Origin of the sequence: Sneathiella sp., assembly GCF_002694385.1 — a bacterium.
Classification (GTDB): Bacteria; Pseudomonadota; Alphaproteobacteria; order Sneathiellales; family Sneathiellaceae; genus Sneathiella.
The window spans coordinates 403349-516754 of the sequence record NZ_NZMB01000012.1 but is presented as its reverse complement, the minus strand read 5'-3'; the positions used below and the strand labels follow the sequence as shown (position 1 = coordinate 516754).

Genomic DNA, 113406 nt, shown 5'->3' with positions numbered 1-113406 from the left:
CTTTTCAGATACTCCTTCATCGGTCCGCGCACGGTTTCGCGNACCCAATCCTCATCCTCACCGACAAAGGTATGCAGCATCAGCGAGACCTTGCCTGTGCCGGGATGCCCCGNCTCCCGCCAGGCCATCCGGTAGGCACGGATTTTCTCCGCCACATCCTCGAANTTCTGACCCAGCAGATGGGTNAAGACATAACAGCCCTTGCGGGCCGCGGCCGCGAATGTCTCCGGATTGCCTGCCGCCGTGATCCAGAGGGGGATTTCCCCCTTGACGGGGCGCGGCAGCGTGGATATTTCCACCTCTTCCCCCTTGTGGTTCGGCAATCGGATACTCTCGCCGCGCCACAGCTTGCGCAAGGTATCAATCCCGTCCAGCATCACATCCTTGCGGTTTTCAAAATTTTCCGGTTGCAGCACGAAATCATTAGGCTGCCAGCCGCTGGCAATCGCAATTCCGGCGCGCCCGGCGGAGATATTATCCACCAGCGCCCAGTCCTCGGCCGCGCGCACCGTGTTATGCAGCGGCAAGACGCAGGAACCGGCGCGGATATCGACATTCTTCGTCATCGCCGCGACGGCCGCCGAACTGATCGCCGGGTTCGGATAGAGCCCGCCAAAGGCATGGAAATGCCGCTCCGGTGTCCAGATCGCCTCAAAGCCGTTGTCATCGGCAAATTTCGCACCCTGCAGCAGCAGACGATAGGCTTCATGGCCGCTACCCGCCACTTCGGAGGCAAAATAGAACAGGCTGAATCCCGGCACCGGCGCGGACGCCGCGCCATCCGTCTGCAGCACAACCGTGAAGCCGCGCACGAGTGACCAGAAAATTTCCAGAACCGAAATATCGAAGGAAACGGAGGTAATGGCCAGCAGGCGCACCTCTCCGTCATGCGGGACCGTCAGATCGGTTCCCGTAAAGAAGTTGACGATATTGCGATGCGTCAGCATCACGCCCTTCGGCAAGCCGGTGGAGCCGGAGGTATACATCATATAGGCAAGATCGGCCGGCTCTCCGTCCGGGACCGCGAAGCCGTCATCCTCGGCCACATCCGGATAGACCACTTTTCCCGGATCAAGGCGGAACTTGAACTCGGTCGTCGGGCTGGCGACAACAATCGGGGTATTGCTGTCCTCGATCATAAAAGCAACACGTTCCGCCGGATAGGCCGGATCAAGCGGCAGATAGGCCGCGCCGGTTTTCAGAATGGCCAGCAGCGAGATCACGAGATCCGTTCGCCGCTCCAGGCAGAGCCCGACAATGACGCCCCGTTTCGCCCCGCGCGCCGCCAGCTTCGCCGCCAGCGCATCGGCCCGGCGGTCCAACTCGGCATAGCTCAGTACATCTTCATCCGCTTTCAGCGCAATGGCGTCCGGCGTTTTCTGAACCTGCTCCCGGATCACCTCATGAATACGTTTATCGCGCGGATAATCGACCCCCATATGATCCATGCCGATCTTTTCTTCCGCCGGATCGGTGAGCGGGAGGGTTTTCAGCGCCGAGGCACCATTTGCGGCAAAGGCATTCAGGAAAAAGCCGAGGTCGCGGGCGATAAAGCCAAGCATTTCGCGCCCATATAACCCCGTACGCACAATAAGCCGTGGGCTTGATCCAACAACCAGCAGAAAATGCCGGTCCTCCAGAAGGTCGGTATCGCTGCCCTCTCTTGACGTCACTGCAACCCGCAGCGATCGCAACGCGGCGTCGCGCGCGGCAATATCAGGCAGACGAGCAATAAGATCAACGCTGCGCGGACCCGCTGTAACGCCCTCTGCCTTTGCCTTGCGATAGCTGGCAACTGTCTCGGCAACCGTGGCAGCGGCATCCACCTCCAGGGTGACAAGCTGGCTCGGCGCAAGCAACGGATGCGCCCCCGCCTCACTATCGACACCGCAAGAAACCGTCTTCGCCCCCATCAGAAGGGAATGCCAGACAAGAAGGGCAGTGGCGGCCTCATCCAAATCAAGCGCGCGGTCAAGCGACAGCGGCATCGCCACGGCGCCAATGGCGAGATCCCGGTTCGCCGGATAGGGGGATTGTGGCGGCTGGGCTCCAGCAAGAGCCTTCTGCCAGTAAACTTCCCCGCGCGCGGTTGCGTCAACCATCTCGGCGTCAAGCGTTGGCAGGGGCGGAATCTGTCCGCCCGACGGCAACCCGAGGGCATTCGGATGGCGTGGCTCCCCGGCGAGGCACCGGAAATTCCCTAAAACCACATCGTGATCTGCGGCAGAAACGGTAACCGTCTCATCATCCACAGAAACAACATGCCCGGCAGGGGCGGAGGCAGGCCCCTCCTTGACTTTCAGGCTTCCGACAAGAGAAACCCCCGTGCCAGACCAGATTTTCGCGGCCCCGAGCGGATTGGCATAAGTGCCAAAATCAAGCGCGCGAACCAACCGGTCGAGCTCAACTGCGGGCTTGGTGAAATCGAGCGCCCCCAGATTTGCCGGGCGCATGTCGGCCGTATAGATATTTTTCTCCACGCCCTGTTCGACGGGCGCAAGACGGTTTTCTTTCAAATCCTGAACAAGCAGGGCGAAGGAAGCGAGCCCGGCCTCATAACATTTTGCATTGAGGCTCATGGATGTTTCATCGGGAGAAATCTCGACGGAGCCGGATTTCAGGATACGTCCCGCGTCCGGCGTTTCCTTCATTTCATGCCAGGTGACCGCATGCGATGTCTCGCCGTTCATCAGCGCCCAGGACGTGACATTGATCCCGGTATATCTGGGTAGCGGACCGTCAAAAAAGTTGATGGCGAACTTTCGCGCCTGCACGGGCAGATGTTGCGGGAAGATCGTCAGATTGACGATGCTGAACAGATAATCGAAGGCAAGATCGCGAAGACCCGCATCCTCCGGCGATCCGAAAAGCGGCAATCCTTCCGCCACTGCCCAGGCGCGGACCCGTGGCTCACTGCTCAGAACTCCGGAAACTGCCCCGCCTGCGCGTTTGAATTCCTCCACGCACTGGACGAGAAGGGTTCCCTCACCCACGAAAAAACCGTTCATTTTATTACTCGGACCTTCCGCCTTTTATACTTTTTTTAGGGATTCAACTCCTGCACACACCATATAAAACAACCTGTTTAATATCCCTTAACGGGAGAGAAAATTTCCCGTGCCCCACACCGGGATTAACGGGGAATATCGGTAACGAACGCCGGAATATGATATCCTTTCTGCACGGCGGGCCGATCGGCAATCCGGCCGTACCAGCCTTTCACATTAGGATACTCGTCCAGATCAATGGTCTGCCATTCAAACCGGGAAACCCAGGGCCAGATGGCGATATCGGCAATGCTATACTCTCCGGCGACGAAATCCCGCTCCGACAAGGCTTCGTCCAGCACCTTGTAAAGCCGTTTTACCTCATTGAGGAACCGGTCTTCCGCATAGTCCGACTTGCCCGGGTTGAAATGCACAAAATGATGCACCTGACCGCACATGGGGCCAAAGCCGGACATCTGCCACATCAACCACTCCATCATCTGACAGTAAGATGTTTCATCCTGCGGGATAAGTTTCCCACCTGCCTTTTTTGCAAGATACAGCATGATGGCGCCGGATTCCATCATGCGAATGCCCGTCTCGGAATCGAAGATCGCCGGAATGCGTCCGTTGGGCGAAATTGCCAGAAATTCCGGCTTTTTCTGCTCTCCCTTCGTGATATCAATCGGGATCACCCGGTAGGGCAGATCAAGCTCTTCCAACAGAATGGAAATCTTGCGCCCATTCGGGGTTGTCCATGTATACAGATCAATCATACTATCATGTTCTCTTTATGAAACACGCGGAATTCAGTCGGCCTTGGCCATCTTACCCTGCGCGCGGACAGCGGCAAGACTCTGTTCCGGCGTCAAAGCCTCACTATCCACAATCAGTTCGATGACCGCCGCCTTGCCTGCCGCCTGCGCCGCCTTGAAAACGCCCGCAAAGTCTTCTGTCCGGGTGACTTTCTCGCCAAACGCCCCGTAAGCGCGGGCCAGCGCCGCGAAATCCGGGTTGGCAAGCGTTGTCGCATGCACCCGCTCGGGATAGCCCCGCTCCTGATGCATCCGGATGGTGCCGAGCATCCCATTGTTAACAATAATGAAAATAACCGCCGCATCGAACTGCATCGCGGTCGCCAACTCCTGCCCCAGCATCATGAAGCAGCCATCGCCATTGAAGCTGACCACGGTCCGCCCCGGCTCCGTCAGCTTGGCGCTGATGGCGGCGGGAACGCTGTAACCCATGGCGCCGCTGGTGGGCGCAAGCTGGGTGCGGAATTTTTTATGCTGGAAAAAACGATGTGCCCAGACCGCGTAATTCCCCGCCCCGGCCGTGATGATGGCATCTTCGGGCAGGGTTTCATTGAGCCAGGCAACGATTTTCCCGAGATTGACCGGGCCCGGCACATCGGTCGGGCGGATCCGTTCAAGATAATCTTCGCGCGCGGCGGCAACCCATGACGCGCGGCTCTCCGCCCGGCCCCCCGTGAGACCGCGCGCCGCCGCTGCAAATTCCGGCATCCTGGCGTTTATGGCAATATCGGGCAGATAGACCCGGCCCAGCTCGGACACACCCGGATGGACATGCACCAGCGACATGGCCGGGTTTGGCACCTCAATCAGCGTATAGCCCTGCGTCGTCATCTCGCCAAGGCGCGGACCGGCAACAATCAGCAGATCACTCTCGCGGATGCGTTGTGCCAGCTTCGGGTTGATGGCAATGCCGACATCGCCCGCATAATTGGGATGGCGATTGTCAAAACAGTCCTGCGAGCGCAGTGATGCCCCGACCGGAATGCCATGAGCGGCGGCAAATTCCTCGATATCCTTGACCGCCGCCTCTGTCCAGGTCGCGCCGCCGACAATCATGAAAGGCCGCTCCGCCGCCGCCAGCCGCGCCTCCAGCGCCATCATGTCCGCCGCCGCCGGGGCGATGGAGGGCGCGGTCGCCGGATGCGCAATATCGGCAACGGCAACGCTTTCCGTCAGCATATCTTCGGGCAAGGCCAGCACAACCGGGCCCGGACGCCCCGACAGGGCGGTATGGAACGCCCGGCTGATATACTCGGGAATACGGCGGACATCGTCGATTTCCGCCACCCATTTCGCCATTTCGCCGAACACCCGGCGATAATCCATTTCCTGAAACGCCTCCCGGTCGATGGCGTCGCGCCCGACCTGCCCGACAAACAGGATCATCGGCGTGCTGTCCTGAAACGCCGTGTGCAGCCCGATCGACGCGTTGGTGGCGCCGGGCCCGCGCGTCACCATGCAGATTCCCGGCCGGCCGGTCAGCTTGCCATAGGCTTCTGCCATATTCGCCGCGCCACCCTCATGGCGGGTATTGATCATGCGGATGCGGTTGGCGTGATTATATAGCCCGTCAATGACGGCAAGATAACTCTCCCCCGGGACACAGAAAACCGTATCCACGCCCTGCAAGGCAAGTTGATCGGCAAGAATGTGACCGCCTGCCCTGACTTTCAACGACTCTGACATAAAGACCCCTTATCCTGATCCCGCATACGGACGCGTGATCCTATCAGATTGTCGAAACAAACCAATGGCAAGATTAGAAAAAGATCAAAAACCTACGTCAGGCACGCCGCCGAATGGCCGCCAGAAACGAGAAAACGGCAAACAGTATCGCCGCCGCCGTCACGATACTGGGACCGGAAGGGGTATCCAGCTCAACTGAGCCGGAAATACCAAGCATCACCGCAATGACACCGAACAGCGCCGCACAGACAGCCATGCTTTCAGGAGAGGAGACAAGCTGACGCGCCGTCGCTGCGGGAATGATCAGCATCGAAGTAATCAGCAGAATACCGACGATGCGGATGGATACCGCGACGACAATGGTCATCAGCAGCATGAGCAGAATATTGGCCCAGACCGTGTTCACCCCTTCGGCGCGGGCAAGATCCTCATGAATGGTCATCAGCGTCAGCGCGGGCCAATTGACGATCAGCAGCCCGATCACAATGGCGCCGCCGCCGAATATCCAATAGAGGTCAATCATCCGCACGGTCAGGATATCGCCGAAAAGATAGCTGTAGAGATCGAAGCTCACATTACCAAGGAAGCTGATCGCGACCATACCGATGGAAAGCGCTGCATGGGCCAGAATGCCGAGCAGTGTATCCGTCGCCAGCACCCGGCGTTGCTGCAGCCAGACCATCAACAACGCGAACACCGTGCAGACAATGACGGTCCCAAGATTGATATTGATCCCGTACAGCAGGCCCAGCGCGATACCGAGCAGCGCGCTATGGGCAAGGCTGTCGCCGAAATAGGCCATGCGGCGCCACACCACGAAACAGCCGAGCGGCCCCGCAATCAGAGCGACGCCTATGCCCGCCGCCACGGCCCTGATGAGAAAATCATCCATCCTGCTGTTCCTTCTGGCGGTCTCGCCCCACATGGGACGGGTCGTGATGCGAATGACCATAATGGTGGGAGGCATGGCTGGAATCGCCACCATTATGGTGCGAATGTTCATGCCCATGGCTGTGGTCATGCCCGTGATCATGAACATGATCATGATCGTGGCTGTGATTATAGACCGCCATCAACCGCGCCATATCCTGCCCGAAAAGCCCGATAAACTCTGGATCGCGGGTCACCAGATGCGGCTCCCCCGAACAGCAGATATGATGATAGAGGCACACAACCTCCCGCGTGCTCGACATCACCAGATGCAGATCATGGGACACCATCAGAATGCTGATATTGCGCTCGGCGTAAATCCGCTCGATCAGCTTGTAAAAGGCAAGCTGCCCGGTCACATCGAGATTCTGCGCCGGCTCATCCAGTACCAGCAAATCCGGATCATCCAGCAGCGCCCGCGCCAGCAGCACCCGCTGCAACTCCCCGCCTGAGAGAACATGCAGCGACTGGTCAAGATAATCCTGGATCGCCGTCTCTCCCGCCACCCGCTCAATGTCAACGGCCGATGCCTTCTTGCGCAATGTGAGAAAACGGCGCACACGGATCGGCACCGTATGATCAGCGACGAGACGCTGCGGCACATAGCCGATTTTCAGCCCGTCGCGCCGGAAAACCGTTCCTTCGGAAGGCGCATAAAAACCCATCATGCATTTCAGCAGCATGGATTTGCCCGCGCCGTTCGGGCCGATAATTGTAATGAAGTCCTGTTCCCCGATACTGAGGGAGACATCTTCAAGAATGGTTTTTCCGTCGCGATAAACGCTGACATGCCGGGCGGCGAGCAATTCCGTCATCCGTCAATTGACCTTCTGACACTCGCGGCAGCGACCGGAAATCTCCAACGTGATCTGTTCCGCCTTGAAATCTTTCTCCCGCGCCGTTTTTGCAACCGCCGAGACGATATCGGAGTTACAGCATTCCTCCGCCTCGCCGCACTCTGTGCAGATCAGGAAGTAGCATTCCGGATGCCGCAGCGGATGGCTGCAACCGACAAAGGCGTTAAGGCTGCTGATCTTGTGCACAAGGCCGTTTTCCGTGAGAAAGTCGAGCGCGCGGTAAACGGTCGGCGGTTTGATGGCGGCAATCCGGTGATCCAGCTTTTCCAGAAGATCATACGCCTTTACCGGGCCGTGGCATTCCCAGACCAGCTCCAGTACCTTTCGCCTGAGCTCGGTAAAACGCAACTCCCGCGCGGCGCAGATTTCTTCTGCCTGTTGCAGGGCATCGGCAACGCAATCATCATGGGTCGTGCAATTATGCATGGGTCTTTTCCAGAAGGCGGATTGACATGATCACGTTATAATATAACATCCGCCCATTTCGCAACCTCTAACTTCCCGAGCTGCCGAGACGATGCGCCTGATTTATTTTGTGATTTGCCTTGTTTTCATCGCCACATCCGCCCAAGCCACGGAGACGAAAGGCATTGTTGTCACCATAAAGCCGCTGCATTCCCTGGTCGCGGGCGTTATCGGCGAGACGGGAGAGGCAACACTGCTTGTCGATGGCGCGGCATCTGTGCATGGATTTTCCCTGAAACCATCGCAAGTGAAGAGCCTGCAAACCGCGCGGGCCGTCTTCTATATAGACGGGCGCCTGGAAAGTTTTCTGAAAAATGCGCTTGATTCCCTGCCCCCCAATATTCGCAAAATCGCCCTGTCAGAAGCGGAGGGGCTTAAGCTGCTGGAACGGCGGGAAGGCGGGGCATGGGATGCCCATGATCACGATAATCATTCTACCCATGCCCATGAACATGCGCATGATGATGAAGAACATAATCTGCATATCTGGCTTGATCCGGAGAACGCCCGCCGCATGACGATCGCGATCGCCGCAACCCTCGGGGCGGTTTATCCCGAAAACCAGACCATTTATGCGGAGAATGCAGAGCGACAGTTGCAGCGGCTGAAAGCACTGGATCAGGCGCTTGCAGACCGGTTTGCCGCCGTCCGGGACCTCCCTTTCGTGGTGCTGCATGATGCCTATCCCTATCTGGAAACGCGTTACCGGCTCAATGCCGTCGGCTCCCTGACGCTGGAGCCGGATGCGCCGACATCTGCGAAAAAGCTCGGCGATATTCGCGACCGCCTCCGGCAGAGCGGCGCGCGCTGCATCTTCCGCGAACCGCAGTTCAATGATCGCCTGCTTTTGACGGCGGCAGAGGATCTTCCCGTGAAAATCGGCATCCTTGATCCACTCGGCGCGGATCTTGCGCCAGGATCAGAACTTTACTTCCAGTTGATGACAACCCTTGCCAACAATCTCACGGACTGTCTGCAAAGTTAGCTGGCGTCATGGCGCCACCTCATTTACTGGCGCAGGCGATACAAAGCGTTGTATAGGGCAGGGCCTGCAGCCGGGCCGCCGCGATTTCATCGCCGCAGGAGGTGCATATGCCATATTTTCCCGCCTCGATCCGCTCAAGCGCCGCCTTGATCGCGTCAATCTCGCGGATGGCGCCTGCTTCAAGCTTTTCGTCCACCTCGTCAGACTCGCGTTCAATCGCCTGCTCACCGAAGGAGGCGCTGTGCGCGCCCCTCAGCCGAGCCTGAACATCCTCCAGCTGTCTGATCGCTTCGCTCAGCTTCTCGCGCAATTCCGCCTCAACCCGTCCCGTATCCATCAAAGACCCTCCTGAACCGACATCAAATTCGCAAAGCCTATCGCCCGACAAGGCCCGCCGCATTGATATCAATCAACGTCACAGAACAATGTCGGCGCTGAGAGAATAAATTCCTGTCAGTATAAACACGGCCGCCGCAACAAGCCGCGCCAGCTTGAAGGGAATAATCCGCATCAGGGCGGCCCCCATGAACACGACCGGCACATTGGCGATCAGCATGCCGAGCGTCGTCCCAATGGTGACCATCACGGGCTGCCCGAAATTCGCCCCCAGCAGAACGGTCGCGATCTGGGTCTTGTCGCCGATTTCCGCAAGGAAAAACAGAATACTGGCCACCAGAAACGCCCCATAGCCATCAAATCGCGATGTCGGCTCCTCCTCCTTATCGGGAACCAGCAGCCACAGGCCAACCGCAATAAAGCTGCCGCCGATAATCCAGATACCCGCCTCGCTTTGCAGAAACTGACCAAGCCAGACCCCGGCCCCCGCCGAAACCGCGTGATTGATCAGCGTCGCAATAAAAATTCCGGCAACAATACTCCAGGGCCGGTTGAAACGGGCGATCAGAAAGAGGGAGAGAAGCTGCGTCTTGTCGCCAATTTCAGCAACGGCAACGGTCAGGACAGAGGTAAACAGGGCTTCCATAAAAACAATCCGGCGGGACAATAAAACCAAAGACAAACGCCGGTCTCCCGCGTGCAGGACCGCCATTCGTCTCAGGTCTTGTCGACATCATGCGCGCTGCATGACGCGAACCTGCCACGGGTCTTGAGGACCCAAGTATGTTGACAGGCTCAACCACGGAAAGTGGAGCGGACTACTCCCCTAAAACTGGCGGGAAGCTAGCAAGGCGAGAACCCCCTGTCCACCATAAAATGCATCCGTGATTTGATCCCTGATTTCGGATATTATCACTGCAACGTTCATGCGAACTTCCCGTCTGGAAACCATCGCGAAAGAACCATCATGTCCTTGCGTGCGTGAAGTCTTCCAGTGTTTCACGTGGAACATTTATCTGGAGTGGGTTATGTCCTTGCATGCATGGAGTATTCTCGTCACCCTGTCCATTCTGTGGGGCGGCACCTTTTTCTTTACGGAACTGGCGTTAGACGGGGTGACGCCTTTCACCATTGTCGCCCTGCGCGTCTCCATCGCCGCCCTTGCGCTTTACGCCTATCTCCGCCTCAAGAGGGAGGCAATCCCGCGGGCCCCCGCCCTCTGGGGCGCCTTTTTTATCATGGGGCTGATCAATAATGCCATTCCGTTCAGTCTGATTGTCTGGGGGCAAACCCATATCACGGGCAGTATTGCCTCGATCCTGAATGCCACGACGCCGCTGTTTACCGTTATCCTTGCGCATTATTTTACCACCGATGAAAAGCTGAACAGCCGCAAGCTGATCGGCATCGTGACCGGCTATCTCGGCGTGATCGTCATGATGCAGCCGACCCTCGGCGCGGGGCTTGGCGTTGAAAGCTATGGTCAGTTCGCCATTCTCGGCGCCGCCTTTTCCTATGCAATCGCCGGCATATGGGGGAAACGCTATCTCGGCCGGACATCCGCCCCCGTTAATGCCTTCGGCATGCTCACCTGCTCGAGCCTGATCATGCTCCCGGTCGCCTTCGCGGTCGAACGACCGATTGATCTTGCGCCAACGGCCCTGCCACTGGCCGCCGTTTTGGCGCTGGCTCTGCTCTGCACCGCATTTGCCTATCTGCTTTACTTCCGCCTGCTGGCCCTGGCGGGTGCGGTCAATCTGCTGCTGGTGACCTTTCTCATCCCGGTGACGGCCCTCTTTCTCGGGATCACCATCCTCCATGAGACCGTGCATCCCCTTGCTCTTGTTGGCACCGCGATTATTTTTGCGGGGCTCGCGCTCATTGATGGCCGTATTTTGAGGCTGTTTCGCAAACCGGCCTCACAGACGGACGGATAACCGCGCCGATCCGCCGCCGGGCGGCGAATGACTGGCGCCAAAGCAAGGCGGGTATATTAGGCAAGGGCGCATTTACATATGGTTTTTGCATTTCACAATTGATATCATTCCATATTAATTGAGATGACCCGCCGAAGCCCGCTCTTCCGCGATGCAGGCCCGATCCGGCCGGGCAGCCGGATAAAAGAAGGAAAACGCTGTGGACGCTGGAATTTTCGCCATGGGGGCCTTTGCGCTTTTCCCGCTTGCCGTTCTCCTTTTTGGCATTGGTGCGGTGATATGGTTCGCCGTCAAAAGAACCTGGTGGGGAAATGTTTTCGCGACGCGGGGAAACCCCGATACCGCCTCATTCACACGCAGTCTTGCCACTGACGGCGCCGCCGTTTATCAGACCACCCCGGCGCGGACATCCAAAGTCGGCTTTGTGCTGGCCATTATCGGGCTGCTGCTCATGTTTATCCCGATCATCGGGATTATTCCGCTGCTGATCGGGGTTGTGGTGCTCAGTATCGGCTCCCGCCATCGTGCACCCGCGACGATCACGGTGAGTGAAACATCCCTTGGGACCGGCGCGAACAGATGGAATCTCGCGGATATCACCGCACTCAATATTCGCACTGACAGCGACCTCAACACCAGCGACCCCACCCCCTATGCGCGGTGGGAAAACGGGCAGTGGACGATTAACAGCCAATCGACAACGGTGATGTTCTCAAAGGCCTTCAACCGGCGCGCCGTTGAACGCTCTTATGTCATCTCCCTCAAAACCCGGCAGGAGAGCGGGGAGACGGTTCTTGCCGGGGGGTTGACGCCCGCCACCGCCGAGGCGCTGTGTAACGACCTTCTGGAAGAAATCAGCCGCCGGGGAGCCGCCACCGGGGCGTGAGGCAACGCCTGCTGATGTTAATTCGCCTTGTCGGAAACGGACAAAGCTGGCTACAATTGCGCTGTCTCGCCGGACTGTTCGAGAGGGAGAATGCGCATGTGGCCAAACCGCAGATTGCTTGATTTGCTTGAAATTGAATTGCCGATCATCCAGGCGCCCATGGCGGGCGCGGGCGGCTCGGCGCTGGCCACGGCTGTCAGTAAGGCCGGCGGGCTCGGCTCGCTTCCCTGCGCAATGCTGGATGAGGCGCAAATGCGCGCGGAGGCCGGGATCATCCGTCAGCAGACCGCAAACCCCTTCAATATGAATTTCTTCTGCCACACGCCCGTTGCCGCAACAGCGGCGCAGCAGGCGGCCTGGACCGCGCGGCTCGCCCCTTTTTATGACGAAGCCGGGCTCGACAGCCGCGCCGTTGCCCCCGCGCCCCATCGACGGGCGTTCGATGCGGAGATGTGCGCACTTGTCGAGGATATCAAACCGGAGGTCGTCAGCTTTCACTTCGGCCTGCCAGAGCCCGCGCTGCTCGACCGGGTCAGGGCGACCGGCGCGCGCGTCCTGTCGTCTGCAACGACGGTGGCAGAGGCGCGCTGGCTTGCCGAGCGAGGCGTTGATGCCGTCATCGCGCAGGGCTATGAGGCGGGCGGCCATCGCGGCATGTTTCTAAGCAGGGATATAACCGCTCAGCCGGGCGTCATGGCGCTGGTGCCGCAAATCGTCGACGCGGTGGAGGTTCCGGTTATCGCCGCGGGCGGAATTGCCGACGGGCGCGGCATTGCGGCCGCCTTCGCGCTGGGCGCGGCGGGCGTGCAGATCGGAACGGCGTATCTGTTCACGCCGGAAGCGACGATCAGCGACATTCACCGCGCCGCCCTGCATGGCGCCGCGGATGACCAGACTGTGTTGACCAATGTTTTTTCCGGCAAACCCGCCCGCGGGCTGATAAACCGGGTTATCCGGGAAGTCGGACCCATCGCGGCGGAAGCGCCGCCCTTTCCGGCCGCCGGTGCCGCGCTCGCCCCTTTGAAGGCCGCCGCGGAAAAGTCCGGATCGGGCGATTTTTCATCGCTATGGTCGGGACAGGCCGCCGCCCTCGGGCGTGACCTTGAGGCGGGCGATCTTACCCGCGCGCTCGCTTCCGATGCCAGCCAGCGCCTCGGGCTATTGACGGGCGGCCCCGCGCAGGATTGAGAGGCGGAGTGCCGGACGCCTGCCGCCGCCCGTGCCGGAATGGCGCAGAAACCTGCCGCCATTCCCAGCATAAAGGCCTTTACCGGGCGATGCCTTAAAAAGGACGGTCGCCCGCAATTGTCACCCGCTCCATCAGGCGATGCTCGGGAAAGAAGTCGCCAACCGCGTAATGCTGGGTACTGCGATTGTCCCAGAAGGCAATGGACCCAGGGGCCCAGCGGAAACGCACCTGATAATCCGGCACGGAGGCGGTCCGGTAGAGCCGGGTCAGCAATTCCCGGCTTTCTTCCCGGGTTTTACCCGTGATATTCGTTGTGAAGGGATCATTGACATAGATCGCCTTGCGGCCCGAAACCGGATGCGTACGGACGATGGGATGCTCCGATGGCGGGTATTTGGCTTTCAGATCCTTGATCAGCTGCTCGGTGCCCGGCTTGCCATACATGGATTGACGGAACGGTTTCCAGTCATGCATGGCGGTCAGCCCCTCTATTTCCGCCTTGGTTTCCGCGTCCAGCCCCTCATAGGCCGCCTCCATATCCGCCCAGAGGGTATCCCCGCCAACTCTCGGGGACACAATGCACCGCAGGATAGAGCCCAGTGACGGGTCTTTCCGCCAGGTCACGTCGCTGTGCCAATGATCCGCCGTGATCGGCGTTTTCGCCGTGCTTTCGACGACCATGATTTCAGGGTCGATATCCTGCGTCTTGAAGCCTTCCTTATGTTGCGTGAGCGGATGAATTTCAAGTTCGCCAAAGCGGCGGGCGAAGGCAAGGTGTTGTGCCCGTGTAATATTCTGGTCGCGGAAAAACAGCACCTTGTATTTGACAAGCGCATCGGAGAGCTGGTCGATGATTTCCTGATCCAGGGTTTCCCGCAGATCCACCCCGGAAACGACCGCTCCCAGCCTGACGGTCAGCGGTTCATACTGCAATTTACTGGCAACGACGTTCAACAGCACCATATCCCTCTCCTTATTTTTTGAGCGCTTTAATGAATATTGATTAATTGATTGTGATTAATGTGTCAAGCGGATAGTATGTACCTTGGGATCTGCCGGATATGGGCGAAAATTTTCTAGTAATCACGGCGGATTATTGTACCCTGCCGACCGGTCCGGCAGATGAGGGCGCGGATGAGGATTAACAGAAGCATTGACCAATTCAATGACCCACATGAATGACCCGGAAATGATGACGGTCGATTATCCGGATGTCACGGACGGGGAATCTCTTGCGCTTGCGGGAACGAAGCTTCGCATTGTGACAGCGGCGGAACGGCTGTTCGCTTTTCACGGTATAGACGGCGTGACCCTGCAGCAGATCCTGAAAGGCGCAGGCCAGCGCAATTCATCGGCCATGCATTATCATTTCGGCTCACGCGAAGCGCTGATCGAGACCCTGCTTCTCTGGCGGGTCACCAAAATCAATACCCACCGCAACCAGATGATCGATGCCTTGCTGGCCGCCGGTCGCGGCAATGATATCCGCGGTATTGTCGAAACCGCCGTCATCCCCTTCATCCGCCCGATCGAGGAATCGGCACAGCCGAGCTTCTATAACCGCTTCCTGCTGGAAGTGCATCGCAGCCCGACGGTCAGCTTTGATGCCATCATTGCCGGAAAAGCCGATAGCGGGATCCGGCGGATGAATGAGCTGCTGCTGAAACAATTGAACGATATCCCCGCCGAACTCCGCATGGCCAGGATCGCGACGTTAAGATCAATGCTTATCTTCGCCGTCGCCGATATCGAGGCGGTGCGCTCCCGGAAACTGAAGGAAACCGGCGCGTTCAACTTTGATCGCGCGGTTGAAAATCTGATCGACATGGCCAGCGCCGCCTTTATCGCGCCGGTGTCCGCGGAAACCGCGGAACGGCTGACAAACCATCCGCAAGATTAGACGATCCGGAGAAACATCAGAGTTTGCTTGATTTTCCAGTAAATTAGCGTATATATACGCCATTGCCGAAGCGACGCGGAGAAGTGTCGCGTTGCAGTCTTTCGCATGGCGCCAGTTTCGATTGCCAACAAAATCCTTTCGAAACCACCCCCCGAAACAGCAATCAAAAGGGAGCAGTCGACAGTGTCGGCCAACCGCTCTTGTTTGTGTTCGGCGAATTGCGAGATTGACTGCACCCGGTTTAACGAATTGAAAGACAAGTATAAAATGACAAAATTTACGGACTTCGGTCTGAACGCCTCCCTCCTTCGCGCGATCAAAGAAGGCGGTTATGAGGACACAACGCCGATCCAGAAACAGGCCATTCCCGCCGTTCTGAACGGCAAGGATATGATTGCCATTGCCCAGACCGGCACCGGCAAAACCGCTGCCTTTTCTCTTCCCCTGATCCAGAAGCTTCTGGCAGGGGAAGGCAAGCGCACGGCCCGCAGCGCCCGCGCCCTGATCCTCGCCCCAACGCGCGAGCTGGCTCTGCAAATCTCGGAAAATATTTCTGCCTTTTCGAAATATCTCCACCTCAAAACCGCCGAGGTTTACGGCGGCGCCTCCGCCAATCTGCAAATCCGCGCGATGGCGGCCGGTGTTGATATTCTCATTGCGACGCCGGGCCGCCTGCTCGATTTGATGACGCAGAAACATATCATTCTCGACAAGGCCGAGTTTCTTGTGCTCGATGAAGCGGACCGGATGCTCGATATGGGCTTTATCCGCGATATCCAGAAAATTATCGCCCGGCTTCCGTCATCGCGGCAAACCCTGCTGTTTTCCGCCACCATGCCGACATCGGTGGAAAAGCTGGCGAACAGTATCCTGCGGAATCCCCTGCGCATAGAAATCGCCCCGGCGGCAACGACAGCGGAAAAGGTGACGCAGCATGTGCTGATGGTACCCAAGGACCAGAAACGCGCGCTGCTCGCCCATGTGCTGGAAGATAAAAACCTGAGCCGCGTGCTGATCTTCACCCGCACCAAGCATGGCGCCAACAAGGTCGCCCGGCAACTTAACACAATCGGCGTTCCTTCCGATGCCATCCATGGCAACAAATCGCAGAATGCCCGGCAGAAAGCCCTCGAAACCTTCCGTGCGGGCGGTATCCGGGCACTTGTCGCGACCGATATTGCGGCGCGCGGCATTGATGTTGACGGCGTCACCCATGTGATCAATTTCGAACTGCCGAACGAGCCGGAAAGCTACGTTCACCGCATCGGCCGGACCGCCCGCGCCGGCGCCGCGGGTGCCTCGCTCTCCTTCTGCGATCCGGAAGAACGCGCCCTGCTTAAAAGTATCGAAAAAAGCATCCGCCAGCCCGTGCCGGTTTTGGCGGACCACCCCTTCCATCTGGAAGCGATAAACACCCACCCGGCCGAAAAAGCGGACCGTGTGAGAGGAGAAAAAGGGAAAACCGGCGGCGCAGGTGACGGTCGGCGACGGAATGGCAACAAAGCCCGCCGTCCTCATGCCGCGGCAAGCAGCAAACAGGCCGCCAATCCGCAGGCCCGCCCGAACAAGCCCCGCCGCAACAGAAATCGCAACCGCGGAGCGCAGCAAGTCGCCGCGTAACATTCTATCGCACGACCAGACGCAAAAAAGGCCTGAGATTTCTCAGGCCTTTCGTCGTTTATGGGTGCAAGAACCCCCGTCATACGTGACCAACTTGTCGCATGAGGCGCGCACGGCTATTGACGATGCCCTTGATATGATCTATCTATAATGATGAAAATACATCATTCCTTAGTATGAATGTTGAATTATCAACAATCATGTCTGGAGCAGATGGAGGCGGATCAATATGCTGGCAACGAAAGAAATACCAGAGCTTGACAGAGGCGATGTCCTCGGCAAGGCGGCCCGGAATGCCGCTGCCGCACTCGGTTTGACGCGGGCCGAGCTGGGAGAAATTATCGGGCGGGACCGGACGAGCCTCAACAAGGGGATACGTCCCTCTTCCAAATCCGGCCAATTGGCCCTGCTCTTCGTGCGCTGCTATCGCGGGCTTTACGCCCTGCTTGGCGGCGACAGGGCAAACATGTCCCACTGGTTCAGAACCGAGAACAGGCACCTTCGCGGCACGCCAAAGGATCTGGTCAAGAATGTGGAGGGTCTGGTTACCGTCCTGAGGTATCTGGACGGCATGCGTGGAAAAATCTGACTGGGCGGCAGTTGTCGCGCAAGCCCCGCGGGGCGCGCTTTCCGGCACCGTCTGGCGCATTGTCGAAAGTCAGGAAGACATCGCAACGCGCGATCTCGTCGATACACTCCCCGAACAGGCGCTGCTGGAGGAGTTGCTGGAGGAAAGCAAGCCGAACCTGCCGAAGGAGGCGGCGCGGCTCGATTATCTCCTTTCAACGCCTTTCCGGTATCCCCCTTTATTTTGGGGATCCCGCTTCGGCACCGCGCATGAAGCCTCGCTTTACTATGGGGCGATGCACAAGAACACTGTTTTCGCGGAACTCGCTTTTTATCGTTTCATCTTCCGCGCCGGAATGGTTTCTGATTTCCCTCATAAAACCCTTTTGACCAATCACACCCTTTTCTCAGCGAAATACGCCCTGAAGCCGGGGCTCGATCTCCGGGCTGCGCCGTTTGTGGAATATGCCGACATTCTCCGCCACAAAACAAACTACGGCCCAACCCAGAACCTTGGCACGGTCCTGCGCGATGCAGAAATTCAGGGGTTTTACTTTCCGTCGGCAAGATGCCCCGAAAACGGCACAAATATCGCGCTGTTTACCCCTGACGCACTCACGTCACGGCGGCCCGTCGAGCAGCACCAATGTTACTGCGAAACGAGCCCCGAGCATGTCATTATAAGACAGGCATTCGATATATACATCTTCCCCCGCGACCTCTTCCTCGTGGCGGGAGAGCTGCCAACGCCGGCCTGACGGATACCTAATAAAGAAAAAAGCCCAGCCGTTTCCGGCTGAGCTTTTTCAAATTCTGGTGGAGCCAATCGGGATCGAACCGACGACCTCTTGAATGCCATTCAAGCGCTCTCCCAACTGAGCTATGGCCCCATATTGGCGGGAATTTCCGCCGCGGGATCGGAACCTATGCCGAAGCCCGCTCTAATTCAAGTCAAAAATGCAGCGCCGTCAAAATCAGCTTTCATCATCTGATTTCGGGGCGCTGATGACACCGGAAAGATCGTCGTCATCATCATCGTCGTCGGCCAGATCGACCGTATCCGGATCAATCAGATCATCGTCCAGATCGGTATCGAGATCATCGTCCGTATCGTCCTCCAGCTCTTCACTGGATTTTTTCTTGACGGCCGCCGCCTTTTTCGTCGCTTCAGAAGAGGAGACACCGACTGACCGCCGCGGCTTCAGCAAGCGCTCCGGCGTATGTTCTGCCCCGCATGCCGGGCAGGTAATCGGCGTTTTCTTCATATCGTAAAAAGGCTTGCCGCAAACACCGCATCGATGCTTCTCGCCCCATTCCGGTTTTGCCATGGTCACCTCACTTTCTAGCAGGCGCCATGCCTGTCGAAATGGCGCCTCGACTCACCTTAGAAGGGGGTGAATTGCCAGAATAACGGGTCGCTGTCAAAAGTTTCTTTCATTTGGTTGCAGCTTTATGTGACATCGGGGGAAAAGCTTGCTACAACCCCGGATCAGCAGTTTCCATTTTCTTTGAATACCGGCAGCAAATCCGGCTCTGTACNCATGACCCCTGATTCACATTCCGTTGTTCCGGCCGCNGTTCCGNCCGCTGNTCCNGCCCCCGTTCAGGTGACGGCCCGCTCNTCCGGNCCGCTNNGNGGCGTGGCAACGGTTCCCGGCGATAAATCCATCTCTCATCGCGCCCTGATTTTCGGNGGCACCGCCATCGGGACAACGCATATTTCCGGCCTGCTGGAGGGGGAGGATGTGCTNTGNACCGCCGCCGCCATGCGCCAGCTCGGCGCAAATGTNGAANGGGNCAGCGACGGCAAATGGCGCNTCACCGGCAACGGCGTNGGCGCCCTGGCCGAGCCGGACGGTATTCTCGANATGGGCAATTCGGGCACCGCNGCGCGNCTTCTGATGGGCNTGGTGGCGAGCGCGCCCTTCACGACATTCTTNATGGGCGATGCCAGCCTGCACAAGCGGCCGATGGGCCGNGTGCGCCTGCCGCTGGAGGAAATGGGCGCGAAAATCANCAGCCGCTCCGGCGGNCGCTTNCCGCTNGCCNTCANCGGCNNNGCNCTNATGCCGNTTGACTANNAACTTCCCGTCGCCTCGGCGCAGGTNAAATCGGCCATCCTGCTNGCGGCNCTTGANACNCCCGGCCTCACNCGNGTGCGGGAGCCGAAAGCCGACCCGCGATCANACGGAAAACATGCTGCGCCATTTCGGNGCNGANATTTCCNTCCAGGAGGAANNGGACGGCGGCCGCCTCATCGAATATATGGGNCAGCAGGAACTCACCGCCGCCGANATCANCGTNCCNGGNGATCCCTCCTCCGCCGCCTTTATCGCCGTNGCCGCCNNCATNCTGCCNGGCTCCGANGTGACAATCACCAATGTCGGGCTCAATCCGCTGCGCGATGGGCTGTTCACCACCCTGATCGAGATGGGNGCGGATATCGACATNATGAATTTGCGCGAGGAAGCGGGCGANAAAGTTGCGGATCTGCGTATCCGNGCCCGCCAGCTNCACGGGATCGAAGTGCCGCCCGAACGCGCNCCGTCCATGATNGATGAATTTCCGGTGCTGTTCGTTGCCGCCTCTTTNGCAAAGGGGCGCACCGTCATGCGCGGGCTGCATGAATTGCGTGTNAAGGAATCNGANCGCCTGTCGGCCATGGCGGCGGGNCTCAAATCCTGCGGCGTCACATTCGAAGAGCTGGANGACGGCCTGATCATCGACGGGGATGGCAATGCTCCGGCGGGGGGCGGGTTCATCGAAACCCATCTTGATCATCGCATCGCCATGTCTTTCCTNGTNATGGGGCTNGCAACAAAGAANCCGGTCACGGTNGATGATGGNCGGGTGATGGAGACAAGTTTNCCCGGCTTTATCGAGCTGCTCACCTCCCTTGGCGCGNNAATGACGCGTGNCTCGGCCAAATGATCATTGCNGTNGATGGCCCCGTTGCCGCCGGGAAGGGGACTCTGGCCCGGCGAATCGCGGCGCATTACGGCCTTGCCTATCTCGATACCGGGGCGCTGTACCGGGCNGTTGGGCTGAAACTTCGNCGCGAAGGGCTTGACCCNGCCAATTCCGACGCCGCCGTCCAGGCCGCGCANGATGTCGGGGAGATTGCCCTTGATGATCCGGCCCTCNGGGAGGAAGCAACGGGAGAGGCCGCNTCNATCGTCGCGGCGAATACAAAGGTGCGCGCCGCGCTGCTTCAGTATCAGCGGGACTTCGCNAAACGNCCGGNCGGCGCGGTTCTCGACGGNCGGGACATTGGCACGGTGGTCTGCCCCGATGCCGATGTGAAGCTGTTTGTCACCGCCAGCGNCGANATCCGGGCGCGNCGCCGCTATGATGAACTTGCCGCAAAAAATNTCCCCNCAACATATGAAGATGTTCTGGCCGATCTGATCGCGCGGGACGCCCGCGACAGCGGCCGGGGCGCNGCNCCGCTTAAAAAAGCCGATGATGCCCACTTGCTAGATACCTCGAAATTGGATATAGAAGCGGCATTCAGTGCGGCCTGCCATATAATTGACACGGCCTGACTTTATATTAAGGAGTTACGGTTCCGACCACGCCGGAACAGATATCAACAACGCTTCTCTCGCGTGCGTATCCAGATTTGGGGAAGCAAGTGGCCATGGATCCGCCGGATGACCGGTTTGGCCTGATAGCAGGATCGTTAAGGAAATCAAATATGACAGACACATCACTTGCCGACGAAGGCATGCCCGCCATTGAGGATTTTGCCGCCCTTCTCGATGAATCCTATGGCGCCAGCGACAGCCTTGAAGGCACCGTCATCAAAGGGACGGTTATCAGCATCGAAAACGACCTCGCCATCATCGACGTTGGCCTCAAATCCGAAGGTCGGGTTCCGCTGAAGGAATTTGCAAGCCCCGGTCAGGACGCCGACCTTAAAGCCGGCGACACCGTCGAGGTTTTTCTGGAAAGAATTGAAAACGCCGCTGGCGAGGCTGTCCTCTCCCGCGATAAGGCCCGCCGCGAAGAAGCCTGGGAAAAGCTGGAAGTCGCCTTCGACAAGAACGAACGCGTCGATGGCATCATCTTCGGCCGCGTCAAGGGTGGCTTTACCGTTGATCTTTCCGGCGCCGTCGCCTTCCTGCCCGGCAGCCAGGTGGACGTTCGCCCGGTCCGCGACATCGGCCCGCTGCGCGGTATTCCGCAGCCCTTCCAGATCCTGAAAATGGATCGCCGCCGTGGCAACATTGTTGTATCCCGCCGCGCCGTTCTGGAAGAAAGCCGCGCCGAAGCCCGCTCCGAGCTGATCGGCACGCTGGAAGAAGGCCAGACGCTGGAAGGCGTCGTCAAGAACATCACCGATTACGGCGCGTTCGTCGATCTCGGCGGTGTGGACGGCCTGCTGCATGTGACCGACATTGCCTGGCGCCGCGTGAACCATCCGTCCGAAGCGCTCAGCATCGGCGAGACGGTCAAGGTTCAGGTGATCCGCCTCAACAAGGATACCCAGCGCATCAGCCTCGGCATGAAGCAGCTTGAGGAAGATCCATGGGAAGCGCTCGAAGCGAAGTACCCGGTCGGCGCCAAATTCACGGGCCGCGTCACCAACATCACCGACTACGGCGCGTTTGTCGAGCTGGAAGCCGGTGTCGAAGGTCTTGTCCATGTCTCCGAAATGAGCTGGACGAAGAAGAATGTACATCCGGGCAAGATCGTCTCCACCTCGCAGGAAGTGGAAGTCATGGTTCTGGAAGTCGATCAGGCTCGCCGCCGCATCAGCCTCGGCCTGAAGCAGTGCATGGACAATCCGTGGGACAGCTTCGCCCAGACAACTCCGGTTGGCTCCACCATTGAAGGCACCGTCAAGAACATCACCGAATTCGGTCTGTTCGTCGGTCTTGAAAATGACGTGGACGGCATGGTTCACATGTCCGATATCGACTGGAGCACGCCGGGCGAACAGGCCATTCAGGACTACAAGAAAGGCGATGTCGTCAAGGCCAAGGTTCTCGATATCGACGTTGAAAAGGAACGCGTTTCCCTCGGCATCAAGCAGCTCGGTGAAGATCCCTTCGCCGGTGCCGCCGAACTGAAGAAGGGCGCCGTTGTCACCTGTACGGTCTCCAAGATTCAGGATGCCGGTCTTGACGTTGAAATCAGCGATGGCGTGGTCGGATTTATTCGCAAGAATGACCTGAGCCGCGACCGCGCTGAACAGCGCCCCGACCGGTTTGCCGTTGGCGACAAGATTGATGCCAAGATCACGGCCATCGACAACAAGACCCGCAAGGTCACCCTGTCGATCGAGGCCCGCGAGGTTGAGGAAGAGAAGGAAGCCGTCGCGCAGTATGGCTCCTCCGACGCCGGCGCCTCTCTTGGCGATATCCTGGGCGCTGCCATGCGCAAGGCGGCCGACGACAACGCCGGCTCCGAATAACAGGATATTCGCATATGAAGATCGCAACCGCCCATCCGTTCCTGCGAAAGGCCGAAGATGTCCGCCGGTAGCGATCATGATACCGTCAGGCGCCGTCTCAAGCGGCGCCTGACTTTTTGGCGCATTGTCGCCCTGCTGCTGCTGATCGGCATCGGCGTCTGGATTTTTACCGACTGGCAGTCGGATACGCCAAGGGATCACATCGCCCGTCTCGATGTGACGGAAATCATTGTTGAAAATGACCGCCGCCACAATGCGCTCGATCACATCCTGCACGATCCATCCGCCAAGGCGCTGATTGTCTATATCAACAGCCCCGGCGGCTCCACCTACGGCAGCGAACGTCTGTACAAGGCGCTGCGCCGCGTGAGCGAGGAAAAGCCGGTCGTCGCCGTGATCGGAACGGTTGGCGCCTCCGGCGGTTATCTGACCGCGCTGGCGGGAGATCGCATTTTCGCGGGCGAATCCTCCATCGTCGGCTCCATTGGCGTGATTGTGCAGCTGACCGAAATTTCCGAGTTGATGAAAAAAGTTGGCGTCAGCGCAACGGCCATCACCTCCGGTGAACTGAAAGGCGAACCGTCTCCCTTCAAGCCGATCTCCGAAGCGGGCAGGGAAAATCTTCAGGCGATGGTGAGCGCGACATATGACTGGTTCCTCGGCCTTGTCACAGACCGCCGCCCGATTGCGGAGGAAGACGCGCGCAAGCTGGCCGACGGACGCATCATGATCGGCCTGATCGCGGTGGAAAACGGCCTGATTGACGAGATCGGGGGGCTTGAGGAAGCGAAACGCTGGCTGGAATCGGAACGGGATGTCCCGGCGGGATTGCCGCTTCGGACCGTCGATTACAGCGAGCCAAAACCCCTGATTGCCCGGCTTTTCAGTGAAATGATGGGGAAAAGCGTTTTACCAGAAAGGCTTACACTTGACGGACTGCTTTCCCTTTGGCAACCTGAATAAATATCAGAAAATTCCGGACGAAACGGCATAGGCATTACTGACGGGGGAGAGTCAAATGATAAAGTCTGAGCTCATAACAATCATCGCGGAAAACAATCCCCATCTTTATCAACGGGATGTGGAGCGGATCGTCACCACGATTTTTGACGAGATATCGGATGCCCTGGCGCGCGGCGACCGGGTCGAACTGCGCGGCTTCGGGGCCTTTTCCACCAAAGAACGCGCCGCCCGTGTCGGCCGCAATCCGCGTACCGGAGAGGCCGTTCAGGTGGACAAGAAATATGTCCCCTATTTCAAATGCGGCAAGGAGCTCCGGGACAGGCTGAACGGCAACGGCTGACCGGCTTTACCGGCAGCCCTCAATTTGTTAAATCTGGTTGCGATCCTTATCCGAACCGGAAGGCTGGCATGCTGAAATTCATTTCCCTGATCCTGTTTTTGATCATTGCTCTTGTCGTCGCTATGCTCAGCATCGCGAACCGGGAAACCGTTACCTTCTCGCTTGATCCGCTTCCCTTCGTGTTTGACCTGCCGCTTTATATTCTGCTGCTGGCCGCCGGATTTCTCGGTCTGCTGATCGGCGCGCTGTCGGGCTGGCTGCGCCGGACCTCCGCCCGGATGGAAAGCCGCAGCCTGCATCGCAAGCTTGACGAGATGACCGCCAGGAATGAAAAACTCGGCACGGAGCTGGAGCAGGAACGGGCCAAAGGCCCGGCCCCGGCCGCACCGCCGCCATCCACGCCCGCGCGGCAGCTTGAACATCACGCCGCGTCCTGATCCGGCGATGCGGATTATTGAAAATGCGGAAATTACCGCCGCTTTACAATATCCCGCCCTGATTGAGGCGCTACGCCGTATGTTTCAGTCGGGCTGTACCCAGCCGCTGCGCCATCATCACGCGCTGGAGCCGCAGAACGACAAGGGCGGCACGTTACTGATCATGCCCGCCTGGCAGGCGGATGGCTATCTCGGCCTTAAAACCGTGACCGTCATGCCGGAAAATGGCGCAAGGGGCCTCCCGTCCGTTCAGGGGACCTATCAGCTATTTGATGCACGGACAGGCAGCGCCCTTGCCCTCATGGATGCAGGAGAGCTGACAACCCGCAGAACAGCGGCGGCCTCGGCCCTCGCCGCAGGCTACCTGTCCCGCAAAAACGCCACAAAAATGCTGATGGTCGGCGCGGGCGCAATGGCGCCCTGTCTGATCCGTGCCCATGCCAGCGTCCGGGATTTTTCCGATATCACCATCTGGAACCACCGGCCGGAACGCGCCGCGAACCTTGCGGCATTGCTGGCGAAGGAAGGGTTTCCGACTCGCGCCGTCACCGATCTTGAGGCCGCCACGCGCGCAAGTGACCTTATCAGCTGCGCGACGCTTTCAACCGAACCTCTCATTCAGGGGGACTGGCTGCAAGACGGCGCGCATCTCGATCTCGTCGGCGCCTTCACCCCGGCCATGCGCGAAAGCGATGATACGGCCGTCCAGCGCACCAGCCTTTTTGTCGATACCCGGGAGGGCGGCCTTAAGGAAGCGGGCGATATCGTGCAGCCGCTGGCCGTCGGACTGATCCGCGAAAGCGATCTCCGCGCCGATCTTTTCGATCTTTGCCAGGGCGCCCATCCGGGCCGCGCCTCAGAAGCCGAAATCACCCTCTTCAAATCAACGGGCGCCGCGCTCGAAGATCTGGCCGCCGCCATTCTCGCCTTTGAGTCAGGCAGCGGCAAATAACCGCAAAAATGCGGCAGGAAAGCGTCTCTATCGCTTTTCATTTTGGCAAAAGCCTCTATTATCGCGGCAGATTTCGCCTATATCTATGCGGATGAGGGTCCGGACATGAGACAACCGCCGAAAAATGCCATTTTCACCGCCATCGACACGACCGATCTGGCGGCGGCGATGGCGCTCGGCCAGACGCTTGCCGCCATTTCCGGCGGGCTGAAACTCGGTAAGGAGTTTTTCACCGCCCATGGACCGGAAGGCGTCATGGCCGTCGCGGGCGCGGAAACGCCGCTGTTCCTCGATCTTAAATTTCATGACATCCCGAACACGGTCGCAGGCGGCGTGCGCGCCGCCGCCCGGCGGATGAATCCGTCCATGATGACCATCCATGCGAGCGGCGGGCCCGCCATGATCCGCGCCGCCGCAGAGGCCGCGGCGGAGTTTGGCGATCACCGCCCCCTGATCCTCGCGGTTACTGTCCTCACCAGCATGGATGATGCGGACCTCACCGCCATTGGCGTAACGGATACCGCAGAGGCACAGGTTCTGCGTCTGGCCGAACTTGCGCAACAAAATGGCGCCGATGGCGTTATTTGCAGTCCGCGCGAAATTGCCGCGCTGCGCCGCGCCTGCGGGCCAGACTTCAAGCTGGTGGTTCCGGGCATTCGCCCGGCCGGGAGTGATATCGGCGACCAGAAGCGCGTGAAAACCCCGGTCGAAGCAATCCGGGACGGGGCCAGCTATCTCGTGGTCGGTCGACCGATTACCGCAGCGGATGATCCGGCCGCCGCCGCCCGCGCCATTGTCCGGGACATTGCCGCCTGAATGGCCGTCCTTGCCAAAATATGCGGGCTGAATGACGCCGCCTCCCTTGATGCCGCCCTGCGCCATGGCGCTGCCTTTGTCGGCTTTGTCTTCTATCCGCCCTCCCCGCGCAGCATCCGCCCCGAGCAGGCCGCGGAACTGGCCGCCGGAGCCACGGGAACCGCGCAGAAAGTCGGACTTTTCGTCGATCCGGACGATACCGACATTATAGAGGTGCTGGAAAAAATGACCCTCGACTGGATCCAGCTTCATGGCAGTGAAAGCCCGGAGCGGGTTAAAGACATCAAAACCCGCTTCGGCCTTCCGGTCATCAAGGCGGTGAAAATTGACAGCGCCGCCTCCCTCAAGGCCATTCCGTCCTATGACGGCATTGCGGATATGTTGCTGTTTGATGCAAAAGAGCCTAAAAACACGGAAAATGCCTTGCCGGGCGGGAATGGGCTTGCCTTCGATTGGGAATTGCTGGCCGGGATCAGGATTTCAACACCCTGGATGCTGGCGGGCGGTCTGAATGCCGGAAATATTGCTGACGCCATCCGCATTTCGAAGGCGAGGATTGTCGATACCTCCTCCGGCGTGGAATTTGAACCGGGACGCAAGGATCCCGCCGCGATTGAGGCTTTTCTGAAAGCCGTCGCAAAAATTGAAACAGAAGAATGATGTTTGAGGCATAAAAAGGCATGTCAAATTTGAACAGCTATCGCACCGGGCCGGATGAAACGGGCCATTTCGGCATTTTCGGCGGGCAGTTTGTCGCCGAAACGCTGATGCCGCTCATCCTTGAGCTGGACGCCGCCTATGAAGCCTCCAAAAAAGACCCGGAATTTGCAAAGGAGCTTTCCGGCCTGCTGAAGCATTATGTCGGCCGCGAATCCCCGCTTTATTTTGCCGAGCGGCTGACGGAACATTATGGCGGGGCGAAGATTTACCTCAAACGCGAGGACCTCAACCATACCGGCGCGCACAAGATCAACAACTGCATGGGGCAGATCCTGCTCGCCCGCCGCATGGGCAAAACCCGCATCATTGCGGAAACCGGCGCGGGGCAGCATGGCGTCGCCACCGCCACCGTCGCCGCGCGCTTCGGTCTCAAATGCGCAATTTATATGGGCGAGACGGATATCGAACGGCAGAAACCCAATGTCTTCCGCATGAAGCTGCTGGGGGCGGAGGTTATCCCCGTCAAATCCGGCGCGCGCACGTTGAAAGACGCCATGAATGAAGCGCTGCGCGACTGGGTGACGAATGTCGCCGATACCTTCTATATCATCGGTACGGTGGCCGGGCCGCACCCCTATCCGCAGCTTGTCCGTGATTTTCAATGCATCATCGGCGAGGAAACCCGCCGCCAGATGAGGGAAGCCGAAGGCCGCCTGCCCGATACGCTGCTTGCCTGTATCGGCGGCGGATCAAACGCCATGGGGCTATTCCATCCCTTCCTTGATGAAGAAAGCGTCGAGATTATCGGCGTGGAGGCCGCGGGTCACGGGATCGACACGGATAAGCACGCCGCGTCGCTGAAAGGCGGGCGGCCGGGCGTGCTGCATGGTAATCGCACCTATCTGCTTCAGGATGACGATGGGCAGATTCTGGAGGCTCATTCCATCTCCGCCGGGTTGGATTATCCCGGCATCGGGCCGGAGCATTCCTGGCTCAATGATGTCGGGCGGGTCAAATATGTGAATGCCACGGATCAGGAGGCATTGGACGCATTTCAGCTTTGCTGCCGCCTTGAAGGGATCATTCCGGCGCTGGAATCCTCCCACGCGCTTGCCCATCTTGAAAAAATCGCGCCGGACCTGCCGAAAGACCACATTATCGTCGTCAATCTTTCCGGGCGGGGCGATAAGGATATTTTCACCGTTGCCAGCGCATTGGGGGTTGATCTGTGAGCGAAACACGTATTGACCGCCGCTTCCGTGCGCTGAAAGCCGAAGGCCGCGCCGCCTTTGTCACCTATGTCATGGCGGGCGATCCCGACCTTGAAAGTGCCCTCGAAATTGTCAAGGGACTGCCGGCGGCGGGCGCGGATATCATTGAAGTCGGCCTTCCCTTCACCGATCCAATGGCCGATGGTCCGGCGATCCAGCAGGCGGGCCTGCGGGCCCTTGCGAGTGGGACAACCCTTCGCAAAACGCTTGATCTTATTGCGGAATTTCGCAAAACAGACGATGAAACACCGATTGTCCTGATGGGTTATTACAACCCGATTTATTCCTATGGCGTGGATCGCTTCCTCAAAGATGCCCGCGCCGCCGGAATTGACGGGATGATTGTTGTCGACCTGCCGAGCGAGGAGGACAGCGAGCTATGCCTGCCCGCCCGCGCCGCCGGGTTCAACTTCATCCGCCTGGCGACCCCGACGACAAACGACAGACGCCTTCCCAAGGTTCTCGCCAATTCTTCGGGCTTCCTTTATTATGTTTCCATCGCCGGAACGACGGGAGCGGCCGCCCCAAAGCCCGCCGATGTCGCCACCGCCCTTCAGCGCATCCGCAAGGCGACGGACTTGCCGATTGCCGTCGGCTTTGGCATCCGGACAGGGGCGCAGGCCGCGGAGATTGCCAAAATTGCCGATGGCGCCGTTGTCGGCACGGCGCTGGTGGAACAGGTCGCCCTTGGCAGCGACAATAAAGATGCGGTAAAACGGGTGCTTGATCTGGCGCGGGAGATTTCCGCGGGCATCCGGAGTGTAAAAAAGACGTAACAGGACGCGATTATGAACTGGTTGACGAACAAGGTCCTGCCGAAATTCCGGCAATTGACGACGAAACAGGAAACGCCCGACAATCTCTGGGTCAAATGCCCGGATTGCGGCCAGATGATTTTCCATAGCGACCTTGTGGCCAATCAGAATGTCTGCACCCATTGCGACTATCATATGCGCGTCTCGCCGAAGGAACGTTTTGATGCGCTGTTCGATGACGGCAAATATGACCAGATCGAACTTCCGGAAGTGCCGCTTGACCCGCTGAAATTCCGCGATTCCAAGCGCTATACGGACCGTCTGAAAGAAGCCCGCCACAAGACGGGCGATAAAGACGCCATGAAAGTCGCCCATGGTAAGCTGAAGGGCAATGCCGCCGTCATCGCGGTGCAGAATTTCGATTTCATGGGGGGATCGCTCGGCCTCGCTGTGGGGGAGGCCATCGTCGCGGCCTCCAAGCTCGCCATCCTGCAAAAAGCGCCGCTTATCCTGTTTTCCGCGGCAGGCGGCGCCCGGATGCAGGAGGGTATTCTCTCCCTCATGCAGATGCCACGGACAACCGTTGCCGTGCAACGCCTTAAGGAACATCGCCTGCCCTTCATCGTTGTCCTGACCGATCCGACGACCGGCGGCGTCACGGCGTCCTACGCCATGCTGGGTGATATCCAGATTGCCGAACCGGGCGCGCTTATTTGTTTTGCGGGGCCGCGGGTGATTGAGGAAACGATCCGCGAAACCCTGCCCGAAGGCTTTCAGCGGGCGGAATTCCTGCTCGATCACGGGATGCTGGACATGGTTGTCCATCGCCGGGAGATGCGCGATACTCTTGCCCGGCTGGTCGATCTGCTCGCCAGCACGCTGAAACTGCCGCCCGCAACAACAAAGGGAAATGGCAAAAAGGCAGCGACGGAAAAAGTCTCCGACATAAAGGGCGGATCCGCCCAGCCTGCATCCGGGGACAGCAAATAGAGACCTTTCCCGCATGACGGAAAATGAGAGCGACCGCATCCTCACGCGGATGATGTCGCTGCATCCGAAGATTATTGATCTGACGCTGGACCGGATGATGCCGCTACTGGCAAAGCTGGATCATCCGCATCTTCGCCTGCCGCCCGTTATCCATGTGGCGGGCACAAATGGCAAGGGCTCGTTGCTTGCCTATCTCCGGGCGATGCTGGAGGCGGCCGGCTACCGCGTGCATGTCTACACTTCCCCCCATCTCGTCCGCTTTGCCGAGCGGATCCGCCTCGCCGGTAACATTATTGCGGAGGAGGAGCTCAGCCGGTTCTTGGCCGAGTGTGAAACGGCCAATGGCGACACGCCCATCACCTATTTCGAAATCACCACCATCGCCGCCTTCAAGGCCTTCGCCGAGACAAAGGGCGATATCCTGCTGCTGGAAACCGGGCTTGGCGGACGCTTTGATGCCACCAATGTGGTGGCACGCCCCGCCCTCACGGCCATCACGCCCATTTCCCAGGATCATGCGGATTTTCTCGGCACCGATCTTGCCGGTATCGCCGGGGAAAAAGCCGGTATCATAAAGAAAAATGTACCGGTCGTGATTGGTCCGCAAGTCTCTATTGCCCGTGAGGTACTGGAAAAAACGGCAGGAACGCTGGCCTCCCCCACATATATATATGGCCGGGACTGGTTCGCGGACCCCATGGAGGAGGGCTGGCGCTACCGCAATGAGGGCGGCGTTCGGACCTTTCCCCTGCCCGCCCTTAACGGGCGTCACCAGATTGCCAATGCCGGGACGGCCATCGCCTGCCTCGATCGGTTAAAAGGGTTTACCGTCTCTGATGCTGCCATTGCCGAAGGGCTTCGACGGGTCGAGTGGCCGGGCCGGATGCAACGCCTGACGCGCGGGCCCCTGATGAACAGCCTGCCCGATCATGTGGAAGTCTGGCTCGATGGCGGCCATAATCCCGCCGCCGCAGCGGAAATCGCCGCCAGCTTCGATGAGTGGAACCAAAAAGACAGAAAGCCCACCTTTATGGTGGCCGGGATGCTGAAAACGAAGGATCAGACATCCTTTTTCAGAAATCTTTCCCCCGTGATCGCGCGGGGATGCTGCATCGCCATTCCCGGCGAAGCGAACGCCACCTCGGCAGAGGAGCTGGCCACGCTTGCCCGCACGGGCGGGATCGACGCGGCGGCAATGCCTTCCCTCATGGCGGCGATGACGGCGCTGCAAGATGATCTGAGGCGCGCGCCCTGCCGCCTGCTGATCACCGGCAGCCTTTATCTCGCCGGGCAGGTCTTGCGGGAAAACGGTTAGCCCGCCCCGTCCGGGGCAAGGCGATATCCGCCAGGCTCCGTAATCAGGATCGTCGCCGCAGAGGGTTCCTTCTCAATCTTCTGGCGCAGGCGATAGATATGGGTTTCCAGCGTATGGGTCGTGACCCCGGCGTTATAGCCCCACACCTCATTCAGCAGGATATCCCGCGTCACCACCTTGTTTCCGGCGCGATAGAGATATTTAAGGATGGAGGTTTCCTTCTCCGTCAGCCGCACTTTCTGGTTTGTCTCCTTGTGCAGCATCAGCTTGGACGCCGGGCGGAAGCTATAGGGCCCGATGGTGAAAACGGCGTCCTCGCTCTGCTCATGCTGGCGGAGGTGGGATCGCAATCGCGCCAGCAGAACGCCAATACGGAACGGCTTGGCCACATAATCATTGGCGCCCGCCTCAAGGCCGAGAATCTGGTCAGCATCGCTGTCCTGCGCCGTCAGCATGATGACCGGCGTCCGGTTACCGCCCTTGCGGATCAGCTTGCAGGCTTCCCGCCCGTCCATATCCGGCAGGCCCACATCCAGCAGGATCAGGTCAAAATGGGCGTCCTTGATGCTGGCCATCGCCTCGGCCGCCGTGCCCGCCTGGCTGATGTCAAATTCCTGATGCAGATCCAGCTGCTCTGCCAGCGTCTCCCGCAGGGCGGCATCATCATCCACCAGAAGTATTTTCTTGGCCCCCGTCATCGGCTTCCTTCCCGTTATGAACTTACAGGGCTTTTCACCCGTTCTGTTAAAAAATTGGTAGCATGACGGGATATTCAAGGGCAATAACGCCTTGGAACAATGCTTTTTCACAGTTACGTGATGGGAAATTCATAAATCCCGCAGCATAGCCCCTGTCACAACAAGCCGGAAAATCCGGCCTGCAACAGATATTGTTATAACTTAACATTTGCGGCGAGCGGCTCCGTCCTGCTAATACTCTCTCACCAACTCACCAATTCTTCCATTGGCACCGGGTTCAGGCACAATGACCAGGAATAAAAACGACGAAACAGATCTTGGACGGCTGCGCGCGGTTGACCGCGCGCTTGCGGATTTACGCCGGGGCTTGAGCCTCATTGTCCGGGGAGACAAGGAGGCCGCGCTCATTCTCGCGACTGAAATGGCCTATGATCCCGAGCTGTCCGCCCTTGGCGCCCGCAGCGGGGAGACCCCCGTCCTCGTGCTGACGGCCCATCGCGCCAATGTGCTGCATATCCTGCCGACCGGCGATGACGCTGTGTCTATCCGCATAGATGACTGGATGGATGCGCCGATGATGCGCGGGCTTGCCGATGCGGTCTATGATCTGGACCAGCCGCTGCGCGGCCCTTTTACGCGGCTCAAGGGTCCCCTGCCGCCCAGTTATTCCGCCGCCGTCAAGCTCGCCAAGCTTTCGCGCCTGCTGCCGTCCGTCCTGGCGGCCCCGCTCGATCTGCAACAGGTGGCGGGACTGGCCGAAGATCATGGTCTGATCGTTATTGATATCGAGGATATCCTGTCCTTTGAGGAAACGGCGGCCCTTCGGCTTAAAAAAGTCGCCTCGGCCAAAGTCCCGCTTCAGGCCTCCGAGAATACAACCTTTCATGCCTTCCGCCCGCAGGATGGCGGGATCGAGCATCTGGCGATTGTTGTTGGCGACCCTGATCGCCGCTCGCCTGTGCTTGCCCGCCTGCATTCGGAATGTTTCACCGGCGATCTTCTCGGCTCCCTCAAATGCGACTGCGGGGAGCAGCTTCGCGGCGCGCTTAAAGCGCTCGGGGATGAAGGCGGCGGCGTTCTCCTCTATCTGGCGCAGGAAGGCCGCGGCATCGGGCTGATCAACAAGCTGCGCGCCTACAAGCTGCAGGAACAGGGATTTGATACCATTGACGCCAATGAACGGCTCGGCTTTGATGCGGATGAACGGATTTTTCACCCGGCGGCGGAGATGCTGAAACAACTTGGCATCACCAAGATCCGCCTCATGACCAACAATCCGGAAAAGGTCGAGGGGCTGGAACGGCAGGGCATCGAGGTGACGGAGCGCGTCGCGCATAAATTCCCGTCCAACACCCATAACGAGCTGTATCTGCTTACCAAGAAAAAGCGAAGTGGGCATTATTTGTAAGGCGACGCGCGCGGGACGGCAGTTTTTGCCGCCCCTTCTCTCTATCGGTTCTGCCCGTCCCGGAAAATCGGCAATCTGGCTGGCATCCTCCTTGCATAGACAGGCGGGAGGAGAGTGATATGTATACAGATGCCATAACCCATGACCCCTATGCCTATCTCGGCCGTGCGCTGATGGGCGATTCCTTTGCGCGCTATGTGCCGGAAGAATCCGGGGCCGCGAAGGGGGAGACGGTGGCCGGTAAAGACGGCTTTGGCGAAGATGGGTTCGGATTTGCCGACTTCCTCGATATCATTAATCCGCTGCAACATATTCCCGGTCTTTCAACCCTGTACCGGGAACTCACCGGGGATGAGATCAGCCCCGGATCGCGCATGATCGGCGGCACTCTTTACGGCGGCGCGATCGGCTTTGCCGCCTCGCTTGTCAACTCCGCCATTGAAGAGGCCACCGGCCTCGATGTCGGGGAACATGTTGTCGCCTTCTTTTCCGGAGAGGACGAAACCGCGCCGGAGGGCGAAAGCGACGTGTTGATCGCCGATACGCCTGCGACAAATGCCCCTGTTGAGAATACGGTCGTCGCCCTGCCTGCCGACATGACCGGAAACTCCCTTGCCGGTGGCGCCGTGACGCCTGCCCTGATGTCGACAGCGGATGGGACCACCCCTTCCCTGATTGCCCCTTTTGCCCCTCCCGCATCTCTGAAAGCGCCCGAAAGGGCGATGCCCCCGGCGACCGCAGGCCTTGCAGCAACGGAAGCCGCCGCCCATGATATGCCAGGCGGGCTTGAATGGCGGGGGCAGAAGCCGCTTATCCTGCAACAGGTTGAACAGGCCAAAACGCCGGAATTGACGGAAGAGCAGCTTCATGCGGTCTTCCAGAGTTTCCGCGCCCAGCCGCCCGCCGCGCCCGGTAGTCCGGCAATCAGCGCCGAAGCCGCGAGCGCCGCCTATCAGCAGCGCAGCAACGCCATGAACCGCGTGGTTCCGGCGGAGTTCATCGCCGACACGGATGCAGGCGGTGTTTCGCCATAATCGCCCGCATGGATGACTTTTCATCATCTTGCGGATAGACTGCGCCCATGGATATGCATGTAACCGCCACTGACGGCACGCGCGGCAGGCTCCGCTTTGGCGAGCTTGCCTTTGACTGCGCCCTTGGCAAATCCGGCATCACCCTGCAAAAGCGGGAGGGCGACGGCGCCACCCCGGCCGGTCGCTTTCCGCTGCGTGGGCTGCATTTCCGGGCGGACAAGATGTCTCCGCCCGCAACCTCCCTGGTCTCCCGCCCTATTGAGCCGGAGGATGGCTGGTGCGATGATCCGGGGAGCGAGGCCTATAACCGTCCTGTCCGCCTGCCGTTTGCGGCGCGTCATGAAACCCTGTGGCGGGGAGATGATCTCTATGACCTTGTTGTCGTGCTCGGCCATAATGACGATCCGCCCGTGAAAGGCGCGGGAAGCTGCATTTTCATGCATGTGGCGCGCCCTGATTATGGCCCGACGGAAGGCTGCGTTGCCCTTAAAAAGGCGGATCTTCTCGCCCTCCTGGCCGCGCTTGAGGCAGACAGCGCCCTGCATATCCATGCCGGATAAGCGCGCCATGCCCCCGCCGGGCAGTGCCCTTGCCAAATATTCCTTCTTCCGCGGCGGCGACGCATCCGACGAAGCCTGTTCTGACAGCCGCCGGGGTCAGCCCTCCCGCAGGCCGAACAGCGCCGTTCCGACACGCACGGATGTGGCCCCGAACTGCACCGCCGTTTCGAAATCGGCGCTCATCCCCATGCTGAGGCGGGAAAGGCCATTGCGCTCCGCGATCCGCGCCAGCAGGGCGAAATGTGGTGCGGGCTGTTCCTCCACCGGCGGGATGCACATCAACCCCACGACATTCAGGCCAAATTCTTCCCGGCACTGCCGGATAAAGGCATCCGCTTCTTCGGGGAAAATACCGGCTTTCTGCGGCTCCTTTCCCGTATTGATCTGAATATAGACCGGCAGAATGCGCCCCGCCGCCTGCATTTCCGTGGCCAGAGCGCGGGCAATTTTCACTCGGTCGACCGTCTCGATCACGTCGAACAGAGCAACGGCCTCTTTCGCCTTGTTGCTTTGCAGGGGGCCGATCAGATGCAGCTCGATCCCTTGATATCGTTCGCGAAAGGCGGGCCATTTGCCCGCGGCCTCCTGCACCCGGTTTTCGCCGAACAGCCGGTGACCGTTTTCCAGCGCCGCCGCCACCAGCTCATCCGGCTGGCGCTTGCTGACCGCGATCAGATCAATTCCCGGCGCGCCTCGCCCCCATTTAGCCGCCGCTTTTGCAATGCGGGCGTTGATTTCTGAAAAATTGGCGGCGATTTCTTTTCTGATGCTGGTGGCGTCGGCGGCCATGTGACGGACCTTTCGCTAATGTGAAAACTCTGCAGTATCCTGCATTAAAAGAGGCAGATTGCGTAAAATCGTCCCGCTTACGACTATTTTTCTGCAAAAAGCCTATTTATAGCCGGGCGGCAGATATTTGAATTTTCCCATCATATCCCGATGCGCCGCGACAATGGCGTCAATCTGCGCCTTGTTCAGAACGGTTTTCCACTGTCCGGCCTTGCCGACCCGGAAGAATTTTTCCGCCTTGTCTGACTGTTCGACGAAGCCTTTTTCCTGTTCCTGCTTTTGCGATTCCTTGAAGGAGGAAAATTTGATCGCCCGCCGCAGCCGGTCCTTCGGCGGCTTTAATCCGAGAAATTTCGCGAGGCCGCCAAACGCCGCCTCCGGCTTGAACAGCATATCCTCATACCGCATGACATGCCGCCGCGATTTTTCCATGGTCAGCCAGGAGGTGACATGGGTCGTCCAACAGCCGAGATAATCCGCCAGCTTGCGATCCGTCTCGGCGCTGAACGCCTCGGGGTTGGTGATCATCTCGACGCCCTGATCAATGTCCGTGCCATAATGATCGGACAGCGAAATCACCACGTCGAGCGGATTGCGCAGAATATAGACCGCGCCCGCCGTATATTCCGGCGTGATCAGCGGCACATCATGAATTTTGCCGAACATATTGTGGGTTTTGACGAAAACGGAATCGGTTCGCGACAGGGCATAAGCCCGATGCACCTTCGGGATCAGGGCGGCGATTTCTTCGGGGCTGAAACTGGCGAAAGGCTTGCCCGTCACCTGCTCATACCAGCCCTTGTTGCCATCCCCGATGGTGAATTTTGAGAGTTCGTTAAGGTCCGCCGGCCGGTCAGCATTGAGCAGCAGGTTATGCAAAAAGGTGCGAACCCAGGTATTCCCCGATTTCGGATAGGATGCCAGCCAGATTATTCCGCCCATAGTATTGCCGTTTCCCTGATGATCGTTTCTATGGAGAAAATAGTCAGCCAGATGAGTGCAAACAATAAAAAAGAAGGGCAGGAAAACCTGCCCTCCTCTATCTCTAGCGACCTTCAGATTAGAAGGAGAGAGCTGTACCAACGAAGAACGTATTCGTCTCGCCAGCCATACGAGTTGACGAGCTTGCAGTCAGGTTGTTGTCGTCCATCTGCACACCACCGAAGGCCGTGATTCCGGGGCCGAGTGTGTACTGACCACCGATGATCCAGGTATCCTGATCATCAAGAGTGCCCGTACCAACAGTCTGAAGCTGATCGAAAGTCGTCTTGGCGTACTGAACACCAACTGCCCATGGACCCATGCCGTATTTCAGACCTGCGGACCATACCTTGCTGTCATTATCAGAAATACCGGCTATGTCCTTTACCTGTTTATAACCACCACCGATTGTGAAGCCTGCAACGCCAATAGAAGTACCAAAAGAGTATTCGCTCATATCTTCAGCAGCACCAAAAACTTTCCCCTCCTGATAACCTGCGGAGAACGCTACGTCAACAGCACCAAATTTGTTGACATAGTTGGCCGCAGCTGACCAACTGCGATCAAGACCGGCTTTGGGGTTCGGGGCCGAATACTGGCTATTTCCAAGGGAACCCGTTTCAGAGGTTCCATCGGGAACATAAGAACCACCCAACTGGAAGCCGGCGAAACGCGGTGTGAAATAGGTAATCTTGTCCACGTCCTGGAATCCGAACAGGTTCGGACGGGTGGTGTTCACCTGACCCGTCGGCCAAATGTTGGGCGAATCAGCGGAGTACATCGGAACCGGTGACGGACTGTCGTAATGCATCAGGTATGCAGCACTGTCTTCTGAACCGATCAGAACGCGACCGAAGGAACCATCAACATAGATGTAGGTTTCGTCAAGCTGGTCGGCTTTTGTATAGGCTTCGAGCTGGATGTTGACGCCGAATTTGATACCGTTATCGAGCGTCGTTTCGCCGGTGAAGAAAACTTCGCCTTCCTGCGTTACCCGGTCAGATGCGCGGTTCGGCGTACCGGCCGGCTCATCCGAATCCTGATAGAAATAGGTGGAATGCATGTAGCCGCCAAGGCCGAGCTTGATTTTTTCAGCGGCGGAAGCCGGTGCTGCAGCCAGCGCACCAACGGCTACAAGCGCTGTTGTACCCAAGATTGCTTTTTTCATTTTGTCTCCCCTCTGCTCTATTAAAGCCAGAGAACTAGATTAAAAATACAGACGCAAGACCTGACGGCCCTGTTAGTCAATAGGGAGTAAAGTCGGTTAATGCCTCTCCGGTCAAGCGCAAGACGTTGGCTATTTGGCCAAAATTGCCGGACTGTGCCAAAAAAGCCACAAACTGATCAGGCTCTGTTTCCGGGTGCCGGGGCGGCATTGATCAAATTGCGCCGGATTCCTTAATTTTCTGCTGTTGTCCGGACAGGAAAGCTGGCATAAACTCAGCCACCTTTATTTCGCCCGAATTGACACGTCCAATGGCCAAAAGACATAAGGATTTCTAGGATTATGACACGACATCGGATATTCGTTTCTGCAGGGGCCTGCTTTCTGGCGCTGTTGCTCACCGCTTGCGAATCTGATCTGGGCGCCGATTCCACTTTTCCGACATCACGGCGCGGGCAGGTGTATCAGACAGGCAATGCGCCGACGGACACGATCTTCGGCAGCGGCGGCATTTTGGGCGGCGATGACAAGTCCCTTCAGGATGGCGTTGGCGGCGGCGGTGGGCTCGGTGTTAACGCCTATCTATGGCGCGCCTCCCTCGATACGCTGTCCTTCATGCCCCTCTCTTCGGCGGATCCGTTCGGCGGCGTCATCATTACAGACTGGTATACCTCCCCTGATTCGCCGAGCGAGCGCTTCAAGGTGACCGTCTATATTCTCGACCGGCGCCTGCGCGCCGACGGCCTGCGCGTCACCGCCTTCAAGCAGAATCTCGACGTGTCAAACCAGTGGGTGCCCGTTACCCTGTCACCCACCGTCACAACGGATATCGAAAACGCTATCCTTGCCAAGGCGCGGGATCTCCGCATCGCCCGGGAAGGCGAATAACTCTTTAATAACAAGGTCGCCTCCCTTTTCGTGCCCTTGCCTGCGGCAGGGTGATGTGAGGCGGCCTCATATTTTATCATCGACTGATCAGGATTGAACGGGAAGCAGCTATGTCCCGCTATAATGCAAAAGAAGTAGAAGCCAAATGGCAGGCCATCTGGGCCGACAAGCGCAGTTTCGAGGTTGAGGCCGACCCCTCACGCCCCAAATATTACGTGCTGGAGATGTTTCCCTATCCGTCGGGGCGCATCCATATCGGCCATGTCCGCAACTACACCATGGGCGATGTGGTTGCGCGCTATAAAAAGGCGCAGGGCTTCAACGTACTGCATCCCATGGGCTGGGATGCTTTCGGCCTGCCCGCCGAGAACGCCGCCCGCGACAAGGGCGTCCATCCCGCCGACTGGACTTATGCCAATATCGACAATATGCGGGCCGAACTGAAGGGCATGGGCCTCTCGCTGGACTGGAGCAAGGAAATCGCCACTTGCCACCCCGGCTATTACGGGCATCAGCAGAAGCTGTTCCTCGATTTCTTCAAGAAAGGCCTTGTCTATCGCAAGGAAAGCTGGGTCAACTGGGATCCGATCGATATGACCGTGCTCGCCAATGAACAGGTGATCGACGGCAAGGGCTGGCGCTCCGGCGCCGTGGTCGAAAAACGCAAGCTCGATCAATGGATGTTCCGCATTTCCGATTACAGCGAGGAACTGCTGAAATCCCTGGAAACGCTCGACCGTTGGCCCGACCGCGTCCGGCTGATGCAGCAGAACTGGATCGGCCGCAGTCAGGGCGCGCGCATTGCCTTTGAGATCATTGACGAACAGGACCCGCTCGATATCTATACCACGCGGCCCGATACGTTGTTCGGCGCGAGCTTTATGGCCATCTCCGCCGATCATCCGCTGACCCAACAGCTAGCGAAGGATGATGCGAAGGTCGCAGCCTTCGTCGCCGAATGCCATCAGATGGGCACCAGCGAGGAAGCCATCGAAAAGGCGGAGAAAAAAGGCGTCGATACGGGCCTCAAAGTCGCCCACCCCTTTATTCCCGGCAAGACCCTGCCGGTCTATGTCGCCAATTTCGTGCTGATGGACTATGGCACGGGCGCCATCTTCGGCTGTCCCGCCCATGACCAGCGCGACCTGGATTTCGCGCGGAAATACGGCCTTGAAGTCACGCCGGTTGTCTCGCCGGACGGAGAAACCGCGCCGGAAATCCTTGATACCGCCTATACCGGCCCCGGAAAGATCATCAACTCCGATTTCCTGAACGGCCTGGAGGTGGAGGCCGCGAAGTCCGAGATTATCCGCCGGCTGGAGGAAATGGGCAAGGGCACGGAAAAGATCAACTACCGCCTGCGCGACTGGGGCCTGTCGCGGCAGCGCTACTGGGGCTGTCCGATTCCGATGATCCATTGCGCAAAATGCGGCACGGTGGCGGAGAGGGAAGAAAACCTCCCCGTCAAGCTCCCCGATGACGTGACCTTTGATAAACCTGGCAACCCGCTCGATCATCATCCGACATGGAAACATGTCAAATGCCCCGAATGCGGCGGTGATGCGACGCGCGAGACCGACACGATGGATACCTTCGTCGACAGTTCCTGGTATTTCGCGCGCTTCTGCTCCCCCCGCGCCGATCTGCCGGTGGAGCGGGACAAGGTGGATTACTGGCTGCCTGTCGATCAGTATATCGGCGGCATTGAGCATGCGATCCTGCATCTGCTCTATTCCCGCTTCTATTCCCGCGCCATGATGCAGACCGGCTGGTCGCATGTGGCGGAACCCTTCGCCGGGCTGTTCACGCAAGGAATGGTCACCCATGAGACCTATAAATCGGCCAGCGGCGACTGGCTGCTGCCGGATGAGGTTGGCCAGAATGACGCAGGCAAGCTGGTGGAGCTCGCAACCGGCAAGCCCGTCACCGTCGGCGGGGTCGAAAAAATGTCGAAATCGAAGAAGAACGTCGTTGATCCCGGCGCGATTATCGAAAAATTCGGCGCCGACGCCGCGCGCTGGTATGTCCTGTCCGACAGCCCGCCGGACCGCGACATGGAATGGACCGATGCGGGCGCCACCGGCGCCTGGCGGTTCAAGCAACGGCTTTACCGCTATATCACTGAAAATGTCGACGCCATCGCCCCCATTGGCACAGCGGAACCCGGCGAATTTTCCGATGCGGCGAAGAAGCTGCGCAAGATCGCCCATAAAACGGTGTTGCAGGTTACAGAAAATATTGAAAACCTGCATTTCAATAACGCCATCGCCCGCATCTATGAGTTCATGAACGCCCTGGGCGAAGTGAAGTTCAGCGACGCGGCGGATATCAAATGGGCGCTGCGTGAAAGCATGGAAATGATCGTCAAGCTGGTCGGCCCGATGATGCCGCATCTGGCGGAAGAGCTGTGGCAAATGCTGGGCCATGACACCATATTGGTGGAAACCCGCTGGCCCGAAGCCGACCCCTCCCTCATTGTGGAAGACAGGGTCACCCTCGCCGTTCAGGTCAAAGGCAAGCTGCGCGGCACCATAGAGGTGGCGGTTGACGAGACGAAAGAAAAGATCGAAGAAATTGCACTGGCGCAGAAAACGGTCCAGAATGCGATTGGCGATGCCGCCATTCGCAAAATCATCATCGTGCCAAACCGGATCGTCAATGTCGTTATTTAGGGTCAGCCTTGTTTTTCTTATCTTAAGCCTGCTGTCGGCCTGCGGGTTCCAGCCGCTGTATGGCAGCGCCACGCGCAATGCCAATGTGCAGGAAAAGCTGGCGCTCACCTATATCGAACCGATCCGCGGCCGCACCGGCCAGACCTTGCGCAACGAGCTGCTGGATCTCGCCAATCCGTATGGCACTCCCGCAAAGCCGTCCTATCGTCTGAGTATCCGGATCGAGGAAATGTCCGAAGGTCTCGCCATTCAGAGCGATGACACCACGACCCGTTATAATATGCGGCTCAACAGTCATTTCGACCTTGTTGATCTCAAGACGAAACAGGTCATCTATTCCGGATCAACGCAGAATCTGGCCGCCTATAACGTGGTGGAATCGGAGTTTGCCAATCTGTCCGCTGGCAACAACGCCCGGCGGCGCGCCGCGCTGGTGGCGGCTGAGCAGATAAACCAGCAGCTGTCGGTTTTCTTCTCGGGGCGCTGATCCGGTGGAGATGAGCAGCAGCCGATTCCCCGCCTATCTCAAAGCCCGCGACGCGACACATCGGGTTTTCCTGTTTTTCGGGCCCGATGAAGGGCTGGTGCGCGAACTCGCGCGCGCCCTTTGCCTCTCCGTCCTGGACAGTCTGGATGACCCTTTCCGCTATAGCGAGCTGGAGGCCGCCGATATCGCGGCCGATCCGGCCCGGATGATGGATGAAGCCACCGCCCTTTCCATGATGGGGGGCGAGCGGGTGGTGCGTCTGCGCGGCGCGAACGCCAACTCAAAAAGCTATATCGAACCGCTGCTGGAAATCCCCCTGCCCGACAGCCTCATCGTGATCGAAGCGGGCGATATCCGTAAAGACAGCGCCCTCGTCAAAGCGGTCAGCAAGGCGGAACAGGGGGTTGTCATTCCCTGCCAGCATGACCGGGGTCAGGATATCCTCGCGCTGATCAACGAGGTGCTGGGCGAGGCCGGGCTTGCCCCTGCGCGGGAGATTATCGACTATCTGCGTGAAAATCTCGGCAGTGACCGGGCGGTTTCCCGCCAGGAGCTGGATAAGCTCGTTCTGTATATGCACGGGCGCAGCGAACCTCTCACACTCGAGGATGTGCGGGCGAATATCGGCGATTCTTCGGCCCAGAGTATTTTCGACATTGTTGATGCCACGCTGCTCGGCGATCTCAAGGGGCTGGAGAGGCAGATGAACAAGGCCTTTTCCGCCGGGGAAAGCCCCATCGGCCTCTTGCGCATTCTGCAGGGGCAACTCAAACAGCTGCACAAGGCGGCGGCGTTGCGCGATGCGGGGCTGCGCACCGAAGACGCCATCCGCAAGGCCGGGATTCCCTTTTTCAACCAGAAAAAGGCGGCGGCGCAGATCGGCGGCCGGGCCAGCGCTCATATGGCGATTTGTCTCGATATTCTTCTCGATGCGGAAATTAAATGCAAATCAACGGGTTATCCGGAAGAAGCGATTTGCCGCCGGGCCCTGATGCGCATTTCCATGGCGAACCGGAGACGATAAATGCCGCGGCCCAAACTTGTCATCTTCGATTGCGACGGCGTTCTTGTGGATACGGAGCCGGTTTCCTGCGCCGCATTGGCCGCCAATCTGCGCGGTTATGGCCTTGATCTCACGACGGAGGACTGCCTCCGTCTCTTTACGGGCTGGAGCATGCTCAATATCCGCCCGGCCGTCGAGAAAATGGGCGCCGTCCTGCCGGACAACTGGATCGACGAGGTATATAGCGAGGAATTTGCGGCTTTAAAACAGGGCGTTGAGGCCATTCCCGGCATTCCGGAAGTGCTTGACCGGCTGGAGGCGGCAGGTATTCCCTTTTGCGTCGCCTCCAACGGGAGTGAGGCGAAAATGCAGATCACCCTCGGCCTTCCTGGCCTGTATCCCCGCTTTGACGGAGCGATTTTCTCGGCCCATAGCCTCAGGGTGTCCAAACCCGATCCGGCGCTGTTTCAGGCCGCGCTCGCCGCCTTTTCCATTCCGGCCCATCAGGCCATCGTGGTGGAGGATAGCCCCCTTGGCGCCACCGGCGCGGCGCGGGCGGGCATCCCCTGCCTCGGCTATGCGCCGCATGGCGACGGCGCAACACTCGCCGCCGCGGGCGCAACGATTTTCAAGGATATGAGCGCGCTGCCGGCCCTTCTCGGGATTTAATCCGGAAATTTCGCGGCGAAATCCTCTGTCTCTATCCGGGCGATATTGGCCATAGAACGCAACAGGTGACACTGGTAAAAAAGCTTGCCTCTTTCGATCACTGGACGGAAGAATGGGCGGAGACGCTGGATCGGCCGTCCTCAGCGGCGGAACACTGAAACTTTCAATCGGAAAGGCGCAGCATGGCGCAGTCAGACGAAATCACCTCTCTCGCGGCGCTGGAGGCGCTGTATGGCCCGGTCAATCCCAATTCCATCGCCAAGGAAACGGCGGCGCTGACGCCGGAATACCGCCGCTGGCTGGAAAAGGCCTCGTTTTTCACCCTTGCGACCAGCGGGCCGGGCGGGCTTGACTGTTCCCCGCGCGGCGATGCGGCGGGGCAGCTTCTCCGCATCCTCGATGACCGGCATATCGCCTTTCCCGACCGGCGCGGCAATAACCGCATCGATTCCTTGCGCAATATTGTTACCGATCCGCGTGTTGCACTGCTGTTTCTCATCCCCGGGATCGAGGAAACATTGCGCGTCAATGGCCGCGCCCGCCTGACCACCGATCCGGATCTTCTGGAGAGTTTCACCGTTGGCGACAAGGCGCCGGTGACCGTGCTGATAATCGGGATTGAGGCCGTTTACTTCCAATGCGCGCGGGCGATCAAGCGCGCGAAACTGTGGGATGCGGCGGCGCAGCTAGCAAAGGGGGATGTCCCGACGGCCGGGCAGATGACGAAAGGCGCCCTGCCCGGGTTTGATGCGGATGCGTATGATGCCGGGCTCCCCGCCCGCCAGCAATCCACCCTCTGGTGAGGATCGACAGGTTGAGTGGCGGACGGGGCCACCAGCGGGCGGCTCAGGCGGCGGTCCTGGACCCGGCTACTGCCGCAAAGCCCTGATCGGTAAGGGAAAAGCTGCCCTTGATCAGGCCCGTCTGGGTGGAGAATCTGGCGCCGAACTTGCGGGCGAGACGGCGCATCGGCGTATTATGCGGGACGAAATTCACCTCCAGCATCGTCAGCCCGTGATCGCGCGCGAGACGAAAGGCGAGCGTCATCAGCGCCGTGCCCATGCCCATATCCCGCCAGTCGTCTTCGACGCTGATGGCGATTTCCGCCGCCTTTTCCGGCAATTCGCCGCCAAAGCGCAGCTCGATCACCCCGCGCAGCACATCGCCGACAAACGCGCCGCAGATAATCGGCAGCGGCTGGTTTTCATTGGCGCAATAGCGGCTGACCGTATAGTCGGATGTCGGATATCCGAAGCGCAGGATGCGGCTTTCCGGGCTGAGCCGGAATATATGATCCTGCAACAGGCCATGTTCGGCCGGGCGCAATTCGCGATAAAAAGGCGCGAGAGGGCCCGGACGTACAGGCAAGCCCGTTATCGCCGGTTGGCTATTCATAGAACATGCCCGTTTTCTGCATGCGGGCGGCCTTTGTTTCCATGCTGGAAGCAATCCGCCTGCCAATAGCCGCGAATCCTTTTCCAACAGTGGTAAATCCATTGCGAACCAATGCGTTAAAGCATCCCAGCAGCCTGTGCGCTTCTTCACTGCGCAGCCGCCGGCCCTCCCGGATGTGTCGCGCAAGGTCCGCAATCGTAATCTCGTCAGCAGGACGATCCTGATAGATATTCGTCATAATATGCTCCTTTTACTCTTGCGAATGACCTTGATCGCAGCCATAGTTATGCTGCATTGCACAATCAATGTATGTCGCAGCGCAGCATTTGATAAGCCCCTGTTTTGTCATAGCTGCTTTGCCTCAGAGGAATAGATGGAGGTCTCGATGGATCTCGCCAGCCAGATGATTTTGTTCGCCAGCGTGGTGGATCACGGGAGTTTTTCCGCGACCGCCCGCAGCCTTGGCCTGACCCCTTCGGCGGTCAGCAAGCAGATCGGCCAGCTTGAAGACAAGCTCGGCGTGCGGCTGCTCAACCGGTCGTCACGGCAGGTGTCGATGACGGCGGAAGGCCGCTCCTTCTATGAGAGCTGCGCGGAAATTTCGGCGGAAGTCTCCCGCGCGGAGGCGCTCGCCCTGTCTTTCAGCGGCACGCCAAAGGGCAATCTGCATATGGCGGTAACCGTTGCCTTCGGCAAGGCACGGCTTTTGCCGATCTTGCCGCTGTTCACCGCGAAATATCCGGAGGTGACGATCACGCTGGAGCTGACGGACCGCGCCGTAAACCTCTCCGATTCCGATTTTGATCTCGCCATCCGCTTTCCCGAGCAGATCACCGACAGCTCCGCCATCGCCTGCAAACTCGGCAGCAGCCGGCGCATTCTCTGCGCCTCTCCCGCCTATATCGCCGCCCATGGCGCGCCGGAGACGCCGGAGGCGCTGACGGATCACAACTGCCTCTCCGTCTCGACGGTGTCGCATTGGAATGACTGGCATTTTCGCGATGGCCCGCACAAATGGACCATTCATGCAGACGGGAATTTCGCCGCCAACAGCGCCGATGCCGTGTATCATGCGGCTCTTGCCGGGCTCGGCATTGCGCAGCTCTCTTCCTATCTGGTGGAAAAAGACATCGCCGCAGGGCGTCTGATCCGCCTGCTGCCCGGATATGAGGAGGAACCGACGGATATCTTCGCCGTTTACTGCACCCGGCGCAATCTTTCCCCGAAAGTGCGGGTTTTTCTCGATTTTCTGCTGGAAAGCTTCCGCGCGGCGCCACACTGACCGGGTAAATTACCCTTATGGGTTGATCAGTCTTTCAGCGCCTCATCAAGGGCGTCCCTGATTTCATCGTCAGGGCTGTCATCGTCCGGTGCGTCCTCACGGCTCGCCTCCCTGTCGCCCCGCGGCAGGTTGGGATTCGGATAATAGCCGTTTTCATCCGGCTCATCATCGAGATATACGCCGTCATCCACGCTGCTGTAGCCCGGCTCAATAGGATCCTCCTCGCGGATCATATGCAGCGGCTCCCGCGTCAGGCGGCGGCACGCATCATCAAGCTGGTCCAGATTGGAATACAGAATGGTGATTTTTCCGTGGCCGTCCGAAAAATGATCAATATCCACCTCCATGCCGACGGCGTTGGACAGATCATATTCAAGGGCGCGGACATCGGCGGTTTTTGCCATTTCTTTCGCGAATTTGCGCGCCATCTTGCCGGGCGGGCCGGAACCGTCGGTGGTCAGCGGGTCTATCTTCTTGCGCTGCGCCAGCTTTTCCGCCGCCCGCACGCTCAGACCCTCGGCCACGATCTTTTTCGCCAGCGCCTCGGCATCGTCGTGATTGATCAGTGTCCGCGCCGCCCCGGCGGACAGCTTGCCATCGCGCACCAGCCGCTGCACCGACCCCGGCAGGGTCAGCAGCCGCATGACATTCGCCACATGCGCCCGGCTTTTCCCGACATGCAGCGCGAGGCTTTCCTGCGTATGGTCAAACTCCCCCATCAGCCGCTTGTAGGCTTCCGCCTCCTCGATGGGAGAGAGGTCTTCGCGCTGGATATTCTCGATCAGCGCGATTTCCATGCTTTCGGCGTCGGTCAGATCCTTGATGATGACCGGCACCTGGTGAAGCTGCGCAATCTGCGCCGCGCGCCAGCGCCGCTCGCCGGCGACAATTTCATATTCGCTGTCGGACGTGGGGTTCCGCCTGACAAGTATAGGTTGCAGAACGCCTTTCTCCGCGATAGAGGCTGCAAGATTCTCAAGCGCCTCCTGATCCCAGTCGAGGCGCGGCTGATAGCGGTTGGCGCGCAGTTGTTCGACCGGCACTTCCTTGGTCGAGCGGACCTTGTCCAGATCCGCATAGTCGCTGGCCATATCATCGCCGAGCAGCGCCGACAGCCCCCGCCCGAGTTTTTTCTTTGAAATATCGTCGCTCATAGGGTCAACCGCATTCAGGCCCGTCAGGCCGCATTGAGATGTCGTTCGCGCCGGATCACTTCACTGGCAAGGCGGATATAGGCCTGGCTTCCGGCGCAGCGATGATCATAGATCAGCACCGGCTTGCCGTGGCTCGGCGCCTCGGAGACCCGCACGTTGCGCGGAATAACGGTGCGATACACCTTGTCGCCGAGAAAATCGCGCACATCCTGCGCCACCTGAATGGACAGATTGTTGCGCCTGTCGAACATGGTCAGCACCACGCCCTGGATTTCCAGCCCCGGATTGAGGGTCGCGCGCACCCGTTCGATGGTCTTAATCAACATGCTGAGCCCTTCAAGGGCGAAAAACTCGCATTGCAGCGGAACAATCACCGCGTGAACGGCGACCATCGCGTTCAATGTCAGCAGATTGAGGGACGGCGGGCAATCGACCAGGATATAATCATAATCGCCGCGCACTTCGGACACCACATCATAAAGACGGTGGCTGCGCCGCGGCAGTTCAATGAGTTCCAGCTCCGCCCCTGACAGATCGGCGGTGGAGGGCACCAGATCAAGCTGCGGAATCTTGCTTTTGTGAATGGCGGCGCGGATCGGCGTCTCCCCCATCAGCACGCCATAGACATTTTTCTCCCGGTCATCACGCTCGATCCCAAGCCCGGTCGAGGCATTTCCCTGCGGGTCAATGTCGATAATCAGCACCCGCTGGCCAATGGCGGCCAGCGCCGTTGCCAGATTGATTGCCGTTGTGGTTTTGCCGACGCCGCCCTTCTGATTGGCAATTGCCAGGATACGCGCCGTTGCCGGAACCTTGAGACCTGCCTTGTCCAGTGTCATGATACTGCCTCTGTTGAAGGTGAGCGGCGGCGCAAATTAGTGATTTTCAGGATTGTGCCGTCTTCACTTGTTACACTACGGTGTTTTTCGACCTTCATAATCCAACATTTAGAAGCTTTGGTCAATTCCTCATCTACATCTTGCCCCTTTAAAAACAGAAACTCTGTGTCCGCATGGGCAAAAGGGGCCGCCAGTTCGAGCAGCTTTTCAAGCGGCGCGAGGGCGCGGGCGGAGATGACATCGGCGCGAAAGGGCGGAATTTCCTCAATCCGGCCGCGATGCACGGTGAGGTCGGCCAATGTTTCACGTGAAACATTTCCCATGAACAGGCATTTGCGATGATCGCTTTCAATGGCGTGAACGTCATAATTACCGCAGATCGCCACGACGAGCGCCGGGAATCCCGCGCCGCTGCCGAGATCGAGCCAACATCCCGCCCCGCGGCCCGCCAATACCAGGAGCTGATAACTGTCGAGCATATGCCGCCGCCACAGGTCCGGCAGCGTCGATTTTCCAACGAGATTGATGGCCTTCTGCCACTTTTCCAGCAGCCCGGCATAGGTCTCAAGCCGGTCCAATGTTTCACGTGAAACATTGCTGGCGGCCTGAAATCCCGCCGCGTCTAATCGGGAATCGCCCTCACCCATGCTGGCGATGGACGCCGCGCTTGACATAGGAGAGCAGCGCCGTCAGCGCCGCCGGGGTGACGCCGGAAATACGCGCGGCCTGGCCCAGCGTTGTCGGCCGCACCTCCGACAGTTTCAAACGGATTTCCGTGGACAGCCCCGCCACTTCTTCAAACCGGATGTTTTCCGGCAGGGTCAGCTCCTCATCTTTGCGGAAATCGCGGATATCCGCCTTCTGCCGCTCCAGATAGCCGCTATACAGCGCGTCGATGGCGAGCTGTTCGCGAATATCCGGGGCAATTTCCGCCACCTGCGGCCAGATACGGAGAATGTCCTCCCCGTCAATATCCGGATAGGCCAGCAGATCGAAGGCCGAGCGCCGCACCCCGTCCTGATTCACATTCAGCCCCTGCTGGCGCGCTTCATTGGGGGTCAGCTTAAGGCCGTCAAAAACCGCCCGCGCCCGCGCAAGTTCCGTGCTTTTGCGGTTAAAATGCGCGGCCCGCGCCGATCCGACACAACCAAGCGCGACCCCGAGCGGTGTCAGCCGCTGATCCGCATTATCGGCGCGCAGAATCAAGCGGTATTCAGCGCGGGAGGTAAACATGCGATAGGGCTCCGTCACCCCGCGCGTTACCAGATCGTCAATCATCACACCGATATAGGCGTCGGCCCGGTCGAGAACAATATCCGCCCCGCCACCGGCCGCCCGCGCGGCGTTCAGTCCGGCCATCAGCCCCTGCGCCTCCGCCTCTTCATATCCGGTCGTGCCGTTGATCTGCCCCGCCAGGAACAGATTTTTGAGCCGCCGGGTTTCCAGCGTCGGCTTTAATTCGCGCGGATCAACGAAATCATATTCAATGGCATAGCCGGGGCGAAACCATTCCACCTTTTCAAGGCCGGGAATGGTCCTGAGAAAGGCCATCTGCACCTCTTCGGGCAGAGAGGTGGAAATCCCGTTGGGATAAATGGTGTCATCATCCAGCCCTTCAGGCTCCAGAAAGATCTGATGGCCCGTTTTGTCGGCAAAGCGCACAACCTTATCCTCGATCGACGGGCAATAGCGCGGCCCCGTCCCCTCAATCTGCCCGGAATACATCGGCGCGCGGTGCAGATTATCGCGGATAACCCGATGCGTCGCCTCTGTCGTCGTCGTAATATGACAGGAGATCTGCGGCGTCGTGATTCTGTCCGTCATAAAGGAGAAGGGCACCGGCACCTCATCGCCCGGCTGCTCTTCCAGAAGGGACCAGTTGATGCTGTTCCGATCAAGACGCGCGGGCGTCCCGGTTTTCAGACGACCAAGAATAAAGCCTGCCTTTTCAAGAGTGGCGGACAGCCCCATGGAGGGCGCATCGCCGATCCGCCCCGCGGGAAACGTCTTCTCCCCCATATGGATCAGGCCGCGCAGGAAAGTGCCGGTGGTCAGAATGACTTTCGCGGCGGATATCTCGGTGCCGTCGGCGGTAATCACGCCTGTGACCGCGCCGTCCTGAACCATCAGATCCTCCACCGCTGCCGCGCGGAGGGTCAGGTTTTCCTGATCCATGAGGGCCGCCTGCATGGCCTCGCGATAGAGCTTGCGGTCCGACTGAGCGCGCGGACCCCGGACGGCGGGCCCCTTGCGCCGGTTCAAAAGGCGAAACTGAATGCCCGCCGCATCGGCCACCCGGCCCATAACGCCATCCAGCGCATCAATTTCCCGCACCAGATGTCCCTTCCCCAGCCCGCCAATGGCCGGATTGCAGGACATTTCGCCAATGGTCTCCAGCTTATGGGTGATCAGCAGGGTCTTCGCCCCGAGTCGCGCGGACGCCGCCGCCGCCTCGCAGCCTGCGTGCCCTCCCCCGATGACGATGACATCAAATTTGCTCATAAAAACTCCGCAATATCTGGCTCTAAATATAGAGACTCGGCTTTTTTGACAAGGGCAGAATCGACCCCAAGAAAATGTTTCACGTGAAACATCGACGGCGGCTGGGGTCAAAAATGTTTCACGTGAAACATTGAAACGCCCTCTTCATACTCCAAAATGTTTCACGTGAAACATTGCATAGGGGTTTCAGGCCAAAATCCTATTTGCCGATACAGAAATCCCCGAAAATCACATCGAGGATATCTTCCACATCCACACGCCCGGTGATCCGCCCGAGGGCCCGCACGGCGAGGCGCACATCCTCCGCCGCCAGTTCCGGCGCCGCGGCCCGCTCAAAACGGACAAGCGCCTCCGCGCATTCTTCGAGGGCCTGACGATGGCGCAGCCTTGTCAGGGCGGGCGCGCCGGAAAGATCGAGCCGCTCCGTCACATCGGCCTCCAGCGCCGCGAGGAATGTCTCAAGCCCCGCCCCGGAGGTAACGGAGAGGGGAAATATCCGCGCATCGCCCCCCTTCGCCGCCGTAAAGGCCGCAAGATCGGTCTTGTTGACCAGATGATAATCGCCGGCGCGAAATAAGGCGGCAAAATCGGCCGGGATGTCCGGGTTTTCCGCCGTGGTCATGAAAAGGCGGATATCCGCCCGCGCCGCCCGCGCCTCCGCCCGGCGGACCCCTTCGCGCTCAATCGCATCGCCCGAGGCGCGCAACCCCGCCGTATCGGCAAAGGTGACCGGATAGCCCGCGAGATCCATGGGCACCTCGATAATATCCCGCGTCGTGCCCGCCTGATCAGAGACAATGGCCGCATCGCGCCGCGCCAACGCATTGAGAAGGCTCGACTTTCCGACATTCGGCTGGCCCAGGATCACGATATCCAGCCCCTCGCGGATTTTCTCGCCGCGGTGCCCATCGGCGAGATGCGCCGTGATTTCCGCGCGAAGACCGGCAATTTTCGGGGCAATCGCCGCCGCCACCCCGTCCGGCAGATCCTCATCGGGAAAGTCGATATCCGCCTCCAGATGCGCAAGGGCGGCAATCAGCGCGGCGCGCCAGCCCTCATAAAGCCGCCCGAGCTCCCCCTGCATCTGGCGCAGCGCCTGCCGCGCCTGCGCCTCCGTCTCGGCATTGACAAGATCGCCGAGCCCTTCCGCCGCCGTCAGATCCATCTTGCCATGCTCAAACGCGCGGCGGGTAAACTCCCCCGGCGCCGCCGGTCGGAACCCGTCAAACGCCGCGAGCTCGGCAAACAGCGCCGTCAGGATGGCCGGGCCGCCATGCAGGTGAAATTCCACCACATCTTCGCCGGTAAAGCTGTCCGGCCCCGGAAATGCGATGACAAGTGATTGATCTATAATGGAATTGTCCGATGATCTATATAAGGCGCGAAGCGTCGCGCGGCGCGGCTCCGGCAACTCTTTCCGGCTGATTCTGGCCAGCGCATCCCGCGCATTCGGCCCCGACAGGCGGACAACGGCCACCCCGGCGCGGCCCCGGCCACTGGCCAGCGCAAAAATTGTCTCTGAGAATCCCATGCCAGCTCCCGAGGGCGACGCCGTTACTTTTCGGCCTTATCGGGGGTATTGAACTGCGACCAGAACATCTTCTGCATCTGCTCAAACCCCTGCATACCGGCCGGCAACCAGGTTTTCATCATGGATTCTGGGTCAAGATGGGCGATATTTTCCAGCATCTTCGCCTGCAGCTCCTTCATGACGGCTTCCTGCATGCGCTCCACTTCCGGCAGGCCGAGGAAGGTCCGCGCCTCCTGCGGCGTGCAATCAATATCGACAGTAATTTTCATGAACGGGTCACTCCTCATTGATCCGGCGGCGGCGGCTCTGCTACAACTGGATAATATAACGCCCCGAGAGGCAATGCCACCAGCAAAACAGGATGCCGCCATGAAAAACATGCTGGGCGCGGAAACGAGCCCCTATCTCCTTCAACATGCCGACAATCCCGTCCACTGGCAACCCTGGAGCGCGGAAACCCTCGCCCTTGCGAAAAGAGAGGGCAAGCCGATCCTGCTCAGCGTCGGTTACGCCGCCTGCCACTGGTGCCATGTGATGGCCCATGAAAGCTTTGAGAATGACGCGACGGCGACGCTGATGAACGAGATGTTCATCAATATCAAGGTGGACCGGGAGGAACGCCCCGATATCGACCAGATATACCAGAGTGCCCTCGCACTTCTGGGCGAACAGGGCGGCTGGCCGCTGACCATGTTCCTGAACTCAAACGGGGAGCCGTTCTGGGGCGGCACCTACTTCCCACCCACCACCGCCTATGGCCGCCCGAGCTTTCAGAATGTGCTGACCACGGTCGCGGAGATTTTCAAAAACGAGCCTGAAAAGGTGACGAAAAACCGCGACGCCCTCAAATCGGCGCTGAAAAAGCTCAATGAAAGCAATGACGGGGAGCGGCCGAAGCTGACGATCGAGGTGCTGGACCGCATCGCCGCCCGCTATGCGGAGGAAGCCGACCCGGTGCATGGCGGTCTCGGCTCCGCCCCGAAATTCCCGCAGGTTTATGTGCTGGAAAATATCTGGCGCAGCTATCTGCGGACGGGCAATACCGCGCTTTCCGAAGTGGTGATCAAGGCGCTGACCGCCATGTCGCAGGGCGGCATCTATGATCATCTGGGCGGCGGCTATGCCCGCTATTCCACCGATCAATACTGGCTCGCGCCGCATTTTGAAAAGATGCTCTATGACAATGCGCAGATCCTCGATCTGATGCTGACCGTGCATCACGAGACGAAATCGGAGCTGTTCGAGGCGCGCATCTATGAGACGGTCGGCTGGCTGCTGCGCGAGATGGTGACAGCGGAAGGCGGTTTCGCCGCCACGATCGACGCGGATTCCGAAGGCGTGGAAGGCAAGTTTTATGTCTGGTCGAAAGCGGAGATTGAGGAAATTCTCGGCGATGAGGCCGCGCAATTTTGCGAAATTCACGCCATCCTGCCCGAAGGAAACTGGGAAAATACCAACATTATCAATCGGTTGAAATATCCCGAATTGCTTGACGAGGCGACAGAGGAACGGCTGGCGCGAGGGCGCCAAAAGCTGTTTGAAGCGCGGGAAACCCGCATTCGGCCGGGGCTCGATGACAAGGTGCTGACCGACTGGAACGGCCTGATGATCGCCACCCTCGCCCGTGCCGGGCATTATTTTGACGAGGCGCACTGGATCGAGGCGGCGGAGAAGGCCTTCGTCGCCCTGACAACGCATTCCATGGAAGAGAACGGCCGCCTCTCGCACAGCTACCGCCTGGGCCGGGCAATGCATACGGGGTTGCTCGATGATTACGCCAATATGGCGCGCGCCGCCCTCACCCTCCATGAGGTGACCGGCAAGGGGTTTTACCTCGCCCGGGCGGAGGAATGGACGGAGATTCTGGGCCGTCATTTCGCAGATGACGCGGGCGGCTATTTCTACACCGCCGATGACGCGGAGGCGCTGATCATCCGCACCAAGAACGCCATGGACAACGCCGTCCCCTCCGGCAACGGGGTGATGCTGGAAGTGCTGGCGAAGCTGCATCTGCTGACCGGCGCGCGCGCACCGTTTGAGGCGGCCATGGCCTCGATCCGCTATTTTTCCGCGGAACTCGGGCGCAATTTCTTCCCGCTGGCGACGCTTCTCAATAATTTCGAGACGCTGATCAACGCCCGGCAGGTGATTATCATCGGCGAACGGAGCGAGGCGGAAGTCATTGATCTTGTGAATGTTCTGAAGGATTTCAGCCTGCCCGCGAAGGTTCTCAACATCCTCCCCGATACGGAAGCGCTGCCCTTCGATCATCCGGCAAAGGGCAAGGGCCGCCTGGACGGCAGACCGACCGCCTATCTCTGCACCGGGCCGAGTTGTTCGCTGCCCGTCAATGATGTGATCGCGTTCACCGCCCTTCTGAAGGAGACCACCGGCCATGCCACAGCTTAGCCTGCACAGCCCCGTCGGCGATCTCACCGTGACGGAGGAGGACGGGAAAATCATCTCCCTCGACTGGGGCTGGGTGCCCGCGGAATGGCAGAGCGCGACGCCGCTGCTGGAGGGCGCGCGGGATCAGCTCAACCGCTATTTCGACGGGGAAATCGGCGATTTTGACCTGCCGCTTGATCCGCCCGGCACGGAATTTCAGAAAAAAGTCTGGGCGGAGATGCGGAAAATTCCGGCGGGACGGACGAAAAGCTACGGGGAAATTGCGAAACTGCTGCAATCGGCCGCGCAACCCGTCGGCACGGCCTGCGGCGCCAACCCGATCCCGATCCTCATCCCCTGCCACCGCATTCTGGCGGCGGGCGGGAAAATCGGCGGCTATTCCGGCGATGGCGGGGTGGAAACGAAGATTGCCCTGCTGCGGCTTGAAAAAGCCTTGCCAGCGGCGCAGCAATCCTTTGATATATAAGACTGAACAGGGCGCAGGAAAAAGGAGAGGGAAATGGTAAAAGCAATTGTCCAGCAGGAACATGGCGGCCCGGAGGTCATGAAATGGCAAGAGGTCACCCTCGGTGCGCCCGGAGCGGGAGAGGCGCGCGTGCGCCATACGGCGGTCGGCCTCAATTTCATTGATGTCTATTTCCGCACCGGTCTCTACCCTGCCCCGCTGCCGCTGACCACCGGCATGGAGGCGGCCGGCGTGATCGAGGAGCTGGGCCCGGGCGTCAGCGGTTTCAATGTCGGCGATCGCGTCGCCTATGCGGGCCGCCCCATCGGCGCCTATTCGGAAGCGCGCATCATGCCGGTGGATAATCTGATCAAACTCCCGGACGGCATTGATGATCAGACCGGGGCGGCCATGATGCTGCAGGGCATGACGGCGGAATATCTGCTGCAACGGACGTTTCACGTGAAACAGGGCGATACGGTGCTGTTCCATGCGGCGGCGGGCGGCGTCGGGCTGTTCGTCTGCCAGTGGCTGCGCCATATCGGGGCGACCATGATCGGCACCGTTGGGTCGGAGGAAAAGGGCGAGCTTGCCAAATCCCTCGGCTGCAGCCATGTGATCAACTACCGGACGGAGGATTTCCAGAAGCGCGTCATGGAAATAACGGACGGCAAGGGCGTGCCCGTGGTGTATGACGCCATTGGCAAGGATACCTTTGAAAAATCCCTCGATTGTCTCTCCCCGCGTGGGCTGATGGTTTCTTTCGGCAATTCCTCCGGTCCGGTGACGAATTTCGATCTCGGGGTACTGGGCGCCAAGGGATCGCTCTATATCACCCGGCCGACGCTGATGACCTATAACGCGAAGCGCGCCGATCTTGAAAAATCCGCGGGCGATCTGATGAAACTTGTCGAAAGCGGCGCGATCAAGGTCACCATCAACCAGACCTACCCGCTTAGTGAAGCCCGCAAGGCCCATGAAGACCTTGAGGGGCGCAAAACCACCGGATCAACGGTGTTTACGGTGTGATTTTTTCCCGAAACCCAAACAAAAAGGCGCCCGATTGTGGCGCCTTTTTATGTAATATTTTGAATCTTATGATTGTATGATATTACTTATATTTCTCGCATGTAATTGGATATTATTTTGTACAGATATGTCGCTTATATTGATGAAGCTGGCGATGACGGACTTAAAGTCATTAGACCAATTGATAATAATGGTTCCAGCGAATGGTTAATTATTTCTGCCGTTCTTGTAAGGGCAGAACGAGAAAGTGAAGTAAAACAATGGGTAAAAGATATTCAAGATGGCCTATGGCGGCATAACTCAAAAATCCTGCATTTTGCAAAGCTTAATGAAAATAAAAAGTTATTTGTATGTAATCAATTAGCAAATTTAGAAGCACGATATTTTGTAGTATGTTCTAATAAGAAAAACATGAGAGGATACAACAATCCTTTCGCTGCAAAAATTCCATCTAAAAATTGGTTCTATTGCTGGATGACAAGAATACTACTCGAAAGAGTAACTAATTTTGTTAATTGGCACTCAATTAAAGAAACAGGAAGACCACATAAACTCAAAGTTGAATATAGTAATCGAGGGGGTTTATCTTATTCGCAGATGAGTGCCTATTATGATTGGATGCGATTACAAGGTGAAAACACTTTTATAAAATCTGGTAGGATGTATTGGGACGTATTAGAATACAAACTATTGAAGGTTTATTCAGCTGAAGAAAGAGCAGGCTTACAATTGGCAGATATTGTAGCAAGCTCTTTTTTTAAAGCTTGTGATATATATAATACTGGTTCTTGTGATACCCGATTTGCAAAATTACTTAATCCAAGAATCGCAAAATATAAAGATCAGCCTCTAACAAAGCCATCAGGATATGGAGTTAAGCTAATTCCAAGCTTAAAGGCAGCTAACTTACAAACTGAACAGGAAGAAATTTTTAGATATTACGGCTATCCAAATCAATGGTGGGACCCGGGCTCGTCTAATCTAAGGTCAAATAGGCCAGAATCATAATCTCCAACCATCCCAATAGACGCCATTGAACATAAAAGCCAACAACCCGAGTTCTCCGGCGACCCACTTTCTCATTATACTATTAATTTAATAATAAATCAATAGAATCAATAACATACGAATATAACTCGTAAGTCATTGATTTAGATTCCTTTTTACCATTAGTGGTATTTTAAATCACGTATTCATGGAATCGAAGAAGTCGTCATTGGTTTTGCTGTGGCGCAGCTTGTCGAGCAGGAATTCCATGGCGTCGGTGGTGCCCATCGGGTTGAGGATGCGGCGCAGGACCCACATTTTCTGCAGCGTCGCCTTGTCAACCAGCAGTTCTTCCTTACGGGTACCGGATTTGGTGATGTCGATGGCCGGGAAGACGCGCTTGTCGGAGAGTTTCCGGTCAAGGATGATTTCCGAATTGCCGGTGCCCTTGAATTCCTCAAAAATCACCTCATCCATGCGCGAGCCGGTCTCAATGAGGGCGGTGGCGACGATGGTCAGCGAGCCGCCTTCCTCGATATTACGGGCCGCGCCGAAGAAGCGTTTCGGGCGTTGCAGGGCGTTGGCATCGACACCGCCGGTCAGCACCTTGCCGCTGGAGGGCACGACGGTGTTATAGGCGCGGGCAAGACGGGTGATACTGTCGAGCAGGATAACCACATCGCGCTTATGCTCGACGAGGCGCTTGGCCTTCTCGATGACCATTTCCGCGACCTGCACATGGCGGGCGGCCGGCTCATCGAAAGTGGAGCTGATCACCTCTCCGCGGACGGAGCGTTTCATATCCGTCACCTCTTCCGGCCGTTCGTCGATCAGCAGGACGATCAGATAGACCTCCGGATTGTTGGTGGTGATGGAATTGGCTATATTTTGCAGCAGAACCGTCTTACCGGTCCGCGGCGGGGCGACGATCAGCGCGCGCTGGCCCTTGCCCTGCGGCGCGACAAGATCGATCACCCGCGCCGAATTGATGTTATTGGCCGTCGGATCGGGGGTTTCCAGCTTGATCCGCTCATCGGGATAAAGCGGCGTCAGGTTATCGAAATTGATTTTGTGACGGGCCTTTTCCGGATCCTCAAAATTGATTTTCTGAACCTTCAGCAGGGCGAAATACCGCTCCCCATCCTTGGGGCTGCGGATCTGCCCTTCCACCGTGTCGCCGGTGCGGAGCGAAAAGCGGCGGATCTGGCTCGGGCTCACATAAATATCATCGGGCCCGGCGAGATAGTTGGCATCGGGGGAGCGCAGAAAACCGAACCCGTCCTGCAAAATCTCCAGAACCCCGCCGCCGGTGATCTCGGCGCCATTTTCCGCCTCATATTTGAGAATGGCGAAAAGCTGTTCCTGCTTGCGCAGGGTGGACGCGTTCTCAATCTCCCGCGCTTCTGCAAGTTCCAGAATTTCGGAAGGGGTTTTTTTCTTAAGTTCTTGAAGATTCATGTATTTTTTCTACGGCCTGAGGAAGGGAAAAGGATTAAAAGAAAACCGTTATAAAGGAAATGTTCAAAATTCGCTTATGCGACCGGTCCGATGGGGATTGCCTGTGAATGTAGGGTGCAATGAGATCGGTGAACAGGAAACGTTCGTAGATTTTTCGAATCTAATGCCAGTTTTACCGGCATTAGTCAAATGAAATATGTGAGAGTTGGCGCATTTCAGAAAGGTTTGACAACCACCAGAATGACAATTCCGATCACGAGAATGGTCGGTATCTCATTGACCATGCGATAGAATTTTGCCGGGCGGGTATTTCTGTCCGCTTCAAACTGTTTGCGCCATTTTGACAGTTCCCCGTGAAAGCCGCCCATCAGGAAAACCAGCGCCAGCTTCAGCCAGATCCAGATATCGCCCCAATAAATAATGCCCGGTGTCAGCAGCAGCAGCCCGCCGAACAGAAACGTCATGATCATCGCCGGATTGATGATGCCGCGGAGGAGCCGCCGCTCCATGATCTTGAAGGTTTCCGACTTGTCCGAGCCGATTTCCGCATCCGCATGATAAACATACAAACGGGGCAGATAAAACATGCCCGCCATCCAGGCAATCACCGAAATGATATGCAGGGATTTGATCCAGGGGTACATTTCTGCAAGAAAATCATACATGATTTATGGCTCTTATCCCCTGTTGTCCGGTTTGTGCCGCGCGCGCCGCGGATAGCGGATTATGTACGGGAAATAGCGTCATGACGCCAGAGATAAACAGTCGCAGGGGGTATCGGTCGTCATAAAACCCGGCTCCTTTTGCGGCTCTGATGCATCGGAAAGGGAAAAAATCATGTCGGCAAGCCCCTTGATGAACTCCGGATGGATACCGAGGGTGCGGATGCGGTGATATTCCGCCACGCCCTCAACCCGCGCGAGCTTGCCATACTCCACATCCAGCTCGACCAGCGTTTCCGAATGCTCCGACACAAAGGCGATGGGCACAACGATGAGGCTGATCCCTTCCCCGCCGGCGCGGGCGATTTCCGCCTCTGTCGAGGGTTCCAGCCATTTGAGCGGGCCGACCCGGCTCTGATAGCAGATGCGCCAGTCGAGATCAGGGCGGCCCAGCGTCGCCACAATGGCGGCGGCGGTTTCCTCCACCTGTCGCTGATAGGGATCACCCGCATCGACAATTTTCTGCGGCAGGCCATGGGCGGAAAACAGCAGACGCACTTTCTCTCCGGCCATTTCATCCAGCTTTGGTGCAATCAATGCCGCATGGGCGGCAATAAACCCTGCCTCCACCGGATAGCAGCAGATGGCGCGGGTTTTTGCCGTCAGCCCCGCCGATTTTGCGGCGCGGGTCCAGTCCTTGAAGGAGGATTCCGTCGTCGTTGTCGAAAACTGCGGATAAAGCGGCAGAAGAAGCACTTCGTCAGGTTGCCAGGCTTTCACTTCCTTTGCCACCTCCGCCGCGAAGGGATGCCAATAGCGCATGACGATAAAAACACGGTAGCTGTCCGCCCCGCCCGGACCGGCAAGGGCACTTTCAAGGGCGCGGGCCTGCGCCTCCGTCTCCGGCAGAATGGGGGAAGATCCGCCCAGCTCCGCATAGATTTCCTGCGCAATCGGCGCCCGGCGGCGGGAAATCAGCTTCGCCACCAGCCAGCGCAGCGGTGTCGGCAGGCGGATGATGGCCGGATCGTAAAACAGGTTGAACAGGAACGGCTCCACCGCCTCCGGACTGTCCGGACCGCCGAGATTGAAGAGAATGACCGCTTTTTTCGCCATCGGATCGCCTATTCCCCGCGGATCAGTGCCGCCAGCCGTGCGACATTTTCCGGCGGCGTCTGCGGCACGATGCCATGGCCAAGATTGAAAATAAAGGGCCTTTTCCCAAGGGTTTCAAGGATTTCGGCAATTCTCCGCTCCATCGCCGCGCCGCCTTCCACCAGCAGCAGCGGATCGAGATTACCCTGTACCGGAACAAGCGACTGCACTTCCTGCGCCGCCCAGTGAAGCGGCGTTCCCGTATCCAGACTGACGGCGGTCACGCCTGTCTCCTTCACATAGTCGATAATATTGGCGCCCACGCCCTTGGGAAAGCCAATGACGGGCAAATCCGGATGGCGGGCACGCAGCCCCTCAACAATGCGCCGCGTCGGCTCTATGGCCCATTTGCGGAAGGCATCATCGGGAAGCACCCCGGCCCAGGTATCGAAAATCTGGATCACCTCCGCCCCCGCCGCGACCTGACGGAGAAGATATTCCGTAGTCGAGGCCACCAGAATTTCCATGAGCTCGCCAAATCCGTCCGGATCGCTGTAAATCCAGTGTTTTGTATGGGCATAATCCTTGGATCCCCGCCCTTCGACCATATAGGTCGCAACGGTCCAGGGCGCCCCGGCAAAGCCGATCAGGGTGCAACTCTGCGGGATTGACTGTGACAGGCGGGAGACTGTCTCATACACCGGCGCCAGTGTCTCATGGATGCGCGTCACATCAAGTTTGGACAACTCGGCGGCGGAGCGGATGGGATCAAGAACCGGTCCTTCCCCTTCGCGATAGGCAAGCGGTTGACCCAGCGCATGGGGGATAAGGAGAATATCGGCGAACAGGATGGCCGCATCCATGCCATAGCGGCGGAGCGGCTGCAAAGTCACTTCCTCGGCCAGCTTCGGATTATAGCAAAGATCGAGAAAGCTGCCGGCATCGGCGCGCGCGGCCCGGTATTCCGGCAGGTAGCGCCCGGCCTGACGCATCAGCCAGAAGGGCGGTCTTGCCATCTGTTCCCCTTGCAGGCTTCGGAGCAGAGCTTTTGTTTCTGATATGCTCACTTGGGTCCCTTCCGGATAGTTATCCCTTTCAATATATATTTATATAAAAAGGATGTTGTTGTTGTTTGTTGCTGTGGGTTCCGGGGATTAAAAAATATCCCCGCCCTTTATAGGATTTATGGGGATAAAATCCACCCTTTCCCTGTTATGGGGGTATCCGTCTGGAAAACAAGGTCAGAGGGTGTTCAAAAAGATGGGGATATCGGGGATAAGTTTCATTTCGGGTCCAGTCGGTGATGTTGTGCACATGATTAAACATGTAAAAAGAAGATCATCCACAGCCGGATAATTGACGGCGAAAAAATCGGCGAATGGGGAGAAAATTTTTGCTCATTGCAAAAAAGCCGTGTTATCCCTGTTATTCACGTTATTCACAGGATTTTCAAACGGCAACATGGCGGAATTTCATCTTCATCTGGTTTCGGATTCGACCGGCGAAACGCTGCAATCCATGACCAAGGCCGCATTGGTCCAGTTTGAGGGGGTGACCCCGGTCGAACATGTCTGGACGCTGACAAGAACCGTGCGGCAGCTCGATGATATCCTTGAATCCATTATGAAAAAGCCCGGTCTTGTGCTTTATACCCTGGTCAGCAAGGAAATGCGCGATGTGCTGGAAATGGGCTGTCAGCGGGTCGGCGTGCCTTGCGTTTCCGTGCTCGACCCCGTTCTGACGGCCTTTTCCGACTTTCTGGGGAAGGAAATCCGCCGCCTTCCCGGCCGCCAGCATATGCTGGACAAGAATTATTTCAGCCGCATCGAGGCGCTGAATTTCACCATGGCCCATGATGATGGGCAGATGACCGACGATCTTTATGAAGCGCAGATTATCCTTGTCGGGGTGTCGCGGACTTCAAAAACGCCCACTTCCTTCTATCTCGCCCACCGCGGTTTTAAAACGGCGAATATCCCGATTGTTCCCAGCATCTCGTTACCGGAATCGCTGTTTGCGCTGAACCGCAGGACCATGGTTATTGGCCTGACGACAAGCCCGGACCGTCTTTCGGAAATCCGCCGCAACCGTTTGCTCAGCCTCAATCAGACGGTCGAAACCGATTATGTGGACCGTGACCGGATCAAGGAAGAGGTGATTTTCGCCCGCAAGCTGTTCACCCGCGAAGGCTGGCCGATCATTGATGTCACCCGCCGCTCGGTGGAGGAAACGGCGGCGCAGATCGTCACCCTTTATAACCGCCGCCAGGAAGAGTTGAGCCGTTAGCCATGAATGAGGAAAAAGAGCTTGTTCTGGCATCGCAGAGTGTGTCGCGGGCGCGGCTTCTGGAAAATGCCGGATTATCCTTTCATATTCAGCCCGCCTTTGTGGATGAGGATGAAGTTAAATTTTCCCTGCAAGGCGCCAAGGCGCCCATCCGGGATGCTGCCGTCGCGCTGGCGGAGCTGAAAGCAACACGGGTTTCCGCACGTATCCCGCAGGCCTTTGTTATCGGCGCCGACCAGATCCTGGAATGCAATGATATATGGTTTGATAAACCCGCCGATATGGAACATGCCCGCGCGCATCTGCTGTCCCTGAAAGGCAAAACCCATCGCCTTGCCAATGCGGTCTGCGTTGCGAAAGGCGGAACAGTTATCTGGCGGCATGTGGATATTGCGCGTCTCTCCATGCGCCATTTTGAGGATGCGTTTCTGGATGCCTATCTGGAACAGACGGGCGATGCGATCCTGTCATCCGTCGGCGCCTATCATCTGGAGGGGCTGGGCGCGCATCTGTTTGCGAAGGTGGAGGGGGATTTCTTCTCCATTCTCGGCCTTCCCCTGCTGCCGCTGCTGGATTTCCTGCGCGGCCACAAGATCGGATTGGCGCCATGACGCAACAATCAAAAAAAATTGCCGGCGTGATGGGCTGGCCGATCAGCCACTCCCTGTCGCCGCGCCTGCATGGCTACTGGATTGAAAAATACAATCTGGCGGCGGAATATCATGCCTGGCCGGTGCGCCCTGAAGAACTCGGCGACAGCTTAAAACGCCTGACAGCGGAATATGCGGCAAATGGTCATTTGTTTCGCGGCACCAACCTCACTATCCCCCTGAAAGAAACCGCCTTTGATATTGTCGATATCATTGACCCTTCCGCCGTGCGGATCGGGGCGGTGAACACGGTGGTTGTGGAGACGGACGGTCGTTTGACCGGCCGCAATACAGATGGCATCGGCTTTCTGGATTCTCTTGCAGAACATCTTGATTTGACGGAGCTTTCCGGGGGGATAGCCGTTTTGCTCGGGGCGGGCGGCGCGGCGCGGGCCGTTGCTGTGGCCTTGACGGATCTTGGAATGACGAAGGTGATTATCTGCAACAGATCGCTGGCCCGGGCGGAGGCGCTGGCCGGGCATATCGGCGCAGGCGCAACGGCGGCGGCATGGGATTTACGCGAGGAATTGCTGAGAGAGGCCGATCTCCTTGTCAATTGCACCAGTCTCGGCATGAAAGGTCAGCCGGAGCTCGATATCCGTCTCGACCCCCTCAAAAAATCGGCGATTGTGACGGATATCGTCTATGTTCCCCTTGAAACCGGGCTTTTACGGGCGGCGCGAAAGCGGGGATGCCGGACGGTTGACGGGCTCGGCATGCTGCTGCATCAGGCAAAAGCCGGATTTGAGGCCTGGTTCGGCGTCAAACCGGCAGTGGATGAAAATTTACGCCGCCATGTTCTGGATGGATTAAAAGGATAAGAAAATGCTGCTTCTGGGACTGACCGGATCAATCGGTATGGGAAAATCAACGGTCGGAGAGATGTTCCGCAAACTTGGCATCCCTGTTTATGACGCGGATGCGGAAATCCATAAGCTCTATGCCAAGGGCGGAAAAGGGGTGGAGCCGATCCGGGAAGCTTTTCCGGAGGCGGTTGTTGACGATCAGGTGGACCGCGCCCGTCTCAGCAAGCTGGTTGTCGGCTTTGATGCTGAAATCCAGCGTCTTGAAAAGGTCATTCATCCGCTTCTGGCCGACGGGCGCGCCGCCTTTTTCGCAGAGGCAGAGGCGGCAGGGCATCATCTGGTTGTTCTTGATATTCCACTTATTTTCGAGACCGGGGGGGAAGGACGGGTGCATAAGATCGCCGTTGTCTCCGCCCCGGCCGATGTGCAGCGGGCGCGGGTTCTCGCCCGCCCTGACATGACAGAAGAAAAATTCGAGGCTATTCTTGCCCGCCAGGTGGATGATGCGGAAAAGCGCCGCCGCGCGGATTTTGTCATCAATACCCATTGCAGTATCGATGAAACCTTTGAACAGGTGAAAAAGCTGGTGAATGAGCTGACGGATGCGTGAAATTGTCCTCGATACGGAAACGACAGGATTTGATCCGGAACAAGGTGACCGGATTGTCGAAATCGGCTGTATCGAGTTGATCAACCATATCCCGAGTGGCAACAGCTATCATCGCTATATCAATCCCGAACGGGATATGCCGGAGGCGGCCTTTCGCGTGCATGGCTTAAGCGAGCAATTCCTGCGCGGCCATAAGGTGATGGCCGAGGAAATGGCGGAATTTCTGGATTTTATCGGTGATGCGCCGCTCGTTATCCATAACGCGGCCTTTGATATGAAATTCCTGAATGCGGAGCTTGCCCGTCTTGGCAAGCCGGTCCTGCCGATGAGCCGCAGTATTGATACAGTCGCCATGGCGCGGCAGAAATTCCCGGGCGCGCAGGCCAATCTGGATGCGCTCTGCCGCCGCTTCGGCATTGATAACTCAGCCCGGACCCGGCATGGCGCGCTGCTCGATGCGGAACTGCTGGCCGAAGTGTATCTGGAACTGATCGGCGGGCGGCAGCATGGCCTGTCGCTGGATGCGGGGGACGAGGATGTCAATGCGTCCATCACCCTGGAAGTCCGGGCGCCACGCCCCCACAGGGCAAGCGAGGCGGAACGCGCAGCCCATCAGGCATTTCTTGAAAAAATCAAGGACCCCCTCTGGCGGCAGACAAGCTGATATTCCGCCGCCCCCAGCAGGAGTAGGATATCCGGATCAGGCGTGGCCGACCGGCGGGGTCTGCCCCGCCATCTGGCCCTTGTGATCGCGATACAGCTTGGCGAAGTCGATGGGTTCCAGCATCAGCGGGGAATAGCCGCCATCGCGCGTCACATCGGCAACCACGCGTCTTGCGAAGGGGAATAGCAGCCGCGGGCATTCGATCATGCAGACCATTTCCAGGGTTTCCGGCGGGAAATCCCGCAGCACGAAGAAACCGCCATAGACAAGCTCGATGATAAAGGCAGCCTGTTCGCCGTGGTTGGCCTTGACTTCGATCCTGAGTTCAATCTCATAAAGGTCATTATCGCCGGCGCGGGCCTGGATATTGACGCCAAGCTGCACTTCCGGGGCGCCTTTTTCCGGATCCAGACTGCCGGGCGCATTGGGGTTTTCAAAGGAAAGATCCTTTACATACTGGCGGATAATGGCGAGCGCCGGTTGCTTTTGTGCGGTCTGTCCATCGGCGCCCCCATTGGCGGCCTTGGCCTGTCCTTCCTCTGACATGAACGGATATCTCCTTGAAAAGGCGGCTCTGAAAGCCGGTAAAATGTCGCCAAAATGGCTATCACGGATGTCCGCAAGGGACAAGGGCGAAGCTGTTATTTTTCTTTGGACCAGGGGCTGTCCGGGTTTGCCTCACTTCCCGAGCCAAGACGTTCCGGATCCTCGTCAATCACTTCATACTCTCCGTCAATGACGGTATCGCGCGATTGGGCATTGCGGTTCTGAAAGCCTGTCGCCACAAATTTGGAATGGCGCGCCATGTAGCCTGCGAACAGGCGGCGCAGCGGCGGGATCAGCAGCAGGAGGCCGATCGTATCGGTGACAAAACCCGGGATCAGCAGGAATAACCCGCCAATGGCGAGGAGAAATCCCTCGAATATTTCATTGACCGGACTTTGCCGGTTATTGAGGGTCGTTTGCGCCCGCATCAGCACATCAAGACCCTGCATGCGGATCAGTGCGACGCCGATCACGGCGGTCACGATAGTGATAATAATGGTATTGAGGGCGCCGATCTCGCTTCCTACCTGAACAAAGACAAAAATCTCGATCAGTGGAATTCCGATCAAAGCCGCTAAAAACAGCAAAGCCAAGCTTGTTTATCCCCGATAAACTTCTATGTAACAAACAGATGCCCAAGAAGCTGGAATGATACAAGGTACTGGACCTCGGACCCTTAACCCATTAACTTCTTGTACAGACCTATCCCTTACATAAGGGGTGTTGGAAGTTTTACCAAACCCAATTTGAAGATATCATTATGGACAACGGTTTTCAGTTCCTGGACATTATTCTGCTTGCGGCGGTGGCCGGGTTTATATTCCTGCGCCTGCGCAGCGTGCTTGGCCGGCGGATGGGTCACGAACAATCCCGCCGAGAGGATAATTCCCGCCGCGTAAACGAAGGCCATAAAGGAAATTTCGAAGAAAAACCGTCCGAAGATAATGTTATTCTTCTCGGTGACAAGGCACGCCCGGACGAACAAACGCCGTTTGCCGCCTCGCCGCTTCAGCAGACGCTCAATGATATCCACCGGATTGACAGAAGTTTTGATCCCGCAACCTTTGTCCAGGGCGCGCAGGCGGCCTATGAGGCGATTGTTGTCGCCTTTGCAAATGGGGATCGCGAAACGCTGAAAATGCTGCTGTCAGAGAAGGTGTTCGAGAATTTCGATGCCTCCATCCAGGATCGCGAAGACCGGAATGAGAAAATGTCGACGGATATCGTCTCCATTCACTCGGCCGAGATTACCGATGCGATGCTCGAAGGGCGCGAGGCGGAAGTTACCGTAAAATTCGATGCGGAAATGATCACCATGACCAAGGATGAGGAAGGCGTTGTCATCGCCGGTGATCCGCAGCCGCATATGGTGCATGAACTTTGGACCTTCGCGCGCAATCTCAAATCCCGCAATCCGAACTGGCTGCTTATCACCACCCGCCGCGCTGAATAGCCCCGGGCGCGTTGCATGGGTTGGCGTAACTCACTTCAGTTGAACAGAAAATGGGGAGCGGGGATTGCCCTTGCTCTCCTCGCGCTTGCCGGGCTGGCCTATTGGCTGCTGCGGGAGGAGGCGATTTTCGAAGAGCCGGAAGAACGCCTTGTTCTTGTCAGGGCCGGATTTGCCGACCTTCCCGATTGGGATAAGGATGATCTTGGCGGTTTCGCCGATGCTTTCTTCAAATCCTGCGACACGCTTGAAAATCTCCCGGCCGAGCGGAAAATGGGCGGTACCGGTATGGCGGGCGTTGTCGGCGACTGGCAGCCGCTGTGTGAAAGCGCCCGCGCGCTCACGCCGGAAACATCGGCATGGCAGCAGTTTTTTGAAGCAAACTTCACCCCCTTTGCGGTGCTGAACAACGATCGGCCCGCCGGGCTTTTCACGGGATATTACGAAGCCAGCCTCAAAGGCAGCCGCGAGCGGAAACCCCCCTTCCTGACGCCGCTTTACCTGCGCCCGCCGGAACTTGTGATGGTCGAGCTCGGCCGCTTTCGCGAGGAGCTGAAAGGCCACCGCATCGCCGGCAAGGTGGAAGATGGAAATCTAGTTCCCTTTGCCGACCGGGCCGGGATTGACAAGGGCGCCCTTCAGAACCGCGATCTCGAATTTGTCTGGGTGGACAGCGATGTAGACGCCTTTTTCCTGCATATCCAGGGCTCCGGCCTGATCGAAATGGACGATGGCAGCGAACTCCGTGTTGGCTATGCGGCGCAAAACGGGCATCCCTATTTCGCCATCGGCCGTGACCTGATCGAACAGGGCTATGTCGCCAAAGAGGATATGTCCATGCAGGCCATCCGTGACTGGCTGGAGGCAAACCCGGACAAGGCCAGCGCCCTGATGCAAAAAAATGCGTCTTTCGTCTTTTTCCGTGAACTCGCGACCAGCGGGCCGATTGGCGCGCAAGGGGTGGAGCTGACGCCAGAACGCAGCCTCGCCGTGGATCGGAAATTTTGGCCGCTGGGGGTGCCCGTCTGGCTGTCAACGGAAGTTGCTCCCTCCTCCAGCCCGCTGGAAATTGAAAAATTCAACCGTTTGATGATGGCGCAGGATACCGGCGGGGCCATTCGCGGGCCGGTGCGCGGTGATGTCTTCTGGGGACATGGGGAATATGCCTATGACATGTCCGGCGGCATGAAAAGCGAGGGACGGCTGTGGATCCTGCTTCCCAACGCGCTGGCGCAGGCGATAAAAACAGACGCCTCCAGCTAACTTTCTGGCGAAATAATGTGTCAGGCGGTATAGTTTCCGGGCGCATCAGGGAGAATTGCATGACCGACCCGGACACAAGAAAAAATGTGGCTCTGTTCGTGACCTGTCTGGTTGATTTGAACCGTCCGTCAGTTGCCTTTGCCGCCCTGCGGCTTTTGGAAGCCGCAAACTGCACCATTGTGGTGCCGGAAATGCAAACCTGCTGTGGCCAGATTGCCTATAACTCTGGCGACAAAAAAAGCACCAAAGACATTGCCCGCGCCGTTATCCGCGCCTTTCAGGGATTTGACTATGTGGTTGCCCCCTCCGGTTCCTGCGCCGGGATGATCCGCCACCACTATGCGGAACTTTTCGAAGATGACGATACCATTATGGTGGAGGTTGCGGCGCTTTCAGAGCGAACATATGAGCTCACCTCCTTCCTGCATGATGTCTGTGGCTATCATCCGGAGGGTATAAAATATCCGGCGACCCTCACCTATCATGACAGTTGCAGCAGCCTTCGCGAGATGAAGGTGCGCGATCAGCCACGGGCTCTCCTCTCCGCCGTTGACGGGCTGGAACTGCGGGAGGCGGAGGATGCCGCCGCCTGCTGCGGCTTTGGCGGAACCTTCTGTTTGAAATATTCGGAAATTTCAGAGTCCATGGTCGATACGAAAATCGACAATCTGCTGAAAAGCGGGGCGGAGACGCTGGCCGCCGGGGATCTCGGCTGCCTGATGAATATTGCCGGGCGGCTGAAACGGCGGGGAGAGCGCATGAAAGTGCTGCATGTGGCGGAAATCCTCGCCGGTATGGGGGATGAGCCAGGTCTTGGAGAGGAGTCCCGCTGATGCAGGTCACTGCCCGACGCTTCAAGAAAAACGCTCATGGCGCGCTCCAGGATGACAATATCCAGAAAGCCTTTTCCAAGGTAAAGGGCGGTTTTCCGATTGCCCGGGCAAAAGCGGCAGGCGAGCTTCCGGAATTTGACGCGCTGCGGGATCAGGCCCGTGATCTCAAGAACCATATCCTCGACAATCTGGATTATTATCTCGAATATTTCGAGGAGCAGGTCCTGCTTCAGGGCGGGAAGGTGCATTGGTGCAGCAGTTATGCCGACGCGCGGGCAGCGGTGCTGGAGATTTGCCGGGCGGCAGAGGCAAAGACGGTGACCAAGGGCAAATCCATGATTACCGAGGAAATGGCCCTCAATGATCATCTGGCGGCGAACGGGATCGAGCCGATCGAGACGGACCTTGGTGAATATATCATCCAGCTTGCCCATGAATATCCGAGCCATATCATCGCCCCGGCGCTGCACAAAACGAAGGATCAGGTCAGCGATCTGTTCCATCAACATCATGAAAAATATGGGTTTTCCGAACGGCTGACGGATCCGCAGGCGCTGGTGAACGAGGCGCGGCGTATCCTGCGCGATAAATATGTTGCCGCCGATGTGGGCATTACCGGGGCGAATTTCCTGATCGCCGAGACGGGATCAACGGTGATTGTCACCAATGAGGGCAATGGCGATCTCACCCAGTCCCTCCCGAAAACCCATATTGCGGTGTCCAGCATTGAAAAGGTCGTGCCGACATTGGAGGATGCGAGCCTGTTCCTGCGCCTGCTTGCCCGCTCCGCCACGGGGCAGGAAATGTCCGTCTATACCACCTTTTCCACGGGTCCGCGCCGGACGGATGATATTGACGGGCCCGCCAATTTTCATGTGGTGCTGGTGGACAGCGGGCGCAGCGATCTGCTTGGCACGAATAAGCAGGATTTGCTGCGCTGTCTCAAATGCGGCGCCTGCATGAATCATTGCCCGGTTTATCAGGCCGTCGGTGGGCACAGCTATGGCTGGGTCTATCCCGGGCCCATCGGCGCGGCGCTCAATCCGCATATGGTCGGGCTGGAGGAAGCGCGTCATCTGCCCAGCGCCTCCACCTTCTGCGGGCGGTGCGAGGAAGTCTGCCCGGTGCGCATTCCGTTGCCGAAAATCATGCGTCACTGGCGGGAGGAGGCGTTTCAAGCGCAAGTGACGCCTAAGCCGGAACGCTGGGGCATCGGGCTGTGGGCGTTTTTTGCCAAAAGACCCGCCCTTTACCGGCCCTTGACCCGTTTTGCAGCGCGGTCCCTTAAGATCATGGGGGGCAGGAAGGGCGTTATCCGCCGCCTGCCGCTTCTCAAGGGCTGGACCGATGTCCGCGATTTTCCGGCGCCACAGGGAAAAACCTTTATGGAGCAATGGAAAAAGCAGCAGCGGGAGAGCAGATGATGTCGTCACGCAGCCGCATCCTCGGCCGGATCCGCCATAATCTGGGGCGCGGCCCGCTATCGGCGGAAAAAGCCGCGGAGCTGAAAACCCGGATTGAGGAGCACAGGCCAAATCTTGTACCAAAGCGGACGGAAATTTCCCCTGCGGCGCAAGTCGATCTGTTTCAGGCCAAGGCCGAAGCCCTTGGCGCGACGGTAACCCGCCTATCCTCCCTGGACGCGGTGCCGGAGGCGGTGAGCCGTTATCTGAGCGATCATAATCTCGCAACAAAGATCAAAATGTCGCCGGAGGCGGCGCTGGACGCCCTTCCCTTCGATCAGACGCCGATGCTGGACATCACCCGCGGTGCGGCGACGGCGGAAGATGACGTCAGCCTCACCCCGGCCTTTGCTGGAATTGCCGAAACGGGAACGCTTTGCCTGGCATCGGGCCCGGATACACCTTCCACCCTCAATTTCCTGCCTGAAAACCATATCGTTCTTCTCAGGCGGTCGCAGATCATCGGCACGATGGAGGAAAGCTGGGCGCGGCTTCGGGCGAAATACGGGGCGGGAAACCTGCCCCGCACCCTCAACTTGATTTCCGGCCCGTCGCGCACGGCGGATATTGAACAGACCCTGATCATGGGGGCGCACGGGCCGCGCCGCCTGCATATCCTGATTGTTGACGATGCCGAAAAAGACTAACCGGGCAAAGGGGCTCTCAAAAGCCGATCGCGATCTCTGGGACCATGTGGCCCGCAGCATTGATCCGATTGCCTCCAACCGCTTCACCGGACAGGAGAAAGATACCATTATGGTGCAGAACGATATTGGCGGTGGCGCGCCCAGCACCAATATGGTGGCAGGCGCGGCGCCGAGCTCCCCTCCTTCCCGCCGCTCGCTGAGCGCGGATGAACTTACCAGAGCCATGACGGAATGGCAGAATTCCGGGTTTTCTGGCGATAGTTCGGCCACAGAGACAACTCCATCACGCCGTCAGAACGTGCCGGGCCTCGATCGCCGCACGGCGGAACGGCTGCGCAAGGGCAAGATGGAGATTGACGGGCGGATTGACCTGCATGGCCTGACGCGGGCGGAGGCGCATCGGCAGCTTCGCCGGTTTATCACGGCGGCGCAGATCCGGGGCTTGCGCTGCGTGCTGGTGATTACAGGCAAAGGCTCATCCCGGCAGAAAACCGAGGATGCCCCTTTCATGGGAAGCGAACGAAGCGGGGTCCTCCGCGATGCGGTGCCGAGTTGGCTGCGGGCGCCGGATCTTCAGCATCTGGTGATTGACATTCGCAGCGCACAGCCGAAACATGGCGGCAGCGGCGCGCTGTATGTGCTGCTCCGCCGCAGCCGGAAATGAGGCGCGGCGCAATATGGGGATGGAAAAATGACACCTTTTGGCCTTCGCGTAAGAAGCCTGCGCAAAAGCCGCTCCATTACGCTGAAACAGATGGCGGCCGACCTTGAAATCAGCGCGGCCTATCTCTCGGCGCTGGAACATGGCCATCGCGGCCGCCCGTCCTGGAGCCTGGTTGCGCAAATCTGCGATTATTTCAACATCATCTGGGACGATGCGGAGGAATTGCAGCGCCTCGCCTCCCTCTCCCACCCCAAGGTGACCGTTGATACCAGCGGCCTCAGCCCGACGGCGACGGAATACGCCAACCTGCTCGCCGTGCAGATACGCCAGCTTCCCGAATTGCGACTGCGCGAGATGCTGAGCTATCTGAAGGGCAGCGGCGGCACCCGGCAATGAGCGCGCCCCGCGCCGACAAGGCTGTCCGCCTCGCGCAAGGGGTGCAGAAGCTGCTGCTCGATTTGGGATATGACAGCCTGACGGAAGTAAAACTGCGCATCCGCCGCCGGGTGGATGTCATGGGGATAGATGAGAAGGGCCGCATTATCATTGTCGAGGTGAAATCCGGCCCCGCCGACTATCGCGTCGATGAGAAATGGCGCGAATATCTCGATTTCTGTGATGAATTCTATTTCGCCGTCGATGCGGATTTCCCGCAAGGGCTGATCCCGCCGGAAAACGGCCTGATTGTCGCCGACAGTTTCGGCGGGGTCATTCTCCGCCCCTCCTCAGATTTCAATCTGAATGCTGCCCGGCGCCGCAACGTCACGCTGCGCTTCGCCCGCATCGCCGCCCGCCGCCTGTTTGACGCCGAAACCCCGATAAAGGAGAAGTTCGATGTGTTCTAACGCCCCCGAGGGCACCGCCCTCCCCACCGTTTTTATCGACAATCCCCGCACCCGCGTCACCGAATGGCGATTTAAAAAGCGCGGCGATGCCACGGGATGGCATACACATCAATATGACTATGTGGTCGTGCCGCTGTTCGATGGCTTTCTTGATATCGACCTCCCGGACGGCACCCGCACCCGCGCCGAGCTTAAAACCGGCATCCCCTATTTCCGCGAGACCGGCGTCGAACATAATGTTCTGAACGGCAACGACTTCGAATGCGCCTTTATCGAAGTTGAGTTTCTAACGGCGGACCCGAAGGGGTTTTAGAAACTACCGATAAATATCATCCTTTGAAAGATAATTGGTGACATAGTCGGTGATGCCGTCCTCTAAACTGCGGAAGTTGCCGCCGAAGCCGGCGGCGCGGAGTTTCTGCATGTCGGCTTCCGTAAAATACTGGTATTTGTCGCGGATTTGCTCGGGCGTATCGACGTAAGAAATCTTTTCGTCCATACCGGCGGCCGCAAAAACGGCGGCGGCGAGGTCTTTGAAGCTTCTCGCCTTGCCGGTGCCGAGGTTGAACAGGCCGGACACCTCCGGATTATCGAGCAGCCAGAGGATGACATTCACGCAATCCTGCACATAGACGAAATCGCGGAGCTGCCCGCCGTCCTCATAATCGGGGTGGTGGGATTTGAAGAGGGTGACGGCCTCCCCGCTTATAACTTTCGGATAGCATTGGGCAATCACGCTTTTCATATTGCCCTTGTGATATTCGTTCGGCCCATACACGTTGAAGAATTTAAGTCCGGCCCATTGCGGTGGCGTCACGGCGCCCCGCTTTATCTCGCGGGCGACGAATTTGTCGAAGGCATGCTTGCTCCAGCCATAAAGATTGAGCGGATGCAGGCGGCTCAGCGCCTCCTCACTCTCCGCATCGTTGAAACCGGCGCTGCCATCGCCATAGGTCGCGGCGGAGGAGGCGTAGATAAACGGGATGGCGTTGTCGGTCGCAAAGCGCCACAGCATCCGGGTGGGGGCGAAATTGCGCTTCAGGATCAGATCGCCATTGGTCTCTGTGGTCGCCGAGATCGCACCCATATGAATGATGGCGCGAAAGCGGCTATCATTGCGGTTCAGCCAGCCTTCCAGATCGTCCGGATCGACAAAATCGCAAATCGTTGATTTTGCGATATTTTTCCATTTGTCACCACTTTCCAGCCAGTCGCAGACAACGATTTTCTCGCCCCGCTCCGATAGGGCCGCGACGATGTTGGAGCCGATGAAACCGGCGCCGCCGGTGACCAGGACCAGATTTGCCATATTCCCTCCTTACCCGTCCTTTTTGCCGAGCATTTTCTGAATGGTGCCGGTGGTGCTGAAGCCGTCCTTCAGCGTGGCGAGGAAAATCCGCCCGCCATAAGCCTCCACCATATCCGCGCCAACGACGGTTTCCCGCGTGTAATCCGCGCCCTTGATCAGAACATCCGGCTGGATCGTCTCGATCAGGCGGATCGGCGTATCCTCGGCAAAGGGCACGACAAGATCCACATCGGCCAGCCCGGCGAGGACGACGGCCCGCGCGCTTTCATGGGTGATGGGGCGCTCCGGCCCTTTGAGGCGGCGGATGCTGTCGTCGGTGTTCAGCCCGACAATCAACCGGTCGCATTGGGCTTTTGCCTGCCGGATCAAGGAGATATGCCCGGGATGCACGAGATCGAAGCAGCCATTGGTGAAGCCGACCTTGAGCCCGCGGGAGCGCCAGTTGGACACCCGCTCCATCGCGGCGTCCAGCCCCGTGACCTTCATTTCCAGCCCGCCAATTTCCATGTTATGCAGGGATTGCTTCACTTCGGCCTTGGTGACGGCGGCGGTGCCGGATTTGGAAACGGCAATGCCGCCTGCGAGATTGGCGATGCGGGCCGCATCCTTTAGGGACGCCCCGGCGGCGACGGCGAGCGCGAGCGCGGCAACCACGCTGTCTCCCGCGCCGGAAACATCGAAGACTTCCTGCGCTTCGGCGCGGATATGATGGGCCTCATCGGCGGTGACAAGGCTCATTCCCGCTTCCGACCGGGTGACAAGAATGGCCGAAATCCCGGCTTTCGCCATAAGGGAGCGGGCCGCTTCTTCCACCTGATAGTTGGTATCGCAGGGCATGCCGCTCGCTGCGACCATCTCCTTGCGGTTGGGGGTCAGCAGCGTGACCCCCGCATAGCGGCTGAAATCCCGCGATTTTGGATCGGCAATGACCGGGATGCCCTTCCCCTTCGCATGGGCGATGACATGACGCAGGACCGTATCGGACAAAACACCCTTGGCATAGTCAGAGAGCACAATGATATCGGCGGATGCCGCCACCTCCTGGAAGGTTTTGAGAACATTCCCGGCGGTTTTCGGTTGCAGCGGGTGAGAGGCTTCATGATCGCCGCGCAGAAGCTGCTGGCCATCGGCGATAAAGCGGGTCTTGACCGTGGTCGGACGACCGACCGATTTCACCAGATGTGGCATCATGGCATTATGCGTTTTGAAAAGGGCTTCCAGTTCAATGCCTTCGGCATCTTCCCCGACGACGGAGACAAGGCGCGCCCGTCCGCCAAGGGACGCGATATTCCGCACCACATTGCCCGCCCCGCCCGGCATCTGCGACTGATGGGTGATGCTGAGGATCGGGATCGGCGCCTCGGGAGAGATGCGGGAGGCACGGCCGTAAACAAACCGGTCGAGCATCACATCACCAATAACCAGCGCCTCTATATCGGCGAGCTTGTCCATGATTTTGAGTAAAGAGGAACGGTTTTCCATCGGTCAATCAACCAGTTTCAGCGATTTTTCAAGCGCCCCGCAGAGCATGTGGCCAAGGGTGATATGCATTTCCTGGATCCGGCGGGTGGAGGTGGCGGGCACGATCAGCGCCACATCGGCGAGCTCCGGCATCCGTCCGCCATCGCGCCCGGTGAAGGCGGTGGTGACAAGGCCTTTTCTGCGGGCCATTTCAAGGGCCTTCACCACATTGGGGCTGGTGCCGGAGGTGGTGATGCCGACAGCAACATCGCCGGACTTGCCGAGGGCGTCAATCTGCCGGGCGAAAATTTCATCATAGCCAAGATCATTGGCCCCGGCGGTAAGCGCCGAGGTATCGGTATTAAGCGCGAGGGCGGCAATGGGTTTGCGGTTATCGACAAAACGGATGACGAGCTCCGCCGCCAGATGCTGCGCATCCGCCGCGCTGCCGCCATTGCCGAAAAACATGATTTTGTTGCCGCTCTCAATGGCGGCGACCCAGAGGCGGAGCATCTTCTGAAACGGCTCCGCGAGCCCGGCTTGCGTACGAGCAAGAATCTCGCGGTGATCGTCCAGCTCGCGGTTAAAGTAATCTAGCGGATCCAAGAAAAGCCTCGCGCCTGAAAATGAAGTAGACTGGACATAGTTAGTATAATCTTACCGCCCCTGCAAATGCCGAGTTGATGTGAACGTACTGCAAATTCATTCAATGCGGCGGAATCCGGCCCGCGGCAACATCCTTTATGAGGCGAAGCTGGCGGGGCAGCAGCTTTTTAAGTGCATATTTTTCAAGCGCCAGCTTCCTCGCGGCATTGCGGATATCCTGAAACTCCGGGGCATTATCCAGCACTTCCTCTATTTGCCGGGCAAAGGCTTCCGGATCGCCAAAAGGGGCAAGAAAACCGGTCTCCCCATGGCGGATTACTTCCCGCACGGGCGCGGTGTCGGACCCGACGACAAGCCCGCCGCAGGCCAGGCTCTCGATCAGGGACCAGCTTAGCACAAAGGGCACGGTCAGATAGGCCCGCACGGTTGAAAACTGCAACACTTTCACATAGTCGCCATAGGCAAGCGGTCCCGTAAAATGAAGGCGCTCAGGATCGGGCTTCAACTCGGCGACCATACGCTTGCCCCAGCCTTCCCCGTCGGGGAGCCTCGCTCCATAGGCGACGCGATCTTCGCCGACAACCACAACATGCAGCTTCGGCCGCCGTTTCATCAGCATTGCGGCGGCGCGCATAAATTCGGGAAAACCGCGATAAGGTTCCATTCCCCGTGTCGCGTAAGTCAGGATCTCACCGGCATGGGTGAGGTCAAGATTGCCGATTTTCTTTACCGCATCGGGGTTTGGCCTGAAAAAATCCGTATCCACCCCGTCATGCAGCAGCGAAAGCTTGGAATGAAATACAGCGGGAATTTGCGTGCGTTGAAACCGGGTCGGCACCTGCCCCCAGTCGGATGTGGCAAGATCCATCAGAAGGGGGATATTCTTGCTGTGAATGCGCGCGGCATTGTCATAGCTCATGGCAGACGGATCCAGATAATCCGCATCCGACCCGTGCGCGTGATAATACCATTCGACATAGCTGAGCAGCCGCGCCTTTGGAAAGACTTCCTTGACATACAGGCTGTTGCCCCATCCGGAATGGGCGCAGATGATATCCGGCTCAAACCCTTTCTTCTTTAGCTCCAGACAATTGCGGAAAACCGCCTGGGCGTTCAGAACGGCCGCTTCGGCGGGCCGCAGATAATGATGTGTCGCCTTATTTATTTCCCGATGCGGTTTGTAGATAATATTACTGACATTGGGAATCCCGGCAGGAACCCGTTGCGACATGAAAATGACCCTGTTGTTCTTGTCCGNCGCNAGATGACGCGCAACATGGCGGTATTGCGCGGGGAAATTATTNTGCAAAAACAATATGTTCATCTGGGCGTTCNNGGNNTTTTCGGNANATCTTTNGAGANGCGTTCCGCGCGCGGNTCNGTGCTGTCAAAGCCGCTGAANGGCTGGTTGAGGCGGGTNTTCGCCATGGCGATGTAATCGGGATTAATATCAATGCCGATGCTGTTGCGGCCGAGGATNTGGGCGACGCGCGCGGTTGTTCCGCTNCCNANAAAGGGATCAAGGATCATGTCGCCNGNNTTGGAGGACGCGCGNANNATNCGCTCGATCAAGGCCTCCGGCTTCTGTGTGGGGTGCGGCAGNCGNTCCGCNTGCNCAGTAATGCACATGGCTGAANTGCCAGACGTCGCCGGGATTNGCGCCCGCCATATTATTGCGTTTGCGGTAATATTTCTGCGGCACCCGCACCTCATCGAGGTTGAAGCANGCCTCCGGNCCCTTTGAGAACCACAGAATATCCTCATGCCGCGGGGAAAACCCNCGCTTGCGCCCCATGCCTTGCGTGTAATGCCAGGTGATCCAGCCCTGCGGCGTCAGGCCCAGNTCCTCTTCCATCATGATATACAGGCGGGAAATGAATTTGACGCCCATGAAACAATAAAGCGATCCGCCGGGCTTGAGNNTNCGGACGGCCGCCCGCAGCCAGCTATCGGTAAAGAGGCGATAGGCGTCACGGGTTTTCAGATCGACATTATTGCCATAATTCTTGCCGAGATTATAAGGCGGATCGGCAATGACCAGATCGATGCTTTGCGCCTTGAGCCGGGCCATTTCCGACGCCGCATCGCCGGAAATCAGGGTGCTTTTCAGGACAGGCTGATCCATCCGGGCTATTGCGGAGACCGTTTCGCCATGATCCGTTGCAGGGTGCGCCGGTGCATGTTGAGGCGGCGCGCCGTCTCCGACACATTGTGATCGCAGAGCTCATAGACGCGCTGGATATGTTCCCAGCGGACGCGATCCGCCGACATCGGATTTTCCGGCGGCGTGGGCAGGGCGTCACTTTCGGCGAGAAGCGCGCTGACAATATCTTCCACATTGGCGGGCTTGGCGAGATAGTCGATGGCGCCGGCCTTTACCGCCGCCACGGCCGAGGCGATATTGCCATAGCCGGTCAGCATAACGATGCTGGCCTCCTCATTCACCTTGCGGATTGCCTCCACCACCTCAAGGCCGTTGCCGTCCTGAAGCCGGAGGTCGATAACGGCATAATCGGGGGCGGATTCGGCGGCGCGCCGCTTCCCTTCGCTTACCGAACTGGCAAGGGTCGGCGTAAAACCCTTGCGCTCCATCGACCGGCCAAGGCGGTTCAGAAAAACCTCATCGTCATCAACGATAAGCAGTGATTTCCTGTCGTTCATTCATCCGCTCTTCTTGTTTTGAACTTGTCGACAATCCGCTGTCGCGGACAGATTAGCATATTTCTCAACTACTGAAAGGATCAGATTTTTCAAGCACCCGGCGCGACCAGATAATCTCCACCACCGCGCCGCCTTGCCGGTGATTGCGAAAACTGAGATCGCCGCCGCTGCGCCGGATCAGCATATCGGCGATGAAGACGCCAAGGCCCATACCGCCCTTGCCCCGGCGGCTCGACATATAAGGCTCGCCCAGACGGCCGAGAATTTCTTCGGAAAAGCCGGGGCCGTCATCATGAATTTCCGCCCGCACCAGCCGATCATTCCAGTAAAGGTCGATATCAACGCGACTTCTGGCGAATTCGGCGGCGTTGCTGACCAGGTTGCCAAGGCCATGGCGCAGTTCCGCAGTCAGGAAAAGATGCGGAATATCCGACGGNTCCCCATGGGTCCGGATGACAAATTCCTTNCCGCTGTCATGATATTTCTCGGTAACGAGGGAGAACAGATTATCAAGGGCCAGGAAGTTGTGATGCGGGGAATCCTTGATAAATCCGCCGGTCTCCGGCCCCTTTGAGAGCTGCGCCAGCACCTCGGCGCATTTTTTCGCCTGATCGTGCAGCAGCGCCGCATCGGCCGCGGCATCGCTCCCCTCCGGCAGGGACTGCGTGAGCTCTTCCGAAACCAGCAGGATCGTATTGAGCGGGGTGCCGAGCTCATGCGCGGCGGCGGCGGCAATACCCCCGACGGCGGAAAGCTGTTGTTCGCGCGCCAGCTCCGCCCGGGCAATGGTCAGCGCGTCATATATTTTACGCTGGTCCGCTGCGATCATCCAGGCATAGCCGGACAGAAACGCAGTGCCGAGCACCAGCGCAGACCAAAGGGCCAGCAGATAGGTATCCGACAGCAGAAGAGAGTTCGGTGGTAGCGGCAGCGGCTCAAAAAACCATGTCAGAAAGGTGATGCAGGCAAAGGTGGTCAGCCCGAGAAATACGGTGCCTTGCCGGGGCAGATTGTTCGCGGAAATGGTGACCGGCACCAGAAACAGGACGGAAAAGGGATTGGTCAGCCCGCCGGTGAAATACAGCAGCCCCGCCAGTTGCAGGATGTCGTAAAACAGATACAGGATGGCGCCGCGGTCCGGAATGCGGGCGGCGGGCTTGCGGTTCAAACTCACCAGGATGTTCAGGATCGCACTTGCCCCGATCAGCAGCCCGACCGGGATCAGGGGCAATTCATATCCGAAGATAAAAAAGACGATCAACACCGTCAGCGCCTGTCCGAGAACAGCCAGCCAGCGGATATAGACGAGGGTTTTAAGGCGCATCCCGCTGGAGGCGAGAGAGATGGGGCTGCTGTCCTCGGGATTTTGCCACTCACGGGCTCTGCTTGCCTGAATGCTCATGGCGCCGGGGGCCTCATTTTCGTCATCACAATAATATCAGACATATAAATGCCATCTTTGCTCCCTTACTCTATAGCAGTATTCTGTTTTCCAACGAATAGTCAAAAGGGAAGAAGAAGATGCATACGACACTCACGGCGAGCCGACGCAAATTCCTGACATTAGCAGGGGCCAGCGCCGGCGCATTCATGCTGGGCTCCGGCAATGTCGCCCTTGCCGGCGAGGCGCAGGACCAGCTTGTGGAAAAAGCGAAATTCACCATTGCCGATCTTGCCACACGTTCGGAAATGGATCAGTTCCGCTCGCTTCTGGCCGTGGCCAAGGGCGTTGTTATTTTCCCGCAGGTTCTGAAAGCCGGTTTCTTCGTTGGCGGCGCGGGTGGCAGTGGCGTGCTGCTTGGCAAGGATGACGTAAACGGCTGGTCATCCCCGGCTTTTTACACCATGGGTCAGGGCAGCATTGGCCTGCAATTCGGCGCGCAGGTCAATGAACTGGTGCTGGTCGTCATGACGGAAAAGGGCCTGCAGGCGATTATCAACAATCAGGTCAAGCTGGGCGGTGATTTGAGCGCGGCGGTTGGCCCGGTTGGCACGACGCTCGGCGCGTCCACAACGACCAATATGAAGGTGGATGTGTTCTCCTTTGCGATTTCCAAGGGGCTGTTTATTGGCGCTTCGGTTGAAGGCTCGATCCTGTCTTCCAATACGGATTCCAATGAATCCTACTATGGCCGTCCCGTCAGTGCGCGCCAGCTGGTGATCGAACGGACGATTTCAAATCCCCAGGCCGATGGCCTGAAAGCCGAGCTGATGAAGGTGGAGCGGAAATAACCGCTTCATCCGCAGTCACGATTTATGACTGTCTAGCCTTTCAACAACACGGGAATGACGGTTCTGTCTTGCATGGTCAAGCGCCGTCCTTCCCGTGAAATCGGTCAGATTGGGCGATGCGCCCTTCTCCAGAAGAATTTCCACAATTTCAAGATTGCCCGTCTTGGCGGCCTTGATCAGGGCCGTTTCCCCCTGCTGGTTTTCCTCATTCACCTTGGCTCCGCTTTCTATCAGCAAAAGCGCGGCCTTGGTTGAACCATAGGCGGCCGCCTGCATCAGGGCGGTATTGCCAAAAGGATCGGCAAGATCTACTTGCGCGCCGTGTTTAAGAAGGGTCTGCACCGTTTTCGGCACGCCGGCAATGGCCGCATGATGCAGCAGGGGTACTTTCTTGAGATCCCGGATATTGGGGTTGTTTCCCGTCAGCAGGAATTTTTCCACCGCATCGGCATTGCCATAGGCGGCATTCTGGAAAACCGGGTCCTGGCCGAGCAGAGACGACTGGGCAACCCCTTGCGGAACAGCCGCGAATATCAGGAAAATAATAAGAAAACAGAACCTCATAATGGTCCCTCATCCCAATTCTGTGTCGAATTCTCCACAATTATTGCCTCAATTCATACTCAATTCTCGGCAAAATCGCAAAAAATACTGACAATGACCGAAAGCTTTCCTATATTATGTTGCGGTGCAGCGTAATTTTGCCTGCAACAGATAACAGTTTTCCTCTGCAACGGGATCCTGTGACAAGAGGAGAGTAGGTCGTGCTTTACCAACTCAAAGAAATTCAGAAACTGGCGCTTTCTCCTGTCCGCATGGCGGCGCAGATTTATTCCCATGTCCTGAAAAGCCCCTATAATCCCATATCGGAGACGCCCCAGGCCCAGACCCTTGCGGCCGGATTCGATCTGTTCGCCGAAACGACGCAGTATCACGGAAAGCCGGCCTTTGGCCTGACCAGCACCCTTGTCGATGGCAAGGAAGTCGCGGTGACGGAGGAAATTCTCCATCGCAAGACATTCTGCCAGCTCAAGCATTTCAAGCGCGAGACTAAAAACAAGGATCCCAAACTTCTGATTGTCGCGCCCATGTCCGGGCATTTTGCGACGCTGCTGCGCGGCACGGTCGAGCGGATGATGCAAAATCACGATGTCTATATCACCGACTGGCGCGATGCGGCGAATGTGCCTTTTTATGAAGGCCGCTTCGATCTTGATGACTATATCGATTATATTATCGACTATCTCGATATCCTGGGTCCGGACACGCATGTCATGGCGGTGTGCCAGCCGGGCGTGCCTGTGCTGGCCGCCATTGCCCTGATGGCGGAGCGGAACAGTCCGAATGTGCCGCGTTCCATGACGCTGATGGGAAGCCCCATCGATACACGCCGGCACCCGACGGAACCCTGTAAATTGGCGATGAGTCACTCTATCGAATGGTTTGAAACAACGGTGATCCATCATGTGCCGGTCGGGTATCCGGGTGCGTTTCGCCGCGTCTACCCCGGGTTTTTGCAGCTTTGCGGCTTTGTCAGCATGAATTTCGGCCGTCATATGGAAGCCCATATCAAGCAGTTCGACCATCTTGTCGAGGGCGATGGCGACAGCGCCGACAGACACCGCGCCTTCTATGCAGAATATAATGCGGTGATGGACCTGACGGCGGAGTTTTATCTTCAGACTATCGAAACCGTGTTCCAGAAACAGGCGCTGGCCAAGGGGGAAATGATGTATCGCAAGACCCATCTGATCCGTCCCGAGCTGATTACGAAAACCGCCCTGATGACGGTTGAGGGGGAGCTGGACGATATTTCCGGCATTGGCCAGACCGTTGCGGCCCATGATCTTTGCTCCGCCCTGCCCGATGAGATGAAAACCCATTACGAGCAGAAAAATGTCGGCCATTATGGCGTCTTCAACGGCCGTCGCTTCAATGCCGAGATTGCCCCGCGGATCAGTGATTTCATTCGCCGTAGCGAGCCGGGGGCGCGGACCCGGAAAACGGCGGCAGAAACAGCGGTGATCCCTGTGAAAACGGAAAAGCCGCAAGCCGCACCGGCGAAGAAGAAGACAGAGGTTGCAAAAAAACCGGCAACCGCTAAAACCGGTGCAAAGACGGCGGTGAAAAAGCCGGCGGTCAAGGCGGGTCCGGCCAAAGCGGTCGCCCCGAAACCGCGCCGCAAGACGACATCCACCGCCGCCAAAGGAACGACAGGGAAGCAAACTGAAAAGGCCTGAGGTGGGGTGACGGAAAAACCATTCTGGGAGACGGTCGCACTTGCGGACATGACACGCGAAGAGTGGGAATCCCTCTGTGATGGCTGCGGCAAATGCTGCCTTCTCAAGCTGGAGGATGAGGACACCCTCGATCTTTCCTATACCGATGTGGCATGCCGCCTTCTGGATATGGGAAGCTGCCGTTGTTCCTGCTATGAGGAGCGATCCCGCCTTGTGCCGGATTGCGTCACCCTGACGCCCGATATTATTCCGAACCTGCGCTGGATGCCGAAAACCTGCGCTTACCGGTTGATTTCCGAAGGCAAGCCGTTGCGCTGGTGGCATCCGCTTGTCTCCCATGATCCGGAAACAGTGCATCAGGCCGGTATTTCCGTGCGCGGGCGTGTGGTTTCCGAACGCCGGGCCGGTGATCTGGAAGAGCATATTGTGGACTGGCCGGATGAAGACAGTGACTGATGCGACAGTGCCGGTTCTGGTTTCCGGGCCAAGGCCGCATCTGCTTTTCGGCGGCCGGAAATATCCGCTGGAAGTAAAGCATTCAACGCGCGCGGCGCGTATACGCCTCAGGATTGACCCGAAACGGGGCATCGTTCTCAATCTGCCACTGCGGGTTTCCGTGGCGGCGGGGCTGTCGTTTATTGAAAAGGAAATCGACTGGGTTGTCGCCAACCTCGACAGACTGCCGGAGGCGGTGCCTTTTTGCGATGGCGCCCTGCTGCCCATCATGGGGACGCCACACCGGATCACCCATGCGCCGGACCGTCGCGGCGTCGTCTGGATGGAAGCGGGCCGGATTTATGTGGCCGGCCGGGAAGAGCATCTCCCGCGCCGCGTTCGCGATTGGGTGCGCAAGCTGGCCAAGACGGAAATCAGCCGCCGCGCCGAGGCGTATGCCGCCCGTATTGGCAAGAGTTACAAGGGTATCACCCTCCGGGATCAGGCGTCGCGCTGGGGGAGCTGTTCCTCGACCGGGCAGCTCAATTTTTCCTGGCGTCTGCTGCTGATGCCCGAAGAGGTGATGGACTATATCGTTGCTCATGAGATTGCCCATCTCCGCCATATGAACCATTCCCCGGCGTTCTGGCGGCTGGTGGATATGCTGCATCCGCGTGTGCCCGCTGCGCGAAAATGGCTGAAAATAAACGGCGCCGAGCTACATAAATATGGCGCCGACATGCAGGAGGGGGTATGAGAGAGGCTCAATGAACGAATAGTCTCTCTTATGAAATCCCTGCATCCCTCTTCTGTTCTTTTCACTCTTTACCTTGCGTCGGCGGTGGCGCTTGGGCCGTTGTCGACGGATATGTATCTGCCGACATTTCCGAGCCTTGCGGAATTCTTCAGCGCGAGCGCGGCGGAGGTGCAGCTTACGCTCAGCGTTTTTTCTTTCGGCATCGGGGTTTGCCAGCTCATCTATGGGCCGCTGACCGACAGGTTTGGACGACGCCCGGTGATCCTCCTCGGCCTGTCGATTTTTATCATCGCGAGCGCGGGCTGTGTGGTCGCGGACACCATTGAACAGCTTATTCTTTTCCGGTTTTTACAGGCCCTTGGCGTTTGCGCCGGGCTGGTGGTGCCGCGCGCCATGGTTCGCGATCTGTTTGCGCGGGAGCAGGCGGCGACGCAGCTTTCCCGCATGGGGACGATCATGGGGCTGGCCCCGGCGGTGGCGCCGGTTCTCGGCGGCTATGTGGCGGCGCTCTATGGCTGGCAGGCGGTGTTTATCGTTCCGGCTCTTGTGGCGCTGATCATTGTGCTGGTGACGATGTTGTTTGTCGATGAGTCCCACCAGAATCTCAATCGCAACGCCCTGCATCCGGGGCATATCATCCGCAATTACGCGGCCCTTCTCCGCAGCCGGGAATTTCTCGGCTATTCCCTGACCGGCGGCTTTGCCTTCGGCGCGCTCTTTTCTTTTATTTCCGGCTCGCCGCTTGTGCTGATCAATGTCTATGGCGTCGCGCCGGAGGTGTTTGGCTATTATTTCGCGGCCATGGTGCTGGGTTATATGACGGGAACGCTGCTCGGACCCTATTTCACGAAACGAAAGGGGCTGAACGCCTCCATCTGGATCGGCACGCTGATCATCGCGGCGGGCGGCCTCCTCATGACACTCACCGCCTGGAGTGGGGTCGGCACGGAGTTTTCCGTCGTCATTCCCATGGTTCTTGCCGCGGTCGGGATCGGAATGGTGCTGCCGCAGACACAGGCGGGCGCCATGGCGCCCTTCCCCACGATGGCCGGATCGGCTTCGGCCCTGTCAGGCTTTATCATGCTGGGATTTTCCGCCCTGCTCGGCTATATCGTTGCGGCGTTTTACGATGGCACGCAATATTCCCTTGTCTATGCCATTGTGCTGACAGGATGCCTTTCCGCAATTGTTTTCCGTCTGCTGATCCGCAAGGGCAGCCACGATGAGGCAGCCTGAGCTGCGGATCAGGGCCGCGGGCTGTCGCCCGGAAATGAGGACGTGTTTGGGCGCTTGGCGGGGGCGGCGGTCCCGCCTGTATCCGGTGCGGCGGGCTTTGTCGTCTCGGCATTTTGCGCGGTGAAAGCCTGGACAATTTTATCCCACAGGCTGCCACCGTCCTTCTTTTCTTCTTCGAGACGGGTGAAGGCGACGGCCTGGCCGGTTTCCGAATGGGTGACGAAATCCTTCCAGGCGACGGCGGGCAGGCTGCTGCCGGTGACCTGTTTGGTCGCGGAACCGTCGTCATTGCCGAACCAGACACCGGCGACAAGCTCCGGTGTGAAGCCAATGAACCAGGCGTCGCGGTAATCCTGCGTCGTGCCGGTTTTTCCGGCGGCGGCAAAGCCGGGGTTGGCGGCCTTTGCTGTTCCCCAGTTGATCGCGGCACTCATCACATCCTGCATCTTGTTGATGGTGGCGGCGCTGACGATGCGTCCCTGCCCCGATGACTGCCGCTTGTAAAGAACCTCCCCGTCCTTCTCGCGGATTTCAAGAACGCCGAACGGCAGGACCGCTATCCCGCCATTGGCAATGACCGCATTGGCGGCGGTCATTTCCAGAAGTGACACCTCATTGGTGCCGAGCGAGATGGACGGGTGCAGCGGAAAATCGCCGCTTAGCCCCAGATTGCGGGCCATTGTCGCCACTTTGTCGCGGCCGACGCGTTCTGTCACCTTGACCGCAACAGTATTGATGGACCGGGCAAAGGCTTCGCGCAATGACATGTCGCCATTATATTTTCGGGTGTAGTTCCCGGGCGTCCAGCCGTTGATATTGATCGGCCCGTCATTGAAAACATCGTCGGGAGCGAGGCCGTTTTCAAAGGCGGCCATATAGACAACCGTTTTAAAGACCGATCCCGGTTGGCGGCGGGCCAGGGTCGCACGGTTATAAACCGACTTTGCATAGGAACGCCCCCCGACCATGGCTTTGACCGCGCCACCGGGCGTCATGGCGACAACCGCCCCCTGACTCACATCCATCTGTGCGCCATCGGCCTTCAGGCGCGCTTCCAGCGCCCGCTCCGCCGCGGACTGCATATCAAGATCGAGCGTTGTCGTAACGATCAGATCCTTCTCGGTGCGCCCGATATAGGCCTGTACCTCGCTGACAACCCAGTCGGAAAAATACCGGACATTGCGGAAATCCTGACTGGCGTTGATAAGAACGGCAGGGTTTGCGCGCAGCCTTTCCGCTTCTGCTGCTGACAGATATTCTTCATCCACCATACGGGCAAGGACAACACTCGCCCGATCCTGCGCCCGCTTCAGGTTGCGGGTTGGCGCGTAATAGGTGGGGGCCTTCAAAAGGCCGGCCAGCATGGCCGCTTCGGCCGTGTTCATTTGCGGTGCCGGTTTCGAGAAATATTTGCGGGAGGCGGCATCAATGCCGTAGGTGCCAGAGCCGAAATACATGCGGTTGAGATAAAGCGCGAGGATTTCATCCTTGGTATATTCCGCTTCCAGCCAGAAGGCGAGCAGGGTTTCCCGGATTTTCCGCCCCATCGTGCGGTCAGGAGTGAGGAACAGGTTCTTGGCGAGCTGCTGCGTGATGGTGCTGCCGCCCTGCACGATGCGTCCGGCCTGATAGTTCCGGATCGCCGCGCGGGCGAGGCTCATGGGATTGATGCCGAAATGGCTATAGAAATGGCTGTCTTCAGTGGCGAGGACGGCAAGTTTCATATTGTTGGGAATCTGCTCGATGGTGAGCATGTCGCCATAGAGATCGCCATAGGTGGAATAGCGAATATTATCGCGTGTTTCCAGCACCATGGAGGGGCGCTTTTCAATCACGCCGATACCGGATATGTCGGGTAGGGTCAGGGCGAAATAGCCGAGGAAAAGCCCGCCGATCAGCAAGCACCAGACAAGCAGCGTTCCGCCCCAATTGAGAAGTGGCGTCAAGAGGCCGCCGTTGCCCTTTTTTGATCCCTTGCGTTGCCGTGAACGGGGGTTGGACGTTCTCCGTGCGCCGCCTTTCGCGCTGCGCCGCGTCGCGCCGCCCGGCCCCGGCCTTTTATTGCCTGCGGGGCGCGCCCGTCCGGTCCGCGTCGGGCTGCCGGATCCTTTTGATGCCTTCTTCATACCAAACTCAATCGTTACTCATGGCTCCAGCCGCCAGAACGGGAGCAGCAATACTCAACATATAAGGCAAAAATGAGATTTTTCCCGCTTTCTATGCGTTGACGGGTTATCTGCCTCCCTGCCGTTGATGAAAGGCGATGCAGTTGCCATCCTCGTCGAGAATGGAAAACTCCCGTGTGCCCCAGGGTGTTTCGTGAAGCGGCGCATTGGGGTGAACAACCCCTTCCCCCTGGCATTTTTCATAAAGCGCATCAATGCCGTCCACTTCAATGCGGCAGCTTGTCATCTTCGGAATTCCAAGGTCCGTACAATACCAGAAATGCAGCTCAATCCGGTCCCGCAGAGTGACGGCATATTCATTCGCGGCGGCATATATTTCCGTAAAGCCGAGCTTTGACGTGTAGAAATCGACGGTTTTCCGGATATCGAGGGACGCGAGAACCGGCGTCGCCGCAACCAGCGTTGCATCTTTCAGAGATGTCGATGGCATGGCATTTTCTCCTTTACTGATGCCGCCCCATTACAGATGACGCCGGTCAGGCGTCGAGGAAGCTGACCTTCAAAGCATTGTCCTGAATAAAGTTGCGTCGCGGCTCCACCACATCGCCCATCAAGGTGGAAAAGACCTCGTCGGCTTCGTCGCCGTGATTGATTTTAACCTGCAGCAGGGTGCGCGCTTCGTGATCCAGCGTGGTCTCCCAAAGCTGTTCAGGGTTCATTTCGCCAAGCCCTTTGTAGCGCTGGATGGTGAGGCCGCGTTTACCGAGTGTGGTCACGGCCTCCATCAGATCCAGCGGGGAATTGATGGTCTGGCGCTTGTCCTTGTGGATGAAGACAGACGGCTTCGTATAAATCGCCTGCAACTCCTCCTTCATGGCGTTGAGCTGGCGCGCCTCGGCGGAATGGATCAGATTGCTGTCCACAAGCTGCACTTCGGTCACGCCGCGGACTTCCCGGCTGAATTTCAGGCTGAAGTCCGGCAGGATCTCTCCTTTCCATCCGCGTTCCGTTTCGGACGAGATGGCATCCAGACGGCGGGCGACAAAAGCGGCGGCTTCGGGTCCACGGGCGGCATCGCTCAAGACGTCGTCGCTGAGCGCGCCGGCAATGGCCACCTGCTCGACCACTGCGCGGTTCTGCACACGGGCGATGGCGTCGATCAGGTCGCGGGCCTGGCGGGCGCGGCCGACAAGGGCACGCAGGTCTTCCCCGCTGCGTTGTTCTCCCGACGCCAGTTCCAGCACCACCTCTTCCATACCCTGATCAATCAGATAATCATCCATCGCCTTCTGATCCTTCAGATAGACCGAGGATTTGCCCTTCGTCACCTTGTAAAGCGGCGGCTGGGCGATATAGAGATAGCCCCGTTCGACCAGTTCCGGCATCTGCCGGTAAAAGAAGGTGAGCAGCAGGGTGCGAATGTGGGACCCGTCCACGTCCGCGTCGGTCATGATGATGATCTTGTGATACCGCGCCTTTTCGATATCAAACTCCTCCGGTCCGATGCCGGTGCCGAGTGCGGTGATCATGGTGCCGATCTCGGTGGAGGACAGCATGCGATCAAAGCGGGCGCGTTCCACGTTGAGAATTTTACCGCGAAGGGGCAGGACGGCCTGATTGAAACGGTCCCGTCCCTGCTTGGCGGAGCCACCGGCGCTGTCGCCCTCGACCAGGAACAGCTCGGAAACCGCCGGGTCGCGCGACTGGCAGTCCGCCAGCTTGCCGGGCAGGCTGGAGATATCAAGCGCGCCCTTGCGCCGGGTCAGCTCCCGCGCCTTGCGGGCCGCTTCACGGGCGGCGGCGGCCTCAACCACCTTGCCGATGACATTCTTAGCATCCGCCGGATGCTCTTCAAACCACTGGCTGAGAGCGTCGAAAACCGAGCTTTCGACAATCGGCCGTACCTCGCTGGAAACCAACTTGTCCTTGGTCTGGGAGGAGAATTTCGGATCCGGCACCTTGACCGAGAGGACGCAGGTCAGCCCCTCCCGCGCATCGTCGCCGGTAATTGTCGCCTTTTCCTTTTTCGCAATGCCGCTGGAGGTGGCGTATTGGTTGATCGCCCGGGTCAGCGCGGCGTGAAATCCGGCAAGATGCGTGCCGCCGTCGCGTTGCGGGATGTTGTTGGTGAAGCAGAGCACATTCTCATGATAGCTGTCGTTCCATTCCAGCGATGCTTCTACCGTGATCCCTTCCTTCTCCGCCATCAGATTGATGGTCTCGGACATAAGCGCGTTTTTTGACCGGTCGAGATATTTGACAAAGGCCGCGATGCCGCCATCGTAATGCAGGTCCGTCTTTACCGGTTCGGCAGAGCGCAGATCATTGATCTGGATATAGACGCCCGAGTTGAGGAAGGCCAGTTCGCGCAGGCGATGCTCCAGCGTCGCGAATTCAAACTTGATATTGGTGAAAGTTTCCGGCGACGGGAAGAAAGTAATCTCCGTTCCCGTCTTGCCCGCCGCATCGCCGACAATTTCAAGGGGGCCCAGGGCATCGCCATGCGCAAAGCTGATGCGATGTTCCTTGCCGTTTCGCCAGATGGTGAGATCAAGCCGGGTGGACAGCGCGTTGACCACGGAGACGCCAACGCCATGAAGGCCACCGGAGACTTTATAGGAGTTCTGGTCGAATTTTCCGCCTGCATGCAGCTGCGTCATGATCACCTCGGCGGCGGACACGCCCTCTTCCTGATGGATATCCACCGGAATGCCGCGTCCATTGTCGCGCACCGTCACCGATCCGTCGCCATTCAGAGCCACATAGACCAGATCACAATAACCGGCCAGCGCCTCGTCAATGGCGTTGTCCACCACCTCATAGACCATGTGATGCAGGCCCGAGCCGTCATCGGTATCACCGATATACATGCCGGGACGCTTGCGCACGGCATCAAGGCCTTTCAGAACCTTGATGGAGTCCGCGCCATATTCCTCTGTCTGCAACTGACCTTCGCTGTTACTCATTACGTCGTCTTTCCCTTTAGCGACCGGCCGTCTGGCAAAGTGCGCCATTTTCGACCGTCAGAAACTGCGCCCGGTTTCCAAGTTCGGAAAACAGGGCGTAATCGGTGCCTGTCATCCAGGCCTGTGTCTTCATATCCTCGATCTCGTCGAACAGCGCCGTGCGTCGCCGTGCATCGAGATGCGCCGTGATCTCGTCCAGCAGCAAGACCGGCGCGCGCCCCTGCAGGCCGGCCTGCAACCGCGCATCGCCAAGAATGATGGAGATCAGCAGCGCTTTCTGCTCGCCGGTCGAGCAGAGCGCCGCCGGCATCCCCTTATCCTTGTGCAGAACGGCGAGATCGCTGCGATGCGGCCCCTGTCCCGTACTACCCGTCATCGCATCCTGCCGCCGGGCGGTTTCGAGTTCCTCCCGGTATCTGTCTTCCACAGCAAGGGCGGACATCTCTTCCAGCCAGCCCTCCAGTAAACCCTCTGCGCCCAGCTCCGCCTTTGGAAAGGCGCGGGAGGGGGCATCCTGCTCCGTCGCGCTCATGACGCCATTGAGCCGTTCCATCGCTTCCCGTCGCGCCGCCGCAATGGCCGTTCCCGTCTGCGCCAGCGTTCGTTCCAGGGAGGCCAGCCAGTGCCGGTCAAACCGTCCTTCCTTCAGCAATCTGTTCCGCTCTCGCATTACCTTTTCGAACGAGGTCATGCGCCTCCCATGGGCCGGATCAAGGCCAAAGGTGAGGCGGTCGAGAAAGCGTCGTCGCCCGCTCGCCCCTTCCTGGAACAGCCGGTCCATCTGCGGCGTCAGCCAGCTGACGCGAAAATGATCCGCCAGGGCCGCCGCGCCACTCATGGTCTGCCCATCAATGCGGACCTGCCGTCGTTCCGTCGGCTCGCCTTCCGTGCTGCCGCCTCCCGCCAGAAGACCCGTGCCAATCCGACACTCTCCGGCATCGGAATGAACTTCTGCCGCCACCGCCCAGCCGCCTGCGCCGCTTGTCTTGGCGACATCCACCAGCTTCGCCCGCCGCAACCCCCGGCCGGGGGTTAAAAAGGAAATCGCTTCCAGCAGGTTTGTCTTGCCACTTCCGTTCGCGCCGGTGAGAACGACAGGACGGGCGTCGGTTTCTACCTTCAGATGCGTGTAATTGCGAAAATCTGTCAAAATCAGGCGCGTGATAACATAGGCCGACACAAACGGCTCCTCTATGGCGACACCCGGGATCCGGATACCCGTCTCAGAGGCGGGCAATGGTTTCCCCCTACACCCGCATTGGCATCAGGACATACAGCGATCCGTCATCGGCGGTGTCCCGGACAATGGTTGGTGATCCGGCGTCGGCAAACAGGAAGCGGGCATTATTCCCGTCGATCTGGCTCGTGATATCCAGCAGATATTTCGAGTTGAAACCGATATCCATGCTGTCCGCGCCATAGGAGGCGTTGACTTCTTCCGTCGCGCTGCCTGCATCCGCACCGGTTGCCGACAGGGTAATCAGGTTGCTGCTGAGCGACAGCTTGATGGCGCGGGTTTTTTCCGTTGCGACGGTGGACACGCGGTCAACGGCCTGCGCAAAGCTTTTGCCGTCCAGCTCCAATACCCGGTCATTATTCGAAGGGATCACCCGCTCATAATCGGGGAAAGTGCCGTCGATCAGCTTCGAGGTGAGAATGGTATCATCGAAGGAGAAGCAGATTTTCGTTTCCGACAGGGAGATGGACACGGGGTCATCGCATTCATCAAGCAGACGCAGCAGTTCATTCACGGCCTTGCGCGGCACAATAACGCCGGGCATCTGCACCGCATCCGCCGGGGCCGGTGTTTCAACACGGGCGAGGCGATGGCCGTCGGTCGCGACCGCGCGCAGCATCTGCGTGCCGTCCGCCTCTGCCGTATGGAAATAGATGCCGTTGAGATAATAACGGGTTTCTTCCGTCGAGATGGCAAAGCGGGTCTTGTCGATCAGCCGCTTGAGAACATTCGCCGGCAGCACGAAATTCACGGGAAGCTGGCTTGTTTCCATGATCGGGAAATCATCTTGCGGCAAACAGGCCAGTTCGAATTTCGACTGTCCGCTGCGCACGAAAATCTTTCCCTTGTCGGCCGCATAATCAAGCTCTACCTGGCTGCCTTCGGGCAGTTTGCGGATAATGTCATAGAGCAGATGCGCCGGAACGGTTGTGGCCCCCTCACTGGCGACATTGGCGGCGACCTTCTCATTGATCGCGATGTCAAGGTCGGTTGCCGTCAGGCCAAGGGAGCCATCCCGCGCATCCATCAGGATATTGGCAAGGATCGGGATGGTATTGCGGCGCTCGACAACGCTTTGCACATGGCTCAGGGAGGTCAGCAAGGCGGTGCGTTCAATAGTCAGTTTCATGGGCTCGGTCGGCTTTGATCTTGTTACTCGTAAAGGTCCGCCATTATGCCCGAAAGTAGCCGCGAACATCAACTGATTTCTCCCCTTGATGCGGGATTTACAGTTAATGTTAAGAATTTGATTCTTAACCTTGAATCGAAATGGCAATGCGGTCGGGCAGGGATGGCTGTTCCCTGTCGCAAGGGCGCTCGGCTCAGGGTCGGGCGAGGCGCTTGCGGGGCGTCGAATCCGGTCTGAAATTGCCATTGATTTCAGGGGGTTGAAAGAAGCAGGCGGCAGGCCATGAGAGCCGCCCCCTCGGCAGCTTGCAGGCAGGCTCGCCGTTCTGCGGGGGCTGTCAGGCTTTCTTTCTGTCGCGAATGAAGGCAAAGGTGCCCAGCAGCCCGATGGCGGCGGCGGGCAGACAGGCAGCCGGGATCAGCCAGGCGACGGTGAAAATCACGCTGCCGTCCGCCTCCCCGTCCATTCCGGCGGCATTGGCAAGAATACCCGCATAGGCCGCGCCGATGGAAATACCGAGCCGTTGCAGCGTCGGAATGGCGCTGGAGACCCGCTCGTGATCCGCTTCTGGCGCAAGGTGCATGGCGCGGCGCAGAATAAACGTCCAGGCGGCGCCAAACCCGGCGCCCTGAAGGGCCGCGAAGAGGGCAATCAGCCAAACCGGGCCAAACGGCAGGCTATAGGCATATCCGGGCAGGCTGAGGGTGATCAGCAGCATGCCGACCAGAATCATCGCCCTGTCCCGCTTTTCCGGAACGCCAGAGAGCAGGAAGGAGGTGACGGACCAGCCGATGGACATACAGGCCATCACATATCCGCCGACAATGGCGGGCTCCCCATGCAGGACCGTGATGACATAGGGGCCGTAAACGGAAATGGCGACCGTCGTGATCGAAAAACCAAGCACCAGGATCATCGCGCCGCCGATCGGGTTTTTCAGGGACAGGGGCCTACGCGGCAGAAGGCGGGTCTCATCTTCGCGCCCGTCAAAATATAGAAAGGCCATCAGGGCCAGGATCCCGAGACTGACCAGCAGCGATGTTTCCAGCGCGGCGACCTCAATCCCTGCATAGGCGATCAGCAAGACACCGAGAGACAGCCAGAGCAACCGCCAGAAGGGGAAGCGAAGCCGGATTTTCTCGACGGGGGCGCCATGGCGCCGCAATGCAAACCAGACCCAGAGAGTGAGGAAGAGCGCCTGCAGGGTGAAAAACCAGAAACCGCCCTGCCAGCTTCCATATTCGACAAATAGCCCGCCAACCAGCGGCCCGATAAAGGCCGAAACACCCCATAGCGTGCTGATGGCGCCCATGGCGCGGGCAATCAGCCGACGCGGAAAAAGGGAACTGACCGCCACAAAAGACAGCGCCATCAGGCCGCCGCCGCCAATTCCCTGCAATAATCGTCCGGCCAGCATGACCCACATGTCCGGTGCCAGGGCGCTCACCATGCAGCCCAGCATGAACAGAAAGGACGCCAGCGTCATCGGCAGGCGCAATCCATATTGCAGGGCGAGAAGGCCGCTTGCCGCTCCCGCGACGATGGAGCCGATGCCATAAAGCGCGACGGTCCAGGAGATCAGCTCCTCCCCGCCGATATCGGCGACAATGGCGGGCACCATGGTGGCAACAAGCAGGCTGTCCGCCGCATGCAGCCAAATGCCAAGGCAGACCAGCGCCAATGACAGGCCGTGTTCGCGATTGAGAATCTCGCGCCAGCGAACGGCAGTGTCTTCCTGAAGAGGGGCCATGAATTTCCTGTCCGGTCACCAGACAATGATCAGGGGCAATGGATTTTCCAGCCCCGGTTGTTTCTGAAGCTATATCTCAGGGAAGACGCGAAAGCAAATCGGCACCAGCTATTATTCGAGCATCCGGCGCAAGAGTTCGATATCTTCCGACAGGGCGATGTCCTGCTGGCGCAGCTCGTCGATCTTGCGCAGGGCGTGCATGACGGTTGTATGATCCCTGCCCCCGAATTTCCGGCCGATTTCCGGCAAGGAACGGGACGTAAGCTGCTTGGCGAGATACATGGCGACCTGACGGGGCCGCGCAACGGCGCGGGCGCGGCGGGCCGAATGCATGTCCGACATCCGGATATTGAAATGCTCGGCGACCTTTTTCTGGATCTCCTCGATGGTGATCCGCCGGTCATTGGCGCGTAAAAGATCGCGGAGCACTTCCTGCGTGCTTTCAAGAGTGACGGCGCGCCCGACCAGATCGGAATAGGCGAGCACACGGTTGAGCGCCCCTTCGAGCTCCCGCACGTTGGAGGTGATGCGATGGGCGAGAAATTCGAGGATGCGGGGATCAATCTCGATTTTCCCCTGCTCGACCTTTGATTGCAGGATGCCGAGGCGGAGTTCATAATCGGTCGGGTGAATGTCGGCGACAAGGCCCCAGCCGAGGCGAGAGCGCATCCGTTCCTCCATCCCTTCAAGATCCGTCGGCGAGCGGTCGCCGGAGATGATGATCTGATGGTTCTGATCCACCAGCGCATTGAAGGTATGGAAGAATTCTTCCTGCGTGCTGTCTTTACCGGCAATGAACTGCACATCGTCGATCATCAGCACATCGACGGAGCGGAACTGCTCCTTGAAATTCATGGTGTCCTTGTAGCGCAGGGCGCGGATGAAACGGTACATGAATTTTTCCGCCGACAGATACAGCACCTTCTTCTTCGGGCTGTTGGCGGCGATGGCATGGCCGATGGCATGCATCAGATGGGTTTTGCCGAGCCCGACCCCGCCATAAAGATACAACGGGTTGAACGGCACGGAATCCTTGGCTTCCGCCACGCGGCGGGCGGCGGCGTGGGCCAGCTCATTGGACTTGCCGACGACGAAATTATCAAAAGTGAACCGCGGATCGAGCGGCGCCATCAGGGAGGGGTCAGGGCTCGCCGCCTCAAAGGCGCCCGGGGCTTTGTCTGTGAACGGCTCGGTTGCCTCCGCAAGACCGATCGAGGTTTTTTGCGCGACACCATTCTTGCGATCAAGCGGCTTCACCCGGAGATTGACGCTTTTGATGGCGCCGTCGGCCGCGCACCAGAGCTGGCGTAGCCGGTTGGCGTAGTTGTTGAGCACCCAGTCCCGAAGGAAGCGGGTCGGCAGCGTCAGGGAAACAGTATCGCCGTCAATCTTGTCCAGTTCGATATTCTTGAGCCAGGAATTGAAGGTTGCTTCGCCATATTCGGCGCGCAGCTTTTCCCGTATCCTGTCCCAATTTTCAGTGTCTGTCATGGCGGAGGCCCCGGAACCTGACGTCATCAGCTCTGTTTCCATTTCAGACCGGCGACCTTCCAGCCGCCCACCGTGCCGCGATGGCCTTCAGGGTCCGGGCCGCCTTCGAATCCCTCAAGAACATTATAGGCGCGGCTGTAACCGGCGCGGGTGGCCGCTTCGGCGGCGGCGATGGAGCGGACGCCGGACCGGCAGAGAAAGATCATGGGGGCGGATTTCTTGGGTTGTAGATCGGATATTTCTTGAACGAAGCCTTGATTTTTGGCCATATCGGGAAACAGAACCCAGGAGACCCGTTGCACGGCTTTGCCAAGCGCCGACAGATCCGGCAGGCCGACATAGGCCCATTCAGCATTTGTTCTGACATCGATCAGGACGGCATCCGGGTCGCTTTCAAGCATATCCCAGGCTTCCTGAACCGTGATATCCCCGGCATAGGTGGCGTTGGCGCCGGACATCCCCCCGTTGGTCATTCGTAATTCCTTCGCTTAAAATTCGGAATAGTCCAGATATGTATAAACATGGTTGACGAGAACCCGATTTGAGCGGCCCCTCCCCCGAGGTCCGCCGACAATATACGCAACGCCTTCACTCATGACTAAACAAGCTACCGGAGACAACCGGACCCGGACGGATTGTCCGTCCTTGACCACTCAACCCTGTGTGTGATTGCGGTTAGGATGCTCTCCCTTAGAGACGGGGCAGAGTAATCTTATCCACAGGTGGGGCGCAAGGGAGGGGTGACAAAATTAGCAAAAATAAATTTTGCAATTGGCCGAACATTCCCTTGACCTACAAGATATGGTGAGGGCTTCCACAGGAGCCGCGTTAACTGGTAAAAATGAAGGCGAAACAGGCAGGTTATCTGCGCTTTTTGCGCGACATCAGGCAACAAAAAACCGCGGGCCGATTTGGCGCCGCGGTTTGATTCTTGCGATTCCCGCGATTATGCAGAAAGGGATTTTACCCGTGCATTGAGGCGGGAGATTTTGCGCGATGCCGTGTTCTTGTTCAGAACGCCTTTCACGACGCCCCGGGCAAGTTCAGACTGTGCAGCGCGAAGGGCCTCGGTTGCTTTCGCGTGGTCCCCTTCGGTCACGGCCAGTTCCACCTTTTTCACAAAGGTGCGGATACGGCTGCGACGCGCCCGGTTACGTTCGGTACGGACCTCTGTCTGCCGGATCCGTTTCAGTGCAGATTTATGATGCGCCATGACAATCCTGTCTTTTAGCTTCGAAATTCGGAAGCCGGGTTATAACCAGCGGAATTTTCTCCGTCAACAGAAGAATGGGACAAAAGAGCCGGAATCGGCAAATTTCCGGCCTCCTGTCGTAAAGATACCAATTTTCGCCCGAAAATGGCGGGAAAGTCAGCGGTTGCGGAACTCCGGAGAGCGTTTTTCGGCAAAGGCGGACATGCCTTCCTTCTGGTCTTCTGTCGAAAAGGTGGAGTGGAAAACGCGCCGTTCGAACATGATTCCTTCTTTCAGGGTCGTCTCATAGGCCTTGTTGACGCTTTCCTTGCACATCATGACGATGGGCTGCGACAGCTTGGCAATCTCGCCCGCGACCTTGACGGCCTCATCCACCAGATCTTCCAGCGGAACGATCCGGCTGACCAGCCCGGCACGCTCGGCTTCTTCCGCACCCATCATGCGGCCGGTCAGGCACATTTCCATGGCCTTCGCCTTGCCGACGGCGCGCGTCAGACGCTGGGTTCCGCCAAGCCCCGGGATCGTGCCGAGCTTGATTTCCGGCTGGCCGAACTGGGCGTTATCGGCGGCCAGGATAAAGTCGCACATCATGGCCACTTCGCAGCCCCCGCCAAGTGCATATCCCGCGACGGCAGCAATGACCGGCTTGCGGAAGGTGGACAGCCGTTCGGCGTCATTGGAAAGAAAGTTGCTCTTATAAACATCCATATAGGTCTTGGGCTGCATTTCCAGGATATCCGCACCGGCGGCAAAGGCCTTGTCGGAGCCCGTCAGGACAACGGCGCCGATGGCTTCATCCGCTTCGAAATTGTCCAGAGCGTCCGCCAGCTCCTGAAAAAGCTCCGCGCAGAGAGCGTTGAGCGCTTTCGGCCGGTTGAGGCGGATGATCGCGACCGCGCCCTTGGTCTCGGTAATGATATTGTTATAGGCCATTCTTGATCCCTTGTTTCAGAATTTGATTGCCGCACATTATGGGCAAGCGCGGCCCTTTGTCCAGTCAAACCCCGGTTCTAGCGCTGGCATTTCGGACAGAAGAAGGTGGAGCGTCCGGCCTGCGGAATTCGGCCTATGACGCCGTTACAATCGGGAGTCGTGCAGGCGGCCCCCTCCCGATCATAAACTTCGAAACGATGCTGGAAATAGCCAAGCTCGCCTGATGTGTGGCTGTAGTTGCGAAGGGTCGATCCGCCCGAGGCGATGGCTTCCTCCAGCACCTGGCGGATAGCGGCGGCGAGCCGGTCGGCCCGCGCGCCCGTCACATTGGCGGCAAGGCGCTTTGGGGAAATACCGCTCCGGTGCAGGGCTTCGCAGGCATAGATATTGCCGACCCCGGCGACGACCCTCTGGTCCAGCAACGCGGTTTTTATCGGGGTTTTACGGCCAGCGAGCCGTTCCGCGAGAGCGGGCCCGTTAAATTCATTACCAAGGGGTTCCGGCCCGATGTTGATAAGCTGCGGATGGGTTTCCAGCAGCGCCCTTTCGGTCAGTAGCATGAAACCGAAGCGGCGCGGATCATGATAGCGGATGCGCAGGCCCCTTTCCGTTTCGAACACCACATGATCATGACGATCAAGAGGGTGTTCGGGGATCGGGCTTTTCTCAATCCGGAAACTGCCTGACATGCCGAGGTGGCCGATCAGGGCCGCCTCCCCTTCCATCTGCATGAGAATATATTTTGCACGGCGGTGAATTGTCTCAACCCGCCGTCCGGTCAATGTCTCGATAAAGCCATCAGAAAAGGGAAAGCGCAAGTTCGCACGGCGCAGCGTGACGCGCGTAAAGCGGTCGCCGATCAGGGCATCGGCAAGGCCGCGGCAGACGGTTTCAACTTCGGGTAATTCCGGCATGGCGCGACAGTAGCCTTATTTTATGCCTTGCGCTATGCTCTTGTTTCGACCAAACAGAAGCATCGGATCGACGGGCGGACGGAACGCGCTATGGCTGCAACGGATAATTCATCGGACAATACCCATTTCGGCTTTCGCGAGGTGCGGCGGGACGAAAAGGCCGGGCTGGTGCGCGGGGTGTTCGACAGTGTCGCGGATAATTACGACCTGATGAATGATCTGATGAGCGGGGGCATCCACCGGCTCTGGAAGTCAGCCATGATCGACTGGCTGATGCCGCGAAAGGGGCAGCATCTGCTGGATGTGGCGGGTGGCACCGGTGACATCGCCTTCCGTTTCCTGGATGCGGTGGCGGGGGATGGACGGGTGACCGTCCTTGATATCAACCATGCCATGCTGAGCGTCGGGCAGGACCGCGCCATTGATCAGGGGCGGCTTCAGGGCCTTGACTGGGTCAATGGCGATGCGCAGGCCCTCCCCCTTCCAGACAAGTCGGTTGATGCCTACACGATCGCCTTCGGTATTCGCAATGTGACGGATATCCCGGCCGCGCTGAGAGAGGCCCGGCGGGTGCTGAAACCTGGCGGGCGCTTCATGTGCCTTGAGTTCAGCAAGGTCGAGGCGCCGATCCTGAAGGAATTCTATGATTTTTATTCCTTCAAACTTTTGCCGGAAATCGGTGGTATTGTCGCCAGAGATAAACCGTCCTACCAGTATCTAGTTGAAAGTATAAGGCAGTTTCCGGATGCAGAAAATTTTGCAGATATGCTGCGCGACGCGGGCCTGGGTCAGGTCAAATACCGTCGCCTGTCCGGCGGCATTGCCGCCCTGCATTCCGGCTGGCGTCTTTAGGCTGGCGTATTGAGGAGCGGTATTCAGTGATCCGGACCACCCTTAATTTCCTGCGTCTGCTCTATGCCGCCCGCACGCTTGCGCGCCATGATGCGCTGTTTTTTCTCGACAGGTTCGCGCGGTTGCCGCTGCCGCTTGTGGTGGTGCGCAAGGTTATGCCGGTGTTCGCTCTCGGTTCGCCCAAAAGCCAGGGCCTCAGGGAGGGAGAGCGGCTCGCCAATGCCTTGCGTGATCTCGGGCCGAGCTTCATCAAGCTCGGGCAGGCGCTGTCCGTCCGCGCCGATCTGATCGGCGAGGATCTGGTGCAGGATCTGGGCAATCTCCGCGACCGGCTGCCGCCCTTCCCTTTCGAGAAGGCGCAAGAGACCATTGAATATGAATTGCAGGCGCCGCTCGACAGCTTGTTCGTGGAATTTGACCGCGAACCTGTTGCCGCGGCCTCCATTGCGCAGGTTCATTTCGCAAAAGTGCGAGAGAGGCGGCCGGCCCCGACTGATGATGATCCGGACGCCGAGGAGGAAGTGCTGCGGGATGTGGCGGTCAAGATATTACGTCCGGGAATCGAGCTGGCGTTCGAGCGGGACTTGCGGCTTTTCTTCTGGCTGGCGGGCCTTGCGGAGAAATATCAGCCGCAGACGCGTCGCTTGCGGTTGACAAAGATTGTTGAAACCCTGGCTGATTCTGTCGAGCTGGAGATGGATCTCCGGATGGAGGCGGCGGCGGCTTCGGAAATGGCAGAAAACTTTGCCGATGATGCGGATTTCGATGTTCCCGAAATCGACTGGCAGCGGACAGCGCGGCGCGTCATGACGCAAAGCCGGGTGGAAGGTGTCAGCGTTGCCCGGAAAGAAGAGCTGCTCGCCGCCGGGCATGATCTGACGGCGCTATCCAATAATGTGATCCGCGTCTTTTTGCATCAGGTGCTGCGCGACGGGTTTTTCCATGCGGATATGCATCATGGCAACCTGTTCGTCACGCCGGATGGGCGTCTGGTTGCCGTCGATTTCGGGATCATGGGGCGAATGAACCGGGAAACGCGCCTGTTTATGGCGGAAATGCTGCATGCCTTTCTGACCCGTGATTATCACCGCGCGGCGGACGTGCATTTCCGAGCCGGATATGTGCCGCCGCACAAATCCCTCGACAATTTTGCCCAGGCCTGCCGCTCCATTGGGGAGCCGATCCTTGGCCGTCCGGTCAGTGAAATCTCCATTGCCCGGCTGCTGGTCCAGCTTTTCCAGATCACCGAAACTTTCGAGATGGAAACCCAGCCGCAGCTTCTCCTGCTCCAGAAAACCATGGTGACGGCGGAAGGTGTGGCGCAGAGCCTCAACCCGGATATCAATTTCTGGGAGGCTGCCGAACCGACGGTGGCCCACTGGATGCGGGAGAATATGGGCGTTGAGGCGCATGCTGCCGAAGTTGTGAAGGACGGTATTGCGCTGCTCCGGAAGCTTCCGGCCATCGTCAACAAGGCGGATGCGCTGCTGCTCGAGATGGAAGCGCGGGAAAAGGCGCGGGAACATATTCTGGAAACGCGAAGACAGCTTGCAAAGGAACGGCGGGACCATCTCGCCTATATTGCCGGCGGCGGTGTCATCGGCGGGCTTGTTGTCTGGTTGATCGTCCTGCTGGCATAGTCCGGAGGCAAAAACAGGCGCCGCCACGCTTTATTTCAAAAAGCACAAAAAATTTCTTGCCTGCCCAGTGTGGAATATTTATTTTTCACATAAAAGACAAGTAAAATCATCAAATTGTCTGATCTGGGCGCAAATATGGAAAATAAAACAGTTCTGCTGATTATCGGGGGTGGCATCGCCGCCTATAAGTCCCTTGAGCTGATCCGGCTGCTTGCAAAGCAGGGAATTCGCAGTCGCGCCATCCTGACGGCGGCGGCGAAGGAATTTGTCACCCCCCTCTCCGTTGCCTCGCTGACCGGGGAGAAAGTCTATGATGATCTGTTTTCCCTGACAGATGAGGCGGAGATGGGCCATATCCAGCTATCGCGCAGCGCCGATCTTGTGGTTGTCGCCCCGGCGACGGCGGATTTGATGGCCAAAATGGCGGCGGGACTGGCCAATGACATGGCGACGACGGCTCTGCTCGCTACGGATAAGCCCGTCCTGATCGCGCCTGCGATGAATGTCCGCATGTGGCAGCATCCGGCGACAAAGCGTAATCTCCAAACGCTGAAAAATGACGGTGTCATGACGGTTGGCCCGGACGATGGCGACATGGCGTGCGGTGAATACGGGCCGGGACGGATGGCGGAACCGGCGGCGATTTGTGAGGCAATTACCGATTATTTTCAAAGGTCTGCCCATCAGCCGCTGAAAGGCCGGAAAATTTTGGTGACAGCCGGTCCCACCCATGAGCCCATTGATCCGGTTCGCTATATCGCCAATCGTTCGTCGGGTAAGCAGGGCTATGCCATTGCGGGGGCGCTCGCCAATATCGGGGCGGAGGTAACGCTTGTTTCGGGCCCGACGCGGCTTGACACACCGCAGGGCGTTCAGCGCATGGAGGTCGAATCGGCGAAAGACATGCTGGCCGCCTGCGAGGCGGCCCTGCCCGCCGATGCGGCGATCTTTGCGGCGGCGGTTGCTGACTGGCGGGTCGCCACGGAAGCGACACAGAAGATCAAGAAGCAGGATGGATGCCTGCCGGATCTTTGCCTGGCTGAAAACCCGGATATTCTGGCGACGGTCGGCCATCATGGGACGCATCGCCCCACATTGGTGATTGGCTTCGCGGCGGAGACGGAAAAGATCGTCGAAAATGGCCGCGTCAAGCTTGACAGAAAGGGGTGCGACTGGATTCTCGCGAATGATGTCAGTAGCGGAACCGGCACCTTCGGTGGCGATGAAAACCGCATCTTCCTGATCACCCGTGACACAGTTGAGGATTGGCCCAAACAGAGCAAGAGCGATGTCGCCAGCACTCTGGCAGACAAGATATATCAGTATTTTCAAGGTATTAAGTAGTATGAATGACGTGACCATATCCATCACCCGCCTGCCCCATGGCGCAGATTTGCCGCTTCCGGCCTATGAGACGGCGGACAGCGCCGGAATGGATATTCGGGCCGCGGTTGACGAACCCGTTGACATCAGGCCTGGTGGACGGGCGCTGATCCCGACCGGGTTTAAAATGGCCCTGCCGCGGGGGTATGAGGCGCAAATCCGGCCCCGCTCCGGACTGGCCCTGAAGAAGGGGATCACGCTCCCCAATACGCCGGGAACCATTGATGCGGACTATCGCGGCGAGGTCGGGATTATCCTCATGAATATGGGAGAGGAAAACTTCCGGATCGAACGGGGTGACCGTATTGCCCAGATGATCATCGCCCCGGTATTGCAGGCCCGATGGCAGGAGGTGAAGACACTGGATGAAACAACGCGCGGTGAGGGCGGGTTTGGTTCGACCGGAGTTGCGGAAAGGGCCGGATGACGATGCTGCATCTGCCGAAAAAAATGCTCTATGCGCTGGAAGCCGTAGTGGATATCGCCTTCAATGCGCGGCCCGACCCGGTTCAGTCCAAGGAAATCACAAAACGGCAGGGCATTCCGCTCCGCTATCTTGAACAAGTCATGCAGCAGCTTGTGCATGGGGGTATCCTGAAGGGTGTGCGCGGTCCGCGCGGGGGCTATCGTCTCGCGCGGGAGCGCCGCCGGATTACGGCGGGCGATGTGATCCGAGTGATCAGCTCCGCCGAGACGGAAGAGGAGGAAACGCAGATTTTCGCTTCGGAAATCGGCCAGAATGTGGTGGGGCCGCTCTGGGAAGAGGCGCAGGCCGCCCTGCTGGCGCAGCTGGATGCGGTAACCTTGGAAGATTTATGCCAGAGGGCGCTGGATAAGGGCCGGGTCGAAGCGCCGGGGGATGGCTCTCACTTCGAAATATGATAATTGAAATGGTTATTTGAGGCGAAAAATGAAGACAGATCCGCCGCGAGGCAAAATTTACGATTCGATCATTGATACCGTTGGCGCAACGCCGCTTGTCCGCGCCCGCCGGCTGGCGGCGGATATTCCCCATGAGGTTCACCTTCTCCTGAAGCTGGAATTTTTCAACCCGCTGGCCTCGGTCAAGGACCGCATCGCGGCGGCCATGATCGAATCCATGGAAGAGGCGGGCGTCATCAATCAGGATACGGCAATTATCGAGCCGACTTCGGGCAATACCGGCATCGGGCTTGCCTTCGTTTGCGCCGCTAAGGGCTACAAGCTGACGCTGGTCATGCCGGAAAGCATGTCGATGGAACGGCGCAAGATGCTGAAGCTGCTTGGCGCCAACCTGGAGCTGACCGAGGCCGCCAAGGGCATGAATGGCGCTATTGCGCGGGCGGAAGAATTGAAGGCGGAGATCGGCAATGCGATCATCCCGCAGCAGTTTGAAAACCCGGCCAACCCGGCCATTCATAAGGTGACGACTGCGGAGGAAATTCTTGCCGATACCGGCGGCAGGGTGGATGTAGTGGTCATGGGTGTCGGCACCGGGGGAACGCTGACCGGCGTTGGATCGATCCTGAAGGCGAAGGATCCGGCCATTCGCATCATCGCGGTGGAGCCGGAGGACAGCCCCGTCCTCTCCGGCGGACAGCCGGGCCCGCACAAGATTCAGGGGATTGGCGCGGGCTTTTCGCCGAAAAACCTGGATGAAAGCCTGATTGATGAAGTCCTGACCATCGGCAATGAAACGGCCTTCGAAACCGCGCGGGAAGTGGCCCGTCTGGAAGGGATTCCCGTCGGCATTTCATCGGGTGCGGCGGTTGCTGCGGCACTGGAGATTGCCGAACGACCCGAGATGGCGGGCAAGACAATCGTGGTTATTATTCCATCCTTCGCAGAACGTTACCTNACGACGGCGCTATTTGACGGTCTCTGAGCGATGGCATTCAGCGACGATCAGCTCGAACGTTATGCCCGCCATATTGTCCTTCGGGAGATTGGCGGCGCGGGACAGCGGAAGTTGCTGGATGCCAGGGTCCTGATTGTCGGGGCAGGGGGGCTGGGTTCCCCGCTTGCGCTTTATCTGGCGGCGGCGGGTGTCGGCACTCTTGGCATTATTGATGATGACCGGGTGGAGCTTTCCAACCTGCAACGGCAGATTGCTCACGGAATGGCGGAAATCGGGGCGTTCAAGACAGACAGCATCGCAAGGTCGGCCGACCGAATTAATCCGGATGTAACGGTTATTCCGCATCGGGAGCGTCTGACGCCAGCAAATGCCCGTGCCATTCTGGCCGATTATGACGTGATTGCCGATGGCACGGATAATTTTGAAACGCGATATCTGCTGAATGATGCCTGTTACTTCGCCCGGAAGCCTCTGGTCTCCGGGGCGATGTTACAATTTGACGGGCAGGTGAGCTGTTTCAAGGCGTATGAGGCGGCAAAACCCTGTTATCGCTGCCTCTATCCGTCGCCCCCGCCGCCTGAAATTGCCCGGACCTGCGGTGAGGCCGGCATTCTCGGCGCGCTCCCCGGTGTCATCGGCTCCTTACAGGCGGCGGAAGTGGTGAAGGAGATTCTCGGTATCGGTGAGGGGTTGGCGGGCCAGCTTCTTCTGTATGACGCCCTCACGGCGGATTTTCGCAAAATCAGGGTGCCGAAAAACCCGGCATGCCCGCTTTGCGGCGAGAATCCCACGATTACGGACTTGCCCCGGCTTACATGAAATAGGCGGCCGCGAGGCTGAGCGAGAGGGGGAGGGTGACCATGGAGATCAGCGTCTGGATGGTGATAATGCCAGCCATCACTTCTGCATCAGCGCCCAGCAGCTTGGCGAGCGCATAGCCGGAGCTGGCGGTCGGAATCGTCCCGTAAACGATGAGGATCATGGCTGTGACCCCTTCAAGCCCGGTCAGGATAACGGCGCCCGCGACGATCAGCGGAAAGATGACCAGCTTGATCACCGTTGAGAGGGCCACATAACCCGCCCCTGTATGAATGGAGCGGATTTGCAGCCCGGCCCCGACACAGAGCAGTGCGAAGGGGAGCGCGGCCTTGGACAGCAGCCCGGCGAAGTTATTGATGATGGGCAGCGGACCGATACCGGACAAATTGAGAAAAGCGCCCAGCCCGATGGCGATCAGCAGGGGATTGCGCAAAATCTCCTGCGCCAGACGCCGTTTGAGGGAATGTCCCCCTATCTTGCCCTGATAACCGACAAGCACCGTGATGCAGAAAAGATTGGTCGGCGGCACCAGAACGGCCGTTGCCACGGCCGCGAGCAGCAGACCCTGCGGTCCGAACAGATAATCGGCAACCGCAAAGGCGATAAAGGTGTTATGACGCACCGCCCCCTGAAAGACCGAGCCGCCAATGCGCGGATCAATTTTAAGCAGCCGGACAGTCAACAGGGACAGCAGACCGGTGATCACAAGCGCGCCGAGAAGGGCGAGGGCGTAGCTGCCGACCAGATCGTCCTTGAACGGGGCCGTGGTGGTGTTGAAGAAGAGAAGCGCCGGGAACAGTACCCAGTACACCATCCGATCGGCATGATGCCAGAAGTCCCCACCCGGGAAGCCGTTTCGCCGGAGCAGGTTGCCAAGCACCAGCAATAGAAATATCGGCATGACGGAGAGCGATATTTCCCACATACTCAGGAATCCTTTGCAATTCTCGTGTTGCGATTTTGGCGATCACCCTTTTGTGAGCCAAAATGCGGCGTCTGGCCAGAAAAATATGCCGGTTATTGTTTTTCAGCTTTGGGGAAAACGAAGGCTTTTTCCTTGTCATCATAAAGGGCCGGGTTCGGATGATATCCGGGGCCGACCGTCAGCGCAACTCCGGGCAGGTCCGACTGATTGAGGCTGGAGACATATTCTTTTTCATAGACGGCAAGGGGCTGAACCTCTCCGGGTGCCTTAAGCGTTATAACAACCTTGTAGGGGCGATCCTTGATAACGCCTTCAACGCCCGGAGTGCGCAGCATATACTGAAGTTGTGATGGTTTCGCCTTGGTGGTAACGGTAATCGGCGCGCCGCCTTTGGGGTTTTCGAACTCAGCGATTATTTCAGTTCCCTCGGGTATGTCGCGGCGTGGTTTTGCAACGAAGCCATAAAAGGCTTCCCCGATGCGGTAATTGAAAATGAAACCACCGCCGGTAAATTCCAGATAGGGCTTGTCCGCCTCATCACCGCAGCCGGAGAGCAGGAGGCCGACAGCCAGTATCATGAAGGCCATTCTTTTCATTGCGGGAATCTCTCTGGCCAGTAACGGCGAATATGATACGCTTCCTACGGGATACTGTCCACAAGAGGGAAGGGACGTCTCGCTTGTCCTTGCTATATATCCTGCAACAGCTTCTGAATGCGCTACAGGTGACGGTGATATATGCGTTACTGTCGGCCGCCTTTGTTCTTTTTTACGGGGTCACGAACCGCATCAACCTTGCGTTCGGGGCGCTGGCCATGTGGGCGGCGTATCTCACCATCATGATGGTTTCCCTGCTGGAGGGCGTGACTTTCTGGCCTTTGATCATCGTGATCACCGCGGGAGTTGCAATAGCGATTTTCAATACCGCCCTGCTTGGTTTTTCAATCCATCATCTTGTTGTGAAAAAGCTGATCAACGCGCGGATGCAGACGATGCTGATTGCGACCATCGCCATCGCCATCATACTGGAAGAGGCCATGCGCCTTATCAATGATTCCCGGGAATTATGGCTGCGGCCTGTCTTTGCGGATCCGGTGCCCCTGGTTACGGGAGGGGCCTTTCCCGTTCAGATAACGCCCCTGCAAATTGCGGTACTGCTGCTCGGGTTCGGCATAGTGTTGCTGCTGATCCTGATGATGAAGCGGCATCCGTTCGGCCTGCGCTGGCGGGCCGTGGCGGATGATTTGCAGATGGCGGCGCTCTGTGGCATCAGCCTGTCCGCCGTTATTGGCCTGTCCTTTGTGCTTGCAACCATAATGGCGGCACTTGCCGGATCGATGATCGCGCTTCTGTATGGCAGCGCCAGCTTCGCCATGGGAACCATCATTGGTCTCAAATCCATGTTCATCGCGGTCATTGGCGGGCTGCGGTCGCTTCAGGGCGCGCTGGCGGCGTCAGTGGCGCTGGCGTTTTTCGAAACATTCTGGTCGGCCTATTTCGAGATTGCCTATCGCGATGTGGCGGCCTTCTGCGTGTTGACATTATTTCTGATCATGAAGCCGGAGGGCTTGCGCCGCCGCTGACATGAAAAAGCCCCGCCACCTTGATGGTGGCAGGGCTGTTATTCATCGTCCGTCCTGCTTATGCGCTTTTAGGGGCGGATTGCAGCACGTCTTCATCCACATAATCGGTGAATTGTTCAAAATTTTCGATAAAGCGGGCGACAAGATCACGCGCCTTGGCGTCATAGGCGTTCTTGTCCGCCCAGGTGTTGCGCGGATTGAGAATGTCCGACGGGACGCCGGGGCAGGATGTGGGCATGGCAAGGCCAAAGAACGGGTCTTTCTCCGTCTCCACCACTGCCAGCGTGCCATCGAGGGCGGCATTTACCAGGGCGCGTGTATGCGCGATGGGCATACGGTGGCCCGTGCCATATTCACCGCCCGTCCAGCCGGTGTTGACCAGCCAGCAGTTGACGCCATGCTTGGCGATCTTTTCGCCGAGCAGCTTGGCATAGACAGCCGGATGACGCGGCATGAAGGGGGCGCCAAAGCAGGTGGAGAAGGTTGCCTGCGGCTCATTGCCGAGGCCTTTTTCCGTACCGGCCAGCTTGGCTGTATAGCCCGACAGGAAGTGATACATGGCCTGTTCCGGCGTCAGTTTTGAAATGGGCGGCAGGACGCCGAAAGCATCGGCGGTCAGCATCACCACATTGGCCGGATTTCCGGCAACGCCGGTTTCAGAGGCGTTCGGAATGAACTCGATCGGATAGGAGGCGCGGGTATTTTCCGTATAGCGGTTGTCATCCAGATCCAGCTCGCCGGTTGCCGGGTCCATCACCACATTTTCAAGAACGGTGCCGAAGCGACGCGTGGTCTCGAAAATTTCCGGTTCCGCCTCTTGCGACAGCTTGATCACCTTGGCGTAGCATCCGCCTTCGAAATTGAACACGCCGTCGTCTGACCAGCCATGTTCATCATCCCCGATCAGCATCTTGCTGGCATCGGCGGACAGGGTGGTCTTGCCGGTGCCGGAAAGGCCAAAGAAAACGCTGGACGCGCCATCGCCGCCAACATTGACAGAGCAATGCATGGGCAGAATGCCTTTTTCAGGCAATAGATAGTTCAGGATGGAGAAGACGGATTTTTTGATTTCCCCGGCATAGGATGTGCCGCCGATAATCACCAGCTTCTCGGCAAAATTCGGCAGGACGAAAACTTCGGACCGGGTGCCATCCACTTTCGGGTCGGCCTCGAAAGAGGGGACCTGCAGGATGGTGAATTCGGGTTTGAAATCCGCCAGCTCCGCAGGATCCGGCTGTATAAACATGTTGCGGGCAAAAAGATTGTGCCAGGCGCATTCGGTAATGATCCGCACGGGGAGACGGTTACCGGTGTCGGCGCCCGCATAGCAATCCTGGATAAAAACATCCCTGCCGGTCAGATACTCCTGCATTTTCTTGTGCAGGCCGCCGAATTTTTCGGGCGCAATGGGCTTGTTGACCTTGCCCCACCAGATATTCTTCTCGCTGCCCGGTTCCTGCACGATGAATTTGTCATTGGCGGAGCGGCCGGTATGCTGCCCGGTCAATGCGACGAGCGGCCCGCCTGCAGCGATGGAAGCCTCCCCCCTCCGGATTGCCTCCTGATAAAGGGCGGGCGTCGACAGGTTCCAATATGCCCTGCCAACCTTTTCCAGGCCGTTTGTTTCCAGCCCGAAACGGCTTTTATGGTGTCCCAATTGCTCCACGTTCATGTCTCCACTGCTATATTTGAGGGGCCCTTCAAAAGGCTTTCATTACAGAATAATGGGGGCAAAATAAAGGCGCAACCAATCTATCGCGAAAGCGACCCCCAATCAGAAATTATTCCCTGTCGGGCGGATCAGTTGATCCGATACGGGGAAAATTACCATGGAGGAGCTGAAATTTTAGTTAATTTCGGATCTTTTTCAGCAGGTGGATCATCTGGATTCGCATCTCTTCGGCGCTCAGGGCGGGTTTTTCAAACAGAAGACGTTCGTAATTCCATCCGCTGCGGAAATCCATTCCCTCTTCATCCAGACCACAGATTTCCCATTCGCCGCCGATCTCGGAAACCGAGGAGACAAGCTCCTGCACGGCATTGGCATGGTCCGAATTCATGTGATCCATGACGCCATTTTCAACATCGGCATCATCCAGCGCCTCAGGGCCAAGAATAAATTCCGGGGCATCCACCCAATGAATATCGCCAAATCCGGCGACCAGATGGCCGCGGGCCACATTGACACGGTACAGCCTGAAATCCTTGAACTTCGAATACATCCGCGCAGAGGGGAAGCGACGGACATACCGTTCCAGCAGGCGGGCATCATCAATTACCTCGGCGGTGCCTTGTAACGACACGCGGGAGAGCGTGAGCGGGTCGCGGCCCTTCGGATCTTCCGCCACCAACAGGGATATCGCCGGGTCTTTGGCAATATTCTGTCCATGAACCGCCATGTCGGACAGCAGCAGGAGCGGGCGGCCCAACGGATCCGTTGCCATCAGGACAAGAGAGGTATAGGCGCTGCCATCCTCGGCCATGCGGGTGCCCAGGGACACGGTGGAGGCTTTTCTGATCAGGCCGCGAATGTTGCGGACGCGGATTTCGGATTTGGATAAGTCAGTCATGAGCCAGTAATTGCGAATAATTATCAAAAGCGCAAGAAAGAAATTTCATCTGCGGTAATTTCGTTGTTATCGAGGAGATTTATTTCCCTAATAACTGCCGTTTTCGGCCTTGGACATGCAATTGCCTTATTTTGATTAAATGTAATGCAAAGAACAGCGACAGATCATAAAATAGGGTGATGACATGACTCTGGGGACTGATATGGCCACAAAGGTTGCTCTGGTCGATGATGATCAGAATATTCTCACCACCGTTTCCATTCTGCTGGAAAGCGAAGGGTTTGAGGTGGACAAATATTCGGACGGTGAAGAAGCGCTGAAAGGCCTCGCGGAAAATCCGCCGGACCTTGCTGTCCTTGATATCAAGATGCCGCGCATGGACGGAATGGAGCTGTTGAACCGTCTCCGCCGGACCAGCAGCCTGCCGGTTATCTTCCTGACGTCGAAGGATGACGAGATTGACGAGTTTCTCGGGCTGAAGATGGGCGCCGATGACTATATCCGCAAACCCTTTTCCCAACGCCTTCTGGTGGAGCGCATCCGCACGGTGCTGCGCCGACACGGGGTGGCGAAGGAAAGCAATGGCGAGGTGGAAGAGGATGTGCTGATGCGCGGAAAGCTGAAGCTTGACAGTATCCGCCACGCCTGTTTTTGGGATGGCAAGGAAGTCACGCTGACGGTGACCGAATTCATGCTGTTACATGCCCTTGCCCTCCGGCCCGGCCATGTGAAAAGCCGCGATCAGCTTATGGATGCGGCCTATGATGACAATATCTATGTGGATGACCGGACGATTGACAGCCATATCAAACGGTTACGCAAGAAGATCAAGTCGGTTGATTCCGAATTCTCAGCCATTGAAACACTCTATGGCGTTGGGTACCGGTTCAAGGAAAAATAAGCCCGGAGCTGTTCCTATTCTATGAACGCAGAAGCGAAGCCCTATGTCGGAAAATCCGTACCGGACATAAAAACGGAAAAACGGGAAAAGGAAAAGGTGCAGAAGGTCCGGCGCGGGCCTTTCTCTTCCCTTGGTCGCCGGATCATGGCGATCAACCTGTTTTCCGTTGTCTTTCTGGCGGGCGCCATTCTGTATCTGGATCAGTTCCGCGATGGCCTGATCGAGGCACGCTTCCAGGCACTGACCACCAACGGGCGGATGATTGCCGGCGCCTTGGGCGAAGCGGCGCTTCAGGAGGTGTCAATTGATGGGCAGGTGCAGTCCCTGACACTTGATTCGCCCCAGATAAAACGGGTGCTGCGGCGCCTTTCCATCATCACCAGCACCCCGGCGCTGCTGTTTGACCGCGAAGGCATACTGATTGCGGACAGCCGCAGGCTTATCTCGGCGGGCCGAAATATTGTTTCCGAGGAGTTGCCGCCGCCCGAGGTGAAAAGCCCGGTCCGCCTGTTTTTCGAGGAACTTTATGACGGTTGGGAAAAGCTTTTTCCCGACAAATATGATTATCCGATTTTCCCGACGAATCCAGTCCCGAGCGGGGCGGATTTTCAGGAAATCGGGGTTGCCATCAATGGCGATAATGCCCGCATGACCCGGCAAACCCAAAAGGGGGAGCTGATGCTCTCCGTATCGGTGCCGGTGCAGGGATTCAAGCATATTCTCGGCGGGTTGCTGTTGACGGAAAATGGGAATGGCATCGATGATGCGGTGCGATCCGCACAGGTCACGACGCTGATCGTTTTTGCCGTGACCCTGGTAATCACGCTGCTGCTGTCACTGTTTCTGGCGCGGACCATCGCGGCGCCCATTCACATGCTGGCCGAAGCGGCGGACAAGGTGCGGCGCGGTATCGGACGGCGTATTGTCATTCCGGATTTTTCCAAACGGAAAGATGAGATTGGCGATCTCTCCACATCGCTCCGGGCGATGACGACGGCGCTGTATGACCGGCTTGACGCCATCGAGGCCTTTGCCGCAGACGTGGCGCATGAGCTGAAAAATCCGCTGACCTCTCTCGGGACGGCGGTGCAGGCGTTTGAGCGGGTAAAGGATGAGGCAACGCGCGAGAAGTTACGCGCCGTTATTTCCAGCGATGTGAAACGGCTGGACCGGCTGATTACGGATATTTCCGCCGCCAGCCGGATCGATGCAGAGCTGTCCCGTTCCGAAGGAGAGCCGGTTGATCTGGTCAAG

Annotated in this window: 115 protein-coding genes, 1 tRNA gene and 2 pseudogenes (2 of these 118 only partly in view); 65 read left to right on the top strand and 53 right to left on the bottom strand. The window is 58.2% G+C overall.

The annotated features are described in order from the left end of the window. The 6 genes from CMN55_RS09145 to CMN55_RS09120 all read right to left on the bottom strand — a co-directional run. Window positions 1-3008, bottom strand: the 5' portion of a protein-coding gene (locus tag CMN55_RS09145; protein WP_293949483.1) for a MupA/Atu3671 family FMN-dependent luciferase-like monooxygenase. Its footprint begins 1501 nt before the window's first position; the window shows 3008 of its 4509 coding nt (coding positions 1-3008); the start codon lies at window positions 3006-3008; the stop codon falls past the left edge of the window. A gap of 125 nt (window positions 3009-3133) precedes the next feature. Then, window positions 3134-3763, bottom strand: a complete 630-nt coding sequence (locus CMN55_RS09140; RefSeq protein ID WP_293949482.1) for a glutathione S-transferase family protein — start codon at window positions 3761-3763, stop codon at window positions 3134-3136. Between the two features lie 33 nt (window positions 3764-3796). After that, window positions 3797-5488, bottom strand: coding sequence for a thiamine pyrophosphate-binding protein (locus CMN55_RS09135; protein WP_293949481.1), 1692 nt, complete (start codon window positions 5486-5488; stop codon window positions 3797-3799). 97 nt (window positions 5489-5585) lie between these two features. Continuing rightward, window positions 5586-6380 carry an iron chelate uptake ABC transporter family permease subunit gene (locus CMN55_RS09130; protein WP_293949480.1) on the bottom strand — a complete coding sequence of 265 codons (795 nt, stop codon included), beginning with the start codon at window positions 6378-6380 and terminating at the stop codon, window positions 5586-5588. Further along, window positions 6373-7233, bottom strand: coding sequence for an ATP-binding cassette domain-containing protein (locus CMN55_RS09125; RefSeq protein WP_293949479.1), 861 nt, complete (start codon window positions 7231-7233; stop codon window positions 6373-6375). Before CMN55_RS09125 ends, CMN55_RS09130 begins: the two co-directional genes overlap by 8 nt. Window positions 7234-7236: 3 nt before the next feature. Then, entirely contained in the window at window positions 7237-7701 is a 465-nt protein-coding gene (locus CMN55_RS09120; RefSeq protein WP_293949478.1) for a Fur family transcriptional regulator, read from the bottom strand. Window positions 7702-7810: 109 nt separating this feature from the next. Here CMN55_RS09120 and CMN55_RS09115 point away from each other — a divergent pair, with 109 nt between their 5' ends. Further along, the gene (locus CMN55_RS09115; protein WP_293949477.1) at window positions 7811-8725 is read left to right on the top strand and encodes a zinc ABC transporter substrate-binding protein; all 915 of its coding nucleotides are present in this window, start codon (window positions 7811-7813) and stop codon (window positions 8723-8725) included. 19 nt (window positions 8726-8744) lie between these two features. Here the strand turns inward: CMN55_RS09115 and CMN55_RS09110 are convergent, their stop codons facing one another. Further along, on the bottom strand, window positions 8745-9062 hold the full coding sequence (locus tag CMN55_RS09110; protein WP_293949476.1) for a TraR/DksA family transcriptional regulator: 318 nt from the start codon (window positions 9060-9062) through the stop codon (window positions 8745-8747). A 78-nt stretch (window positions 9063-9140) separates the two neighbouring features. Continuing rightward, on the bottom strand, window positions 9141-9707 hold the full coding sequence (locus CMN55_RS09105) for a TMEM165/GDT1 family protein (RefSeq protein ID WP_293949475.1): 567 nt from the start codon (window positions 9705-9707) through the stop codon (window positions 9141-9143). Window positions 9708-10089: 382 nt separating this feature from the next. On the opposite strand from CMN55_RS09105, the gene CMN55_RS09100 reads away from it, so the two are divergent. The 3 genes from CMN55_RS09100 (at window position 10090) to CMN55_RS09090 (ending at window position 13072) form a co-directional block, all read left to right on the top strand. Continuing rightward, window positions 10090-10998, top strand: coding sequence for a DMT family transporter (locus tag CMN55_RS09100; RefSeq protein WP_293949474.1), 909 nt, complete (start codon window positions 10090-10092; stop codon window positions 10996-10998). A gap of 199 nt (window positions 10999-11197) precedes the next feature. Then, complete coding sequence (locus CMN55_RS09095) at window positions 11198-11884, top strand: hypothetical protein (RefSeq protein ID WP_293949473.1); 687 nt, start codon at window positions 11198-11200, stop codon at window positions 11882-11884. A gap of 96 nt (window positions 11885-11980) precedes the next feature. Then, window positions 11981-13072 (top strand): NAD(P)H-dependent flavin oxidoreductase, encoded by a 1092-nt coding sequence (locus tag CMN55_RS09090; protein ID WP_293949472.1) that lies wholly within the window; start codon window positions 11981-11983, stop codon window positions 13070-13072. A gap of 94 nt (window positions 13073-13166) precedes the next feature. Here CMN55_RS09090 and CMN55_RS09085 read toward each other — a convergent pair whose 3' ends face one another. Beyond that, complete coding sequence (locus tag CMN55_RS09085; protein WP_293949471.1) at window positions 13167-14036, bottom strand: TauD/TfdA dioxygenase family protein; 870 nt, start codon at window positions 14034-14036, stop codon at window positions 13167-13169. Window positions 14037-14226: 190 nt separating this feature from the next. On the opposite strand from CMN55_RS09085, the gene CMN55_RS09080 reads away from it, so the two are divergent. The 4 genes from CMN55_RS09080 to CMN55_RS09065 all read left to right on the top strand — a co-directional run bounded on the left by CMN55_RS09080 (window position 14227) and on the right by CMN55_RS09065 (window position 17918). Next, window positions 14227-14973, top strand: coding sequence for a TetR/AcrR family transcriptional regulator (locus CMN55_RS09080; protein ID WP_293949470.1), 747 nt, complete (start codon window positions 14227-14229; stop codon window positions 14971-14973). A 267-nt stretch (window positions 14974-15240) separates the two neighbouring features. Further along, window positions 15241-16593: a DEAD/DEAH box helicase gene (locus CMN55_RS09075; RefSeq protein ID WP_293949469.1), complete on the top strand. Its 1353-nt coding sequence runs from the start codon at window positions 15241-15243 to the stop codon at window positions 16591-16593. Between the two features lie 229 nt (window positions 16594-16822). Next, complete coding sequence (locus CMN55_RS09070; protein WP_293949468.1) at window positions 16823-17182, top strand: MbcA/ParS/Xre antitoxin family protein; 360 nt, start codon at window positions 16823-16825, stop codon at window positions 17180-17182. After that, window positions 17169-17918 (top strand): RES family NAD+ phosphorylase, encoded by a 750-nt coding sequence (locus CMN55_RS09065; protein WP_293949467.1) that lies wholly within the window; start codon window positions 17169-17171, stop codon window positions 17916-17918. Before CMN55_RS09070 ends, CMN55_RS09065 begins: the two co-directional genes overlap by 14 nt. 56 nt (window positions 17919-17974) lie before the next feature. Here the strand turns inward: CMN55_RS09065 and CMN55_RS09060 are convergent. Both CMN55_RS09060 and CMN55_RS09055 read right to left on the bottom strand, forming a co-directional pair. Continuing rightward, a tRNA-Ala gene (locus CMN55_RS09060) sits at window positions 17975-18050 on the bottom strand. 84 nt (window positions 18051-18134) lie between these two features. Beyond that, complete coding sequence (locus CMN55_RS09055) at window positions 18135-18488, bottom strand: FYDLN acid domain-containing protein (protein ID WP_293949466.1); 354 nt, start codon at window positions 18486-18488, stop codon at window positions 18135-18137. Window positions 18489-18701: 213 nt separating this feature from the next. Here CMN55_RS09055 and aroA point away from each other — a divergent pair. The 13 genes and pseudogenes from aroA (at window position 18702) to CMN55_RS08990 (ending at window position 31078) form a co-directional block, all read left to right on the top strand. After that, window positions 18702-20091: pseudogene (gene aroA, locus CMN55_RS09050) on the top strand (3-phosphoshikimate 1-carboxyvinyltransferase). After that, a complete protein-coding gene (locus CMN55_RS09045) occupies window positions 20088-20705 on the top strand; it encodes a (d)CMP kinase (protein ID WP_293949465.1) in 618 nt (205 codons plus the stop codon). Before aroA ends, CMN55_RS09045 begins: the two are co-directional and overlap by 4 nt. 152 nt (window positions 20706-20857) lie before the next feature. Beyond that, window positions 20858-22579, top strand: coding sequence for a 30S ribosomal protein S1 (gene rpsA, locus CMN55_RS09040; protein WP_293949464.1), 1722 nt, complete (start codon window positions 20858-20860; stop codon window positions 22577-22579). A 57-nt stretch (window positions 22580-22636) separates the two neighbouring features. Next, entirely contained in the window at window positions 22637-23542 is a 906-nt protein-coding gene (sppA, locus tag CMN55_RS09035) for a signal peptide peptidase SppA (RefSeq protein WP_293949463.1), read from the top strand. A 55-nt stretch (window positions 23543-23597) separates the two neighbouring features. Then, window positions 23598-23882, top strand: a complete 285-nt coding sequence (gene ihfB / locus CMN55_RS09030) for an integration host factor subunit beta (RefSeq protein ID WP_293949462.1) — start codon at window positions 23598-23600, stop codon at window positions 23880-23882. A gap of 68 nt (window positions 23883-23950) precedes the next feature. Continuing rightward, the gene (locus CMN55_RS09025) at window positions 23951-24319 is read left to right on the top strand and encodes a lipopolysaccharide assembly protein LapA domain-containing protein (RefSeq protein WP_293949461.1); all 369 of its coding nucleotides are present in this window, start codon (window positions 23951-23953) and stop codon (window positions 24317-24319) included. 7 nt (window positions 24320-24326) lie between these two features. Then, the gene (gene lhpI, locus CMN55_RS09020; RefSeq protein ID WP_293949460.1) at window positions 24327-25271 is read left to right on the top strand and encodes a bifunctional Delta(1)-pyrroline-2-carboxylate/Delta(1)-piperideine-2-carboxylate reductase; all 945 of its coding nucleotides are present in this window, start codon (window positions 24327-24329) and stop codon (window positions 25269-25271) included. A gap of 105 nt (window positions 25272-25376) precedes the next feature. Then, complete coding sequence (gene pyrF / locus CMN55_RS09015; RefSeq protein ID WP_293949459.1) at window positions 25377-26087, top strand: orotidine-5'-phosphate decarboxylase; 711 nt, start codon at window positions 25377-25379, stop codon at window positions 26085-26087. After that, on the top strand, window positions 26088-26747 hold the full coding sequence (locus CMN55_RS09010; RefSeq protein WP_293949458.1) for a phosphoribosylanthranilate isomerase: 660 nt from the start codon (window positions 26088-26090) through the stop codon (window positions 26745-26747). Between the two features lie 20 nt (window positions 26748-26767). After that, on the top strand, window positions 26768-27979 hold the full coding sequence (trpB, locus tag CMN55_RS09005) for a tryptophan synthase subunit beta (protein ID WP_293949457.1): 1212 nt from the start codon (window positions 26768-26770) through the stop codon (window positions 27977-27979). Continuing rightward, the gene (gene trpA, locus CMN55_RS09000) at window positions 27976-28794 is read left to right on the top strand and encodes a tryptophan synthase subunit alpha (RefSeq protein WP_293949456.1); all 819 of its coding nucleotides are present in this window, start codon (window positions 27976-27978) and stop codon (window positions 28792-28794) included. Before trpB ends, trpA begins: the two co-directional genes overlap by 4 nt. Window positions 28795-28806: 12 nt before the next feature. After that, entirely contained in the window at window positions 28807-29763 is a 957-nt protein-coding gene (gene accD / locus CMN55_RS08995; protein WP_293949455.1) for an acetyl-CoA carboxylase, carboxyltransferase subunit beta, read from the top strand. 13 nt (window positions 29764-29776) lie between these two features. Further along, entirely contained in the window at window positions 29777-31078 is a 1302-nt protein-coding gene (locus CMN55_RS08990; protein WP_293949454.1) for a bifunctional folylpolyglutamate synthase/dihydrofolate synthase, read from the top strand. Here CMN55_RS08990 and CMN55_RS08985 read toward each other — a convergent pair. Further along, window positions 31075-31776 carry a response regulator transcription factor gene (locus CMN55_RS08985; RefSeq protein WP_293949453.1) on the bottom strand — a complete coding sequence of 234 codons (702 nt, stop codon included), beginning with the start codon at window positions 31774-31776 and terminating at the stop codon, window positions 31075-31077. The two genes, CMN55_RS08990 and CMN55_RS08985, sit on opposite strands and share 4 nt — an antisense overlap. 286 nt (window positions 31777-32062) lie before the next feature. On the opposite strand from CMN55_RS08985, the gene ribA reads away from it, so the two are divergent. The 3 genes from ribA (at window position 32063) to CMN55_RS08970 (ending at window position 34778) form a co-directional block, all read left to right on the top strand. Beyond that, window positions 32063-33184 (top strand): GTP cyclohydrolase II, encoded by a 1122-nt coding sequence (ribA, locus tag CMN55_RS08980; protein WP_293949452.1) that lies wholly within the window; start codon window positions 32063-32065, stop codon window positions 33182-33184. 119 nt (window positions 33185-33303) lie between these two features. Continuing rightward, on the top strand, window positions 33304-34218 hold the full coding sequence (locus tag CMN55_RS08975; RefSeq protein WP_293949451.1) for a hypothetical protein: 915 nt from the start codon (window positions 33304-33306) through the stop codon (window positions 34216-34218). Window positions 34219-34265: 47 nt separating this feature from the next. Further along, the gene (locus CMN55_RS08970) at window positions 34266-34778 is read left to right on the top strand and encodes a L,D-transpeptidase family protein (RefSeq protein WP_293949450.1); all 513 of its coding nucleotides are present in this window, start codon (window positions 34266-34268) and stop codon (window positions 34776-34778) included. 96 nt (window positions 34779-34874) lie between these two features. Here the strand turns inward: CMN55_RS08970 and CMN55_RS08965 are convergent, their stop codons facing one another. The 3 genes from CMN55_RS08965 to CMN55_RS08955 all read right to left on the bottom strand — a co-directional run bounded on the left by CMN55_RS08965 (window position 34875) and on the right by CMN55_RS08955 (window position 37716). Next, the gene (locus tag CMN55_RS08965) at window positions 34875-35567 is read right to left on the bottom strand and encodes a YggS family pyridoxal phosphate-dependent enzyme (RefSeq protein WP_293949449.1); all 693 of its coding nucleotides are present in this window, start codon (window positions 35565-35567) and stop codon (window positions 34875-34877) included. 102 nt (window positions 35568-35669) lie between these two features. After that, on the bottom strand, window positions 35670-36509 hold the full coding sequence (locus CMN55_RS08960) for a sulfotransferase domain-containing protein (protein WP_293949448.1): 840 nt from the start codon (window positions 36507-36509) through the stop codon (window positions 35670-35672). 118 nt (window positions 36510-36627) lie between these two features. After that, a complete protein-coding gene (locus tag CMN55_RS08955) occupies window positions 36628-37716 on the bottom strand; it encodes a porin (RefSeq protein ID WP_293949447.1) in 1089 nt (362 codons plus the stop codon). A gap of 339 nt (window positions 37717-38055) precedes the next feature. Here CMN55_RS08955 and CMN55_RS08950 point away from each other — a divergent pair, with 339 nt between their 5' ends. The 6 genes from CMN55_RS08950 (at window position 38056) to CMN55_RS08925 (ending at window position 44235) form a co-directional block, all read left to right on the top strand. Beyond that, window positions 38056-38601: a DUF3576 domain-containing protein gene (locus CMN55_RS08950; RefSeq protein ID WP_293949446.1), complete on the top strand. Its 546-nt coding sequence runs from the start codon at window positions 38056-38058 to the stop codon at window positions 38599-38601. Window positions 38602-38711: 110 nt separating this feature from the next. Continuing rightward, window positions 38712-41273 (top strand): leucine--tRNA ligase, encoded by a 2562-nt coding sequence (leuS, locus tag CMN55_RS08945; protein WP_293949445.1) that lies wholly within the window; start codon window positions 38712-38714, stop codon window positions 41271-41273. Then, complete coding sequence (gene lptE, locus CMN55_RS08940) at window positions 41260-41760, top strand: LPS assembly lipoprotein LptE (RefSeq protein ID WP_286801014.1); 501 nt, start codon at window positions 41260-41262, stop codon at window positions 41758-41760. The genes leuS and lptE overlap by 14 nt, the downstream gene beginning before the upstream one ends. Window positions 41761-41770: 10 nt before the next feature. Then, window positions 41771-42784 carry a DNA polymerase III subunit delta gene (holA, locus tag CMN55_RS08935; protein WP_293949444.1) on the top strand — a complete coding sequence of 338 codons (1014 nt, stop codon included), beginning with the start codon at window positions 41771-41773 and terminating at the stop codon, window positions 42782-42784. Further along, window positions 42785-43432, top strand: a complete 648-nt coding sequence (locus CMN55_RS08930; RefSeq protein WP_293949443.1) for an HAD family hydrolase — start codon at window positions 42785-42787, stop codon at window positions 43430-43432. It begins immediately after the preceding gene. 182 nt (window positions 43433-43614) lie between these two features. Beyond that, window positions 43615-44235, top strand: a complete 621-nt coding sequence (locus tag CMN55_RS08925; RefSeq protein ID WP_293949442.1) for a pyridoxamine 5'-phosphate oxidase family protein — start codon at window positions 43615-43617, stop codon at window positions 44233-44235. Window positions 44236-44278: 43 nt separating this feature from the next. On the opposite strand, the gene CMN55_RS08920 is transcribed toward CMN55_RS08925, so the two are convergent. Further along, window positions 44279-44827 carry a GNAT family N-acetyltransferase gene (locus tag CMN55_RS08920; RefSeq protein ID WP_293949441.1) on the bottom strand — a complete coding sequence of 183 codons (549 nt, stop codon included), beginning with the start codon at window positions 44825-44827 and terminating at the stop codon, window positions 44279-44281. Continuing rightward, complete coding sequence (locus CMN55_RS08915; protein ID WP_293949440.1) at window positions 44820-45065, bottom strand: hypothetical protein; 246 nt, start codon at window positions 45063-45065, stop codon at window positions 44820-44822. The genes CMN55_RS08920 and CMN55_RS08915 overlap by 8 nt, the downstream gene beginning before the upstream one ends. A 147-nt stretch (window positions 45066-45212) precedes the next feature. Between CMN55_RS08915 and CMN55_RS08910 the strand changes: the two genes are divergently transcribed. Next, on the top strand, window positions 45213-46109 hold the full coding sequence (locus tag CMN55_RS08910) for a LysR family transcriptional regulator (protein WP_293949439.1): 897 nt from the start codon (window positions 45213-45215) through the stop codon (window positions 46107-46109). Between the two features lie 26 nt (window positions 46110-46135). Here CMN55_RS08910 and CMN55_RS08905 read toward each other — a convergent pair whose 3' ends face one another. From CMN55_RS08905 to CMN55_RS08880, 6 genes are all read right to left on the bottom strand, one after another. Continuing rightward, window positions 46136-47263 carry a ParB/RepB/Spo0J family partition protein gene (locus CMN55_RS08905; RefSeq protein ID WP_293949438.1) on the bottom strand — a complete coding sequence of 376 codons (1128 nt, stop codon included), beginning with the start codon at window positions 47261-47263 and terminating at the stop codon, window positions 46136-46138. A 23-nt stretch (window positions 47264-47286) separates the two neighbouring features. After that, on the bottom strand, window positions 47287-48102 hold the full coding sequence (locus CMN55_RS08900) for a ParA family protein (protein ID WP_293949437.1): 816 nt from the start codon (window positions 48100-48102) through the stop codon (window positions 47287-47289). After that, complete coding sequence (gene rsmG / locus CMN55_RS08895; protein ID WP_366932017.1) at window positions 48099-48749, bottom strand: 16S rRNA (guanine(527)-N(7))-methyltransferase RsmG; 651 nt, start codon at window positions 48747-48749, stop codon at window positions 48099-48101. The genes CMN55_RS08900 and rsmG overlap by 4 nt, the downstream gene beginning before the upstream one ends. Next, the gene (gene mnmG / locus CMN55_RS08890; protein WP_293949435.1) at window positions 48742-50604 is read right to left on the bottom strand and encodes a tRNA uridine-5-carboxymethylaminomethyl(34) synthesis enzyme MnmG; all 1863 of its coding nucleotides are present in this window, start codon (window positions 50602-50604) and stop codon (window positions 48742-48744) included. Before mnmG ends, rsmG begins: the two co-directional genes overlap by 8 nt. Window positions 50605-50803: 199 nt before the next feature. After that, entirely contained in the window at window positions 50804-52135 is a 1332-nt protein-coding gene (gene mnmE / locus CMN55_RS08885; protein ID WP_293949434.1) for a tRNA uridine-5-carboxymethylaminomethyl(34) synthesis GTPase MnmE, read from the bottom strand. Window positions 52136-52158: 23 nt separating this feature from the next. Further along, complete coding sequence (locus CMN55_RS08880; RefSeq protein WP_293949433.1) at window positions 52159-52404, bottom strand: DUF6489 family protein; 246 nt, start codon at window positions 52402-52404, stop codon at window positions 52159-52161. A gap of 100 nt (window positions 52405-52504) precedes the next feature. Here CMN55_RS08880 and CMN55_RS08875 point away from each other — a divergent pair, with 100 nt between their 5' ends. The 4 genes from CMN55_RS08875 (at window position 52505) to CMN55_RS08860 (ending at window position 57026) form a co-directional block, all read left to right on the top strand. Further along, window positions 52505-54544, top strand: a complete 2040-nt coding sequence (locus tag CMN55_RS08875) for a thioredoxin domain-containing protein (RefSeq protein WP_293949432.1) — start codon at window positions 52505-52507, stop codon at window positions 54542-54544. After that, on the top strand, window positions 54531-55010 hold the full coding sequence (locus tag CMN55_RS08870; protein ID WP_293949431.1) for a methylated-DNA--[protein]-cysteine S-methyltransferase: 480 nt from the start codon (window positions 54531-54533) through the stop codon (window positions 55008-55010). Before CMN55_RS08875 ends, CMN55_RS08870 begins: the two co-directional genes overlap by 14 nt. A 33-nt stretch (window positions 55011-55043) precedes the next feature. Next, complete coding sequence (locus CMN55_RS08865) at window positions 55044-56018, top strand: quinone oxidoreductase family protein (RefSeq protein ID WP_293949430.1); 975 nt, start codon at window positions 55044-55046, stop codon at window positions 56016-56018. Between the two features lie 117 nt (window positions 56019-56135). Continuing rightward, window positions 56136-57026, top strand: coding sequence for a DUF3800 domain-containing protein (locus CMN55_RS08860; protein WP_293949429.1), 891 nt, complete (start codon window positions 56136-56138; stop codon window positions 57024-57026). Between the two features lie 177 nt (window positions 57027-57203). Here the strand turns inward: CMN55_RS08860 and rho are convergent, their stop codons facing one another. The 4 genes from rho to hemE form a co-directional block, all read right to left on the bottom strand. Beyond that, complete coding sequence (gene rho, locus CMN55_RS08855) at window positions 57204-58463, bottom strand: transcription termination factor Rho (protein WP_293949428.1); 1260 nt, start codon at window positions 58461-58463, stop codon at window positions 57204-57206. Window positions 58464-58678: 215 nt separating this feature from the next. Next, complete coding sequence (gene hemJ, locus CMN55_RS08850) at window positions 58679-59128, bottom strand: protoporphyrinogen oxidase HemJ (protein ID WP_293949427.1); 450 nt, start codon at window positions 59126-59128, stop codon at window positions 58679-58681. A gap of 78 nt (window positions 59129-59206) precedes the next feature. Further along, window positions 59207-60241, bottom strand: coding sequence for a ferrochelatase (gene hemH / locus CMN55_RS08845; RefSeq protein ID WP_293949426.1), 1035 nt, complete (start codon window positions 60239-60241; stop codon window positions 59207-59209). 8 nt (window positions 60242-60249) lie between these two features. Then, window positions 60250-61236 (bottom strand): uroporphyrinogen decarboxylase, encoded by a 987-nt coding sequence (hemE, locus tag CMN55_RS08840; protein WP_459253650.1) that lies wholly within the window; start codon window positions 61234-61236, stop codon window positions 60250-60252. Window positions 61237-61681: 445 nt separating this feature from the next. On the opposite strand from hemE, the gene CMN55_RS08835 reads away from it, so the two are divergent. From CMN55_RS08835 to dnaQ, 5 genes are read left to right on the top strand one after another with little or no spacing between them, the layout of a single operon-like run. Then, window positions 61682-62506, top strand: coding sequence for a pyruvate, water dikinase regulatory protein (locus CMN55_RS08835; RefSeq protein ID WP_293949424.1), 825 nt, complete (start codon window positions 61682-61684; stop codon window positions 62504-62506). 2 nt (window positions 62507-62508) lie between these two features. Beyond that, the gene (locus tag CMN55_RS08830) at window positions 62509-63117 is read left to right on the top strand and encodes a Maf family protein (protein ID WP_293949423.1); all 609 of its coding nucleotides are present in this window, start codon (window positions 62509-62511) and stop codon (window positions 63115-63117) included. Then, a complete protein-coding gene (locus tag CMN55_RS08825; protein ID WP_293949422.1) occupies window positions 63114-63977 on the top strand; it encodes a shikimate dehydrogenase in 864 nt (287 codons plus the stop codon). The genes CMN55_RS08830 and CMN55_RS08825 overlap by 4 nt, the downstream gene beginning before the upstream one ends. Window positions 63978-63981: 4 nt before the next feature. Continuing rightward, window positions 63982-64572 carry a dephospho-CoA kinase gene (gene coaE, locus CMN55_RS08820; protein WP_293949421.1) on the top strand — a complete coding sequence of 197 codons (591 nt, stop codon included), beginning with the start codon at window positions 63982-63984 and terminating at the stop codon, window positions 64570-64572. Beyond that, a complete protein-coding gene (dnaQ, locus tag CMN55_RS08815) occupies window positions 64565-65236 on the top strand; it encodes a DNA polymerase III subunit epsilon (RefSeq protein WP_293949420.1) in 672 nt (223 codons plus the stop codon). The genes coaE and dnaQ overlap by 8 nt, the downstream gene beginning before the upstream one ends. A 36-nt stretch (window positions 65237-65272) precedes the next feature. Here the strand turns inward: dnaQ and secB are convergent, their stop codons facing one another. Together secB and CMN55_RS08805 are read right to left on the bottom strand one after the other, a co-directional pair. Next, window positions 65273-65782 carry a protein-export chaperone SecB gene (gene secB / locus CMN55_RS08810; RefSeq protein ID WP_293949419.1) on the bottom strand — a complete coding sequence of 170 codons (510 nt, stop codon included), beginning with the start codon at window positions 65780-65782 and terminating at the stop codon, window positions 65273-65275. A 95-nt stretch (window positions 65783-65877) separates the two neighbouring features. After that, on the bottom strand, window positions 65878-66375 hold the full coding sequence (locus CMN55_RS08805) for an FxsA family protein (protein WP_293949418.1): 498 nt from the start codon (window positions 66373-66375) through the stop codon (window positions 65878-65880). Window positions 66376-66542: 167 nt separating this feature from the next. Here CMN55_RS08805 and CMN55_RS08800 point away from each other — a divergent pair, with 167 nt between their 5' ends. Genes CMN55_RS08800 through CMN55_RS08760 form a run of 9 tightly spaced genes read left to right on the top strand, consistent with a single transcriptional unit; the run spans window position 66543 to window position 73260 of the window. Then, window positions 66543-67235: a Tim44/TimA family putative adaptor protein gene (locus CMN55_RS08800; protein WP_293949417.1), complete on the top strand. Its 693-nt coding sequence runs from the start codon at window positions 66543-66545 to the stop codon at window positions 67233-67235. Window positions 67236-67250: 15 nt separating this feature from the next. Further along, window positions 67251-68495 carry a murein transglycosylase A gene (mltA, locus tag CMN55_RS08795; protein WP_293949416.1) on the top strand — a complete coding sequence of 415 codons (1245 nt, stop codon included), beginning with the start codon at window positions 67251-67253 and terminating at the stop codon, window positions 68493-68495. 59 nt (window positions 68496-68554) lie between these two features. Then, entirely contained in the window at window positions 68555-69328 is a 774-nt protein-coding gene (locus CMN55_RS08790; RefSeq protein WP_293949415.1) for a (Fe-S)-binding protein, read from the top strand. Beyond that, complete coding sequence (locus CMN55_RS08785) at window positions 69328-70752, top strand: LutB/LldF family L-lactate oxidation iron-sulfur protein (protein ID WP_293949414.1); 1425 nt, start codon at window positions 69328-69330, stop codon at window positions 70750-70752. Before CMN55_RS08790 ends, CMN55_RS08785 begins: the two co-directional genes overlap by 1 nt. Further along, entirely contained in the window at window positions 70722-71438 is a 717-nt protein-coding gene (locus tag CMN55_RS08780; protein ID WP_293949413.1) for a LutC/YkgG family protein, read from the top strand. The genes CMN55_RS08785 and CMN55_RS08780 overlap by 31 nt, the downstream gene beginning before the upstream one ends. After that, the gene (locus CMN55_RS08775) at window positions 71422-72102 is read left to right on the top strand and encodes a Smr/MutS family protein (protein WP_293949412.1); all 681 of its coding nucleotides are present in this window, start codon (window positions 71422-71424) and stop codon (window positions 72100-72102) included. Before CMN55_RS08780 ends, CMN55_RS08775 begins: the two co-directional genes overlap by 17 nt. 27 nt (window positions 72103-72129) lie before the next feature. Continuing rightward, on the top strand, window positions 72130-72498 hold the full coding sequence (locus CMN55_RS08770) for a helix-turn-helix domain-containing protein (RefSeq protein ID WP_293949411.1): 369 nt from the start codon (window positions 72130-72132) through the stop codon (window positions 72496-72498). Further along, window positions 72495-72947 (top strand): MmcB family DNA repair protein, encoded by a 453-nt coding sequence (locus CMN55_RS08765; RefSeq protein WP_293949410.1) that lies wholly within the window; start codon window positions 72495-72497, stop codon window positions 72945-72947. Before CMN55_RS08770 ends, CMN55_RS08765 begins: the two co-directional genes overlap by 4 nt. Further along, on the top strand, window positions 72937-73260 hold the full coding sequence (locus tag CMN55_RS08760; RefSeq protein ID WP_293949409.1) for a cupin domain-containing protein: 324 nt from the start codon (window positions 72937-72939) through the stop codon (window positions 73258-73260). Before CMN55_RS08765 ends, CMN55_RS08760 begins: the two co-directional genes overlap by 11 nt. Window positions 73261-73263: 3 nt before the next feature. Here CMN55_RS08760 and rfaD read toward each other — a convergent pair whose 3' ends face one another. The 8 genes and pseudogenes from rfaD to CMN55_RS08725 form a co-directional block, all read right to left on the bottom strand. After that, window positions 73264-74247: an ADP-glyceromanno-heptose 6-epimerase gene (gene rfaD, locus CMN55_RS08755; RefSeq protein ID WP_366932016.1), complete on the bottom strand. Its 984-nt coding sequence runs from the start codon at window positions 74245-74247 to the stop codon at window positions 73264-73266. 18 nt (window positions 74248-74265) lie between these two features. Beyond that, window positions 74266-75738, bottom strand: a complete 1473-nt coding sequence (gene rfaE1, locus CMN55_RS08750; RefSeq protein ID WP_293949407.1) for a D-glycero-beta-D-manno-heptose-7-phosphate kinase — start codon at window positions 75736-75738, stop codon at window positions 74266-74268. 3 nt (window positions 75739-75741) lie between these two features. Beyond that, window positions 75742-76323, bottom strand: coding sequence for a D-sedoheptulose 7-phosphate isomerase (locus CMN55_RS08745; RefSeq protein WP_293949406.1), 582 nt, complete (start codon window positions 76321-76323; stop codon window positions 75742-75744). Window positions 76324-76423: 100 nt separating this feature from the next. Continuing rightward, on the bottom strand, window positions 76424-77647 hold the full coding sequence (locus CMN55_RS08740; RefSeq protein WP_293949405.1) for a glycosyltransferase family 4 protein: 1224 nt from the start codon (window positions 77645-77647) through the stop codon (window positions 76424-76426). After that, window positions 77644-77952: pseudogene (locus CMN55_RS17185) on the bottom strand (DNA methyltransferase). Before CMN55_RS17185 ends, CMN55_RS08740 begins: the two are co-directional and overlap by 4 nt. After that, entirely contained in the window at window positions 77843-78394 is a 552-nt protein-coding gene (locus CMN55_RS08735; protein WP_459253657.1) for a DNA-methyltransferase, read from the bottom strand. The pseudogene CMN55_RS17185 and the gene CMN55_RS08735 overlap by 110 nt, the downstream one beginning before the upstream one ends. 59 nt (window positions 78395-78453) lie before the next feature. Further along, entirely contained in the window at window positions 78454-78984 is a 531-nt protein-coding gene (locus CMN55_RS08730; RefSeq protein WP_293949403.1) for an ActR/PrrA/RegA family redox response regulator transcription factor, read from the bottom strand. Window positions 78985-79048: 64 nt separating this feature from the next. Further along, a complete protein-coding gene (locus tag CMN55_RS08725; protein ID WP_459253656.1) occupies window positions 79049-80308 on the bottom strand; it encodes an ActS/PrrB/RegB family redox-sensitive histidine kinase in 1260 nt (419 codons plus the stop codon). Between the two features lie 175 nt (window positions 80309-80483). Here CMN55_RS08725 and CMN55_RS17180 point away from each other — a divergent pair, with 175 nt between their 5' ends. Both CMN55_RS17180 and CMN55_RS17175 read left to right on the top strand, forming a co-directional pair. Beyond that, window positions 80484-80795, top strand: a complete 312-nt coding sequence (locus CMN55_RS17180) for a hypothetical protein (RefSeq protein WP_366932015.1) — start codon at window positions 80484-80486, stop codon at window positions 80793-80795. A gap of 34 nt (window positions 80796-80829) precedes the next feature. Beyond that, window positions 80830-81216 (top strand): lipid-binding SYLF domain-containing protein, encoded by a 387-nt coding sequence (locus tag CMN55_RS17175; protein WP_366932014.1) that lies wholly within the window; start codon window positions 80830-80832, stop codon window positions 81214-81216. 15 nt (window positions 81217-81231) lie between these two features. Here the strand turns inward: CMN55_RS17175 and CMN55_RS08715 are convergent, their stop codons facing one another. Then, window positions 81232-81780 carry an ankyrin repeat domain-containing protein gene (locus CMN55_RS08715; protein WP_293949400.1) on the bottom strand — a complete coding sequence of 183 codons (549 nt, stop codon included), beginning with the start codon at window positions 81778-81780 and terminating at the stop codon, window positions 81232-81234. A gap of 200 nt (window positions 81781-81980) precedes the next feature. Between CMN55_RS08715 and CMN55_RS08710 the strand changes: the two genes are divergently transcribed. Genes CMN55_RS08710 through CMN55_RS08695 form a run of 4 tightly spaced genes read left to right on the top strand, consistent with a single transcriptional unit; the run spans window position 81981 to window position 85884 of the window. Next, entirely contained in the window at window positions 81981-83456 is a 1476-nt protein-coding gene (locus tag CMN55_RS08710; RefSeq protein ID WP_293949399.1) for a polyhydroxyalkanoate depolymerase, read from the top strand. 6 nt (window positions 83457-83462) lie between these two features. Next, window positions 83463-83912, top strand: a complete 450-nt coding sequence (locus tag CMN55_RS08705; RefSeq protein WP_293949398.1) for a YcgN family cysteine cluster protein — start codon at window positions 83463-83465, stop codon at window positions 83910-83912. Then, the gene (locus tag CMN55_RS08700; protein WP_293949397.1) at window positions 83896-84648 is read left to right on the top strand and encodes a M48 family metallopeptidase; all 753 of its coding nucleotides are present in this window, start codon (window positions 83896-83898) and stop codon (window positions 84646-84648) included. The genes CMN55_RS08705 and CMN55_RS08700 overlap by 17 nt, the downstream gene beginning before the upstream one ends. A gap of 30 nt (window positions 84649-84678) precedes the next feature. Continuing rightward, window positions 84679-85884, top strand: coding sequence for a multidrug effflux MFS transporter (locus CMN55_RS08695; protein ID WP_293949396.1), 1206 nt, complete (start codon window positions 84679-84681; stop codon window positions 85882-85884). 8 nt (window positions 85885-85892) lie between these two features. Here the strand turns inward: CMN55_RS08695 and CMN55_RS08690 are convergent, their stop codons facing one another. The 11 genes from CMN55_RS08690 to mutM all read right to left on the bottom strand — a co-directional run bounded on the left by CMN55_RS08690 (window position 85893) and on the right by mutM (window position 99643). Then, complete coding sequence (locus tag CMN55_RS08690; protein WP_293949395.1) at window positions 85893-88010, bottom strand: transglycosylase domain-containing protein; 2118 nt, start codon at window positions 88008-88010, stop codon at window positions 85893-85895. 106 nt (window positions 88011-88116) lie between these two features. Continuing rightward, the gene (locus CMN55_RS08685; RefSeq protein ID WP_293949394.1) at window positions 88117-88500 is read right to left on the bottom strand and encodes a bleomycin resistance protein; all 384 of its coding nucleotides are present in this window, start codon (window positions 88498-88500) and stop codon (window positions 88117-88119) included. Window positions 88501-88546: 46 nt separating this feature from the next. Continuing rightward, complete coding sequence (gene gyrB / locus CMN55_RS08680) at window positions 88547-90976, bottom strand: DNA topoisomerase (ATP-hydrolyzing) subunit B (protein ID WP_293949393.1); 2430 nt, start codon at window positions 90974-90976, stop codon at window positions 88547-88549. Between the two features lie 16 nt (window positions 90977-90992). Beyond that, complete coding sequence (recF, locus tag CMN55_RS08675) at window positions 90993-92156, bottom strand: DNA replication/repair protein RecF (protein WP_293949392.1); 1164 nt, start codon at window positions 92154-92156, stop codon at window positions 90993-90995. Between the two features lie 67 nt (window positions 92157-92223). Then, entirely contained in the window at window positions 92224-93342 is a 1119-nt protein-coding gene (gene dnaN, locus CMN55_RS08670; RefSeq protein WP_293949391.1) for a DNA polymerase III subunit beta, read from the bottom strand. A gap of 337 nt (window positions 93343-93679) precedes the next feature. Beyond that, entirely contained in the window at window positions 93680-95092 is a 1413-nt protein-coding gene (locus tag CMN55_RS08665) for an MFS transporter (protein ID WP_293949390.1), read from the bottom strand. Window positions 95093-95203: 111 nt separating this feature from the next. Continuing rightward, window positions 95204-96610, bottom strand: coding sequence for a chromosomal replication initiator protein DnaA (dnaA, locus tag CMN55_RS08660; protein WP_293949389.1), 1407 nt, complete (start codon window positions 96608-96610; stop codon window positions 95204-95206). Then, complete coding sequence (locus CMN55_RS08655; RefSeq protein ID WP_293949388.1) at window positions 96610-97056, bottom strand: rhodanese-like domain-containing protein; 447 nt, start codon at window positions 97054-97056, stop codon at window positions 96610-96612. Before CMN55_RS08655 ends, dnaA begins: the two co-directional genes overlap by 1 nt. 473 nt (window positions 97057-97529) lie before the next feature. Then, window positions 97530-97796, bottom strand: coding sequence for a 30S ribosomal protein S20 (gene rpsT / locus CMN55_RS08650; RefSeq protein WP_293949387.1), 267 nt, complete (start codon window positions 97794-97796; stop codon window positions 97530-97532). Window positions 97797-97952: 156 nt separating this feature from the next. Continuing rightward, the gene (locus CMN55_RS08645; RefSeq protein ID WP_293949386.1) at window positions 97953-98729 is read right to left on the bottom strand and encodes an enoyl-CoA hydratase; all 777 of its coding nucleotides are present in this window, start codon (window positions 98727-98729) and stop codon (window positions 97953-97955) included. 77 nt (window positions 98730-98806) lie between these two features. Then, entirely contained in the window at window positions 98807-99643 is an 837-nt protein-coding gene (gene mutM / locus CMN55_RS08640) for a bifunctional DNA-formamidopyrimidine glycosylase/DNA-(apurinic or apyrimidinic site) lyase (protein ID WP_293949385.1), read from the bottom strand. Between the two features lie 90 nt (window positions 99644-99733). Here mutM and ubiE point away from each other — a divergent pair, with 90 nt between their 5' ends. The 7 genes from ubiE (at window position 99734) to CMN55_RS08605 (ending at window position 106174) form a co-directional block, all read left to right on the top strand. Then, a complete protein-coding gene (gene ubiE / locus CMN55_RS08635) occupies window positions 99734-100495 on the top strand; it encodes a bifunctional demethylmenaquinone methyltransferase/2-methoxy-6-polyprenyl-1,4-benzoquinol methylase UbiE (RefSeq protein WP_293949384.1) in 762 nt (253 codons plus the stop codon). A gap of 26 nt (window positions 100496-100521) precedes the next feature. Continuing rightward, window positions 100522-102135, top strand: a complete 1614-nt coding sequence (gene ubiB, locus CMN55_RS08630; protein ID WP_293949383.1) for a 2-polyprenylphenol 6-hydroxylase — start codon at window positions 100522-100524, stop codon at window positions 102133-102135. Window positions 102136-102270: 135 nt separating this feature from the next. Further along, on the top strand, window positions 102271-103479 hold the full coding sequence (coaBC, locus tag CMN55_RS08625; protein WP_293949382.1) for a bifunctional phosphopantothenoylcysteine decarboxylase/phosphopantothenate--cysteine ligase CoaBC: 1209 nt from the start codon (window positions 102271-102273) through the stop codon (window positions 103477-103479). A gap of 1 nt (window position 103480) precedes the next feature. Then, entirely contained in the window at window positions 103481-103945 is a 465-nt protein-coding gene (gene dut, locus CMN55_RS08620) for a dUTP diphosphatase (protein ID WP_293949381.1), read from the top strand. A gap of 2 nt (window positions 103946-103947) precedes the next feature. After that, window positions 103948-104400: an RrF2 family transcriptional regulator gene (locus CMN55_RS08615; RefSeq protein ID WP_366932013.1), complete on the top strand. Its 453-nt coding sequence runs from the start codon at window positions 103948-103950 to the stop codon at window positions 104398-104400. A 28-nt stretch (window positions 104401-104428) separates the two neighbouring features. After that, entirely contained in the window at window positions 104429-105382 is a 954-nt protein-coding gene (cysK, locus tag CMN55_RS08610; protein ID WP_293949379.1) for a cysteine synthase A, read from the top strand. Between the two features lie 3 nt (window positions 105383-105385). After that, window positions 105386-106174, top strand: coding sequence for a HesA/MoeB/ThiF family protein (locus CMN55_RS08605; protein ID WP_293949378.1), 789 nt, complete (start codon window positions 105386-105388; stop codon window positions 106172-106174). Here the strand turns inward: CMN55_RS08605 and CMN55_RS08600 are convergent. After that, complete coding sequence (locus tag CMN55_RS08600; protein WP_293949377.1) at window positions 106167-107099, bottom strand: AEC family transporter; 933 nt, start codon at window positions 107097-107099, stop codon at window positions 106167-106169. The two genes, CMN55_RS08605 and CMN55_RS08600, sit on opposite strands and share 8 nt — an antisense overlap. A gap of 92 nt (window positions 107100-107191) precedes the next feature. Continuing rightward, window positions 107192-107686: a hypothetical protein gene (locus CMN55_RS08595; protein WP_293949376.1), complete on the bottom strand. Its 495-nt coding sequence runs from the start codon at window positions 107684-107686 to the stop codon at window positions 107192-107194. A gap of 92 nt (window positions 107687-107778) precedes the next feature. On the opposite strand from CMN55_RS08595, the gene CMN55_RS08590 reads away from it, so the two are divergent. Continuing rightward, complete coding sequence (locus tag CMN55_RS08590; protein WP_293949375.1) at window positions 107779-108681, top strand: branched-chain amino acid ABC transporter permease; 903 nt, start codon at window positions 107779-107781, stop codon at window positions 108679-108681. A 58-nt stretch (window positions 108682-108739) separates the two neighbouring features. Here the strand turns inward: CMN55_RS08590 and CMN55_RS08585 are convergent, their stop codons facing one another. Together CMN55_RS08585 and CMN55_RS08580 are read right to left on the bottom strand one after the other, a co-directional pair. Then, entirely contained in the window at window positions 108740-110353 is a 1614-nt protein-coding gene (locus tag CMN55_RS08585; protein WP_366931997.1) for a phosphoenolpyruvate carboxykinase, read from the bottom strand. A 178-nt stretch (window positions 110354-110531) separates the two neighbouring features. Further along, window positions 110532-111251, bottom strand: coding sequence for a HugZ family pyridoxamine 5'-phosphate oxidase (locus CMN55_RS08580; protein ID WP_293949373.1), 720 nt, complete (start codon window positions 111249-111251; stop codon window positions 110532-110534). A gap of 202 nt (window positions 111252-111453) precedes the next feature. On the opposite strand from CMN55_RS08580, the gene CMN55_RS08575 reads away from it, so the two are divergent. Both CMN55_RS08575 and CMN55_RS08570 read left to right on the top strand, forming a co-directional pair. After that, on the top strand, window positions 111454-112152 hold the full coding sequence (locus CMN55_RS08575) for a response regulator transcription factor (protein ID WP_366932012.1): 699 nt from the start codon (window positions 111454-111456) through the stop codon (window positions 112150-112152). A gap of 21 nt (window positions 112153-112173) precedes the next feature. Next, window positions 112174-113406 carry the 5' portion of a sensor histidine kinase gene (locus CMN55_RS08570; RefSeq protein WP_293949371.1) on the top strand. Its footprint extends 447 nt past the window's final position, so the window shows 1233 of its 1680 coding nt (coding positions 1-1233); it begins with the start codon at window positions 112174-112176; the stop codon falls past the right edge of the window.

Excerpts from the sequence above, each read along its gene's own strand:
- CMN55_RS08965 (WP_293949449.1), bottom strand. The coding sequence starts at position 35,567 with ATGGCCGCCGACGCCACCAGCATCAGAAAAGAAATCGCCGCCAATTTT.
- CMN55_RS08970 (WP_293949450.1), top strand. The coding sequence starts at position 34,266 with ATGGATATGCATGTAACCGCCACTGACGGCACGCGCGGCAGGCTCCGC.
- CMN55_RS08575 (WP_366932012.1), top strand. The coding sequence starts at position 111,454 with ATGGCCACAAAGGTTGCTCTGGTCGATGATGATCAGAATATTCTCACC.
- CMN55_RS08775 (WP_293949412.1), top strand. The coding sequence starts at position 71,422 with ATGCCGAAAAAGACTAACCGGGCAAAGGGGCTCTCAAAAGCCGATCGC.
- pyrF (WP_293949459.1), top strand. The coding sequence starts at position 25,377 with ATGAGACAACCGCCGAAAAATGCCATTTTCACCGCCATCGACACGACC.
- coaE (WP_293949421.1), top strand. The coding sequence starts at position 63,982 with ATGCTGCTTCTGGGACTGACCGGATCAATCGGTATGGGAAAATCAACG.
- rho (WP_293949428.1), bottom strand. The coding sequence starts at position 58,463 with ATGAATCTTCAAGAACTTAAGAAAAAAACCCCTTCCGAAATTCTGGAA.
- gyrB (WP_293949393.1), bottom strand. The coding sequence starts at position 90,976 with ATGAGTAACAGCGAAGGTCAGTTGCAGACAGAGGAATATGGCGCGGAC.
- CMN55_RS08960 (WP_293949448.1), bottom strand. The coding sequence starts at position 36,509 with ATGGGCGGAATAATCTGGCTGGCATCCTATCCGAAATCGGGGAATACC.
- rpsA (WP_293949464.1), top strand. The coding sequence starts at position 20,858 with ATGACAGACACATCACTTGCCGACGAAGGCATGCCCGCCATTGAGGAT.
- CMN55_RS08790 (WP_293949415.1), top strand. The coding sequence starts at position 68,555 with ATGACCGACCCGGACACAAGAAAAAATGTGGCTCTGTTCGTGACCTGT.
- leuS (WP_293949445.1), top strand. The coding sequence starts at position 38,712 with ATGTCCCGCTATAATGCAAAAGAAGTAGAAGCCAAATGGCAGGCCATC.
- dnaQ (WP_293949420.1), top strand. The coding sequence starts at position 64,565 with ATGCGTGAAATTGTCCTCGATACGGAAACGACAGGATTTGATCCGGAA.
- CMN55_RS08825 (WP_293949422.1), top strand. The coding sequence starts at position 63,114 with ATGACGCAACAATCAAAAAAAATTGCCGGCGTGATGGGCTGGCCGATC.
- CMN55_RS08925 (WP_293949442.1), top strand. The coding sequence starts at position 43,615 with ATGGCGCAGTCAGACGAAATCACCTCTCTCGCGGCGCTGGAGGCGCTG.
- CMN55_RS09100 (WP_293949474.1), top strand. The coding sequence starts at position 10,090 with ATGTCCTTGCATGCATGGAGTATTCTCGTCACCCTGTCCATTCTGTGG.
- CMN55_RS08910 (WP_293949439.1), top strand. The coding sequence starts at position 45,213 with ATGGATCTCGCCAGCCAGATGATTTTGTTCGCCAGCGTGGTGGATCAC.
- CMN55_RS08900 (WP_293949437.1), bottom strand. The coding sequence starts at position 48,102 with ATGACACTGGACAAGGCAGGTCTCAAGGTTCCGGCAACGGCGCGTATC.
- lhpI (WP_293949460.1), top strand. The coding sequence starts at position 24,327 with ATGCGGATTATTGAAAATGCGGAAATTACCGCCGCTTTACAATATCCC.
- ihfB (WP_293949462.1), top strand. The coding sequence starts at position 23,598 with ATGATAAAGTCTGAGCTCATAACAATCATCGCGGAAAACAATCCCCAT.
- accD (WP_293949455.1), top strand. The coding sequence starts at position 28,807 with ATGAACTGGTTGACGAACAAGGTCCTGCCGAAATTCCGGCAATTGACG.
- CMN55_RS08920 (WP_293949441.1), bottom strand. The coding sequence starts at position 44,827 with ATGAATAGCCAACCGGCGATAACGGGCTTGCCTGTACGTCCGGGCCCT.
- CMN55_RS09070 (WP_293949468.1), top strand. The coding sequence starts at position 16,823 with ATGCTGGCAACGAAAGAAATACCAGAGCTTGACAGAGGCGATGTCCTC.
- mnmE (WP_293949434.1), bottom strand. The coding sequence starts at position 52,135 with ATGGGATTCTCAGAGACAATTTTTGCGCTGGCCAGTGGCCGGGGCCGC.
- CMN55_RS09125 (WP_293949479.1), bottom strand. The coding sequence starts at position 7,233 with ATGACGGAATTGCTCGCCGCCCGGCATGTCAGCGTTTATCGCGACGGA.
- mltA (WP_293949416.1), top strand. The coding sequence starts at position 67,251 with ATGGGTTGGCGTAACTCACTTCAGTTGAACAGAAAATGGGGAGCGGGG.
- lptE (WP_286801014.1), top strand. The coding sequence starts at position 41,260 with ATGTCGTTATTTAGGGTCAGCCTTGTTTTTCTTATCTTAAGCCTGCTG.
- secB (WP_293949419.1), bottom strand. The coding sequence starts at position 65,782 with ATGTCAGAGGAAGGACAGGCCAAGGCCGCCAATGGGGGCGCCGATGGA.
- dnaA (WP_293949389.1), bottom strand. The coding sequence starts at position 96,610 with ATGACGTCAGGTTCCGGGGCCTCCGCCATGACAGACACTGAAAATTGG.
- CMN55_RS09130 (WP_293949480.1), bottom strand. The coding sequence starts at position 6,380 with ATGGATGATTTTCTCATCAGGGCCGTGGCGGCGGGCATAGGCGTCGCT.
- trpB (WP_293949457.1), top strand. The coding sequence starts at position 26,768 with ATGTCAAATTTGAACAGCTATCGCACCGGGCCGGATGAAACGGGCCAT.
- CMN55_RS09105 (WP_293949475.1), bottom strand. The coding sequence starts at position 9,707 with ATGGAAGCCCTGTTTACCTCTGTCCTGACCGTTGCCGTTGCTGAAATT.
- hemH (WP_293949426.1), bottom strand. The coding sequence starts at position 60,241 with ATGGCGAAAAAAGCGGTCATTCTCTTCAATCTCGGCGGTCCGGACAGT.
- CMN55_RS08880 (WP_293949433.1), bottom strand. The coding sequence starts at position 52,404 with ATGAAAATTACTGTCGATATTGATTGCACGCCGCAGGAGGCGCGGACC.
- holA (WP_293949444.1), top strand. The coding sequence starts at position 41,771 with ATGAGCAGCAGCCGATTCCCCGCCTATCTCAAAGCCCGCGACGCGACA.
- ubiE (WP_293949384.1), top strand. The coding sequence starts at position 99,734 with ATGGCTGCAACGGATAATTCATCGGACAATACCCATTTCGGCTTTCGC.
- dut (WP_293949381.1), top strand. The coding sequence starts at position 103,481 with ATGAATGACGTGACCATATCCATCACCCGCCTGCCCCATGGCGCAGAT.
- CMN55_RS08605 (WP_293949378.1), top strand. The coding sequence starts at position 105,386 with ATGGCATTCAGCGACGATCAGCTCGAACGTTATGCCCGCCATATTGTC.
- CMN55_RS09010 (WP_293949458.1), top strand. The coding sequence starts at position 26,088 with ATGGCCGTCCTTGCCAAAATATGCGGGCTGAATGACGCCGCCTCCCTT.
- CMN55_RS08595 (WP_293949376.1), bottom strand. The coding sequence starts at position 107,686 with ATGGCCTTCATGATACTGGCTGTCGGCCTCCTGCTCTCCGGCTGCGGT.
- hemJ (WP_293949427.1), bottom strand. The coding sequence starts at position 59,128 with ATGTATGATTTTCTTGCAGAAATGTACCCCTGGATCAAATCCCTGCAT.
- CMN55_RS09025 (WP_293949461.1), top strand. The coding sequence starts at position 23,951 with ATGCTGAAATTCATTTCCCTGATCCTGTTTTTGATCATTGCTCTTGTC.
- rsmG (WP_366932017.1), bottom strand. The coding sequence starts at position 48,749 with ATGGGTGAGGGCGATTCCCGATTAGACGCGGCGGGATTTCAGGCCGCC.
- CMN55_RS08690 (WP_293949395.1), bottom strand. The coding sequence starts at position 88,010 with ATGAAGAAGGCATCAAAAGGATCCGGCAGCCCGACGCGGACCGGACGG.
- rfaE1 (WP_293949407.1), bottom strand. The coding sequence starts at position 75,738 with ATGGAAAACCGTTCCTCTTTACTCAAAATCATGGACAAGCTCGCCGAT.
- CMN55_RS08760 (WP_293949409.1), top strand. The coding sequence starts at position 72,937 with ATGTGTTCTAACGCCCCCGAGGGCACCGCCCTCCCCACCGTTTTTATC.
- CMN55_RS08870 (WP_293949431.1), top strand. The coding sequence starts at position 54,531 with ATGCCACAGCTTAGCCTGCACAGCCCCGTCGGCGATCTCACCGTGACG.
- CMN55_RS08645 (WP_293949386.1), bottom strand. The coding sequence starts at position 98,729 with ATGGCCTATAACAATATCATTACCGAGACCAAGGGCGCGGTCGCGATC.
- mutM (WP_293949385.1), bottom strand. The coding sequence starts at position 99,643 with ATGCCGGAATTACCCGAAGTTGAAACCGTCTGCCGCGGCCTTGCCGAT.
- CMN55_RS09085 (WP_293949471.1), bottom strand. The coding sequence starts at position 14,036 with ATGGTGCTGTTGAACGTCGTTGCCAGTAAATTGCAGTATGAACCGCTG.
- CMN55_RS08975 (WP_293949451.1), top strand. The coding sequence starts at position 33,304 with ATGTATACAGATGCCATAACCCATGACCCCTATGCCTATCTCGGCCGT.
- CMN55_RS08730 (WP_293949403.1), bottom strand. The coding sequence starts at position 78,984 with ATGAACGACAGGAAATCACTGCTTATCGTTGATGACGATGAGGTTTTT.
- CMN55_RS08780 (WP_293949413.1), top strand. The coding sequence starts at position 70,722 with ATGGAAAAAGCAGCAGCGGGAGAGCAGATGATGTCGTCACGCAGCCGC.
- sppA (WP_293949463.1), top strand. The coding sequence starts at position 22,637 with ATGTCCGCCGGTAGCGATCATGATACCGTCAGGCGCCGTCTCAAGCGG.
- CMN55_RS09135 (WP_293949481.1), bottom strand. The coding sequence starts at position 5,488 with ATGTCAGAGTCGTTGAAAGTCAGGGCAGGCGGTCACATTCTTGCCGAT.
- CMN55_RS08905 (WP_293949438.1), bottom strand. The coding sequence starts at position 47,263 with ATGAGCGACGATATTTCAAAGAAAAAACTCGGGCGGGGGCTGTCGGCG.
- CMN55_RS08915 (WP_293949440.1), bottom strand. The coding sequence starts at position 45,065 with ATGACGAATATCTATCAGGATCGTCCTGCTGACGAGATTACGATTGCG.
- CMN55_RS08580 (WP_293949373.1), bottom strand. The coding sequence starts at position 111,251 with ATGACTGACTTATCCAAATCCGAAATCCGCGTCCGCAACATTCGCGGC.
- dnaN (WP_293949391.1), bottom strand. The coding sequence starts at position 93,342 with ATGAAACTGACTATTGAACGCACCGCCTTGCTGACCTCCCTGAGCCAT.
- ribA (WP_293949452.1), top strand. The coding sequence starts at position 32,063 with ATGACCAGGAATAAAAACGACGAAACAGATCTTGGACGGCTGCGCGCG.
- CMN55_RS08700 (WP_293949397.1), top strand. The coding sequence starts at position 83,896 with ATGAAGACAGTGACTGATGCGACAGTGCCGGTTCTGGTTTCCGGGCCA.
- CMN55_RS08930 (WP_293949443.1), top strand. The coding sequence starts at position 42,785 with ATGCCGCGGCCCAAACTTGTCATCTTCGATTGCGACGGCGTTCTTGTG.
- CMN55_RS09055 (WP_293949466.1), bottom strand. The coding sequence starts at position 18,488 with ATGGCAAAACCGGAATGGGGCGAGAAGCATCGATGCGGTGTTTGCGGC.
- CMN55_RS09090 (WP_293949472.1), top strand. The coding sequence starts at position 11,981 with ATGTGGCCAAACCGCAGATTGCTTGATTTGCTTGAAATTGAATTGCCG.
- CMN55_RS08800 (WP_293949417.1), top strand. The coding sequence starts at position 66,543 with ATGGACAACGGTTTTCAGTTCCTGGACATTATTCTGCTTGCGGCGGTG.
- CMN55_RS08765 (WP_293949410.1), top strand. The coding sequence starts at position 72,495 with ATGAGCGCGCCCCGCGCCGACAAGGCTGTCCGCCTCGCGCAAGGGGTG.
- CMN55_RS08830 (WP_293949423.1), top strand. The coding sequence starts at position 62,509 with ATGAATGAGGAAAAAGAGCTTGTTCTGGCATCGCAGAGTGTGTCGCGG.
- CMN55_RS08785 (WP_293949414.1), top strand. The coding sequence starts at position 69,328 with ATGCAGGTCACTGCCCGACGCTTCAAGAAAAACGCTCATGGCGCGCTC.
- CMN55_RS09075 (WP_293949469.1), top strand. The coding sequence starts at position 15,241 with ATGACAAAATTTACGGACTTCGGTCTGAACGCCTCCCTCCTTCGCGCG.
- CMN55_RS08585 (WP_366931997.1), bottom strand. The coding sequence starts at position 110,353 with ATGAACGTGGAGCAATTGGGACACCATAAAAGCCGTTTCGGGCTGGAA.
- CMN55_RS09110 (WP_293949476.1), bottom strand. The coding sequence starts at position 9,062 with ATGGATACGGGACGGGTTGAGGCGGAATTGCGCGAGAAGCTGAGCGAA.
- CMN55_RS08990 (WP_293949454.1), top strand. The coding sequence starts at position 29,777 with ATGACGGAAAATGAGAGCGACCGCATCCTCACGCGGATGATGTCGCTG.
- CMN55_RS08685 (WP_293949394.1), bottom strand. The coding sequence starts at position 88,500 with ATGCCATCGACATCTCTGAAAGATGCAACGCTGGTTGCGGCGACGCCG.
- CMN55_RS08600 (WP_293949377.1), bottom strand. The coding sequence starts at position 107,099 with ATGTGGGAAATATCGCTCTCCGTCATGCCGATATTTCTATTGCTGGTG.
- mnmG (WP_293949435.1), bottom strand. The coding sequence starts at position 50,604 with ATGAGCAAATTTGATGTCATCGTCATCGGGGGAGGGCACGCAGGCTGC.
- CMN55_RS08715 (WP_293949400.1), bottom strand. The coding sequence starts at position 81,780 with ATGAGGTTCTGTTTTCTTATTATTTTCCTGATATTCGCGGCTGTTCCG.
- CMN55_RS08695 (WP_293949396.1), top strand. The coding sequence starts at position 84,679 with ATGAAATCCCTGCATCCCTCTTCTGTTCTTTTCACTCTTTACCTTGCG.
- CMN55_RS09120 (WP_293949478.1), bottom strand. The coding sequence starts at position 7,701 with ATGCATAATTGCACGACCCATGATGATTGCGTTGCCGATGCCCTGCAA.
- CMN55_RS17175 (WP_366932014.1), top strand. The coding sequence starts at position 80,830 with ATGGGTCAGGGCAGCATTGGCCTGCAATTCGGCGCGCAGGTCAATGAA.
- CMN55_RS08985 (WP_293949453.1), bottom strand. The coding sequence starts at position 31,776 with ATGACGGGGGCCAAGAAAATACTTCTGGTGGATGATGATGCCGCCCTG.
- CMN55_RS08835 (WP_293949424.1), top strand. The coding sequence starts at position 61,682 with ATGGCGGAATTTCATCTTCATCTGGTTTCGGATTCGACCGGCGAAACG.
- CMN55_RS08875 (WP_293949432.1), top strand. The coding sequence starts at position 52,505 with ATGAAAAACATGCTGGGCGCGGAAACGAGCCCCTATCTCCTTCAACAT.
- CMN55_RS08865 (WP_293949430.1), top strand. The coding sequence starts at position 55,044 with ATGGTAAAAGCAATTGTCCAGCAGGAACATGGCGGCCCGGAGGTCATG.
- CMN55_RS08615 (WP_366932013.1), top strand. The coding sequence starts at position 103,948 with ATGCTGCATCTGCCGAAAAAAATGCTCTATGCGCTGGAAGCCGTAGTG.
- coaBC (WP_293949382.1), top strand. The coding sequence starts at position 102,271 with ATGGAAAATAAAACAGTTCTGCTGATTATCGGGGGTGGCATCGCCGCC.
- CMN55_RS08955 (WP_293949447.1), bottom strand. The coding sequence starts at position 37,716 with ATGAAAAAAGCAATCTTGGGTACAACAGCGCTTGTAGCCGTTGGTGCG.
- CMN55_RS08770 (WP_293949411.1), top strand. The coding sequence starts at position 72,130 with ATGACACCTTTTGGCCTTCGCGTAAGAAGCCTGCGCAAAAGCCGCTCC.
- hemE (WP_459253650.1), bottom strand. The coding sequence starts at position 61,236 with ATGGCAAGACCGCCCTTCTGGCTGATGCGTCAGGCCGGGCGCTACCTG.
- CMN55_RS08950 (WP_293949446.1), top strand. The coding sequence starts at position 38,056 with ATGACACGACATCGGATATTCGTTTCTGCAGGGGCCTGCTTTCTGGCG.
- CMN55_RS08655 (WP_293949388.1), bottom strand. The coding sequence starts at position 97,056 with ATGACCAACGGGGGGATGTCCGGCGCCAACGCCACCTATGCCGGGGAT.
- CMN55_RS08665 (WP_293949390.1), bottom strand. The coding sequence starts at position 95,092 with ATGGCCCCTCTTCAGGAAGACACTGCCGTTCGCTGGCGCGAGATTCTC.
- rpsT (WP_293949387.1), bottom strand. The coding sequence starts at position 97,796 with ATGGCGCATCATAAATCTGCACTGAAACGGATCCGGCAGACAGAGGTC.
- CMN55_RS09140 (WP_293949482.1), bottom strand. The coding sequence starts at position 3,763 with ATGATTGATCTGTATACATGGACAACCCCGAATGGGCGCAAGATTTCC.